Origin of the sequence: Cupriavidus numazuensis, from assembly GCF_905397435.1 — a bacterium.
In the GTDB taxonomy this organism is placed as follows: domain Bacteria; phylum Pseudomonadota; class Gammaproteobacteria; order Burkholderiales; family Burkholderiaceae; genus Cupriavidus; species Cupriavidus numazuensis.
Genome location: NZ_CAJPVI010000009.1, coordinates 56,004 through 171,346, shown reverse-complemented (window position 1 = coordinate 171,346; position 115,343 = coordinate 56,004). Strand labels below are relative to the sequence as shown.

96 protein-coding genes and 4 tRNA genes (2 of these 100 cut by a window edge) are annotated in these 115,343 nt (G+C 65.0%); 53 read left to right on the top strand and 47 right to left on the bottom strand.

Annotated features, from left to right (window positions below):
* From KHO41_RS09735 to pbpG, 5 genes are all read left to right on the top strand, one after another.
* Positions 1-42: the 3' portion of a histone deacetylase family protein gene (locus KHO41_RS09735; RefSeq protein WP_211953070.1), read on the top strand. It extends 894 nt beyond the left edge of the window; 42 of the gene's 936 nt are visible here — the last part of the coding sequence; its start codon lies off the left edge, out of view; the stop codon is at positions 40-42.
* Positions 39-950 carry a DMT family transporter gene (locus KHO41_RS09730; RefSeq protein ID WP_211953069.1) on the top strand — a complete coding sequence of 304 codons (912 nt, stop codon included), beginning with the start codon at positions 39-41 and terminating at the stop codon, positions 948-950. Before KHO41_RS09735 ends, KHO41_RS09730 begins: the two co-directional genes overlap by 4 nt.
* Positions 951-1,003: 53 nt before the next feature.
* Positions 1,004-1,462 (top strand): acyl-CoA thioesterase, encoded by a 459-nt coding sequence (locus KHO41_RS09725; RefSeq protein WP_211953068.1) that lies wholly within the window; start codon positions 1,004-1,006, stop codon positions 1,460-1,462.
* Positions 1,463-1,476: 14 nt separating this feature from the next.
* Positions 1,477-2,214: a nitroreductase gene (locus KHO41_RS09720; protein ID WP_211953067.1), complete on the top strand. Its 738-nt coding sequence runs from the start codon at positions 1,477-1,479 to the stop codon at positions 2,212-2,214.
* Between the two features lie 241 nt (positions 2,215-2,455).
* Positions 2,456-3,661: a D-alanyl-D-alanine endopeptidase gene (gene pbpG / locus KHO41_RS09715; RefSeq protein ID WP_211953066.1), complete on the top strand. Its 1,206-nt coding sequence runs from the start codon at positions 2,456-2,458 to the stop codon at positions 3,659-3,661.
* Positions 3,662-3,726: 65 nt separating this feature from the next.
* Here the strand turns inward: pbpG and KHO41_RS09710 are convergent, their stop codons facing one another.
* The 3 genes from KHO41_RS09710 to KHO41_RS09700 all read right to left on the bottom strand — a co-directional run bounded on the left by KHO41_RS09710 (position 3,727) and on the right by KHO41_RS09700 (position 6,792).
* Positions 3,727-5,139 (bottom strand): FAD-binding oxidoreductase, encoded by a 1,413-nt coding sequence (locus KHO41_RS09710; RefSeq protein WP_211953065.1) that lies wholly within the window; start codon positions 5,137-5,139, stop codon positions 3,727-3,729.
* 14 nt (positions 5,140-5,153) lie between these two features.
* Positions 5,154-5,876 carry a FadR/GntR family transcriptional regulator gene (locus KHO41_RS09705; protein WP_211953064.1) on the bottom strand — a complete coding sequence of 241 codons (723 nt, stop codon included), beginning with the start codon at positions 5,874-5,876 and terminating at the stop codon, positions 5,154-5,156.
* Positions 5,877-6,003: 127 nt separating this feature from the next.
* Positions 6,004-6,792 carry an IclR family transcriptional regulator gene (locus KHO41_RS09700; protein ID WP_011297479.1) on the bottom strand — a complete coding sequence of 263 codons (789 nt, stop codon included), beginning with the start codon at positions 6,790-6,792 and terminating at the stop codon, positions 6,004-6,006.
* 228 nt (positions 6,793-7,020) lie between these two features.
* Between KHO41_RS09700 and KHO41_RS09695 the strand changes: the two genes are divergently transcribed.
* From KHO41_RS09695 to KHO41_RS09685, 3 genes are read left to right on the top strand one after another with little or no spacing between them, the layout of a single operon-like run.
* Positions 7,021-7,746, top strand: coding sequence for a (Fe-S)-binding protein (locus KHO41_RS09695; protein ID WP_211953063.1), 726 nt, complete (start codon positions 7,021-7,023; stop codon positions 7,744-7,746).
* A 17-nt stretch (positions 7,747-7,763) separates the two neighbouring features.
* The gene (locus KHO41_RS09690; protein WP_211953062.1) at positions 7,764-9,176 is read left to right on the top strand and encodes a LutB/LldF family L-lactate oxidation iron-sulfur protein; all 1,413 of its coding nucleotides are present in this window, start codon (positions 7,764-7,766) and stop codon (positions 9,174-9,176) included.
* Positions 9,173-9,442 (top strand): hypothetical protein, encoded by a 270-nt coding sequence (locus KHO41_RS09685; RefSeq protein WP_211953061.1) that lies wholly within the window; start codon positions 9,173-9,175, stop codon positions 9,440-9,442. The genes KHO41_RS09690 and KHO41_RS09685 overlap by 4 nt, the downstream gene beginning before the upstream one ends.
* Before the next feature lie 43 nt (positions 9,443-9,485).
* Here the strand turns inward: KHO41_RS09685 and dapA are convergent, their stop codons facing one another.
* From dapA to KHO41_RS09605, 16 genes are all read right to left on the bottom strand, one after another.
* On the bottom strand, positions 9,486-10,382 hold the full coding sequence (dapA, locus tag KHO41_RS09680; RefSeq protein ID WP_211953060.1) for a 4-hydroxy-tetrahydrodipicolinate synthase: 897 nt from the start codon (positions 10,380-10,382) through the stop codon (positions 9,486-9,488).
* 353 nt (positions 10,383-10,735) lie between these two features.
* Positions 10,736-11,530 carry an ABC transporter ATP-binding protein gene (locus KHO41_RS09675; protein ID WP_011297483.1) on the bottom strand — a complete coding sequence of 265 codons (795 nt, stop codon included), beginning with the start codon at positions 11,528-11,530 and terminating at the stop codon, positions 10,736-10,738.
* 1 nt (position 11,531) lies between these two features.
* A complete protein-coding gene (locus KHO41_RS09670) occupies positions 11,532-12,428 on the bottom strand; it encodes an ABC transporter permease (protein WP_211953059.1) in 897 nt (298 codons plus the stop codon).
* A 158-nt stretch (positions 12,429-12,586) separates the two neighbouring features.
* A complete protein-coding gene (locus KHO41_RS09665) occupies positions 12,587-13,555 on the bottom strand; it encodes an ABC transporter substrate-binding protein (protein ID WP_211953058.1) in 969 nt (322 codons plus the stop codon).
* 279 nt (positions 13,556-13,834) lie between these two features.
* Complete coding sequence (locus KHO41_RS09660) at positions 13,835-14,893, bottom strand: aldo/keto reductase (protein ID WP_211953057.1); 1,059 nt, start codon at positions 14,891-14,893, stop codon at positions 13,835-13,837.
* Positions 14,894-14,924: 31 nt separating this feature from the next.
* Positions 14,925-15,959 (bottom strand): quinone-dependent dihydroorotate dehydrogenase, encoded by a 1,035-nt coding sequence (locus tag KHO41_RS09655; protein WP_211953056.1) that lies wholly within the window; start codon positions 15,957-15,959, stop codon positions 14,925-14,927.
* A 110-nt stretch (positions 15,960-16,069) separates the two neighbouring features.
* The gene (locus tag KHO41_RS09650) at positions 16,070-16,870 is read right to left on the bottom strand and encodes an arginyltransferase (protein WP_211953055.1); all 801 of its coding nucleotides are present in this window, start codon (positions 16,868-16,870) and stop codon (positions 16,070-16,072) included.
* A gap of 36 nt (positions 16,871-16,906) precedes the next feature.
* The gene (gene aat, locus KHO41_RS09645) at positions 16,907-17,659 is read right to left on the bottom strand and encodes a leucyl/phenylalanyl-tRNA--protein transferase (protein WP_211953054.1); all 753 of its coding nucleotides are present in this window, start codon (positions 17,657-17,659) and stop codon (positions 16,907-16,909) included.
* A 25-nt stretch (positions 17,660-17,684) separates the two neighbouring features.
* Positions 17,685-18,269 carry an NUDIX hydrolase gene (locus KHO41_RS09640; protein WP_211953053.1) on the bottom strand — a complete coding sequence of 195 codons (585 nt, stop codon included), beginning with the start codon at positions 18,267-18,269 and terminating at the stop codon, positions 17,685-17,687.
* 173 nt (positions 18,270-18,442) lie between these two features.
* A tRNA-Met gene (locus KHO41_RS09635) sits at positions 18,443-18,518 on the bottom strand.
* Between the two features lie 121 nt (positions 18,519-18,639).
* Positions 18,640-19,392, bottom strand: coding sequence for an RES family NAD+ phosphorylase (locus KHO41_RS09630; RefSeq protein ID WP_211953052.1), 753 nt, complete (start codon positions 19,390-19,392; stop codon positions 18,640-18,642).
* Positions 19,352-19,741, bottom strand: a complete 390-nt coding sequence (locus tag KHO41_RS09625; RefSeq protein ID WP_211953051.1) for an MbcA/ParS/Xre antitoxin family protein — start codon at positions 19,739-19,741, stop codon at positions 19,352-19,354. The genes KHO41_RS09630 and KHO41_RS09625 overlap by 41 nt, the downstream gene beginning before the upstream one ends.
* Before the next feature lie 122 nt (positions 19,742-19,863).
* Positions 19,864-21,117, bottom strand: coding sequence for a benzoyl-CoA 2,3-epoxidase subunit BoxA (gene boxA / locus KHO41_RS09620; RefSeq protein WP_211953050.1), 1,254 nt, complete (start codon positions 21,115-21,117; stop codon positions 19,864-19,866).
* Between the two features lie 75 nt (positions 21,118-21,192).
* Positions 21,193-22,617: a benzoyl-CoA 2,3-epoxidase subunit BoxB gene (gene boxB, locus KHO41_RS09615; protein ID WP_211953049.1), complete on the bottom strand. Its 1,425-nt coding sequence runs from the start codon at positions 22,615-22,617 to the stop codon at positions 21,193-21,195.
* A 29-nt stretch (positions 22,618-22,646) separates the two neighbouring features.
* Positions 22,647-24,329: a 2,3-epoxybenzoyl-CoA dihydrolase gene (gene boxC / locus KHO41_RS09610; protein WP_211953048.1), complete on the bottom strand. Its 1,683-nt coding sequence runs from the start codon at positions 24,327-24,329 to the stop codon at positions 22,647-22,649.
* A 108-nt stretch (positions 24,330-24,437) separates the two neighbouring features.
* Positions 24,438-25,367, bottom strand: a complete 930-nt coding sequence (locus KHO41_RS09605; protein ID WP_211953047.1) for a helix-turn-helix transcriptional regulator — start codon at positions 25,365-25,367, stop codon at positions 24,438-24,440.
* 278 nt (positions 25,368-25,645) lie between these two features.
* Between KHO41_RS09605 and KHO41_RS09600 the strand changes: the two genes are divergently transcribed.
* The 8 genes from KHO41_RS09600 to KHO41_RS09565 all read left to right on the top strand — a co-directional run bounded on the left by KHO41_RS09600 (position 25,646) and on the right by KHO41_RS09565 (position 35,287).
* Complete coding sequence (locus KHO41_RS09600; RefSeq protein ID WP_211953046.1) at positions 25,646-27,307, top strand: benzoate-CoA ligase family protein; 1,662 nt, start codon at positions 25,646-25,648, stop codon at positions 27,305-27,307.
* Positions 27,308-27,320: 13 nt separating this feature from the next.
* Complete coding sequence (locus tag KHO41_RS09595) at positions 27,321-28,136, top strand: alpha/beta fold hydrolase (RefSeq protein WP_211953045.1); 816 nt, start codon at positions 27,321-27,323, stop codon at positions 28,134-28,136.
* Positions 28,137-28,247: 111 nt separating this feature from the next.
* Positions 28,248-29,435, top strand: a complete 1,188-nt coding sequence (locus tag KHO41_RS09590) for an ABC transporter substrate-binding protein (RefSeq protein ID WP_211953044.1) — start codon at positions 28,248-28,250, stop codon at positions 29,433-29,435.
* Between the two features lie 190 nt (positions 29,436-29,625).
* On the top strand, positions 29,626-30,492 hold the full coding sequence (locus tag KHO41_RS09585; protein WP_211953043.1) for a branched-chain amino acid ABC transporter permease: 867 nt from the start codon (positions 29,626-29,628) through the stop codon (positions 30,490-30,492).
* Between the two features lies 1 nt (position 30,493).
* Positions 30,494-31,585 (top strand): branched-chain amino acid ABC transporter permease, encoded by a 1,092-nt coding sequence (locus KHO41_RS09580; protein WP_211953042.1) that lies wholly within the window; start codon positions 30,494-30,496, stop codon positions 31,583-31,585.
* Positions 31,582-32,349 (top strand): ABC transporter ATP-binding protein, encoded by a 768-nt coding sequence (locus tag KHO41_RS09575; RefSeq protein WP_211953041.1) that lies wholly within the window; start codon positions 31,582-31,584, stop codon positions 32,347-32,349. The genes KHO41_RS09580 and KHO41_RS09575 overlap by 4 nt, the downstream gene beginning before the upstream one ends.
* The gene (locus tag KHO41_RS09570) at positions 32,346-33,059 is read left to right on the top strand and encodes an ABC transporter ATP-binding protein (protein WP_211953040.1); all 714 of its coding nucleotides are present in this window, start codon (positions 32,346-32,348) and stop codon (positions 33,057-33,059) included. Before KHO41_RS09575 ends, KHO41_RS09570 begins: the two co-directional genes overlap by 4 nt.
* Before the next feature lie 317 nt (positions 33,060-33,376).
* Positions 33,377-35,287 (top strand): potassium transporter Kup, encoded by a 1,911-nt coding sequence (locus KHO41_RS09565; protein ID WP_211953039.1) that lies wholly within the window; start codon positions 33,377-33,379, stop codon positions 35,285-35,287.
* Positions 35,288-35,357: 70 nt separating this feature from the next.
* Here KHO41_RS09565 and KHO41_RS09560 read toward each other — a convergent pair whose 3' ends face one another.
* The gene (locus tag KHO41_RS09560) at positions 35,358-35,777 is read right to left on the bottom strand and encodes a hypothetical protein (protein ID WP_211953038.1); all 420 of its coding nucleotides are present in this window, start codon (positions 35,775-35,777) and stop codon (positions 35,358-35,360) included.
* A 276-nt stretch (positions 35,778-36,053) separates the two neighbouring features.
* On the opposite strand from KHO41_RS09560, the gene KHO41_RS09555 reads away from it, so the two are divergent.
* Both KHO41_RS09555 and KHO41_RS09550 read left to right on the top strand, forming a co-directional pair.
* A complete protein-coding gene (locus KHO41_RS09555) occupies positions 36,054-36,458 on the top strand; it encodes a hypothetical protein (protein ID WP_244873763.1) in 405 nt (134 codons plus the stop codon).
* 265 nt (positions 36,459-36,723) lie between these two features.
* Entirely contained in the window at positions 36,724-37,806 is a 1,083-nt protein-coding gene (locus KHO41_RS09550; RefSeq protein ID WP_211953037.1) for an alpha/beta fold hydrolase, read from the top strand.
* A 22-nt stretch (positions 37,807-37,828) separates the two neighbouring features.
* Here KHO41_RS09550 and KHO41_RS09545 read toward each other — a convergent pair whose 3' ends face one another.
* Positions 37,829-38,878 carry a bifunctional UDP-4-keto-pentose/UDP-xylose synthase gene (locus KHO41_RS09545; RefSeq protein ID WP_211953084.1) on the bottom strand — a complete coding sequence of 350 codons (1,050 nt, stop codon included), beginning with the start codon at positions 38,876-38,878 and terminating at the stop codon, positions 37,829-37,831.
* A gap of 52 nt (positions 38,879-38,930) precedes the next feature.
* Positions 38,931-40,694, bottom strand: a complete 1,764-nt coding sequence (locus KHO41_RS09540) for a glycosyltransferase family 39 protein (protein WP_211953036.1) — start codon at positions 40,692-40,694, stop codon at positions 38,931-38,933.
* A 235-nt stretch (positions 40,695-40,929) separates the two neighbouring features.
* Between KHO41_RS09540 and KHO41_RS09535 the strand changes: the two genes are divergently transcribed.
* Both KHO41_RS09535 and KHO41_RS09530 read left to right on the top strand, forming a co-directional pair.
* Complete coding sequence (locus KHO41_RS09535; protein ID WP_211953035.1) at positions 40,930-41,601, top strand: response regulator; 672 nt, start codon at positions 40,930-40,932, stop codon at positions 41,599-41,601.
* On the top strand, positions 41,598-42,956 hold the full coding sequence (locus KHO41_RS09530; protein ID WP_211953034.1) for an ATP-binding protein: 1,359 nt from the start codon (positions 41,598-41,600) through the stop codon (positions 42,954-42,956). Before KHO41_RS09535 ends, KHO41_RS09530 begins: the two co-directional genes overlap by 4 nt.
* A 60-nt stretch (positions 42,957-43,016) precedes the next feature.
* Here KHO41_RS09530 and KHO41_RS09525 read toward each other — a convergent pair whose 3' ends face one another.
* Positions 43,017-45,371 (bottom strand): Tex family protein, encoded by a 2,355-nt coding sequence (locus KHO41_RS09525; RefSeq protein WP_211953033.1) that lies wholly within the window; start codon positions 45,369-45,371, stop codon positions 43,017-43,019.
* A 165-nt stretch (positions 45,372-45,536) separates the two neighbouring features.
* Here KHO41_RS09525 and KHO41_RS09520 point away from each other — a divergent pair, with 165 nt between their 5' ends.
* The 3 genes from KHO41_RS09520 (at position 45,537) to KHO41_RS09510 (ending at position 48,932) form a co-directional block, all read left to right on the top strand.
* Positions 45,537-46,382 carry a hypothetical protein gene (locus KHO41_RS09520; RefSeq protein WP_211953032.1) on the top strand — a complete coding sequence of 282 codons (846 nt, stop codon included), beginning with the start codon at positions 45,537-45,539 and terminating at the stop codon, positions 46,380-46,382.
* A 53-nt stretch (positions 46,383-46,435) separates the two neighbouring features.
* The gene (locus tag KHO41_RS09515) at positions 46,436-46,639 is read left to right on the top strand and encodes a YdcH family protein (RefSeq protein ID WP_011297511.1); all 204 of its coding nucleotides are present in this window, start codon (positions 46,436-46,438) and stop codon (positions 46,637-46,639) included.
* Positions 46,640-46,721: 82 nt separating this feature from the next.
* Positions 46,722-48,932: an ATP-dependent DNA helicase gene (locus tag KHO41_RS09510; RefSeq protein ID WP_376989531.1), complete on the top strand. Its 2,211-nt coding sequence runs from the start codon at positions 46,722-46,724 to the stop codon at positions 48,930-48,932.
* 103 nt (positions 48,933-49,035) lie between these two features.
* On the opposite strand, the gene KHO41_RS09505 is transcribed toward KHO41_RS09510, so the two are convergent.
* On the bottom strand, positions 49,036-49,866 hold the full coding sequence (locus KHO41_RS09505) for an outer membrane protein assembly factor BamD (RefSeq protein WP_041679567.1): 831 nt from the start codon (positions 49,864-49,866) through the stop codon (positions 49,036-49,038).
* Between the two features lie 16 nt (positions 49,867-49,882).
* On the opposite strand from KHO41_RS09505, the gene KHO41_RS09500 reads away from it, so the two are divergent.
* Both KHO41_RS09500 and pgeF read left to right on the top strand, forming a co-directional pair.
* A complete protein-coding gene (locus tag KHO41_RS09500; RefSeq protein WP_211953031.1) occupies positions 49,883-51,094 on the top strand; it encodes an RluA family pseudouridine synthase in 1,212 nt (403 codons plus the stop codon).
* Entirely contained in the window at positions 51,084-51,878 is a 795-nt protein-coding gene (gene pgeF, locus KHO41_RS09495; protein WP_211953030.1) for a peptidoglycan editing factor PgeF, read from the top strand. Before KHO41_RS09500 ends, pgeF begins: the two co-directional genes overlap by 11 nt.
* A 16-nt stretch (positions 51,879-51,894) precedes the next feature.
* On the opposite strand, the gene KHO41_RS09490 is transcribed toward pgeF, so the two are convergent.
* Positions 51,895-52,128: a hypothetical protein gene (locus KHO41_RS09490; protein WP_211953029.1), complete on the bottom strand. Its 234-nt coding sequence runs from the start codon at positions 52,126-52,128 to the stop codon at positions 51,895-51,897.
* 401 nt (positions 52,129-52,529) lie between these two features.
* Between KHO41_RS09490 and phaC the strand changes: the two genes are divergently transcribed.
* From phaC to KHO41_RS09445, 9 genes are all read left to right on the top strand, one after another.
* Positions 52,530-54,305: a class I poly(R)-hydroxyalkanoic acid synthase gene (gene phaC / locus KHO41_RS09485; protein ID WP_211953028.1), complete on the top strand. Its 1,776-nt coding sequence runs from the start codon at positions 52,530-52,532 to the stop codon at positions 54,303-54,305.
* Between the two features lie 71 nt (positions 54,306-54,376).
* Entirely contained in the window at positions 54,377-55,558 is a 1,182-nt protein-coding gene (locus tag KHO41_RS09480; RefSeq protein ID WP_211953027.1) for an acetyl-CoA C-acetyltransferase, read from the top strand.
* 76 nt (positions 55,559-55,634) lie between these two features.
* Entirely contained in the window at positions 55,635-56,375 is a 741-nt protein-coding gene (locus KHO41_RS09475; protein WP_211948059.1) for a 3-ketoacyl-ACP reductase, read from the top strand.
* A gap of 375 nt (positions 56,376-56,750) precedes the next feature.
* Positions 56,751-57,302 (top strand): polyhydroxyalkanoate synthesis repressor PhaR, encoded by a 552-nt coding sequence (gene phaR / locus KHO41_RS09470; protein WP_211953026.1) that lies wholly within the window; start codon positions 56,751-56,753, stop codon positions 57,300-57,302.
* 228 nt (positions 57,303-57,530) lie between these two features.
* The gene (locus tag KHO41_RS09465; RefSeq protein WP_211953025.1) at positions 57,531-58,505 is read left to right on the top strand and encodes a tRNA dihydrouridine synthase; all 975 of its coding nucleotides are present in this window, start codon (positions 57,531-57,533) and stop codon (positions 58,503-58,505) included.
* A gap of 181 nt (positions 58,506-58,686) precedes the next feature.
* The gene (rimO, locus tag KHO41_RS09460; RefSeq protein WP_211953024.1) at positions 58,687-60,045 is read left to right on the top strand and encodes a 30S ribosomal protein S12 methylthiotransferase RimO; all 1,359 of its coding nucleotides are present in this window, start codon (positions 58,687-58,689) and stop codon (positions 60,043-60,045) included.
* A 98-nt stretch (positions 60,046-60,143) separates the two neighbouring features.
* Positions 60,144-61,328, top strand: coding sequence for a beta-ketothiolase BktB (bktB, locus tag KHO41_RS09455; RefSeq protein ID WP_211953023.1), 1,185 nt, complete (start codon positions 60,144-60,146; stop codon positions 61,326-61,328).
* A gap of 9 nt (positions 61,329-61,337) precedes the next feature.
* Entirely contained in the window at positions 61,338-61,964 is a 627-nt protein-coding gene (locus KHO41_RS09450; protein WP_211953022.1) for a hypothetical protein, read from the top strand.
* Between the two features lie 114 nt (positions 61,965-62,078).
* Positions 62,079-63,308: a cystathionine beta-lyase gene (locus KHO41_RS09445; RefSeq protein ID WP_211953021.1), complete on the top strand. Its 1,230-nt coding sequence runs from the start codon at positions 62,079-62,081 to the stop codon at positions 63,306-63,308.
* Between the two features lie 6 nt (positions 63,309-63,314).
* Here the strand turns inward: KHO41_RS09445 and KHO41_RS09440 are convergent, their stop codons facing one another.
* The 8 genes from KHO41_RS09440 to mfd all read right to left on the bottom strand — a co-directional run bounded on the left by KHO41_RS09440 (position 63,315) and on the right by mfd (position 74,600).
* Positions 63,315-63,551 carry a DUF2789 domain-containing protein gene (locus KHO41_RS09440; protein ID WP_211953020.1) on the bottom strand — a complete coding sequence of 79 codons (237 nt, stop codon included), beginning with the start codon at positions 63,549-63,551 and terminating at the stop codon, positions 63,315-63,317.
* A 74-nt stretch (positions 63,552-63,625) separates the two neighbouring features.
* Positions 63,626-64,507 (bottom strand): hypothetical protein, encoded by an 882-nt coding sequence (locus tag KHO41_RS09435; RefSeq protein ID WP_211953019.1) that lies wholly within the window; start codon positions 64,505-64,507, stop codon positions 63,626-63,628.
* Between the two features lie 187 nt (positions 64,508-64,694).
* On the bottom strand, positions 64,695-66,335 hold the full coding sequence (locus KHO41_RS09430; protein WP_211953018.1) for a PepSY-associated TM helix domain-containing protein: 1,641 nt from the start codon (positions 66,333-66,335) through the stop codon (positions 64,695-64,697).
* Between the two features lie 10 nt (positions 66,336-66,345).
* A complete protein-coding gene (locus KHO41_RS09425) occupies positions 66,346-66,639 on the bottom strand; it encodes a hypothetical protein (protein ID WP_211953082.1) in 294 nt (97 codons plus the stop codon).
* 480 nt (positions 66,640-67,119) lie between these two features.
* Positions 67,120-67,974, bottom strand: a complete 855-nt coding sequence (gene serB, locus KHO41_RS09420) for a phosphoserine phosphatase SerB (protein ID WP_211953017.1) — start codon at positions 67,972-67,974, stop codon at positions 67,120-67,122.
* Positions 67,975-68,073: 99 nt separating this feature from the next.
* Positions 68,074-69,453 (bottom strand): amidohydrolase, encoded by a 1,380-nt coding sequence (locus tag KHO41_RS09415; protein ID WP_211953016.1) that lies wholly within the window; start codon positions 69,451-69,453, stop codon positions 68,074-68,076.
* 229 nt (positions 69,454-69,682) lie between these two features.
* Entirely contained in the window at positions 69,683-70,900 is a 1,218-nt protein-coding gene (argE, locus tag KHO41_RS09410; protein WP_211953015.1) for an acetylornithine deacetylase, read from the bottom strand.
* A gap of 247 nt (positions 70,901-71,147) precedes the next feature.
* Entirely contained in the window at positions 71,148-74,600 is a 3,453-nt protein-coding gene (mfd, locus tag KHO41_RS09405) for a transcription-repair coupling factor (protein ID WP_211953014.1), read from the bottom strand.
* A 97-nt stretch (positions 74,601-74,697) separates the two neighbouring features.
* Between mfd and ispD the strand changes: the two genes are divergently transcribed.
* Positions 74,698-75,552, top strand: a complete 855-nt coding sequence (ispD, locus tag KHO41_RS09400) for a 2-C-methyl-D-erythritol 4-phosphate cytidylyltransferase (RefSeq protein ID WP_244873766.1) — start codon at positions 74,698-74,700, stop codon at positions 75,550-75,552.
* 3 nt (positions 75,553-75,555) lie between these two features.
* Positions 75,556-76,065 (top strand): 2-C-methyl-D-erythritol 2,4-cyclodiphosphate synthase, encoded by a 510-nt coding sequence (gene ispF / locus KHO41_RS09395; RefSeq protein WP_211953013.1) that lies wholly within the window; start codon positions 75,556-75,558, stop codon positions 76,063-76,065.
* A gap of 36 nt (positions 76,066-76,101) precedes the next feature.
* Here ispF and KHO41_RS09390 read toward each other — a convergent pair whose 3' ends face one another.
* The 6 genes from KHO41_RS09390 to ompR form a co-directional block, all read right to left on the bottom strand.
* Positions 76,102-76,674 (bottom strand): GNAT family N-acetyltransferase, encoded by a 573-nt coding sequence (locus KHO41_RS09390; protein ID WP_211953012.1) that lies wholly within the window; start codon positions 76,672-76,674, stop codon positions 76,102-76,104.
* A gap of 166 nt (positions 76,675-76,840) precedes the next feature.
* On the bottom strand, positions 76,841-77,362 hold the full coding sequence (locus KHO41_RS09385; RefSeq protein ID WP_211953011.1) for a carboxymuconolactone decarboxylase family protein: 522 nt from the start codon (positions 77,360-77,362) through the stop codon (positions 76,841-76,843).
* A 106-nt stretch (positions 77,363-77,468) separates the two neighbouring features.
* Complete coding sequence (locus tag KHO41_RS09380; RefSeq protein WP_211953010.1) at positions 77,469-78,017, bottom strand: peroxiredoxin; 549 nt, start codon at positions 78,015-78,017, stop codon at positions 77,469-77,471.
* A 261-nt stretch (positions 78,018-78,278) separates the two neighbouring features.
* A complete protein-coding gene (gene tcuC, locus KHO41_RS09375) occupies positions 78,279-79,586 on the bottom strand; it encodes an MFS transporter (RefSeq protein ID WP_211953009.1) in 1,308 nt (435 codons plus the stop codon).
* A 255-nt stretch (positions 79,587-79,841) separates the two neighbouring features.
* Positions 79,842-81,191: an ATP-binding protein gene (locus KHO41_RS09370; protein WP_211953008.1), complete on the bottom strand. Its 1,350-nt coding sequence runs from the start codon at positions 81,189-81,191 to the stop codon at positions 79,842-79,844.
* Between the two features lie 21 nt (positions 81,192-81,212).
* On the bottom strand, positions 81,213-81,935 hold the full coding sequence (gene ompR / locus KHO41_RS09365) for an osmolarity response regulator transcription factor OmpR (RefSeq protein ID WP_010810107.1): 723 nt from the start codon (positions 81,933-81,935) through the stop codon (positions 81,213-81,215).
* Between the two features lie 289 nt (positions 81,936-82,224).
* Here ompR and KHO41_RS09360 point away from each other — a divergent pair, with 289 nt between their 5' ends.
* Positions 82,225-82,578: a hypothetical protein gene (locus KHO41_RS09360; protein WP_211953007.1), complete on the top strand. Its 354-nt coding sequence runs from the start codon at positions 82,225-82,227 to the stop codon at positions 82,576-82,578.
* A gap of 20 nt (positions 82,579-82,598) precedes the next feature.
* On the opposite strand, the gene KHO41_RS09355 is transcribed toward KHO41_RS09360, so the two are convergent.
* Both KHO41_RS09355 and hpnD read right to left on the bottom strand, forming a co-directional pair.
* Entirely contained in the window at positions 82,599-83,858 is a 1,260-nt protein-coding gene (locus tag KHO41_RS09355; protein ID WP_211953006.1) for a Zn-dependent hydrolase, read from the bottom strand.
* A 45-nt stretch (positions 83,859-83,903) separates the two neighbouring features.
* On the bottom strand, positions 83,904-84,740 hold the full coding sequence (gene hpnD, locus KHO41_RS09350) for a presqualene diphosphate synthase HpnD (protein WP_211953080.1): 837 nt from the start codon (positions 84,738-84,740) through the stop codon (positions 83,904-83,906).
* 342 nt (positions 84,741-85,082) lie between these two features.
* Between hpnD and KHO41_RS09345 the strand changes: the two genes are divergently transcribed.
* The 5 genes from KHO41_RS09345 to KHO41_RS09325 all read left to right on the top strand — a co-directional run bounded on the left by KHO41_RS09345 (position 85,083) and on the right by KHO41_RS09325 (position 91,893).
* Positions 85,083-86,300 carry an efflux RND transporter periplasmic adaptor subunit gene (locus KHO41_RS09345; RefSeq protein WP_211953005.1) on the top strand — a complete coding sequence of 406 codons (1,218 nt, stop codon included), beginning with the start codon at positions 85,083-85,085 and terminating at the stop codon, positions 86,298-86,300.
* A 9-nt stretch (positions 86,301-86,309) separates the two neighbouring features.
* Positions 86,310-89,420: an efflux RND transporter permease subunit gene (locus tag KHO41_RS09340; RefSeq protein WP_211953004.1), complete on the top strand. Its 3,111-nt coding sequence runs from the start codon at positions 86,310-86,312 to the stop codon at positions 89,418-89,420.
* Between the two features lie 815 nt (positions 89,421-90,235).
* Positions 90,236-90,322 (top strand) — tRNA-Leu (locus KHO41_RS09335).
* Between the two features lie 146 nt (positions 90,323-90,468).
* Positions 90,469-91,422 carry an SOS response-associated peptidase family protein gene (locus KHO41_RS09330; protein ID WP_211953003.1) on the top strand — a complete coding sequence of 318 codons (954 nt, stop codon included), beginning with the start codon at positions 90,469-90,471 and terminating at the stop codon, positions 91,420-91,422.
* Positions 91,423-91,509: 87 nt separating this feature from the next.
* On the top strand, positions 91,510-91,893 hold the full coding sequence (locus tag KHO41_RS09325) for a VanZ family protein (RefSeq protein WP_211953002.1): 384 nt from the start codon (positions 91,510-91,512) through the stop codon (positions 91,891-91,893).
* Here KHO41_RS09325 and KHO41_RS09320 read toward each other — a convergent pair.
* Positions 91,890-92,747, bottom strand: coding sequence for a 23S rRNA (adenine(2030)-N(6))-methyltransferase RlmJ (locus KHO41_RS09320; RefSeq protein ID WP_211953001.1), 858 nt, complete (start codon positions 92,745-92,747; stop codon positions 91,890-91,892). The two genes, KHO41_RS09325 and KHO41_RS09320, sit on opposite strands and share 4 nt — an antisense overlap.
* Before the next feature lie 116 nt (positions 92,748-92,863).
* Here KHO41_RS09320 and mnmC point away from each other — a divergent pair, with 116 nt between their 5' ends.
* The 8 genes from mnmC to KHO41_RS09280 all read left to right on the top strand — a co-directional run bounded on the left by mnmC (position 92,864) and on the right by KHO41_RS09280 (position 103,880).
* Positions 92,864-94,870, top strand: coding sequence for a bifunctional tRNA (5-methylaminomethyl-2-thiouridine)(34)-methyltransferase MnmD/FAD-dependent 5-carboxymethylaminomethyl-2-thiouridine(34) oxidoreductase MnmC (gene mnmC, locus KHO41_RS09315; protein WP_211953079.1), 2,007 nt, complete (start codon positions 92,864-92,866; stop codon positions 94,868-94,870).
* A 152-nt stretch (positions 94,871-95,022) separates the two neighbouring features.
* Complete coding sequence (gene tig / locus KHO41_RS09310) at positions 95,023-96,378, top strand: trigger factor (protein ID WP_211953000.1); 1,356 nt, start codon at positions 95,023-95,025, stop codon at positions 96,376-96,378.
* A 90-nt stretch (positions 96,379-96,468) separates the two neighbouring features.
* On the top strand, positions 96,469-97,119 hold the full coding sequence (clpP, locus tag KHO41_RS09305; RefSeq protein ID WP_211948088.1) for an ATP-dependent Clp endopeptidase proteolytic subunit ClpP: 651 nt from the start codon (positions 96,469-96,471) through the stop codon (positions 97,117-97,119).
* Positions 97,120-97,344: 225 nt separating this feature from the next.
* Positions 97,345-98,622 carry an ATP-dependent Clp protease ATP-binding subunit ClpX gene (gene clpX / locus KHO41_RS09300; protein ID WP_211952999.1) on the top strand — a complete coding sequence of 426 codons (1,278 nt, stop codon included), beginning with the start codon at positions 97,345-97,347 and terminating at the stop codon, positions 98,620-98,622.
* Positions 98,623-98,876: 254 nt separating this feature from the next.
* Positions 98,877-101,288 (top strand): endopeptidase La, encoded by a 2,412-nt coding sequence (lon, locus tag KHO41_RS09295; RefSeq protein ID WP_211953078.1) that lies wholly within the window; start codon positions 98,877-98,879, stop codon positions 101,286-101,288.
* A 249-nt stretch (positions 101,289-101,537) separates the two neighbouring features.
* Positions 101,538-101,613: transfer RNA gene (locus KHO41_RS09290), tRNA-Val, on the top strand.
* Positions 101,614-101,658: 45 nt separating this feature from the next.
* A tRNA-Asp gene (locus tag KHO41_RS09285) sits at positions 101,659-101,735 on the top strand.
* A 195-nt stretch (positions 101,736-101,930) separates the two neighbouring features.
* On the top strand, positions 101,931-103,880 hold the full coding sequence (locus KHO41_RS09280) for a SurA N-terminal domain-containing protein (RefSeq protein ID WP_211952998.1): 1,950 nt from the start codon (positions 101,931-101,933) through the stop codon (positions 103,878-103,880).
* Between the two features lie 73 nt (positions 103,881-103,953).
* Here KHO41_RS09280 and KHO41_RS09275 read toward each other — a convergent pair whose 3' ends face one another.
* Positions 103,954-104,610, bottom strand: a complete 657-nt coding sequence (locus tag KHO41_RS09275) for an arylesterase (RefSeq protein WP_211952997.1) — start codon at positions 104,608-104,610, stop codon at positions 103,954-103,956.
* Between KHO41_RS09275 and KHO41_RS09270 the strand changes: the two genes are divergently transcribed.
* A complete protein-coding gene (locus tag KHO41_RS09270; protein WP_211952996.1) occupies positions 104,609-105,307 on the top strand; it encodes an ABC transporter ATP-binding protein in 699 nt (232 codons plus the stop codon). The two genes, KHO41_RS09275 and KHO41_RS09270, sit on opposite strands and share 2 nt — an antisense overlap.
* On the opposite strand, the gene pgi is transcribed toward KHO41_RS09270, so the two are convergent.
* From pgi to KHO41_RS09250, 4 genes are all read right to left on the bottom strand, one after another.
* On the bottom strand, positions 105,304-106,941 hold the full coding sequence (pgi, locus tag KHO41_RS09265) for a glucose-6-phosphate isomerase (RefSeq protein ID WP_211952995.1): 1,638 nt from the start codon (positions 106,939-106,941) through the stop codon (positions 105,304-105,306). The two genes, KHO41_RS09270 and pgi, sit on opposite strands and share 4 nt — an antisense overlap.
* 221 nt (positions 106,942-107,162) lie before the next feature.
* Entirely contained in the window at positions 107,163-108,743 is a 1,581-nt protein-coding gene (locus KHO41_RS09260) for an NAD(P)H-hydrate dehydratase (protein WP_211952994.1), read from the bottom strand.
* 201 nt (positions 108,744-108,944) lie between these two features.
* Positions 108,945-109,910 (bottom strand): TRAP transporter substrate-binding protein, encoded by a 966-nt coding sequence (locus tag KHO41_RS09255; protein WP_211952993.1) that lies wholly within the window; start codon positions 109,908-109,910, stop codon positions 108,945-108,947.
* Between the two features lie 140 nt (positions 109,911-110,050).
* Positions 110,051-111,406: an amidase gene (locus tag KHO41_RS09250; RefSeq protein ID WP_211953077.1), complete on the bottom strand. Its 1,356-nt coding sequence runs from the start codon at positions 111,404-111,406 to the stop codon at positions 110,051-110,053.
* Between the two features lie 182 nt (positions 111,407-111,588).
* Between KHO41_RS09250 and KHO41_RS09245 the strand changes: the two genes are divergently transcribed.
* Complete coding sequence (locus KHO41_RS09245) at positions 111,589-112,194, top strand: winged helix DNA-binding protein (protein WP_211952992.1); 606 nt, start codon at positions 111,589-111,591, stop codon at positions 112,192-112,194.
* Between the two features lie 201 nt (positions 112,195-112,395).
* Positions 112,396-115,343: the 5' portion of a phosphoribosylformylglycinamidine synthase gene (gene purL, locus KHO41_RS09240; protein ID WP_211952991.1), read on the top strand. The gene runs 1,099 nt beyond the window's last position; 2,948 of the gene's 4,047 nt are visible here — the first part of the coding sequence; it begins with the start codon at positions 112,396-112,398; its stop codon lies off the right edge, out of view.

Sequence of the window (115,343 nt, the reverse complement as noted above, 5' to 3'; positions counted from 1 at the left end):
GCGATGGAACGCGTCATGCCCGTGCCGGCGGTGGCGTCATGACCAGCGTGGCGGGCGATACTCAGGCGCGGTCCCGGCAGGGGCTCTGGGCGGCCAGCATGCCGTGGCTGTTCGTACTGATCTGGAGTACCGGCTTTGTCGTGGCCAGATATGGCATGCCGCACGCCGAGCCGATGACGTTCCTGTTCCTGCGGTTCGTCGGCGTGCTGGTGCTGATGGTGCCGTTCGTATGGCTGGCGCGCGTGCCCTTGCCGCAACGCGACGGCCGGGCCGACTGGCGCATGGTGGGCCATATTGCCGTGGCAGGCCTGTTCCTGCAGGCCGGCTATCTCGGTGGCGTGTGGGCGGCCGTCAAGCTTGGCATGCCGGCCGGCATGTCGGCGCTGATCGTCGGCATGCAACCCATTCTGACGGCGCTGATTGCGTCACGCCTCGGAGAGCGCATCAGCGTGCGCCAGTGGCTCGGCCTGCTGCTGGGCATCGTGGGGGTGGGGCTGGTGGTGGCCAACAAGCTCGGCGGAAACGGGCTGTCCGCGACGAGCGTGCTGCTCGCGACTGGCGCACTGCTCAGCATCACTTTCGGTACGCTTTACCAGAAGCGATTCTGCGCGGTGTTCGATCTGCGCATGGGGTCGGTGATCCAGTTCGCCGCATCGGCGCTCGCCTGCGTGCCGTTCATGTTCCTGTTCGAAACGCGCAACGTGGACTGGACCGCCGAGATGGTCGGGGCGCTGGTCTGGTCCGTCGTGGCGCTGTCGATCGGGGCGATATCGCTGCTGTTCCTGCTGATCCGGCAGGGGGCAGCGACGCGCGTCTCCAGCCTGATGTATCTCACGCCGCCAACCACTGCCGTGATGGCATGGCTTTTGTTCGGCGAGCATTTTCCGCCGCTGGCAGCGTTCGGCATGGCGCTTGCTGCTGCTGGCGTAGCGCTGGTCATTCGCCGATAGCCGCTGGTAGCGGCCGTCGCACATTTTCTCCATCCCCTGTCCCGTCACGTCACATGAAACCGCAAGCTGAGCATCGCAGTGCCTATCCGCACTTCCAGGCCATCACCACGCGTTGGATGGATAACGATGTCTATGGCCACGTTAACAACGTTGTCTACTACAGTTATTTTGATACCGTCGTGAATACGTACCTGATCCGGCAAGGCGTGCTCGACTTCGAGGCGGGCAGCACCATCGGGCTGGTGATCGAGACGCATTGCAACTACTTCTCGTCGCTCAGCTTTCCAGACACGGTCATGGCGGGATTGCGCGTGGCGCGGCTGGGCACATCCAGTGTGCGCTATGAGGTGGGGCTGTTCAGCGGCGAGAGCGAGATTGCGGCGGCACAGGGGCACTTTGTCCATGTCTATGTCGACCGCGACACACGCCGCCCGGTGCCCTTGCCTGAACCGCTGCGCGCTGCATTGCTGCCGCTGACGGCCGCCCGTACGCAGGCGGGGGCTGAAGCGTGATGGAGGAGGGCAAGATGTCGCAGGACGTGAAAGCAGGCACGCCGGCCGTTGACAAAGCGGCCGCGCGGCAGGCGGTCGACTGCGTAGACCGTGCCATCCTCACGCGGCGCTCGGTGCGGGCATTCCTCGACACGCCGGTGCCGCGCGAAACGGTCGAAGAAATATTGGCCGTGGCCAGCCGTGCGCCTTCCGGCACCAACACGCAGCCATGGCGCGCCTATGTACTCTCGGGCGATGCCAAGGCGAGGCTGTGCGCGGACCTGCTCACCGCCTACGAAGACCCCGAGCGCGACAGCAAGTATCTGGAAGAGTATCCGTACTACCCGCGCTCCTGGGTTGCCCCTTATCTCGAGCGCCGCCGCAAGGTGGGTTGGGACCTGTATGGCCTGCTCGAGATCAGCCGGGAGGACAAGGCGCGCATGCACGAACAGCACGCGCGCAACTTCCGCTTCTTCGATGCGCCGGTCGGCCTGATCTTCACGATCGACCGGATCATGGAACTCGGCAGCTGGCTCGACTACGGCATGTTCCTGCAAAGCATCATGATCGCGGCCAGGGCGCGCGGCCTTGATACCTGCCCGCAAGCGGCGTTCACGCAGTTCCACAAGATCATTGGCGATCACCTGCGCTTGCCTGCTGAAGAAATGGTGGTCTGCGGGATGTCGCTCGGCTATGCGGATCCGGAGGCGCTTGAAAATAGATTGAGCACGGAACGTGAACCGGTAAGCGGGTTTGCGCGTTTCCTCTCATAGTGAGATGTGTATCAATGTGTAACGATAACTGCCGACATACAAGGAAGACTTCTGCCGCGATGACGTTGCGGCGCTGTGGCTTACGGGATGCCCACGATGATGCACGTGACGAATAGTCGACAATTCCCGTATTGTGGAAATGTATGCAAATCGAACTTTAACTTGCTTCCGTAAGTCTTTAATCTTGCTAACAATTTCTTAATTTCCTACACTAGCGCCATCCTGATGCGCTGAACGAATCATGTTTCGGTCTGATTCCATTTTTTCCAGATTCTTCGGCTTTACGCCCCTGAGCGCTGCCGCAGTGGCCGTGCTGGCCTCTGCGTCCTTGCTCGCCGCCCCGATGGCTGAGGCGGCTACCAAGTCGACATCTACCCAGAAGTCTGCCAAAAAGCAGGCAAAATCCTCCAAAACCGAGAAAAAGGTGAGTGCGAGCAGTACGCGCACGGCGGCTAAGGCCGAAGCCTCGACGTCTCGCAAAGTGGTCATCCTGAAGAACGGCAAACGCCAGATCGTGGCGTCGCATCATGCCGCTCCGGTGCGTGCCGTGTTCACGCCGGCCAAGCCGTCGCTTGGCGAGGCCATGGGCCTGCGCGATACAGAAGACGCGCTGGCCCTGCGCTCGAGTGTCGCGCTGGTGATGGACCAGAACACCAACGAGGTGCTGTTCCAGAAGAATCCGAGCGCCGTGCTGCCGATTGCTTCGATCACGAAGCTGATGACGGCCCTGGTGGTGACGGATGCGCGCCTGCCCATGGACGAGGTCCTGACCATCTCGGAAGAGGACAAGGACACCGAGAAGCACAGCAGCTCGCGCCTGCGCTTCGGCACGCAACTGACGCGCCAGGAACTGCTGCTGCTGGCCCTGATGTCGTCCGAGAACCGTGCCGCGTCGGCGCTGGGCCGGAACTACCCGGGCGGCCTGCCTGCATTCGTCCAGGCGATGAACCGCAAGGCCCGCGAACTGGGCATGAACGACAGCCACTTCGTGGATTCCAGCGGCCTGTCGAGCAGCAATGTGTCGAGCGCCATGGATCTGGTCCGCATGGTCAACGCCGCGTACCGCAACCCGACTATCCGCGAGTACTCGACCCAGACCGAGCATGAAGTGAACGTGCTGGGCCGTACGCAGCACTACGTCAGCACCAACCGCCTGGTGCGCGGCGGCAACTGGGACATTGGCCTGCAGAAGACCGGTTTCATTTCCGAGGCCGGCCAGTGCCTGGTCATGCAGGCCAAGGTCAACGGCCGCAATGTGGTGATGGTGTTCCTCGATTCCGTGGGCAAGCTGTCGCGCTTTGCCGATGCCACGCGCGTTCGCGACTGGCTCGAGCATGCGCCGTCGACGACGCCGCAGCCGCATGCGTTCCCGTCTTCGCCGAACCTGACCCAGACGCCTGGTGGTGCGCGCGCGATCCTGGCTTCGCACCCGTCGCACGGAACCTGATCTGCGGTTCCCGCACAAAAAAAACGCGCCGATTCTGGCGCGTTTTTTATTGGCGCTTGCGCGATTCAGAGCAGCTTGCCCGGATTCATGATGCCGGCCGGATCGAATGCGTGCTTGATTTCGCGCATCAGCCGCATCTCCAGCGGATCCTTGTACTGCAGGAACGCATGGCGCTTGAGCTGGCCGATTCCATGCTCGGCGCTGATGCTGCCGCCGTAGCGCATGACTTCATCGAGCACGGTGCCGGTCACGGCATCCTCATGCGTTGCCGCCCAGTCCTTCGGCGCACCTTGCGGACGTGACAGGTTGTAGTGCAGGTTGCCGTCGCCGAAGTGCCCGAAAATGAACGGCCGGATCGCCGGGTCGAGCGTACGCAGCCGTGCTTCCATCGACACCATGAACGCCGGGATCTGTTCGATTGGCAGCGACACATCGTGCTTCAGGTGCGGCCCGTCTGCGCGTTGCGCTTCAGATATTTCCTCGCGCAGCTTCCACAGCGCCTGCAGTTGTGCCAGCGAGGCCGATACCGCCGCGTCCAGGCACAAGCCGCGCTCCAGCGCATCGCCGATCACGCGCTCCAGCAGCGCATTGAGGGCTGCTTCTTCCGCAGTGTCGGCCAGTTCCACGAGTACGTAGGAGGGGTAGCGCTGCGCAAAGGGCTCATGTACGCCCTCGGCATGCGTCAGGACGAGATCCAGGCAAGACCCGGTAAAGAACTCGAACGCCTGCAGCCGCGCACCACATTGCTCGAACAGCAACGCATAGAGTTCCAGCGCCTGCTGTGGCGATTCCACCGCCGCCAGCACGACGCTACGTGTGTCGGTGCGTGGGAACAGGCGCAGCGCCGCGGCCGTGATGACGCCGAGCGTGCCTTCCGAGCCGATCAGCAACTGCTTGAGGTCATAGCCGGTGTTGTCCTTGCGCAGCGCGCGCAGGCCGTGAAAGATCTCGCCGTTCGGCAGCACGGCCTCGACGCCGAGCACCAGTTCGCGCGTCATGCCGTAGCGCACGACATTGACGCCGCCTGCATTGGTGGCCAGGTTGCCGCCGATCTGGCAGGAATCCTCCGCTGCCAGGCTCAGCGGCAGCAGGCGGTTGGCCTCGGCCGCGGCACGGCGCAGGTTGCCGAGAATGCAGCCGGCTTCGACCACCATGGTGTTGGCAATGGTGTCGAGCGAGCGGATCGCATGCATGCGGTCCAGGCTCAGCACCACGTTCTCCGGTTGGCTGTCGGGCGTAGCGGCACCGCACAGGCCTGTGTTGCCGCCGCGCGGCACGACCGGTACTGCGGCCTGCTGGCAGAGTGCCAGGCAGCGCGAGACTTCGTCGACCGTGCGTGGCCGCACCACCGCCTGTGCCTGGCCGCGATAGATGCCGCGCCAGTCCGACAGCCACGGCGCAATGTCGTCGGGCTGCGTAAGTACGGTATCGGGGCCAAGGGCTTCGACGAGGCGCTGGGGCAGGGTGGTGGCTTGCATGGGATCGATGGCTTTCAGGGCAAGGAATCGGCAGCTGCGCGTGCGCGCAGGGTCAGGCCCAGGCGCTGCGCCGCACATTGCAGGTGATGAGTGGTGGCCTGGCGCGCCGCGGCGGCGTTGCCGTCGCGGACCGCTTCGAAGATGGCTTCATGCTCCGTATGCACGGCTTCGGGCAGGCGTGCCTGCTGCAGCGTGTTCGCGCGCGCCGCGGCAACGGCCTGGTGCAACTGCAGGTTCATGTACTGCAGCAATTGCCGGTAGTACGGGTTATGGGTGGCCGTGGCGATGCCGATATGGAAAGCGGCATCGAGGTCGACCGCCTGCTGCGCATCATAGAGTTGCACCTTCAGCCGTTGCAGCAGCAGCGCAAGGCTGTCCAGGTCTTCTGCGGTGCGGCGCACCGCGGCCAACGCTGCGGCCGCGCTTTCCAGGTCGATGCGCAGGTCGTACAGATCGGCCAGTTCGGTACGGCCAAGATCGGGCTCTCGCGGCAACTGGAAGCCGGCGGAGCCGGTGCGCGAGCGCACGGTGCAGCCCACGCCCTGGCGGGTTTCCACGAGCCCTTGCGAGCGCAGGTGCTCCGTGACCTCGCGGATCACGGCAGCACTGACGCCATATTGATCAGCCAGTTGCTTGCCTGTAGGCAAACGGCTTCCGATGGGATAGATCCCGTTCTCGATGTCGGTACGTAGCTGACGGGTGACCTGTTCGGTCAGGGTGACGGCGCGGGTTCGCATGGTCTGCGGATTATAGGGTTTGCAGGTTATCTGAAAACTACGAGTAAACCCTTAAATCCATCATCCCTGCGTCAGGGTATCCGGCGGCAGTGAGGCTGTTAGCCCGCCGCCGCCGGAATGGATCACATCAAGCCGCTTCGGGCTCCGTCACGTATCCCATGCCGCGCGAAATCTGCAGCGCGGTGTCCTTCAGGTTCTGCAGCCAGCTGTCCTGCAGGCGGTCGGCAGGGGCCGAAAGCGACAGCCCGGCTACCAGACGGCGCGAATCGTCGTAGATGCCGGCCGCGATGCAGCGCACGCCGAGTTCCAGCTCCTCGTTGTCACGCGCATAACCGTTGGTGCGGACCCAGTTCAGTTCGCGTTCGAGCTTGGTCAGCTCGGTGATCGAGGTGCGGGTATGACCGGCCAGGCCAGTGCGCGTGGCATAGCTGCGTACGCGCGTGGACTCGTCGGCGGCCAGGAACAGCTTGCCGACCGAGGTCAGATGCAGCGGCGCACGGCCGCCGATGGCGCGTACCACCTGCATGCCGGAGCGTTCGCTGTAGGCGCGCTCGATGTACACGATCTCGTCGCCCTGGCGCACCGACAAGTTGACCGTCTGTCCGGTCACGCGGTGCAGCGCGCGCATCGGCGCCAGCGCCGCGTCGCGTACCGAAAGGCGTGCCTTGACCAGGTTGCCGAGTTCGAGCAGGCGCATGCCCAACCGATAGCTGCCCGGATCGGAGCGGTCGACGAAGCGGCACGCCACCATATCGTTGAGGATGCGGTGGGCCGTGGAGGGATGCAGTCCGGTAGCGATCGACAGCTCTTTCAGGCTGACCGGGTCGGCGTGCTGGGCCAGGGCGTCCAGCAGCGTCATCATGCGTTCAATAACCTGGATCGAGGTCTTTCCAGGCGACTTGTCTGCGTCTGACATAGGGAAATGTTGCCATGCGGCAAATTAAGCGTTTGCCTGATTCTATCTCACATCGTGAAAATTTCAATAGGTGAAATGACATTTCAGTAAGAATCCTCTGGTCGGGCACGGAATAAGGGAGGGTTGCGGCCTGAATCGCATTCACAGCGCGCCTGAATGGTTTGTGCGCCACCTCACGGCGCAAACGCGCATAATTGCGGGGTTTCGGGGTCTGGAGAAAGAAAGCAAATGCGAGTTGGCCTGTTCGCCACCTGCCTGGTGGACCTCATGCGCCCGGAGATCGGCTTCTCCGTGCTGAAACTGCTGGAAGGTGCCGGCTATGAGGTCATGGTGCCCGAGGCCCAGACCTGCTGTGGCCAGCCGGCCTACAACTCGGGCGAGCGTGCCGTGTCGCGTGACCTGGCCGAGAAATTCCTGCGCGAGTTTGAGATGTTCGACTACGTGGTGGTGCCGTCCGGCAGCTGCGGTGGCATGATTCGCCACCACTATGCCGACCTGCTGCGCGACGACCCCGAACTCAACGGCCGCTATGAACGCCTGCGCGAGCGCGTGTTCGAACTGACGGACTTCCTCGTCAACGTCGCGAAGCTCGAACAGCTCGATTCCAGCTTTGCCGGCCACATCACGTACCACGATTCCTGCGCCGGCCTGCGCGAACTCGGCGTCAAGACGCAGCCGCGCGAGTTGCTCGGCAAATTGCCAGGCGTGCAGCTCACCGAAATGAAGGACTGCGAGGCCTGCTGCGGCTTCGGCGGCATGTTCTCGGTCAAGTACGGCAATATCTCGACGGCCATCGTCGACGAGAAGTGCGCGAACATCAAGGCCAGCGGCGCCGATGCGGTGGTGCTTGGCGACCTCGGCTGCATGCTCAATATCGAGGGCCGCCTGCGCCGCAGTGGCGATACGCAGACACGCGTGCTGCATATTGCCCAGGTCCTGGCTGGCGACGCCTGAGACACGGAGACGCGACGATGCAAGTCCACAGCATGGAATTCAAGGCGCGCGCAGGCCAGAAGCTGGCCGATCAGCGGCTGCAGCAGAACCTCAAGAAGCTCTCCACCAAATTCGTCACCGCACGCGCGGATGCCATCCGCGACATCGATTTCGATGCCACGCGCGCCGCGCTCAAGGAGCGGCGCAACCGCGCGCTGGAAAACCTGGACGTCTGGCTCGCCACGTTCGAAGAAAACGCCACGCGCCGCGGCGCCACCGTGCTGTTTGCCGAGACCACGGCTGACGCGGCGCGGCTGGTCGCGGAGATCGCCCAGAAGCACGGCGTGAAGAAGGTCATCAAGAGCAAGTCGATGGTGACCGAGGAGATGCAGCTCAACCGGGTGCTCGGCGAGATGGGCGTGCAGAGCATCGAAACCGATCTCGGCGAGTACATCCTGCAGATCAACGACTCCGAGCCGCCATCGCACATCATTGCGCCGGTGGTGCACAAGGACAAGGACGAGATCGCCGACCTGTTCGCGAAGGTCCACAACAAGCCGCGCCTGACCGATATTCCCGAGATGACGCGCGAGGCGCGCGAGGTGCTTCGCCCCGAGTTCCTGTCCGCCGACATGGGTGTGACCGGTGGCAACTTCATTATTGCCGAGACCGGTTCGGTGGCGGTCGTCACGAATGAAGGCAACGAAGGCATGTGCACCGTGATGCCACGCGTACACGTAGCTGTGACCGGCATCGAGAAAGTGCTGCCGACGCTGGAAGACCTCGCGACCGTGATGCGGCTGCTGCCGCGCTCGGCGACAGGGCAGGCGATCTCGAACTATTTCTCGCTGCTGACCGGCCCGCGTGCCGAAGGCGAGCGGGATGGTCCCGAGCACATGTACTTCGTGCTCGTCGACGGCGGCCGCAGCGGCCTGATCGGCGGCGAGTTCCAGGAGATGCTGCGCTGCATCCGCTGCGGCGCCTGCATGAATCACTGCCCGGTCTACCAGAAGATTGGCGGCCACGCCTACGGCTGGGTCTACCCGGGTCCGATGGGCAGCGTGCTGACGCCGAGCTACGTGGGCCTGGCCAATGCCGTCGACCTGCCGCAGGCAGCGACGATGTGCGGCGAATGCAATCGCGTGTGTCCGGCGTCGATTCCGCTGTCGGACCTGCTGCGCAAGCTGCGCGAGAAGCAGATGGAACGCGGACTGCGGCCATGGCAGGAGCGGTTTGCGCTGCAGGCATGGGGTTTCGTGGCGCGGCGCCCGGCGCTCTATGCGCTGGCCAGCCGGCTCGGCGCGCGTGTTCTTGCGCGCATGGGAGGCAGCAATCGGCTTATCGCCAGCCTGCCTATGGCGGGCAAGGGCTGGACCCAGACGCGGGACATGCCCGCACCATCGGGACGCACGTTCCGTGAGCTATACAAGGAAAGGAGGGTACGCACATGAGCGCGGCCAATACGGAAACGCTGGCGCGCATGCGTTCGGCACTGGACCAGCACACCGGCGGCTCGCTGCCGGCAGCTGAACTTGTGACAGCGTGGCGCGAGGCAGCGCCCGCGCTGGCGCTGCCGCCGGTCTTCGGCCAGGCGATGGAAGAACTGCTGCGGCGGCTCGAGATGTCGGCGGTGTTCGCGCAGGACAGTTGCTCGTTTTCAAGTACGGCGGTGACGGATCAGCTGAAGCGTTGGCTGGACAAGGCAATGATCGCATAGTGTGGTGGCGCGTCCTGTCGGAGACGGGGCGCGCCGGGCAGGCCTACCTGGCGCCTGCCTGCAATGAATCCAGAGCGGCAAATGCGACCGTCAGGTCTTCAGAGAGCGCCGCGGAGACTGGCATCATTGGAAAGCGCAGTTCGTTTTCCAGCCAGTCCTGCCTGCTCAGCAAGGCCTTGATCGGACCGGGATTCGGTTCGGCGAACATCAGCCTGATCAGCGGCGTCAGGCGTTGAAAGAGCCCCTGCGCTTCGCGCAGCCGTTGATCGCGCACGGCCCGCCAGAGCGCCACGAACAGATCGGGCCTGATGTGGGCGGATGCAATGATCGCCCCGTGACCGCCCAGACATAGCGTCGAAAGCAGTTGGTGGTCTTCTCCTGCCAGGACGGCCAGGCGACCGTCGGAGATAAGCGCCTGCGTCTTGTCGGCATTGCCGCCACAGTCCTTGATGCCGCGGATGTTTCCATGGCCCGCAAGAGACAGCAGTGTCTCGGTATCCAGCGTCACACCGGTTCGATACGGTATGTCATACACAACCAGCGGCACGCGCGAATGGTCCGCCAGCGCGGTGAAGTAGTCCTTCAGGCCGGCTTGTGAAGGCCTGATGTAGTAGGGCGCTGGCGCAAGTATGCCAGCCAGCGGACGTTGCGCGATTCGCTCAAGCCGTTCCAGCACGTGCCTGTAGTTGTTGCCGGCCAACCCCATCATGACCGGGAGGGATCCGGCTTCTTCCAGCACCGTATCGAGCACCGCCAACTGCTCGGATTCATCGAGCGCTGCCGCTTCGCCTGTGCTTCCACAGACCACCAGCCCGGCGATGCCCGACTTGCAGTAATGCGCCACAAGCTGCTTCAGTGCTGCGTGATCGACGACGTCGTTACGAAATGGGGTGACCAGCGGCAACCAGATGCCGCGATAAAACGGTTCAATGCCTTGCATGACTTACTCCGTTTCGACCGATCTGGAAACCGTGCGGAGAAGCGAGGAGCAGGGCGCGCTAACGGAGGGAGGCTGGAGGCAACCTGTTTGAGGGCACTGTTCCGTCGCTCAACCGACGGAACAGCACGCTCCGGTCAGTTGAGCGACTGTTTTTTGGCTTTGACGAGCGCATCCCGTTGCAGCGAAGCAGCGGCGATGCATTGAGGTTGGCAGATGCGGTGACTCGTCATGGGCGTCAATCTTTCCGCATCCTCGCGTGCGCGTCAAGATACAGTGCTGCGCGGATATCGCCATACCAAAGCAAAAAGGGCTGTCCGAGGACAGCCCTTTGCGCTTGAGGTGGTTACCGGAGCTTAGCCGAGCAGCAACGCATCATCATCCAACTGCTCATGCCGCGTCTGCTCGAACATGCGCAGCAGATCCGGGACGTCGAGTCCCTTGCGCTTTTCGCCAGACACATCGAGCACGACCTGGCCCTGGTGCAGCATCACCGTACGCTGGCCGTAGTCCAGCGCCTGGCGCATGCTGTGCGTGACCATCATCGTCGTCAGCTTGCTTTCCTCGACGATGCGCGCGGTCAGTTCCAGCACGAATGCGGCGGTCTTCGGGTCCAGCGCTGCGGTGTGCTCGTCGAGCAGCAGGATGCGCGACGGCTGCAGCGAGGCCATCAGCAGGCTCACGGCCTGGCGCTGGCCGCCGGACAGCAGGCCGATGCGGTCGGTCAGGCGGTTTTCGAGGCCCAGGTTCAACAGGCGCAGCTTCTCGCGGAACAGTTCGCGCGAGCTGCGATTCAGCGCCGGGCGGAAGCCGCGCTTGGCGCCGCGAGCCATGGCCAGTGCCATGTTTTCCTCGATCGTCAGCGCCTCGCAGGTGCCGGCCATCGGGTCCTGGAACACGCGCGCCACCAGGTGGGCGCGATCCCATGCCTGCTTGCGCGTCACGTCGGTGTCATCGATCGTGATGCGGCCGGAATCGACCATCTGGTCGCCGCTGATCGCATTCAGGAAGGTCGACTTGCCGGCGCCGTTGGAGCCGATCACGGCGACGAACTGGCCGCTCGGGATTTCCAGGCTCAGGCCGCGCAGCGCACGGGTCTCGATCGGGGTGCCCGGGTTGAAGGTGAGCTTCAGGTCTTGTGCGCGCAGCATCTCAGGCACCTCCGTTCTTGCGGGCAAACAGCTTCTTGCGGGTGGCGGGCAGTACCAGTGCGATCGTCACCAGCGCGGCGGTGACCAGGTTCAGGTCTTGCGCCTTGAGGCCGATGAAATCGCTGTTCAGCGCCAGCGCGATGAAGAAGCGGTACAGGATCGCGCCCAGCACCACCGCGAGCGTGGCCCACACGAGGCGACGTGCCGGCAGGATGCTTTCGCCGATGATCACCGCTGCCAGGCCGATCACGATGGTACCGATGCCCATCGAGATATCCGAGCCGCCCTGCGTCTGCGCGAACAGCGCGCCAGCCAGTGCGACGAGGCCGTTGGACAGCGCCATGCCGGCCAACGTGGCGCGGCCGGTGGCGATGCCCTGCGCGCGTGCCATGCGCGGATTGGCGCCCGTCGCACGCATAGCCAGGCCAAGCTGCGACGAGAAGAACCAGTCGAGGCCAATCTTGGCGATCACCACCACGATGAACAGCACCAGCGGACGCAGCACGTAGTCCGGCATCCAGTCGGGCTGCAGGATGGTGAACATCGTCGGCTCGGTGATCAGCGGCACATTGGGACGGCCCATGATGCGCAGGTTGACCGAGTACAGCGCGATCATCATCAGGATACTGGCGAGCAGATCCATGATCTTCAGGCGCACGTTCAGCCAGCCGGTGATGAAGCCGGCCAGGGCGCCGGCCACGATGGCAACGGCGGTGGCGACAAACGGGTCCTGCCCGGCGGCGATCAGCGTCGCGGCCACGGCGCCGCCGAGCGGGAAGCTGCCGTCAACGGTCAGGTCGGGAAAATTGAGGATGCGGAAGGAAATCAGCACCCCGAGGGCGACCAGGCTGAAGATCAGGCCGATCTCCAAGGCACCCAGAAGGGAAAAGAGGGACATGGTGAATCCTGTTGACAGCTGCGCGGCCCGCCCGGGTAAGGCCGGTCGGCTCGCCGTCTCGTTCAGGGGCGGGCCCGGGTAGGGCGATCCGGATCTTGTACTGTAGGGGACGCGCGGCCGTCCGCATCGAGCGGACGGCGCTGGTCAGACTTTAATGCTTACTTGATGACGGTCTTGGCTTCCTTGACCAGGTCCGGCGACAGCGTCACGCCTTGCTTCTGCGCGGCGCCGGTGTTCACGAACAGTTCAAGGTTGCTGCTGGTTTCAGAGGCAATCGCGCCCGGCTTCTCACCCTTCAGGATGCGCACCACGACCTTGCCAGTCTGGTGGCCCAGGTCCAGGTAGTTGATGCCCAGTGCGGCGATGGCGCCACGCTTGACGCTGTCGGTGTCAGCGGCGATCAGCGGGATCTTCGACTCGTTGGCGACCTTCACCAGCGCTTCGTAGGCCGACACCACGTTGTTGTCGGTGTTGGTGTAGATCACGTCGACCTTGCCGGCCAGGCTCTTGGCGGCGGCGCCGATGTCAACCGTACGCGGCGCGGCGGCTTCCTTCAGGGTCATGCCCTGCTTGGCCAGCAGTTCCTTCAGTTCCTTGACCACCACGACCGAGTTGGCTTCGCCCGGGTTGTAGACCATGCCGACGGTCTTCGCATTCGGCACGACACGCTTGATCAGCGCGACCTGCTTGTCCAGCGGCAGCTTGTCCGACACGCCGGTCACGTTGGTGCCCGACGGCGTCCAGCTCTTGACCAGTTGCGCGGCGACCGGATCGGTCACGCCGGAATACACCACCGGTACCGTCTTGGTAGCGGCGACCACGGCCTGGGCCGACGGCGTGGCGATGGCGACGATCGCGTTCGGGTTGTCACCGACGAACTTGCGGGCGATCTGCGCGGCCGTGCCGGTGTTGCCCTGGGCGCTCTGGTATTCCCACTTCAGGTTCTTGTCGGCGTCATAGCCGGCGGCCTTCAGCTCCTCGCGCACGCCGTCGCGGATGGCGTCCAGCGCGGGGTGATCCACGATCGACAGGACCTTGACGGTCTGGGCGTGCACGGCGCCGCCGCACAGCAATGCCAGCGCGACTGCGCCGCCGAGGATGGACTTGGTTGCCTTGAGACCCTTCATATTGATCTGTTCTCCTCCGAGTGACTCGGTTCTGGATGGTACGGCCGCGCACAAGCTTGGTCTCGCTGCCGGGCCGCCACGACACGAGGGCGTGGCTGGCACCTGCCTATGGCGCTCGCGTCACTTCCGGCGGCTGGTGGAAGCGTGCGTCTGCGCAATGGGCAAGACAGCGATAAGCCTGCGAGGATACCACTTCTCGCGCACGAAATGCGAAGTCTTGGAGGGAATGCGGGGCATCCGATGCTGCCGGAGCCCCGTTATTTGCCATCGGGGCGCAGATTATTGCGCCGGATTGCAGATTTGCTTGTGGATTACCCCGATTGCGGCAATCACGTCTTCATGCAATTGCGTTTGCCACGCATCGATGTTTTCGCGTAATTGGTCCAGCGACGTGGCGCCAATGATGGTGCTGGCGGCGAACCAGCGCGAATAGCACCAGGCCAGCGCGAGCGTCGCCGGCGACAATCCGGCCTTGCGTGCCAGTTCGACATAGCGCGCCGATGCGGCCATCGTTTCCTTGCGCATATAGCGCGGGCTCCAGTCGGCGCCGAAGCGCGTCAGGCGTCCGATTGCGGCATCGTTGAAGACCGGGTTTGCCGGGTCGCCGCTCAGGTATTTGCCCGTCAACTGGCCAAAGGCGAGCGGGCTGTAGACCAGCAGGCTCACGTCAGTGCGGTAGCAGGCCTCGTCCAGCCCTTGCTCGAAGCTGCGGTTGACGAGGTTGTACGGGTTCTGGATGGTCGCAATGCGCGGCAACCCGTGCTGCTCGGCCAGGCGTACAAATTCGCTCACGCCCCATGGCGTTTCATTCGAAACGCCGACATAGCGAACCTTGCCGGCCTGCACCAGCTCCGCCAGCGTTTCCAGTTGCGCATGGATGGACGTGCAAGGACGCTCCAGGGCCGGATCGAAGCTGGTCTGGCCGAAGATCGGCGCGTTGCGGGCGGGCCAGTGGATCTGGTACAGGTCGATGTAGTCGGTCTGTAGCCGCTGCAGTGATGCGTCGACCGCCGCACGGATGCCCGCGGGGGTGAAGTCGTCGCCATTGCGGATCCATGGCATCCGGCCCGGGCCGGCTACCTTTGTGGCCAGCACCACGCGGTCGCGCGGCTGGCGCTTGAGCCAGCTGCCGATGATCTGCTCGGTCCGGCTGTAGGTTTCGGCGCGCGGCCTGACCGGGTACATTTCGGCCGTATCGATGAAGTTGATCCCGCGCGAGAACGCGTAGTCGAGCTGGCTGTGGCCTTCGGCTTCGGTGTTCTGCTCGCCGAACGTCATGGTGCCCAGGCAGATGCGGGAGACCTGCAGGTCGCTGCGGCCGAGGCGGACGGTTTCCATGTTGTTCTCCTTGCTGGCTGGCAGAACGGATTCAGGCACGCAGCGCGGCGGCGCAATCGCGTACGAGTGTCGGGCCTCGGTAGATCAGGCCGCTGTAGACCTGGACGAGCTTTGCCCCGGCATCGATTTTCGCGCGGGCGTCCGCGCCGCTGAAAATGCCGCCCACGCCGATGATCGGCACCGCGTCGCCGACGACCTGGCGCAGCGCGCGCACCACGTGCGTCGATTGCTCGAACACCGGCCGGCCGGAGAGCCCGCCGGCTTCTTCCGCGTGCGGCAGGCCCTTCACGGCATCGCGGGAGATCGTGGTATTGGTCGCGATCACGCCGTCGATCTTGTGGCGTACCAGCGCGTCGCCGATATTGCCGATCTGGTCGGCATCGAGATCGGGCGCGATCTTCAGGGCCACCGGCACGTAGCGCTTGTGCTGGTCGGCCAGGCGCTGCTGGGCGGCCTTGAGCGTCGACAGCAGGCTGTCGAGTTCGCTGGCGCCCTGGAGCTGGCGAAGGTTCTTGGTGTTCGGCGACGAGATGTTGACCGTCACGTAACTCGCATGCGGATAGACACGCTCGAGGCAGTACAGATAGTCGTCGGCCGCACGCTCGATCGGCGTGTCGGCGTTCTTGCCGATATTCAGGCCCAGCACGCCGCCTTCAGCCTTCCAGCGTGATGCCTTGACGTTGGCGATAAACGCATCGACACCGCCGTTATTGAAACCCATGCGGTTGATCAGCGCATCGGCCTGCGGCAGGCGGAACATGCGCGGGCGCGGGTTGCCGGGCTGTGCGCGTGGCGTGACCGTGCCCACCTCGATAAAGCCGAAGCCAAACGACGCCAGCCCGTCGATATACGCGCCATCCTTGTCCAGCCCGGCGGCAAGGCCCACGGGGTTCGGAAAACGCACGCCCATCACGGTGCGCGGATCATCGGCGATACGGTTGCCGATACAGCCGCCGAGGCCCAGGCGGTGCGCACGCAGCAGGTTGTTCAGGGTGAAGTGGTGGGCGTCCTCCGCGTCCATCGAAAACAGGGCGGGGCGGAACAGAGGGTAGAGCGCGTTGAGCACGGGGAGGGGCGACCGGGAAACCGGCGCAGAGTGAAAACCAAGCCGGCATTGTAGCGGCTGGGGCGCTTGCCCGCGCGCCGGGAGGGCCTTGCAGGCCTGTCGTCCCGGGCCTATTCCTGGGCGGGTCCGGGGTCGTCCAAGGGCGCGGCCGGCGCGGTGCCGGCCCCTTCGTCCTCGAATGCCTGCCACTGGTTGCCCGTCAGCACCTGCAAAGGACGGAAACGTGCCTTGTAGGCCATTTTCCGGCTTTCGGCGATCCAATAGCCGAGGTAAAGGTGCGGCAGGCCCAGTTCGTGCGTCTGGCGGATTTGCCAGAGGATGTTGTAGGTGCCGTAGCTCGCGTTGCGCTCAAGCGGATCGTAGAACGTGTAGACCGACGACAGGCCGTCATCGAGCACGTCGATCATGCTGACCATGCGCAGCTTGCCGGCCTCGGGCGAACCCGGCGGCTCGCGGAACTCCACGAGTCGCGAGTTCACTCGGCTTTGCAGCAGGAACTGCTCGTACTGGTCGCGGCTGTCCTGGTCCATGCCGCCGCCGGCGTGGCGCATCGACTGGTACAGCAGGTACAGCGCGTAGTGCTCTTCGACATACGTGAGCGGCGCCACCAGCGCTTGCAGATGGCCATGCCGGCGCCAGGCACGGCGCTGGGATCGATCCGGCTCGAACTGGTCCACGAGCACCCGGCACGGCGTGCACGCGTGGCATTCATCGCAGTAGGGACGGTAAGTAAAGATGCCGCTGCGGCGGAACCCGGCTCGCACCAGCCGCGAGTACACATCCGCATTGATCAGGTGGGCCGGCGTCGCCACTTGCGACCGTGCCATGCGGCCATCGAGATAGCTGCAGGCGTAGGGCGCCGTGGCATAGAACTGCAGCGCGGAAAGCGGAAGCTCCTTCAGCTTGCTCATGGCTCAGGACTTGGGGCGGGTGATGCAGCCAGCTTGTCAGACGGCCGGGGCAGCGGGCGTGGCGGTCCACCGCTCCAGCACCGATTTGTCGAACCACCAGGGCGTGATTGCCGGTTGTGCCGAGGCGTTCCGTACATGGGCCAGGAACTCCGCGCGAGCGATCGGGCGCGCGCCAAGCGAGGCCAGGTGATCGGTTTCCTGCTGGCAGTCTATCATCGGCACGCCGTGATTGCCGAGGAACGCGCACAGCGCCGCGAGCGCGATCTTGGAGGCGTCGGTGCGGTGCGCAAACATCGATTCGCCATAGAACATGCGGCCCAGCGCTACGCCATAGAGGCCGCCGACGCGCGTGCCGCGGTACCAGGTCTCCACCGAGTGCGCCATGCCGTTGCTGTGCAGCTCGCCATAGGCCGCGATGATCTCCCGCGTGATCCACGTGCCGTCCTGCCCCTCGCGCGGCGTCAGCGCACAGGCGCGCATCACGGCCAGGAAATCATCGTCGACGCGAATTTCCCAGTCCGGGTCGCGCAGCACGCGGCGCAGTGTCTTGCGGAAAGTGGCGGAAATCTTTAGCGCCTGCGGCGCCAGCACCATGCGTGGATCGGTGCTCCACCACAGCACCGGCTGGCCCACCGAATACCAGGGGAAGATGCCCTGGCGGTATGCCAGCAGCAGGCGCTGGGGCGACAGGTCGCGGCTGGCGGCTAGCAGGCCCGGCGCTTCCGTGGCCGGCCCGAGCGCGCGCTCCACCGGCGGAAACGGATCGTGCGGGTCCAGCCAGGCGATCATGCTGGGGCTGCCGGCGCAGAAGGGGTCAGGGCGTCACCGTCGCCCGGCTGGTCAGCGGGCGCATGGGCTTGTCGATATCCAGGCTGTGCAGCCGGAAACTGCCGTCTTGCAGGCGGCCTGCGGCACGGTCGGCAAAGAAGCAGCGCAACGTGTGGATTACCGTGGGGAAGGCGAGTTCGTCCCACGGTACATCGGCTTCTTCCACGAGCTTCACTTCCAGGCTTTCCTCGCCCGGGGCAACGTCCAGATCGTCCAGCGTGGCCAGGTAGAAAAGATGCACCTGGTGCACGTGCGGCACGTTCAGCATCGAGAACAGCTCGCCCACCTGCACGCGGGCGCCGGCTTCTTCCAGCGTTTCGCGCGAGGCGGCCTGTGCCGTGGTCTCGCCGATCTCCATGAAGCCGGCCGGCAGCGTCCAGAAGCCATAGCGCGGCTCGATCGCTCGCTTGCAGAGCAGGATCTTGTCTTCCCAGACGGGGATCGTACCGACCACGTTGCGGGGATTGACGTAGTGGATGGTGCCGCAATTGTCACAAACACTGCGCGGGCGGTTGTCGCCGTCTGGTACGCGCAGCACGACCGCATGGCCACAGTTCGAGCAGAATTTCATGAGGGGCGTCCGGGAGGAATGGGGCAAAGTGTATCACCGCGCGGCCCGGCTGCCTGAGTGCGGGGCCGCACAGCGTGCGGTGAGGCCCGGAAAGCAAAAAGCCCGCGATTGCGGGCTTTGCGATGAACTGCCAATAAAGCGTTGGCGAATCCGGTTCGACGTATTGATGCGTTTGGTTGCGGGGGCAGGACTTGAACCTGCGACCTTCGGGTTATGAGCCCGACGAGCTGCCAACTGCTCCACCCCGCGTCCGTCGAAGAAAAGATTATAAGGCAACGGCTACCGCGTTGCAACACTCATGTGAAAAAAACTGCATTTGCGTGCCGAGCTGCCTTTCATCACGATTAGACGGCGATGGCGCTACCGAGGTTCAGCCTTCTGCGGACCTTTCGCTTGTGCGCTGCCACAGCGATGCGGCGAACTCGAAGCTGTCACGTTGCTGCAGGTCATCGCGTTGCCAGATCACGCGGTCGCGGCGCACCGTCAGCATCCATGTCGTGGTGGCCAGCGGCAGCGGATGGGCAAACGCACGCGGCGTCATCACGGCGCCGCATGGGCCGTGCCCGGGATCGCGGACCGACGTATAGCGGATCAGGCCGATACCGGCTTCCCGTGCGATGCGGCCAAAGGCCTGGCAGGCCTCATGGCTGTCCGGGTCGGTCCATTGCGCGCTGTCGCGGTCGAACGGCGGCGCGTCCAGGGCCACGCCTTCGGTGCGCACGCTGACCTGGAACAGCGTCTGGGCGCGTGCGTCGATGCGTGGCAGGGCGGGGCTGTCATTGAGGAAGCGCCAGCGCCAGTAGCCAAGCTCGGCACAGGCGGTGCGGATTTCCTCGGCGCCATAGAACACGCCGGGATCCTGCCCGGCGCGGAAGCGCGAGCCCCATGGCGATGGCGGGTAGCGGAACGGCGTGAACAGCAGATAGTGCAGGTGGCGAGCCTCCGCCGGCACGGCAGGCTTGCCGGCGTCGAGGACGGCTTCCAGCACAGCCTGCTCGTCGAGGCTGTCGACCAGCGGCATGGTCGAGACCACATGCTGGGCCTCTACCGCACGCCAGAGGGTGAGCGCGAACGGCTGGCGCTCAGATGCGACCGCGGGTGGCGTCCAGGTAGTGAACGACACGAACGAGGCCTTCCGTAGTGCGGATCATTTCGAGGGGTTTGCCGCCAAGCGCGAGATTTTCGTTGGTCAGCCACAGCCGTGCCTGATCGCCATGCCCGAGGATGGCGTCGAGCGAGCGGAACAAGCGTACGAACAGCACGCCGAATTCCCACTCCTTGCGGTGCTTGTCGAGGATGTACAGGCCGGAAGCCATGCGCGATACGGAGGCCGTGCTGATGCCCAGCACGCTGGCCACGATGGCCTGGCTGATGCCCAGGAACCCGGCCGCGCGCATGACGGCCTTGGTCAGCGTGGTGCCAGGGTCCGGACCGCTGGCGGGTTCTGCCTCCGGAATTCGCCTCGATTGCATCGCCGTTGCTCCTGTTTCTTGAGAAACATTATAGGCGAGTCATTTCAGAAGGGAAGTGCGAGATGCGGGAAGTCGGCCCGCGAACCGCACGGGCCGGCGGGCATGGCCGGGCCAAAGAGGGGTCAGTAAGTCTCGATGTGCAACCGGCCTTCGGCCTTCATGGTGGCCTCCAGTTCCGGCCACGACAGGCCTGACGCGGCGCAGACATCGCCGAAGGCTGCCAGCACGCCTTCTTCCATGCCTTTCAGGCCGCAGATGTAGACATGGCCATGCGGATCGGACAGTAGGGCGGTCACGCCGGTGGACGCCTCGCGGATCGCGTCCTGCACATAGCGGCGCGGCACCTCGGCATCGCGCGAGAACGCGAAATGGATGTCGAGGAAATCCTTGGGCAGTTTCAGCAGCGGGCCGAAGTACGGCAGTTCCCGTGCATTGCGCGCTCCGAAGAACAGCATGCGGCGCCCGCCGAAGTGCTCCATATTGCGCCGCATGCGCTCGGTCATCGCGCGCATGGGAGCCGAGCCCGTGCCGGTGCAGATCATCATGATGCTGGCTTCACGGTGATTGGGCATCAGGAACGTGGTGCCGAATGGCCCGACCACCTGCACGGTATCGCCCTTGGCCAGGTCGCACAGGAAATTCGATGCCACGCCGCGCACCGGATTGCCGTCGTGGTCTTCCTCGACGCGTTTCACCGTCAGTGCGAGATTGTTGTAGCCAGGCCGTTCTCCGTCGCGCGGGCTGGCAATCGAGTACATGCGGATGTAGTGCGGCTTGCCGGCTGCGTCTGTGCCGGGCGGCACGATGCCGATGGCCTGGCCTTCCAGCACCGGGAAGAAGTGCGTGCCGAAGTCCAGCACGATGTGGTGGATGTCGCTGGATGCATCGTCAGCGGTCAGCCTGTAGTTGCCGGCCACGGTAGCCGTCATTGGCGCCCGCACGCCGTGCAGGTTGACATACGGATGGGCTGCTGACCATGGCGCGCGCGCTGACGTGTGGCGGCTCGTTTCCACGGCTTGTACCGTTACACCGCCTTCAGCGGCGGCTGTGGCGGTGTCTGCGCGCAGGGCTTCGTCCGTGCCGGCTGCATCGAGTTCCGCTGCAGGCAGCGGTATCTCGGCCGGCAGTTCGTCCCACAGCAGCTGTTCCTCGATCGGATAGGCCTGGCCCCTCAGCATGGTGCGCCAGTTGTCGATGGCGCCGGTTGGGCATGGCGACAGGCAGGCGTTGCACGCGTTGCAGACGTCGGCCTTCACCACATAGTTGCGGTCGTCATGGGTGATCGCGTCGATCGGGCACGTGTCTTCGCAGGTATTGCAGCGAATGCAGATTTCCGGATCGATCAGGTGCTGCTTGATGATTTCGGGGGCGCCCATGGTATGTCTCCATGTGGGGCGGGGCCAGTTTCGGCCCCGGGGCTACAGTCCTGTCTTTCTTGTGGTGGCGGCTATTCAGTTGAAGCGCACGTACTCGAAATCCATTGGCTGGCGGTTGACGCCAACAGCCGGCGGCGCGATCCAGTTGGCGTACTTGCCAGGCTCCGTCACGCGGCCCATCAGCGACGCGACATAGGCGCGGTCTTCTTCCGTGGCCAGCCAGTTGCGCTCGTTGGCTTGCCACTGTGCTTCGGTCAGGAGCTCGCCGGTCGGCGACACATGCACATTCGACAGCGTGCCGATCTTGCGATTGAAGGCCTTGTGCGGCACCGTCAGCTTGAATGGGATGCCATGCTTCTCGATCACCTTGTTCCAGCGCGCCACTCCGCCGATCGAATCGCGGATGTAGTCGTCGCGCAGCACTTCGTTGAGCGCATTGAGCATCGGCACTTCGCGCTCGCCAAGGTGGCCGTCGCGCACTTCGAGCACGCGATAGACGTCGTTCTTGAGCATATGGTCGTCCGTGCGCTTGCCTTCCTCGAAGCGGCCCTTGAGTCCGGCGCTGTAGAACGTGGCGGCATTGGACGACTGGTCCGCGCCGAACAGGTCGATGGTGACGCTGTAGTGAAAGTTCAGGTAGCGCTGGATGGTCTCCAGGTCGATCACGCCGGCAGCGCGCACATCGGCCGGGTCACGGATATCGCGCTCACGCATGACTTCGCACGTACGCTGGATCACGCGCGACACGCCCGATTCGCCGACGAACATGTGGTGCGCTTCCTCGGTCAGCATGAAGCGCGTGGTGCGTGCGAGCGGATCGAAGCCTGATTCGGCCAGCGCGCAGAGCTGGAACTTGCCGTCGCGGTCGGTGAAGTACGTGAACATGAAGAACGACAGCCAGTCCGGCGTGCGTTCGTTGAAGGCGCCGAGGATGCGCGGATTGTCCTGATCGCCGGAGCGACGATCCAGCAGCGCCTCGGCTTCCTCGCGCCCGTCGCGGCCGAAATAGCGGTGCAGCAGATACACCATGGCCCACAGGTGACGGCCTTCCTCCACGTTCACCTGGAACAGGTTGCGCAGATCATAGAGGCTCGGGGCGGTCAGACCGAGGTGGCGCTGCTGCTCGACCGATGCCGGCTCCGTGTCGCCCTGCGTGACGATGATGCGGCGCAGGTTGGCACGGTGCTCGCCGGGCACGTCCTGCCACGCGGCTTCGCCCTTGTGCTCGCCAAAATGGATCTGGCGCGCCGGATCGGCCGGTTGCAGGAAGATGCCCCAGCGGTAGTCCGGCATCTTCACGTGCTCGAAATGCGCCCAGCCCGACGGGTCGACCGACACCGCCGTGCGCAGGTACACGTCAAAGTTGTGCGAGCCCTCCGGCCCCATGTCGCGCCACCAGTCCAGGAACGCCGGCTGCCAGTGCTCCAGTGCGCGCTGCAGCGCGCGGTCGTCCGCCAGGTTGACGTTGTTCGGGATCTTCTGGCTGTAGTCGATGCTCACGGGTGTCTCCTTGTGGGGTCGTTATGGCGTCAGACGCGGTTCCAGTCGAAGCGGGGCTTGTTGCCGCTCCCGAAAACCTTGAGCGCGCCGTTCTCGCCCACCGCGTTGGGGCGGTTGAAGATCCAGTTCTGCCATGCCGTCAGGCGTCCGAAGATCCGGGTTTCCATGGTCTCGCCGGGGCCGAAGCGCAGGTTTGCTTCAAGGCCGGTGAGGGCATCGGGAGACAGGCTGGCGCGTTCTTCCACCGCAATGCGGATCTCGTCTTCCCAGTCCATGTCGTCGGGCGCGGCGGTAATCAGGCTCAGTGAATCGGCGCTCAGTGCATCGAGCGGTTGGCCGATGTGTTCGCGTGCCGCGGTAATGGCAGCTTCGTCCTCATAGAAGCGCGCGGCCAGCCGCGACAGGCCGTTGGGCATCGGGTAGCGGCCGAAGTTGGCTTCGCTGAGGAAGACGCGTGGTGCGTCGTCAGGTGCGTCGGGCAGGTGCAGCATGTAGCTGCGGTCCGCCGCCAGCGCCAGTTCCAGCAACGTGCCGGCAAAGCAGGAATCCTGTTCGATCAGCGCGAACAGGCTGCGCGAGGACACATCGAGCCGCGCAAGCGTGCGGCGCAGCATGCCAATGGTTTCGCGCACGAACCAGTGGCTGGCATGCGTTTCCATCAACGCATCGGCGGCCAGCACGGCGGCCGGGTCGCCGTCGGTCTTCATGATCCACATGCCGATATCGAGATGGTTTGTGCGCAGCGTCAGGATCGCATCATCGAGTTCGCGCGCCATCTTGAGCGGCCACCATTGCGCGCCCGCCGAGACAACGCCCGCGAGGTCCGTGGGCTGATGGCGGTCCGGGCCGAATACGGTGATGGTGGCCTTGCGAGCGGCGCGGTCGAAATGGACGCGCACCGTGTCATAGCGGTAGCCGTCTTCCTCGACGGTGCGCGACAGCGGCGTGAGTTCGATGCCGTGGTGGTTCTGCGGGCGATCGCTGGTGGCGGCCAGCGCGGCCGCGCGCTCGGCAATGTATTCGGTAAAGCGCGCGGGTTTGACCACGTCGTCGACGAGCTTCCAGTCCTTGGCGCGCTGCCCGCGCACGCCTTCGGTCGTGGTGCAGAAAATATCGGCATGGTCGCGGCGCACGCGGCGCTTGTCGGTCACACGCGTCAGGCCGCCGGTGCCGGGCAGCACGCCGAGCAGCGGCACTTCCGGCAGGCTCACGGCTGACGAGCGATCGTCGACCAGCACAATTTCGTCGCAGGCCAGGGCAAGCTCATAGCCGCCGCCGGCTGTGGTGCCGTTGCACGCCGCGATGAACTTGAGGCCCGAATGGCGGCTGGCGTCTTCGATGCCGTTGCGCGTCTCGTTGGTGAACTTGCAGAAGTTCACCTTCCACGCGTGCGTCGACTGGCCGAGCATGAAGATATTGGCGCCCGAGCAGAAGATGCGGTCGCGTGCGCTGGTCATCACCACCGTGCGCACTTCCGGGTGCTCGAAACGGATGCGCTGCAGGGCGTCATGCAGTTCAATGTCGACGCCGAGGTCATAGGAGTTCAGCTTCAGCGTGTAGCCCGGCCGCAGGCCGCCTTCTTCGTCGACATCCATCGCCAGCGTGGCGACCGGGCCGTCAAATGTGAGCTTCCAGTGGCGGTATTGCTCGGGGTGGCGTTCGAATGTGACGGGTTCAGCGGCTTGAGTGGGGGCGGTGGCCGGCGCGGACATGGCTGTCTCCTTGATGCACTATAGTGCCTTGCGGCTTTCGATGAAATATAGTGCATGGATGCGGGCGGTGCAATACCTTTCTGCGCGCCGTGCGGAGGGCGCCCGAACTCAGGCCGTGACGTGGGAAATCTGGGCGCGCAGGGCCTGCAGCGAAGTGTGGGCGTCCTGGCCGCTGGTATCGAGTGCCAGGTCGGCGCGGGCATACAGCGGGGTGCGTGCCTGCAGGATGCGGCGCAGGTCCGTCATGGCTTCGCGGTTGCCCTGCATCGGGCGCATGTCGCCTTGGGCAACCACGCGGGCCATGTGTTCTTCGGGCGACGTCTTGACCCAGATCGTGTAGCAGCGCGACAGCAGCAGGTTGAAGGTGCCCGGTTCGGAGACCAGACTGCCTGGCGTTGCGAGGACCATGTTGTCGTGCTCGCGCAGCACGCGTTCAAGCGCGCGCATCTCGTAGCGCCGGTACGCGGCCTGGCCGTAGAGCGAGTGGATCTCGGACAGGCTCGCGCCGGCTTCCTGTTCGATCACATTGTTGAGCTCGACGAACGGCATGTCCTCGGCCGCCGCCAGTGCACGGCCCAGCGTCGATTTGCCCGCGCCGCGCAAGCCGATCAGCGCAATGCGGCGATGGCGCGCATCGCGCGATTCCGCGGGTGCCAGCGCATGGCGGCAGGCATCACGCACGCGTGCGAGGTCGCCCGCAGGCAGTTGCGCAAGCCACTGCACAAGCTGTGCAAACTCGGTGGCCTGCTGGCCATTGAGGCCTTCCACTTCCGCCAGCACGACCGGCAGCGGTACATCGAGCGCGCGCGCCACCTGACGCAGCAGCAGCACCGACGCATTGCCCGTGCCGGTTTCCAGGTTGGCCAGGTAGCGTTCCGAGACGTCGGCGCCGCGCGCCAGGTCCTTGCGCGACATGCCGCGTGCCGCACGCAGCGAGCGGATGCGTTCCCCCAGTTGCGTGAGATAGGGATCGCGTTCGCCGTTGGCGCCGCCGGCGGCGGCATCGGGCGGGGAGTGCGGTTCGGGGTCTCGGCGCATGGCGGACAGGTGTATCGGGCGATTCGGGCGTTGAGGCCGGCCTTTGTGCGGTATCTGGCCGGAAAAGGGGCGAATTATAAGGGAGTTCCACGGGACAGCCGCCCGTGCGGTGTCATATAGTGCATCTACTAACTTGCATGATAGGCGATATGAAATAAAATGCATCAACAAGCCGATGCGGTCGCCTGTCCGCACCGGCATTCCAAGAGCGACCGGCCTGACGCCGCCGCGCTGCCGGTTTTCCTGCCGGCGGCGGGGCGACACCAAGGAGTGGAGACATGACGCCCCCCAATACCGCTGCCGGTTCGCCGGCGGGTGCAGCGCTTTCGTCCGGAACTGCCGAAGCCGATATCACCGCGCTGCCCGCCCGGTACAACGCCGCCGCTGACCTGCTCGGTCGCAACCTTGCTGCGGGCCGCGGCGACAAAATTGCCTATGTCGACGACACGGGCTCGCTGACCTTCTCCGAACTCGATGCGCGCGCTCGCCGCTTTGCCGCGGCGCTGCATGATGCCGGCTTTCGGCGCGAAGAACGTCTGCTGCTGTGCGCGTTCGATACCATCGACTTTCCAACCGTATTCCTCGGCTGCCTGCTTGCGGGCGTGGTGCCGGTCGCGGTGAACACGCTGCTCACGGCCGACGACTACGCGTACATGCTCCAGCACAGTGGTGCGCGTGCCGTGGTGGTGTCTGAGGCGCTGCTTCCCCTCATGAAGACCGCGGTCGCCAGCAGCGGCCTGTCGCCGGTGGTCATTCAGGCAGCCCCGTACAAGGATGCGGCGCCAAGCTGCAGCGTGGAGGCAGTGATCTCGCGCACGCGCTCGGCTGCGCCGGTGATCGACACCGGGCCTGACGACATGGCGTTCTGGCTCTATTCATCGGGCTCGACGGGCCGCCCCAAGGGCACGGTGCATACGCACGGCAACCTGTTCCATACCGCTGACCTGTACGCGCGGCGCGTGCTCGGCATGCGTGAAGACGATGTGGTGTTCTCGGCGGCGAAGCTATTCTTTGCCTATGGACTCGGCAATGCGCTGACGTTTCCGATGTTCGTGGGCGCCACCACGGTACTGATGGCGGAACGTCCCACGCCGGCCGCGGTGTTCCGGCGGCTGTGCGAACACCGTCCCACCGTGTTTTGCGGGGTGCCGACGCTGTTTGCAGGCATGCTCGCCGCGCCGGAACTGCCGCCGCGCAGCGACGTGGCGATGCGCGTCTGCACCTCGGCCGGCGAGGCCTTGCCGAGGGATATCGGCGAACGGTTCTTCGCCCATTTCGGCTGCGACATTCTCGATGGCATCGGCTCCACCGAAATGCTGCACATCTTTTTGTCGAACCGGCCCGGCGACGTACGCTATGGCACGACGGGCAAGCCGGTGCCCGGCTATGAACTGAAGCTGCTCGACGAACTCGGCGAGCCCACCAAGCCAGGCGAGATCGGCGACCTGTACATCAAAGGGCCATCGGCAGCGCTGATGTACTGGTGCAACCGCGACAAGAGCCGCGATACCTTCGTCGGCGCCTGGACGCGCAGTGGCGACAAGTACCTGCAGGATGCGGACGGCTACTATATCTACGCCGGGCGCAGCGATGACATGCTGAAAGTGGGCGGCATCTATGTCTCGCCGTTCGAGGTAGAGGCTGCGCTCGCCCTGCACCCGTCCGTGCTTGAGGCTGCGGTGATCGGCGTGGCCGATGCCGACGAACTCGTCAAGCCGAAAGCCTTCGTCGTGATGCGGCCGGGGCAGCAGTGGCATGCGGGTATGGCTGCCGAGTTGCAGGCCTTCGTCAAGTCGCGGCTTGCGCCGTACAAGTATCCGCGGCAGATCGAATGCGTGGAGGAGTTGCCGAAGACCGCTACGGGCAAGATCCAGCGCTTCCGCCTGCGCCAGCGCGAAGAAGCGGCGCGCCAGGCCGCCACGGCCCACGCCAATGCCTGACGACAGGATCGGCATGCGTAGCGATTGGGTAGACATTCCGTTCGACGGCCGGTGTATCCGGATCGAATACCAGTGGCTGCGCCCGGAGCGAGCGCAGCGTCCGCTGGTCGTGTTCCTGCACGAAGGGCTCGGCTCGGTCAGCATGTGGCGCGATTTTCCGCGCAGCTTCTGCGAGGCCGGTGACTTTCGCGGACTGGTGTTTTCGCGCTATGGCTACGGGCGTTCTACCTCGCGGCCGCACGATGAAAAGTGGGGCGTCGATTTCATGCACCGGCAGGCGCGCGAGGCATTGCCGGCATTGTTCGAAGCCCTGGAGATCGGCGCGGATAGCAGTCATGGAAAGCCATGGCTGTTCGGTCACAGCGACGGGGGCTCGATTGCGTTGATCCACGCCGCGAGCTTTCCCGATTCCGTCGATGGCATCACCGTGCTGGCGCCCCATATCCTCGTCGAAGACGTGTCCGTGCAGAGCATTGCGGCCACGCGCCGGGCCTACCTGGAAACCGATTTGCGCAGCCGCCTGGCGCGCTACCACGACGACGTGGATTCAGCGTTCTGGGGCTGGAACGATATCTGGCTCGATCCCGCTTTCCGCCAGTGGGACCTGCATGCGCTGCTGCCGCAACTGCGCTGTCCGGTGCTGGCCGTGCAGGGCGAGAACGACGAGTACGGGACCATGGCCCAGATCGAGGGTATCCATCGATATGCCCCGCAAACCGCCTTGCTTAAACTCGCGCCGTGCGGCCATTCGCCACATCGCGACCAGCCGGAGCCGTTGACGCAGGCAGCGGTACGGTTTATAAACGCACATACTTCATACCTAAAATAATTCGTTGCCCGCCCCCTGTGTTCGCATCCGGACACGCTCCGAACCCTGGGGGCAGGGACCGATCACGGTTTCGCAACAGGCAAACCGCCGGCTTGACCACCAGGAGACATCATGCACCGCTTCACATCGCGCAGGCTCGCGCCTGCCTGCCTTGCCGTTGCTGCAATGCTTGCCGCCACCGGGGCCGTCCAGGCGCAGAGCGCGCAGGGCGGGAAGATCAAGGTAGGGTTCATGCTGCCCTATACGGGCACGTATGCGGCGCTGGGCACGGCGATCGAGAACGGTTTCCGCATGTATGTGCAGCAGCAGGGCGGCAAGCTTGGCGGGCGCGACATCGAGTACTTCAAGGTCGACGATGAATCGGATCCCGCCAAGGCGCCCGAGAATGCCACCAAGCTGATCAAGCGCGACCAGGTCGATGTGGTGGTGGGCACCGTGCATTCGGGCGTGCAGATGGGCATCGTCAAGGTGGCCAAAGAAAACAACACGCTGCTGATCATCCCGAATGCCGGCGTGGATGAGGCCACTGGCCCGCTGTGCGGTCCGAATATCTTCCGCTCGTCGTTCTCGAACTGGCAGCCCGGCTACGCCATGGGCCACGTGCTGGCCGACCGCGGCATGAAGAAGGTCGTCACGCTGACCTGGAAATACGCAGCGGGCGAGCAATCGGTGAAGGGCTTCAAGGAAGCCTTCGAAAGCAAGGGCGGCAAGGTGGTGAAGGAGCTGAGCCTGCCGTTCCCGAACGTGGAGTTCCAGGCGCTGATCACGGAAGTGGCTGCGCTCAAGCCGGACGCCGTGTTCGTGTTCTTCGCGGGCGGCGGTGCGGTCAAGTTCGTCAAGGACTGGGCCGGCGCTGGGCTCAAGGACAAGATCCCGCTCTATGGCTCGGGCTTCCTCACGGACGGCACGCTCGAGGCGCAGGGCAATGCCGCACAGGGCCTGGAAACCACGCTGCACTATGCGGACGGCCTGAGCAACGCACGCGACAAGACCTTCCGACTGGACTACGCCAAGACGTACAAGCTGCAGCCGGACGTCTATGCGGTGCAGGGCTACGACGCCGCGCAGTTGCTGGCCGCCGGCGCGAATGCGGTGAAGGGCGACATGTCGCGCAAGGCCGACGTCTACAAGGCCATGGAATCCGCCAAGGTGGACAGCCCGCGCGGTGCCTTCACGCTGTCCAAGGCGCACAACCCGGTGCAGGATTTCTACCTGCGCAAGGTGGACGGCCGCGAGAACAAGGTGAGCACCGTGGCGGTGAAGGCGCTGGCCGATCCGGCGCGCGGCTGCCGGCTGTAACGCTGCGGTTTGCTTCCCTCTCCCGCTTGCGGGAGAGGGGCGGGGGAGAGGGCAGGAGCCTCCACGAAGTAAAGGTGCTCGCATCGTGCAAACGCCTGCCCTCTCCCTCAACCCCTCTCCCGCGCGCAGGAGAGGGGAGCTTGCCACCGGCTTGCGTGGCGCTCTCGGTTCTGTTTGATGCATTGCCCGCATGGACATCGTCTCCTTCCTGATCCAGTGCCTGAACAGCGTGCAGTACGGGCTGCTGCTGTTCCTCGTGGCCAGCGGCCTGACGCTGATCTTCGGCATCATGGGCGTCATCAACCTGGCACATGGCAGCTTCTACATGCTTGGTGCCTACCTGGCGTTCACGCTGGCGAGCCTGACGGGCAACCTGCTCATCGCGTTGCCGCTCGGCATCGTGCTGGCCGTGGCGTTCGGCTATGTGCTCGAGTGGGCGTTCTTCAGCTTCCTTTATGAGCGCGACCACCTGCAGCAGGTGCTGATGACCTACGGCCTGATCCTGGTGTTCGAGGAATTGCGCAGCATCCTGGTTGGTGACGACGTGCACGGTGTGCCGATTCCCGCGTTTCTCGACGGTGCGCTGCCGATCGGCAACGACATGACCTATCCGGTCTATCGCCTGTGCATCTCGGCGGTGTGCCTGCTGGTGGCAGCGGGCATGTACTACGTGATCCGCCGCACGCGGCTCGGCATGATGATCCGTGCCGGCGCGACCAACCGCGAAATGGTGCAGTCGCTCGGCATCAACGTGACGGTGCTCTACCGGGTGGTGTTCGCACTTGGCGTGGCGCTGGCCGTGCTGGCGGGCATGATTGCCGCGCCGGTGTCGTCGGTGTACCCGGGCATGGGCGCGCAGGTGCTGATCGTTTGCTTCGTGGTGGTGGTGATCGGCGGCATCGGTTCGGTGAAGGGCGCACTGGTGGCGTCGCTGTTGCTCGGCTTTGTCGATACCTTTGGCAAGGTGTTCTGGCAGGAAGCGTCGGGCGTGCTGATCTACCTCCTGATGGCGGTGATCCTGTTGTGGAAGCCGCAAGGCCTGTTCAAGGCGGGTTGACATGGATACCAAGCATTCCCTGGCGCCTTCGCATGGCAATGCGCGCGTCGCTTTCGCGTGGCTCGTGGCATTTGCCGTGCTGGCCAGCCTGCCACTGCTGCTGACCGCCGACAGCCACAAGTTCTATATCGAGCTGCTGAGCAAGGTCATGATCATGGCCATCTTCGCGCTCTCGCTGCAGCTGCTGATCGGCTATACCGGGCTGGTGAGCCTGGGCCACGCCGCTTACTTTGCGGCTGCGGCCTATGCCACGGCGATCCTGGCACCGGAATCCGGGCCCGGCAACGGCTGGCTGCTGCTCGCCGGCGCGCTGGGCGCGGCGGCGGCACTCGCCGTGCTGGTCGGCATGCTGGTGCTGCGCACACGCGGCGTGTACTTCATCATGGTGACGCTGGCATTCGCGCAGATGGTGTACTTCGTGTTCCACGACACCAAGATCGCCGGTGGCAGCGACGGCACCTACATCTACTTCCGCCCTGAATTTCCCGTGCCCGGCCCGCAGCAACTCACGGTCAACGATCCGAGCCATTTTTACTGGATGGTCTGGGCCGCCATGGGCGTGACAGTGGTCGTGCTGGCACTGCTGTTGCGTTCGCGCTTCGGTCACGCGCTGGTGGGTATCCGCCATAACGAGCAGCGCATGCGCGCGGCAGGCTACGCCACGTACCGCTACCAGCTCGGCGCCTTTGTCGCGGGCGGCATGCTGGCCGGCCTGGCGGGGTTCCTGTACGCGATCCAGTTCGGCTTCGTGAATCCGGAGATCGCGTCGTGGCACCAGTCGGGCAACGCCATGCTGATGGTCATCCTGGGCGGCGTGGGCAGTCTGGCGGGCGCGGTGCTCGGTGCGTTTTCCTTCGTGCTGCTGGCCGAATGGTTCAGCACCATGACCAAGCACTGGCAGTTGCTGATGGGCGGCTTCATCATCATTGCGGTGGCGCTGTTGCCGCGCGGGTTGGTGAGCCTGCCGGCAGTGCTGCGGCAGAAGCATGGCGCTTCGGGGGCGCGCAATGGCGGCACGGCTGGCGATGACGACGACACGGCGCAGGACGCGGGCAGCAAAGGCCGCAGCGCGCGCAACACGGAGGCCGCATGAATACACCGATATTGCAGGCCACGGGACTGACGCGGCGTTTCGGCGGCCTGACCGCAGTGGCGGGCGTGGACCTGTCGCTGGGATTGCACGAGATCCATGCGGTGATCGGCACGAACGGCGCGGGCAAGTCCACGCTGATCAACATGCTGTCCGGCGAACTGCCGCCGTCGGAGGGGCACCTTCACCTGCAGGGACGCGACGTGACCGGCTGGTCCCAGCCGCGGCTGGCACGGCACGGCATTGGCCGTAGCTACCAGCGCAACAACATCTTCCTGCCGCTGACCGTGCGCGAGAACTGCCGGCTCGCGGCGCAATCGCGTGCGCAGCGCGCATGGCGGCTGTGGGAAGGCGCGCGCAATTGCCGCATGAGCGGCGCGCTGGCCGATGAGGCGATGGAACGCGCGGGTCTGGCCGCGCATGCGGGGCGACTGGCCAGCGAGCTTGCGCACGGCCAGAAGCGCCAGCTCGAAGTGGCGATGTGCCTGGCCACGCAACCGGTGGCGCTGTTGTTGGACGAGCCGCTCGCGGGCATGGGGGCAGAGGAATCGTCGCGCATGCTCGGGCTGCTGCGCGGCCTGCGCGAAGGCCACGCGATCCTGCTGGTCGAGCACGATATGGATGCCGTGTTCTCGGTAGCCGATCGCATCACGGTGATGGTCAATGGGGCCGTCATCGCCAGCGGCACGCCGGATGAGATCCGCACCAACCGCGAAGTGCAGCTCGCCTACCTGGGCGAGGCCGAAGACGGCGGGGTGCCGGTATGACCACTACCATGATCGAAGCCAGCGGTATCAATGCCTGGTACGGCTCCAGCCATGTCCTTCGCGACGTGGAGTTTCGCGTCGGCACGGGCGAGACCGTGGGGCTGCTCGGGCGCAATGGCATGGGCAAGAGCACGCTGCTGAGAACGCTGCTCGGCCATGTGCGCCAGCGCAGCGGCAATATCCGCGTAGCGGGGCGCGATGTCTCGCGTGCACAGCCCTTCGAAGTCGCGCGCCTCGGCGTCGCTTATGTGCCGGAAGGGCGCGGCGTGTTTCCCAACCTTTCGGTGCGCGAGAACCTCCTCATGGCGGCGCGCAAGGGCTGCAACGGCCGCCACGACTGGGACGAAGCGCGCGTGCTCGACCTGTTCCCTCGGCTCAAGGAGCGCCTGGGCCACGGCGGCCAGCAGCTTTCCGGCGGCGAGCAGCAGATGCTGTCGATCGGCCGCGCGCTGATGACCAATCCGGACTGCCTGGTGCTCGATGAAGCGACCGAGGGCCTGGCGCCACGGATCGTGCGCGAGATCTGGGAGGTCATTGCCACGGTCCGCGCCACCGGCATCGCCTCCGTGGTGGTGGATCGCAACTTCCGCTCGGTGCTCGCCCATGCGGATCGCGTGGTCGTGCTCGAAAAGGGCCGCGTCGTCCTGACTGGCCCGGCTGCCGACCTTGCCGCCAAGCCCGAAGCGCTGGACCGCTACCTGGGCGTGTAAGGCGCCACCCAAAAAGAGCCTGATGCGCACTTTTTGTGGCGGCATCGCAACGTCGTGCCGACGGCGGCGCCGACGCTGCGATTTGGCGGCGGGACTTGACCATCCGCCACTTCCCTCCCATGCTTGATGCGTTCCGCCTGCGGTATTGGTGGCATCGTCAGTGGCCGGCGGGGCACAGTTCCTCTAGAATTGCGCCCAATTGTGCATTGCAATAGAACATCAGAAGAGGGAGGCGGCCAATCCGATGGCTGCTGTGTCTGGCCGGGTTTCGGGAGATCGATCTCTCCTCCGCGAACCGGTCCTCAAGACCAGAATTCATGACCACCCAATCCGCGACCACCACCACCAGCCACTACTTTGTCGAGAACCCGAGCACGCGCGCGCTGGTGATCGGCGCCATCGGTGTCGTCTTCGGCGACATCGGCACCAGCCCGCTGTATGCGCTCAAGGAGTGCTTCAGCAAGGAGCACGGCATCCCGTTCAGCCCCGACGCCGTCCTGGGGATCATCTCGCTGCTGTTCTGGGCCATGATCATCGTGGTCTCGATCAAGTACGTCGTGTTCGTGATGCGTGCGGACAACAACGGCGAAGGCGGGGTGCTGGCGCTGATGGCGCTGGTACTGCGCACGGCGGCGCCACGCTCGCGCTGGGCCAAGGTGCTGATGATGCTGGGCATCTTCGGCGCATGCATGTTCTATGGCGATGCGGTGATTACGCCAGCCATCTCGGTGCTGTCGGCGGTCGAGGGCCTGGAAATTGCCGCGCCACAACTCTCGCGGTTCGTGATACCGATCACGCTGGTCATTCTGATCGCACTGTTCCTGATCCAGCGTAGCGGCACCTCGGCGGTGGGCAAGCTGTTCGGCCCCGTCATGGTGGTCTGGTTCGTGACGCTTGGGCTGCTTGGCGTCTACAACCTGATGCAGGCGCCTGAAATCCTGAAGGCCTTCAACCCGTACTACGGCATTTCGTTCCTGATCGAGCATGCGCTGCAGGCCTTCATCGTGCTGGGCTCGGTGTTCCTGGTGCTGACAGGGGCCGAGGCGCTCTACGTCGACATGGGCCACTTCGGCGCGCGCCCGATCCGCTACGGATGGTTCGTGCTGGTGATGCCGTGCCTGATGCTGAACTACTTCGGCCAGGGCGCGATGCTGCTGACGAACCCAGCCGGTGCCGAGAATCCGTTCTACCTGATGGTGCCGGAACCGCTGCTGATCCCGATGGTGCTGCTGGCGACCTGCGCCACGGTCATCGCCTCGCAGGCGGTCATCTCGGGCGCGTTTTCGCTGACCAGCCAGGCCATCCAGCTCGGCTTCGTGCCGCGCATGCGCGTGCGCTACACCTCGGCGGCCGAGATCGGGCAGATCTACCTGCCGGTCATCAACTGGATCCTGCTGGTGCTGGTGGTGGCCGTGGTGATCTCGTTCAAGAAGTCGGAGAACCTGGCGGCGGCCTATGGCATTGCCGTGACCACGACCATGGTGATCACCACGTTCCTCGCGGCCGTGGTGATGCGCAACGTCTGGAAGTGGAACCCGGCGCTCGTGACGCTGCTCGGCTTGTCGTTCCTGCTGGTGGACCTGGCATTCTTCGCGGCGAACCTGCTGAAGGTCGCCGAAGGCGGCTGGTTCCCCCTGCTGCTCGGCAGCTCGGCATTCTTCCTGCTGATGACGTGGTACAGCGGCCGCAAGCTGCTGCGTGCGCGCAGCCTCGAAGACGGCATTCCGCTGGAGCCGTTCATTGCCGGCCTGCTCGCACACCCGCCGCATCGCGTGGAGGGCACGGCCGTGTTCCTGACCGGCAATACCGAGTCGGTGCCGGTGTCGCTGCTGCACAACCTCAAGCACAACCGTGTGCTGCATGAGCGGGTGGTCTTCCTGAGCTTTGTTACGCGCGATATTCCGTATGTCGACGATGAGCAACGCCTGAGCTGCAAGGATCTCGGCGGCGGTGTGTTCATCCTGAAGTCGGATTACGGCTTCAAGGAAACGCCGGACGTGCACAAGGTACTGGACCTCGCGCAGCGCAAGCTGGGCATGCATTTCGAGCTGATGGAGACCTCGTTCTTCATCGCGCGCGAATCGGTGATCCCGTCCAAGCTGCCGGGCATGTCGATGTGGCGCGAAAGCTTGTTTGCGTGGATGCATCAGAACGGCGCCAAGCCATCGGACTTCTTCCAGATTCCGGCCAACCGCGTGGTCGAGCTCGGCACGAAGGTCGAAATCTGACAAGCCCGTGCAGGCAGCACGAAGCCCCCGCCAGGTGCAAACCTGCGGGGGCTTTGTCTTTGGGGCCGGTTCACGCGGCCATGGCGGGTGACGGCTGGCCGGTCGCGGGCATCGCGTACATGAGCGGCGCCATGGCGGCCTCGATGCGCGCGGCCTGCGCGGCATTGATCATGTCGCCGAGCAGCTTGCCGAAGCGCGGCTCGAGCACGCCGGTGACGATATACGTCCAGCGGTAGGCCTTGAGCACAAGTTCGCGCACTTGCATGGCCTGTGCCGAGTCCTGCGGCTTGCGGGTCACGCGCAGGAAGTACTCCGCATCGGCACTGGCCTGCGCTTGCAGGATTTCATCCATGCCCGACACCAGCGCGATCAGGTCGTCGATCGCGGCATCGCGCTCGACGGCCGAGATGCGCAGGTCTTCGCGCTTCTTCGGGGCGTCTGTCCCGGAATTCCCGGGCAAGACAGCCCAGCCGGCAGCGAACCGGGACACGCGCCTCATGCGGGCACGTGCCCGGCAGCCCGACAATGCAATCCACCGCTTGTCCAGGTCCGCCGCTTGCCGCCGGGCCTGGCACGGCAGTCTTGCGCCCTGGCGCCGCTACGATGGGATGGCGGAAGGCGGGCGCGGACCTCGGCCAAGGCACGGCAAAGGCGATCTCGTGCGGCCCCGCATTGAAGGCGCTCATCGAGCGAGATCGCCTGCACACGGCCATGCCACGCCGCGGCGCTGAGCCAGGCGGTCCGGCAGGCCATGTTGGAGTCATCCATGCGTATGAACCTTGCCAAGACCATGCTTGCCGCTGCCGCACTCGTCGCCGGGCTTTGCAGCATGGCCCGCGCCGACGTGCGTGGCGAAGCCCCACGGGCAACTGCCGCTGCAGGCCATAACGGCCCGCGCGATCCTTTCACCGATGGCGCCCGCGGCGCAGCACAGGCCGATATGCAGAGTCAGGCCGTCATCGCTCGTCAGGGCATGTCCGTGTGCGCGGTCGACGGCTCGGGCGCTGACCAGGGCGCAATGCGCATGGGCAAGCCTGATCCCTACACCGACGGCAGCCGGCAGGGCGGCCGCTATGACCCGTTTACCGACGGCGCGCGTACGCAGCCCGGTGAAGGGCGTGGCGGCGCATGCCTGACCGCCGGGCCTGCGCAGGAGGCCCTGCACGCGTAGTCCCAGGCACGGCCCCCCTGGGGCATCCTTCTCATCTCGCCAGCTAAGGCTGCACCGCGCAGCATGTGCGCCATGACCGCCACGTGCACCGCGCTGGCGCAGGCCTGACGCCCCCGGCGAGACAGGCCCGGTATTCGCCGGGCCTGGCAGCGCTTTGCCGTCTCGGCGCGCGCATTCCTTTGCTAATCTAGGTAAGTTACGTGGCGCGCCAATCGCGCGGGCCGTTTGCTGCCCGTGTCGGCCACCGTGCACCGCGTGAGCCGAAATGCCGATGTTCAAGCAGCAGATCCGCCTGTGCACCAGCCGCGATGGCGTGCGGCTGGCGTATGCCCTCACCGGCACAGGCCCGCCGCTGGTCAAGGCGGCGAACTGGATGAGCCACCTGGAGTTCGATGTCGGCAGCCCCGTGTGGAGTCACATGCTCGCCGCACTGTCCAGCGACCATACGCTGATCCGGTACGACGAGCGTGGCTGCGGACTCTCCGACCGCGAGGTGGAGGAGCTGTCTTTCGACGCGTGGCTGCGCGATCTCGAAACCATTGTCGATGCCACGGGCGTGGACCATTTTCCGTTGCTCGGTATCTCGCAGGGCGCATCGATCGCCGTCGCGTATGCCGTGGCGCACCCGCAGCGGGTCAGCCATCTGATCCTGCACGGTGGTTATGCGCGCGGGCGCCTCAAGCGCGACCTGCATCTGAACCCGCACCTGCGAGAGGAAGCCGAGCTGATGAACAAGCTGGCGGAACTCGGCTGGGGGCAGGAGAACCCGGCATTCCGCCAGTTCTTCACGACGCAGTTCATTCCCGGCGGCACGGCCGAGCAGCATCGCTGGTTCAACGAACTGGAGCGTGTATCGACATCACCGGTGAATGCCGCACGCTTCATGCGCGTATTCAATGAGATCGACGTGGTCGCGCTGCTGCCGCAAGTCAGCTGTCCCACGCTCGTCATGCATGCGGTGCGCGATGCGCGCGTGCCGTTCGATGAAGGCCGCCTGATCGCCAGCGAAATCCCGGGCGCACGGTTCGTGCCGCTGGAAAGCGGCAATCACCTGCTGCTCGAAACAGAGCCGGCGTGGCAACGCTGGCGCGACGAGATCCGCAACTTCCTGCCGGCGCCTGTCGTGGCGGCCGATCCGGCGTTCCTGGCCCTGACGCGCCGCGAGCGGGACATCGTCGAGTTGATCGCGCAGGGTCGCGACAATGCGCAGATTGCCGCGCACCTGGACCTGAGCGAGAAGACGGTGCGCAACCATATCACCAGTATCTTCTCGAAGCTGGAAGTCGAGAACCGGCCGCAGGCCATCGTGCTGGCGCGCAAGGCCGGTTTCGATAGTGCGGGAGTGTAAGTCCCGCTTGCGGCGTGGTCGCTTAGTTGACCAGCGTGCGTGCGTCGACCACATGGTCGCGGTACGCCTCGAAGATCCGGCGCAGCGCCTGTTCCATCGTCACCTCGGGCTTCCAGCCGAGTTCCTGCATGGTGTTGTCGATCTTCGGCACGCGATGCTGCACGTCCTGGTAGCCCTTGCCGTAGAAGTCGCCCGACGACGTTTCGACGATCTGGGTCTTGCGCGCTTCCTCGGCGTACTCAGGGTAGTCGGCAGCCATCTTCAGCATCATCTCGGCGAGTTCGCGCACCGAGTGGATGTTGGACGGGTTGCCGATGTTGAAGATCTTGCCCGTGGCGATACCGTTGGGATTCTCGATGATGCGCATCAGCGCCGAGATACCGTCCGAGATATCGGCAAACGCGCGCTTCTGCTCGCCGCCGTCGACCAGCTTGATCGGCTCGCCGCGCACGATATGGCCGAGGAACTGCGTGACCACACGCGACGAACCTTCCTTCGATTCGAAGATCGAGTCCAGCCCCGCACCGATCCAGTTGAACGGACGGAACAGCGTGTAGTTCAGGCCCTGCTCCATGCCGTAGGCGTGGATGACACGGTCCATGAGTTGCTTGGAGCAGGCGTAGATCCAGCGCGGCTTGTTGATCGGGCCGTAGATCAGCGGCGACGACTCGGGATCGAATTCCTCGTCGGCGCACATGCCGTAGACCTCGGAGGTCGACGGAAACACCAGGTGCTTGCCGTACTTCACGGCGGCGCGCACGATCGGCAGGTTCGCTTCGAAGTCGAGTTCGAACACGCGCAGCGGCTGGCGCACGTAGGTGGCTGGCGTGGCGATGGCCACCAGCGGCAGCACCACGTCGCACTTGCGGATGTTGTACTCGATCCACTCCTTGTTGATGGTGATGTCACCTTCAAAGAAGTGCATGCGCGGATGGTCGACGAGGTCACCGAGGCGGTCGGACGACATGTCCATGCCGTAGACCTCCCACGACGTCGTTTCCAGGATGCGGCGCGTCAGGTGGTGGCCGATGAAGCCGTTGACGCCGAGGATGAGGACTTTCTTGCCTTGCATGGAATTGGGTTGTTGCATGGGTTAAGCGTAAAGGATGCCGGGCGCCAGGGCTTCAGCGCTGCGGTGCCGGAGAATTCACGGCGAAGTTGGTAACGGCCACACGGCGCCAGTCGCGCGCCACCACGTACATGGGTGCGTGCTGGCTGAGCTCATCGAACGTCTGCGGCGACATGATCGCCATGGCAGGTTTGCCGTCCTGCCACGCGGCCAGGAATGCCGTGGTAGACGGCAGCCATTTCTGCGGTTCCTGGGTAACACCGAACTCGAGCTCATCGGGACGTTCGACCATGACCAGCGGGTGGCGCAGGTAGAACGGCAGCGTATGGTCGAGCACGCGCACGCCATAGAGCTTCATGTCGGGGCGCAGCACGCGTGCAAGCGGTTCGATCATGTCGATGCCCGATGCGGAGCGGCCGATGACTTCATGGCCCAGCAGTGCGGCCGTGAACGCCGCGCACATGCCGAGTGCGTAGACCGTGATGCTGGCGAGCAAGCCACGCCGCTGCAGCAGCCAGCGCGCAACCAGCGTGCTGGCGATGATCATCGCAAACGCCACGGCGGCCCAGATGGCATAGGCCCGATACAGCGCGTTGGGCGTGTTGTTGGAGTTGAGCGTCGCCACGATGGGGCTGGCCAGCAGGCCGATGGCGCCGATCACCAATCCGGCCAGCAACTGCCGCCGCCACGAGCGCTCGGAGATGGTGTCCAGCGCTGCGCCGGCGATGATGCCCAGTGCCGGGAAGATCGGCAGGATATAGCCGGGCAGCTTGGAGCGCGACAGGCTGAAGAAGACGAAGATGACGATGGCCCAGACGGCCGCCAGCAGAGCTGGCTGGAAGGGCCGTGCCGCGTTGCCGCGTTCCACGCCGGCGCGCTCTCGCACCGCCTGCCACATGCGCGGAAACAGGCCCAGCCAGGGCAGGAAGCCGGCGATCAGGAGCGGTACGAAATAGAGCAGGGGACCCTTACGCGAATGCACCGTCGACGTGTAGCGCTCCCAATGCTCATGAATGAAGAAGAAGCGCAGGAATTCCGGATTGCGTTCGGAGACCAGCCAGAACCACGGTACGGCAACCAGCAGCATCAGCGCGATGCCGCTCACGAGATGCAGGCGGCGCCACAGCGCAAAGTCACGGCTGACGAGCGTGTAGATCACCAGCACCAGGCCGGGCAGGGCGATGCCTACCAGCCCCTTGGTCAGGATTGCCACGCCCATGGCCAGCCAGCAAGCCAGCATCCAGTTGCGGCGCACCGCCGGACTGGCCTGCGGATGCTGTGCCAGCAGCATGAACGCAAGCACGCAGGCCATGGCGCCGGAAAGGGTCATGTCCAGCGTGTTGAAGTGCGCCGCCACGCTCCACATCGGCGCGGCGACGAGCACCAGTCCAGTGAGCAACGCGGCACGGGCGCCAAACCAGCGATGGGCCGCCAGCATCGACGCCAGCAGGCCGACGGCACCGGTCAGCGCGACGCACAGGCGCGCCTGCCACTCGCCAATGCCGAACAGCGCATAGGATAGCGCCGTTACCCACATATGAAACGGCGGCTTTTCGAAGTACTTCAGGTCGTTGTAGCGAATGGTCACCCAATCGCCACTCAGGAACATCTCGCGCGCGATTTCGGCATACCGTCCTTCGTCCGGCCCGATCAGGTGGCGCATACCCAGCGTGCCGAACCACAGTAGCGCAATCAGCACGCAGACGCCGGCCAGCACGATCAGCGGAACGCCGCCGAAGCGGCGCCTGTGCCATGGCTGTGCGGCTTGCGTGGCAAGCACTTCGGGCTTGCCCGTCAGGCGGTCGGAACCTTGAAACATGAAAGAGGAAGGCTGGCGTGGGCGGATCTCGGGCCGGGAACCGGGCGGTGCCATGTGGCAAACGGTTGTCGCATGAAAGGCAGACAAGCCGCTCGTTCAGGGCAACAGCGAAGGATAAGTGACGAACCTTAATGGCAGATTAAGGAATATTAGGCAGAATGGCGACTACGCGACTTGCCAGGCCCTATTGCCGCGGAATGGCCTATATCTTTAAAAGTTAAAAGCAGGCCTGGAAATGAGAATACTTATTATTGAAGACGACCCCATGCTGGGTGATGGCCTGTTGCATGGCCTGCAACTCATGGGATACGTCGTCGACTGGTTCACCTCGGGTGCAGAGGGGGATCATGCACTTGGCGTGGTGCACTACGATGCTGCCGTGCTCGATCTCGGGTTGCCGGGTGAAGACGGCATGACATGGCTCAGGCGCTGGCGCGAGCGCGGCTGCCAGATTCCTGTGTTGGTCCTCACGGCGCGCGATGCCATCGAGAGCCGCATCAGCGGCCTGGATTCCGGTGCCGACGATTATCTGGTCAAGCCGATTTCGCTCGATGAACTGGCCGCGCGGCTGCGCGCCATGACGCGCCGCGCCGCCGGAAACTCCGCGCCGGTCTGGCGGCACGGCGCACTCGAATTCCACCCGGCCGCCAAGCAGGCGCTCTGGCACGGCAAGCCCGTGGAACTGACCAGCCGCGAGGCAATGCTGCTCGAATTGCTGCTGGCCCACCCGAACCGTCTGCTGACGCGCGATTTCCTGCGCGACAAGCTCTATGACTGGCAGGGCGGCCTCGAAAGCAACACGCTGGAGGTGCATATTCACCACCTGCGCCGCAAGATCCATCCGAAGATCGTCCGCACGTTCCGTGGCGCGGGCTACACGCTCGGTGCTGCCGAGGACTGTGCATGACGCTGCAGCGGCGCCTGATCCTGGCCGTGCTGATTGCGGCCCCGGTGGTGTGGTTGCTGACCATCGGCATGACCTACGTGCGTGCGCGCCACGAAATCAACGAGCTTTACGACACCGACATGGTCCGCATGGCCATGCAGATGCATTCGCTGGTGCCGCTGGTCGACATCACGGCCGCGCCGTCGCGGGCACGGTTGCCGGCGGCGCCGGAAGGAGACCAGGGCGATGCAGGCCTCGGCGACCTCGCCATTGGGGCCTGGCTGCCCGATGGCACGCCCATGCACATCGATCCGGATGGGGATCGCCTGCCGCGCGCGCAAGGCGTGAAGGGCTTTACCGACCAGCGCATCGACGGCCATCGCTGGCGGCTGTATTACCTGGATGATGATGTCACCGGCTGGCGCGTTTGCATCGGCCAGAAGCTGGGCGAGCGCAACGAGCTGATCCTGTCCTACATCGCGGCCCAGGTGGTGCCTTGGGCGGCCGGGCTGCCCGTGCTGATCGGCGTGCTGATCCTGTTCATGCGACGCGCCATGGCGCCGGTGCGGGAGCTCTCCACGGAAATCGAGAGCCGCTCTCCGCACGACCCGCGGCCATTGGGCCTGGCAGGCGTACCCGGCGAACTGGTGCCGCTGGTCAACGCCATGAACCGGCTGCTGGTGCGCGTCTCCGATTCGCTCGAGCATGAGCGGCGCCTCACGGCCGATGCCGCACACGAAATGCGCACGCCGCTGGCCGCGCTCAAGGCTCAGTGGGAAATCGCGCAGCGCTCAACGGACGAAAGCGAAAGCGCCCGCGCGCGCGCCAATGTGGAATCCGGCATCGACCGCATGAGCCGGCTGGTGTCGCAATTGCTGACCATGAGCCGGCTCGAAGATGCGTCGGAGCTGGCCTTGCTGGAAGACGTGAACTGGCAGCCGATTGCGCAGCAGGCGCTGTCGGATTGCCTCGCTTTGGCGCAGCGCAGGAAGGTCGACGTGGAATTGATCTGGCCGTCAGAGGACGTCGTGCCGCTGCCGTTGGCCGGCGATTCGAACCTGCTTGGGCTGATGCTTCGCAACTTGCTGGACAATGCGATTCGCTACAGCCCTGCGGGGGCGATGGTCACCATGGATTTTCGCGCTGACGGCATTGTGGTGTGTGATGAAGGGCCTGGTGTGGCGCCTGAGGTGCTGGCACGGCTCGGGGATCGCTTTTTTCGCGGTGGCGGGCAGCGCGAGCAGGGGCATGGGTTGGGGATTTCCATTGCGCAGCGTGTTGCGCGGTTGCATGGGCTGGGGATTGCGTTTGCGAACCGCGCCGATGGCCGCAAGGGCCTGACGGTTCGCATCTTCCGTTGCAGCGGGCAGTCGTAAAGAACGCCCCGGGCGGCAGCAGCCGCGCGGGGCGTTTTTCAGCAGGATTAGCGTTGCAGCTTAGCGCTTGAGCTTGGCGAACGCCGCTGCCATGGCGCCGGCGGGTTCCGCCTCGCGGCGGTTGCCGCCATTGCCGAAGCTCTTGCCACCGCCGGGCCGCTGGCCACCTCGGTCACCCGACGACGGCCGCGACGAGGTCTGTCCGGGCTCGTCATCCAGCCGCATGCTCAACCCGATGCGATTGCGCTTGACGTCCACCTCCATCACCTTGACCTTCACGATCTGGCCAGCCTTGACCACCTCGTGCGCATCCTTGACGAACTTGTTCGACAGCGCGGAAATATGCACGAGACCGTCCTGGTGCACGCCGATGTCCACGAACGCGCCAAAGGCCGCCACGTTGGTAACCACGCCTTCCAGGATCATGCCCGGTTGCAAGTCCTTCACGTCTTCCACGCCTTCCTGGAAGGTCGCGGTCTTGAACTCGGGGCGTGGGTCGCGGCCCGGCTTTTCGAGTTCGGTGAGGATGTCGCGCACGGTCGGCAGACCGAACGATTCGTCGGTGAACTGCGCCGGCGACACGCCGCGCAAGGCCTCACGGTTGCCCATGACGTCCGACAGGCCCTTCTTGATATGGTCCAGGATGCGCTTGACCACCGGATAGGCTTCCGGGTGCACGGAAGAGCGATCCAGCGGATTGTCGCCGTTGTTGACGCGCAGGAAGCCGGCGGCCTGTTCGAAGGTCTTGTCGCCGAGGCGCGGGACTTTCTTCAGCGCATCGCGGTTGGTGAAGGCGCCATTGGCATCGCGGTATTCGACGATATTGCGCGCCAGCACGGTGTTCAGGCCTGATACACGCGCCAGCAGCGGGGCCGACGCGGTGTTCACATCGACGCCCACGGCGTTCACGCAGTCCTCGACCACGGCATCGAGCGTGCGGGCCAGTTCGCGCTGGTTCACGTCATGCTGGTACTGGCCGACGCCGATTGATTTCGGATCGATCTTCACGAGTTCGGCCAGCGGATCCTGCAGGCGGCGCGCAATCGATACGGCGCCGCGCAGCGACACGTCCAGTTCCGGGAATTCCTTCGCGGCCAGTTCCGATGCCGAGTAGACCGAAGCGCCGGCCTCGCTGACGACAATCTTGGTCAGCTTCAGATCGGGTGCCTGGCGCATCAGGTCCTGCACCAGCTTGTCGGTTTCGCGGCTGGCCGTGCCGTTGCCGATCGAGACCAGCGCCACGCCATGCTGCTTGGCCATGCGCGCGAGCGTGGCCAGCGAGCCGTTCCAGTCGCGGCGCGGCTCATGCGGGTAGATGGTCGCGGTTTCGAGCAGCTTGCCGGTGGTGTCCACCACGGCGATCTTGCAGCCTGTGCGGATGCCGGGGTCGACGCCCATCACGGCCTTGGGGCCGGCCGGTGCGGCGAGCAGCAGTTCGTGCAGGTTGCGGCCGAACACCTTGATGGCTTCGCCTTCGGCGGTTTCGCGCAGCTGGGTCAGCAGTTCGGTCTCCAGGTGCGGCTGCACCTTGACGCGCCAGCACCAGCGGCACACGTCGCCGAGCCACTTGTCGGCGGGGCGGCCCTGGTTCTGGATACCGATATGGCGCGCGATCATGCCTTCGCACGGGTGCGGCACCAGCGCATCCTGTTCTTCGCCAAGGCCCAGCTTGACCATCAGCACGCCCGCATTGCGGCCACGGAACAGCGCCAGCGCGCGGTGCGACGGCACGGTGCGGATGGTTTCGCTGTACTGGTAGTAGTCGCGGAACTTCTCTTCCTCGGCGGTTTCCTTGCCCTCCATCACGGTGGAGCTGACCACGCCGTTGTTCCACAGGTGTTCGCGCAGCTTGCCCAGCAGTTCCGCGGTTTCGCCGAACTGCTCGGACAGGATGTCGCGCGCGCCGTCCAGCGCGGCCTTGACGTCGGGCACGCCGCCGTCGGCGGTCGGATTGCCGTTGACGTACTTGGCGGCCTCGGCCTGCGGATCGAGCGTCGGGTCGGCCAGCAGTGCCTGGGCCAGCGGTTCGAGCCCGCATTCGCGTGCGATCTGGGCGCGCGTGCGGCGCTTGGGCTTGTAGGGCAGGTAGAGGTCTTCGAGCGCCTGCTTGGTCTCGGCGCCTTCAATGGCCGTGCGCAGTTCCGGCGTCAGCTTGCCTTGCTCTTCGATCGAGGCAAGGATCGCCAGGCGACGGTCTTCCATGTCGCGCAGGTACAGCAGGCGCTCTTCCAGCGTACGGAGCTGGGTGTCGTCGAGGTTGTCGGTCACTTCCTTGCGGTAGCGAGCGATGAACGGAACGGTCGCGCCTTCGTCGAGCAGCGCTACGGCAGCCGCTACCTGGCGGGGTTGAACGGTTAGTTCAGCCGCGATGAGCGACACAATCTTTTGCGAAACGGATGCGGGCAGATTGGACATCGGGAAATCGGTCTGTCGAAAGCGGTCAGTCGAAAGCGAGGCATTTTGCCACAAGCCGGCGATCGCACCCCACGGAAGTAGGCCTGTTTTGGCGCGTGTATCCCGCGGCACGCCGGCCTTGCTGGCTGGCAGGGCGCGAGGCAGGGCGGATGCTAGAATTCGGGCATGACCTTCAAGCCCCATCCGGCCGCCGCGCCCGCCATGCCGATGGCCGTCCGCGACACGGCACTCCTGGCCATGTTTCCTGCCGCATGCCTGTTCCGCTCCGCCCCGCACCATGCCGGGCGAATGACCCTGCATGCACGCCTGTTCGCCGCCGCCGCGCTGTGGCTGACGCTGGTCGGTGCAGGTACGCTGGCGCCGCTTTCCGATAGCGCCGCGCAGGCTTCCGCGCCGGCAGTGGCAGGCGCCACCGCACCGCGTGATTTTGCCGCCGAACGCAAGGCCATCGGCGATTCGCGCGCGTGGACGAACTACCGCTTTGCCACGGCCGAACGTGCCTGCTACGACAAGTTCTTCGTCACTAGCTGCATCGACAAGGCGAAGGAAGTCCAGCGGCAGGAACTGCAGGTGCTGCGCCAGCGCGAACTGGAAGTCGGGGATGCCGAACGTGCCCAGCGCGCCGCCGACCGCGACCGCGAACAGGCCCTGCGCCGGGCCGAATACGAGGCCAGCCAGCCGCAGCGCAGCGCGAACGAGAAGGCCAGCCGCGAGTCTTTCGATAAGAAACAGCAGGATCAGCAACTGCGCGACGCGCAGCGGCAGGCCGATGCGCCGAAGCGCTCGGCCAACGCGCAGGCTTACCAGCAGAAGCAGGCGGACTACGACGCCCGTATGCGCGAGGCCCAGCAAAAGGGCGCCGAGCAGGCGCGCCAGCGCGAAGAAAACGTGAAGGCCTACGAGGCCAAGCAGCGCGACGCCGAACAGCGCCAGAAAGACCTGGACGAGCGGCGCGCCAAGGCGAAGGAACAGCAGGGCCAGGCGTCGGCGCCGCGTCCCTTCGGCTTCTGAGCCGGAGCGAGCCGCGCCAGCCTGTCCCGGCAGAGGCGGTGGGGGAAATACATATGGACACTAACCTGAACACCCTCGAGCGGCAGATCATTGAACTGCAGATCGAGCACCGCGACCTGGATTCGCTGATCGACCGGCTGGCCGAGGATCCGGCCCATGACGAACTGCAGCTCAGGCGGCTGAAGAAGCGCCGCCTCAAGCTGAAGGACGCCATCACCCTGCTGCAACTGCAGCTCGAACCCGACGTGCCGGCCTGAGCGCCGCACGCCGACACAGCCAGCACCGCATGGCGCGCTATCCCGTCATCCCGCAATCCCGCAATCCCGAGCCTTACCAGCCTTGACCACCGTTACCGATCCGACCGACCTGCCAGAGCCGGACGCAGATACCGCCATCGACGCCGCCGTCGATAACCCGGCCCCGGCCCCGGCGCAGGCGGAACTGGTTCCCGCGTCCGCGGTGCCTGCCGACCACGCCAGCGAACTGGCCAGGATCTTTGCAGACACCGGCACCCTGGCGCAGGGCATCCCGGGCTATCGTCCGCGTGCCTCGCAGCAGAAGATGGCGGAAGCCGTTGCCGGCGCGATCGAAGCGAGCGACACGGTCATCGTCGAAGCCGGGACGGGCACGGGCAAGACCTTCGCCTACCTCGTGCCTGCCATGCTATGGGGCGGCAAGGTCATCCTGTCCACAGGAACGAAGAACCTTCAGGACCAGCTTTTCCTGCGCGACATTCCGACCGTGCGGCGCGCGCTGAATGTGCCGATCTCGGTATCGCTGCTCAAGGGGCGCGCCAACTACCTGTGCCACTATCACCTCGAGCGGGCGGAGGCCAATGGCCGGCTTGCCTCCAAGCAGGATGCCGCGTGGCTGCGCGAAATCGCACGTTTTGCCAAGGTCACGTCGTCTGGCGACAAGGCCGAACTGGCCGCGGTGCCCGAGAACGCGCCCGTGTGGCAGATGGTGACTTCCACGCGTGACAACTGCCTGGGCTCGGAGTGCCCGAACTACAAGGACTGCTTCGTCATGCGGGCCCGCAAGGAGGCCCAGCAGGCCGACCTGGTCGTGGTGAACCACCACCTGTTCTTTGCCGATGTCGTACTGCGCGACACCGGCATGGCCGAACTCCTGCCCGCGGCGAACACGATCATCTTCGACGAAGCGCACCAGCTGCCGGATACGGCGACACTGTTCTTCGGTGAAACGCTGTCGACCAGCCAGTTGCTCGAAATCTGCCGCGACACCGTGGCCGAAGGGCTTTCGCACGCGCGCGACGCGGTCGATTGGGTCGGTATCGCGGCGCCGCTCGAGCGTGCCACGCGCGATCTGCGGCTGGCCTTCAGCAAGGATAATGCGCGGCTGGCGCTGGGTCAGATCGAGGCGGACCGGCGCATCGGCGAACCGTTCTTCGATACGCTCGACGCGCTCGAAGAGGCGCTGTCGACGTTCGTCGAGCATCTCGAAAGCCAGGCCGAACGTGCCGAGACGCTGCAGCAATGCCACCGCCGCGCGGTAGAGCTGCAACAGCGCCTCGAAGCATGGCGGGACGAAGGCAAGGCGTTTGAGGCACCCGCGCCGCAAACGCCGGACAGCGGCGGAGACGCCGCGCCGCAAGCCGATGTGCCGCCGCCACCAACCGCGCCCGCGCAGTTCGGGCCTGACACGGTGCGCTGGGTGGAGGTTTTTTCGCATACGGTGCAACTGCATCGCACGCCGCTGTCGATCGCGCCGATCTTCACGCGCCAGCGCGAAGGCCATCCGCGCGCATGGGTGTTCACGTCGGCCACGTTGTCGGTAAAGGGCAACTTCACTCACTACGCCGCGCAACTCGGACTCAACAAGGACAACTCGCTGACGCTGCCGAGCCCGTTCGATTACGGCAAGCAGGGGCTGCTCTACGTGCCGCGCGACATGCCGCCGCCGAATTCGCCCCAGTTCACGGACGCCGTGGTGCAGGCAGCGCTGCCGCTGATCGAGGCTGCCGGCGGGCGCACGTTCCTGCTGTGCACCACCTTGCGCGCGGTGCAGCGCGCGTCCGACCTGCTTTACGATGCCTTTGCCGAGCGTGGTCTCGAATTGCCGCTTCTCGTCCAGGGACAAGCCAGCCGCACGGAATTGCTCGACCGCTTCCGCGAGCTTGGCAATGCCGTGCTGGTGGGCAGCCAGAGTTTCTGGGAAGGTGTGGATGTGCGCGGCGAGGCGCTGTCGCTCGTGATCATCGACAAGCTGCCGTTCGCGCCGCCTGATGATCCGGTGCTGGCCGCGCGCATGGAGGTGCTGCAAAAGAAGGGACTCAGCCCGTTTGCGGTCCACCAGTTGCCGCATGCCGTCATCACGCTGAAGCAGGGCGCGGGGCGGTTGATCCGCTCGGAATCCGACCGCGGCGTGCTGGCCATCTGCGATACGCGGCTGGTCGAAAAACCCTATGGCCGCCAGATTTGGCAAAGCCTGCCGCCGTTCACGCGTACGCGCGAGGCGCCGACAGTTGTGCGCTTCCTGGAGTCGTTGCGGGAGCGGAAGAAAGACGAGGCGCAGCCGCAGCCGGACTGAGCGGCATCGCCGATCCGGTCGCACGACGAGAAACGGGGCAGTCCTTGCGGATCTGCCCCGTTTTCATATGCGTCGCGGAGTCAACGCTCCGCATCTTTGTTGATCAGAACACTTCCCACCAGGACTTGTCCTTGCGGCGTTCGCCGTACTTGATGTAGTCGCTGTTCGGGAAATTGCGCTCCATCACGCGGGCGGTATCGTCACGCAGATCCTTCATGCCAAGCGAGTCGTACGAACGGATCATGATGTACAGCGCTTCCTCGTTGGCGGGCGCGCCGTCATAGTCCTTGAGTGCCTGCTGGGCGCGGTTGACCGCCGCCAGGTAGGCGCCGCGCTTGTAGTAATAGCGCGCGGCATGGACTTCGTGCTGGGCCAGCGAGTTGACGATGTACTGCATGCGCGCGGCGGCATCAGGCGTGTACTTGCTGTCCGGGAAGCGCGTGACCAGCGTATTGAAGGCGTCGTACGCCGCGCGGGCGGCCTTCGGGTCGCGCTCGCTGAGATCCTGGCCGGAGAAGCGGCCCAGCCAGCCCAGGTTGTCGTTGAAGTTGATCAGCCCCTTCAGGTAGTAGGCGTAATCGATATTGGGATGGCTCGGGTGCAGCTGGATGAAGCGATCCACCGCCGCCAGTGCCGCTGCCGTCTCGCCGTCCTTGTAGCTGGCGTAGGCGGTGTCGATCTGGGCTTGCTGGGCGTAACGGCCAAACGGATAGCGGCCTTCCAGCTTTTCGTACAGCTTTACGGCACGCGAATAGTCGCCGCCGTCGAGGGCGTCCTTGGCTTCCGAATATAATTTGTTGGCCGACCAGCCGGCGGTTTCGTCGGGCTGGTCAGCAAGCAGGCCGCATGCCGACAGCATGACGCAGCCGCCTGCGAGCAGAATCGCTCCAAATCGCGCGCGCCAATTGGCGCGCTTCATGCTCAGCAATTGCATGGGCAACGTATCCCGGATGAAGAAAAATAGCGTCAAGCATTATAGCCCAAGCCCTCAGCCAGAATCCGGCGTGGGGGGAGTGCCGCCTGAACAGGTGCGCATCCAGGCATCCCAGACCGATAACGATGAAACCGACGACTTCGCTGACGAGGTGCCCGCAGCACCCCTAAACGACCTGTCGGTGCCTCTGACATTGGAAGTCGACAGCGCCGCACATGGCGAGCGGCTGGACAAGCTGCTTGCGCGGCACTTCAGCGAGTTTTCACGCAGCCGGCTGCAACAGTGGATCGAAAGCGGTGCGGTACGCGTCGACGGTGAAGTACGCCGGCCGCGCGACGCGGTGCAGATGGGAAACCGCATCGAGGTACAGCCGCAGGCTGCGCCGGAATCGCAGGCATTCGCCCCCGAAGACGTGCCGCTGGAGGTCGTGTACGAAGACGACGCGCTGCTGGTCATCGACAAGCCCGCCGGGCTGGTCGTGCACCCGGCAGCGGGCAACTGGAGCGGTACGGTCCTCAACGGGCTGCTGCATCGCGACCCGGCGGCGGCAGCGCTGCCACGCGCGGGCATCGTGCACCGGCTGGACAAAGAGACCTCGGGCCTGATGGTGGTCGCGCGCACGCTGACGGCACAAACCGACCTCGTGCGCCAGCTGCAGGCGCGCACCGTCAAGCGCACGTATCTCGCTCTGGTGTGGGGTCGTACGTACGAGGAGGGCACCATCGACGCCCCGATCGGCCGCGATCCGCGTGAGCGCACGCGCATGGCCATCGTTCACACCAACAGCGGCAAGCCCTCGCGCACGCACTTCCGCACGCTGGCCACGGTGCCGCTCGGGCGCAGTTTCGTGTCGATGGTGCGCTGCCAGCTCGAAACCGGGCGCACACACCAGATCCGCGTGCACTTCGAATCGATCGGCCATCCGCTGGTGGGCGATCCGGTCTACTACCGCGCGACGCAACGCGGGCAGCGGCCCGCCGTGCGCGTGACGTTACCGGTGCCGTTCGAGCGGCAGGCACTGCATGCGTTCAAGCTGGGGTTGGTGCACCCGGTCACTGGCAAGTCCGTGTCGTGGACCGCGCCGCCGCCGGAAGACCTCCAGGCGCTGATCGATGCGCTCGATTTCTCCGCCGGTGAAACCGAAGCCGATGAGGACGACTGGGACGAGGACTGGGAAGACGGCCCCGAAGTCATCTGGGCCGACGGGGAGGGTGACGATGACGACTGACACCGCGTGGCTGCGGCCCGACTGGCCGGCTCCTGCCTCGGTGCGCGCGTTGTCCACGACGCGTGCGGGTGGCGTGAGCCGTGGTCCGTACGGGCTCGATGGCGGCGCACCAGGCGGCCTGAACCTCGGCACGCATGTCGGGGATGACCCGTTGCTCGTCGCGGAAAATCGGGCGAAGCTCGCCGCGCATCTACCTGCCATGCCGTTGTGGCTCGAGCAGGTACATGGCTGCGCCGTGGCCACGGTGGACCATCTTGCGGAACCGGGTGTGGTGCCGCGTGCGGATGCAAGTGTGGCCATGGTGCCCGGACAGGTGTGCGCAATCATGACGGCGGACTGCCTACCTGTGCTGCTATGCGATACGGAAGGGACCGTTGTCGGCGCCGCGCATGCGGGATGGCGCGGCCTGTGCAACGGTGTCATCGAAGCCGCGCTGGCACGCATGCAGGCGGCACGCGGCAAGCCGTCGACGCGCTGGCTCGCGTGGCTGGGTCCCGCTATCGGGCCCGGTGCGTTCGAAGTCGGTGCCGAAGTCCGCGAGGCCTTCCTCGCGCAGGCGCGTGCCGGCGAGCATGCGGCGGTCGAAGCAGCCTTTCGACCTGGCGCTGAGGGCAAGTACTTGGCCGACATCTATGCGCTGGCCCGCACGCGCCTCGCCCGCGCAGGCTGCACCGATATCTACGGCGGCGATGCGTGCACCGTATCCGAGCCGCAGCGGTTCTACTCGTATCGGCGCGACGGTGTCACAGGCCGCATGGCCAGTCTCGTCTGGCTCGAAAGCTGAGCCAGTTGCGGGCCCGTCACTGCGGTCCGCTTTCGCCAGCTTTGGCGTTTTCCTCCGTGCGCGCGCGATCTGCGCGCGCTTCCTCCGCTTTGCGGCGCTGTCGCCTGCCGGGCGTTCCCATGATGTAGAGCACCAGCGCGACCGGCGCAGCGCCATAGAGCAGGAACGTGGCCACACCGGCAACGACGTTGTGCTCGGTGATTGCCATCATCAGTGCCACATAGAGCCATCCAATGGCTACGATGTACATGAAACTTTCATCCTTCGCAGGTAGGCTTTCGCGCTGGTGTTCAGCCCCGCGGGTCCGCTACCGTGGGGTAGGTTTTCCGGGCCGGTGCGCCGACGCGGTTTTCTGCATTGACAGCGCGTACATTGCAAGGCAACAATGACCTCGAATGTTGCGGAATCCCAATAGATTCCTTTGTTTTGCCGGCAAGCATACCGCATGGCGCTGCCAGCCAGATTGCGGTGCGAACCGGACGGGGGACGTTATCCAGATGGAAGGGATAGCTGCAAGCTGCAGTCCTGGGCGCCTTGGTCGGAGGCGTCGCGCCAGGTCCATCCGGATTGCGTCTCCAGATGCATAAGTGCCGGCCAGGGCAATGTCCCGGAGCCGGTCTGACATAGTGACGGCAGAGAGACAATTACATCATGGCGACCGGCAAAGGTGCGGCAGCTTCCTCAACGGAAGGCAAGTCCCAACCGTTCATGTTCCCGCCGGGGCCATTGGATCCAGCAACGTGGCTGGAGTGGTCCCGTCAGTGGCAAGGCCCTGAGGGCAACGGCGGCACGATCCCCGGTGGTTTTCCGGGTTTCGAGGCCTTCGCGGCTAGCCCGCTTGCGGGCGTCAAGATCGACCCGGCCCAGCTCGCGGAAATCCAGCAGCGCTACATGCGCGACTTCACGGAACTGTGGCGCGGCCTGGCGGGTGGCGATACCGAATCCGCGGGCAAGCTCCACGATCGGCGCTTTGCCAGCGAGGCCTGGCACAAGAACGCGCCGTACCGCTACACCGCGGCGTTCTACCTGCTCAATGCGCGCGCCCTGACGGAACTGGCCGAGGCCGTCGAGGCGGATCCCAAGACCCGCCAGCGTATCCGCTTCGCCGTGTCGCAATGGGTCGATGCGATGTCGCCGGCCAATTTCCTGGCGACGAATCCCGATGCCCAGAACCGCTTGATCGAGTCGCGCGGGGAATCGCTGCGTGCCGGCATGCGGAACATGCTCGAGGACCTGACGCGCGGCAAGATTTCGCAGACCGACGAGACCGCATTCGAAGTCGGCCGCAACATGGCCGTCACCGAAGGCGCGGTGGTCTTCGAAAACGAATTCTTCCAGCTGCTGCAATACAAGCCGCTGACGGACAAGGTCTATACGCGTCCGCTGCTGCTGGTGCCGCCTTGCATCAACAAGTTCTACATCCTCGACCTGCAGCCGGAAGGCTCGCTGGTGCGGTACGCTGTGGAGCAGGGCCATACCGTGTTCCTGGTGTCGTGGCGCAACCCGGATGCCAGCATGGCGGGATGCACGTGGGATGACTACATCGAGAACGCGGCCATCCGCGCCATCGAAGTGGTGCGCGATATCAGCGGCCAGGACAAGATCAACACGCTTGGCTTCTGCGTGGGTGGGACCATCATTTCGACCGCGCTGGCCGTGCTGGCCGCGCGTGGCGAACACCCGGTGGCCAGCCTGACGCTGCTGACCACGCTGCTGGACTTCACCGATACCGGCATCCTTGACGTATTCGTCGACGAGCCCCACGTGCAGTTGCGCGAAGCCACGCTCGGCGGCGCGTCTGGCGGGTTGCTGCGCGGCGTGGAACTGGCCAATACGTTCTCGTTCCTGCGCCCGAACGACCTGGTCTGGAACTACGTGGTCGACAACTACCTGAAGGGCAACACGCCGGTGCCGTTCGACCTGCTGTTCTGGAACGGCGACGCCACCAACCTGCCGGGGCCGTGGTATTGCTGGTACCTGCGCCACACCTATCTGCAGAACGAGCTGAAGGAGCCGGGCAAGCTGACCGTGTGCAACGAGCCGGTCGACCTTAGCGCCATCAACGTGCCGACCTATATCTACGGCTCGCGCGAGGACCACATCGTGCCGTGGACGGCCGCGTATGCGTCGACCACCTTGCTCAAGAACGACCTGCGCTTCGTGCTCGGCGCGTCGGGGCACATTGCCGGTGTCATCAACCCGCCCGCCAAGAAAAAGCGCAGCCACTGGACCAACGATGCGCTGCCGGAATCGGCGCAAGACTGGCTGGCCGGTGCCGAGGAACACCATGGCAGCTGGTGGCCGGACTGGATGACGTGGCTGGGCAAGCAGGCCGGCGCCAAGCGTGCCGCACCGACCGAATACGGCAGCAAGCGTTACGCTGCCATCGAACCCGCGCCGGGCCGTTACGTCAAGGCCAAGGCATGACTCTTGCGAGCGGTCCCGCTATTCCGGGACCTGCCCGCTGACCCCCAAGATATTCATTGAGAGGACTCCAAATGACCGATATCGTCATCGTTTCCGCCGCCCGTACCGCCGTTGGCAAGTTTGGCGGTTCGCTCGCGAAGATTCCCGCCCCGGAACTGGGCGCGATTGCCATCAAGGCCGCACTGGAGCGTGCAGGCGTGAAGCCGGAACAGGTCAGCGAAGTGATCATGGGCCAGGTGCTCACGGCCGGTTCGGGCCAGAACCCGGCGCGCCAGGCATCCATCAAGGCGGGCCTGCCGTCGTCGGTGCCGGCCATGACCATCAACAAGGTGTGCGGCTCGGGCCTGAAGGCCGTGATGCTGGCCGCCAACGCCATCCTCGCCGGCGAAGCCGAGATCGTCGTGGCCGGTGGTCAGGAGAACATGAGCGCAGCACCGCACGTGCTGCCGGGCTCGCGCGATGGCTTCCGCATGGGCGACGCCAAGCTGGTCGACACGATGATCGTCGACGGCCTGTGGGACGTGTACAACCAGTACCACATGGGCATCACCGCGGAAAACGTGGCCAAGGAGTATGGCATCACGCGCGAAGCGCAGGACGAGTTCGCCGTGGCCTCGCAAAACAAGGCCGAAGCTGCGCAGAAGGCCGGCAAGTTCGATGATGAAATCGTCCCGGTGTTGATTCCGCAGCGCAAGGGTGACCCGGTGGCGTTCAAGACGGATGAGTTCGTCCGACAGGGCGCCACGATGGACAGCATGTCCGGCCTGAAGCCCGCCTTCGATAAGGCCGGCACGGTGACCGCGGCCAATGCCTCGGGCATCAACGACGGTGCTGCCGCAGTGGTGGTGATGTCGGCCGCCAAGGCCAAGGAACTGGGCCTGACCCCGCTGGCCACGATCAAGGCCTACGCCAATGCCGGCGTGGACCCGAAGGTCATGGGCATGGGCCCGGTGCCGGCATCCAAGCGCTGCCTGTCGCGTGCAGGCTGGGGCGTGGGCGACCTGGACCTGATGGAAATCAACGAAGCCTTCGCCGCGCAGGCTCTGGCCGTGCACCAGCAGATGGGCTGGGACACGTCCAAGGTCAACGTGAACGGCGGCGCCATTGCCATCGGTCACCCGATCGGTGCGTCGGGCTGCCGTATCCTGGTGACGCTGCTGCATGAGATGAAGCGCCGCGACGCGAAGAAGGGGCTCGCCTCGCTGTGTATCGGTGGCGGCATGGGTGTGGCGCTGGCAGTCGAGCGCAATTAATTGATGGGATGTGCCTGGCCGCGCAGCCATTTGCGTGGTCAGGCGAAGATAACGAAGAGCCAATCAAGGAGCAGACATGACTCAGCGCATTGCATATGTGACCGGCGGTATGGGCGGCATCGGAACCGCGATCTGCCAACGTCTCGCCAAGGATGGCTTTCGCGTGGTAGCGGGCTGCGGCCCGAACTCGCCGCGCCGCGAGCGGTGGATCGAGCAGCAGAAGGCGCTCGGTTTCGACTTCGTTGCCTCCGAGGGCAACGTGGCCGACTGGGACTCGACCAAGACTGCGTTCGACAAGGTCAAGGCCGAAGTCGGCGAGGTCGATGTGCTGATCAACAATGCGGGCATCACGCGTGACGTGGTGTTCCGCAAGATGACGCGCGCCGACTGGGACGCGGTGATCGACACCAACCTGACCTCGCTGTTCAACGTGACCAAGCAGGTCATCGACGGCATGGTCGATCGTGGCTGGGGCCGCATCGTCAATATCTCGTCGGTGAACGGGCAGAAGGGCCAGTTCGGCCAGACCAACTACTCCACCGCCAAGGCCGGCCTGCACGGCTTCACCATGGCTCTGGCACAGGAAGTGGCGACGAAGGGTGTGACGGTGAACACGGTTTCGCCGGGCTACATTGCCACCGACATGGTCAAGTCCATCCGCCAGGACGTGCTGGACAAGATCGTCGGCACCATCCCGGTCAAGCGCCTGGGTGAGCCGTCGGAAATCGCGTCCATCTGCGCGTGGCTGTCGTCCGAGGAATCGGGCTTCTCCACCGGTGCGGACTTCTCGCTGAACGGCGGCCTGCACATGGGCTGATCGACGCTGCGTGCTGCGCGGGCGCACGGTTTTTGCGGTGCAGCCAGCGCGGCGCACAAGCGGTTTGCGTGGACGTTTTGCGGGCCCTTCGGGGCCCGCAATCCATTTGTGCGTGCGGGTTTTCCTTAAGCCGCCTGTCTTTCCTTAGTGCTTTGTTGGGCATAGAATCAGGGCAGCGGTACGACCGGCACCATTGTCGTGCGTCGTGCAGCCTTCGCGGGGGCGAGGGCGATGTGCAGTTGGCGGCAATGTCACCGAGTGCGCACATAGTAACTTTTCAAGACCTTTCTGAATGGCCCGGCACTACCGGTTTGCGCACTGCACCGCATGCGGTGCAGCAGCGCCCATCAGCGACCACAAGAGGACAGAGCACCGATGGCCACGAGTAAAAAAGGCGCAGAGCGGTTGATCAAGAAATATCCGAATCGCAGGCTCTACGACACCCAGACCAGCACCTACATCACGCTGGCCGACGTGAAGCAACTGGTCATGGATTCCGAGGAATTCAAGGTCGTCGATGCCAAGTCCGGTGATGAACTCACGCGCAGCATCCTGCTGCAGATCATCCTGGAAGAAGAAACCGGCGGCGTGCCGATGTTCTCGAGCGCGATGCTGTCGCAGATCATCCGCTTCTACGGCCATGCCATGCAGGGCATGATGGGGACTTACCTGGAAAAGAACATCCAGGCCTTCATCGACATCCAGAACAAGCTGGCCGAGAACTCCAAGGGCCTGTATTCCGGCGAGGCCTTCAGCCCTGACATGTGGTCCCAGTTCATGAACATGCAGGGGCCGATGATGCAGGGCATGATGAGCAACTACATCGAGCAGAGCAAGAACCTGTTCGTGCAGATGCAAGAGCAGATGCAGAACCAGGCCAAGAATATGTTCGGGACGTTCCCGTTCAACCAGCCGGACAAGAAGTAAGACATAGCGGTGGCGGACCGCCCGGTCCGTCATCTTGCCACCCGCGACCCTCGCGCAATTCGGGTGTTCTGCGGGGCGGCGCCCAAGCAGGTAAAATGCGCCCCTTCTGAACTGGCGGCTCATCTTGCGGACTCGCCTGCAGCGCGATTTCCCCATGCCTTCCAGCTTCCCCTGTTCCAATCTGCCTGCCTCTGATTCCGGCGCATCCGCGCTGGTTCGGTTGTGACCATGAGCCGGCTGTTCCTCGCCCCGATGGAGGGGCTCGCCGACTATGTGCTGCGCGACGTGCTGACCGGCCTGGGAGGCTATGACGGTTGCGTGTCCGAGTTCGTGCGGGTGACGGGCTCGCTGCTTCCGCCGCGCGTCTACGAGCGCGATACCCCCGAGATCCTGCTGGGCGGCCATACGCCGAGCGGCACGCCGATGGTGATCCAGTTGCTCGGCAGTGATCCCGAGTGGCTGGCACGCAATGCGAGTTATGCGGCGACCCTGTCGCCGCATGGCATCGACCTGAACTTCGGTTGTCCGGCCAAGGTCGTTAACCGGCACGGCGGCGGTGCGATGCTGCTGGCGCATCCCGAGCAGTTGCATGACATCGTTTCCGCAGTGCGCGAGGCGGTCCCGGCACATATCCCGGTCACAGCCAAGATGCGGCTTGGGGTTTCGGATACCGCCCTGGCGCTCGACTGTGCCACGGCGCTGGCGGAGGGCGGGGCGGCGTCGCTGGTGGTGCACGCCCGCACGCGTGATCACGGCTACCGGCCACCGGCGCACTGGGAATGGATCGCTCGCATCGCCGACACTGTCGATATCCCCGTCATTGCCAACGGCGATGTTTGGTCCGTTGCTGATTGGGAGCGTTGCCGCGCGGTTAGTGGCTGCGCCGATGTGATGATCGGGCGCGGCGCGGTATCGGATCCCTTCCTGGCGCTGCGCATCCGAGGCCTGATGGACAGCACGCCATCGGATGCCGATTGGCCGCTGGTGCTGCAGCAGATTGCGGCTTACCTCAGGAAGCTGCATGACCGGATCTCTTCCTGCCATGAGCATGGACGGGTGAAATTGTGGCTCAGCTACCTCAAGCGGACCTGGCCGCAAGCCACGGTGCTGCACGATGCCATCCGCAGGATCCAGGATTCGGCGCAGATCGCCCAGGTGTTGCAGAGTGCCTCTGATGCCACGCCGGGGCTGGCTCCAGCATAGCGTCCGGGTCTCAAGTCCTGCCGTGTGTCGCCTCAGGCGCCGTTTGATCGCGGCAAACGGTTAAAATATCGGGTTACTTGCAGCGCCTGGCGGCCTTGCCCGACATCCGTCGGGATAACCCGATATACTCCGCCCCGCTTGCCCCACATTCGCATTCCCCGTGAAAAATCCTTCCGAATCAATGACCCAGAAAGACCAAAGCCCGCGTGTGGGTTTCGTTTCGCTTGGCTGCCCCAAGGCTTTGGTCGACTCCGAGCAGATCATCACCCAGCTGCGCGCCGAGGGTTACGCGATCAGCGGTACCTATGACGGTGCCGACCTGGTCGTGGTCAACACCTGCGGCTTCATCGACGAAGCCGTGCAGGAGAGCCTCGACGCGATTGGCGAGGCGCTGACCGAGAATGGCAAGGTCATCGTGACCGGCTGCCTGGGGGCGAAGAAGGATGCGGCGGGGCACGACATCGTGTCGTCGGTGCACCCGAAGGTGCTGGCCGTGACCGGCCCGCACGCGCTCGGCGAAGTGATGCAGGCGGTGCACACGCATCTGCCCAAGCCGCATGACCCGTTCACCGACCTGGTGCCGGCGGCGGGCATCAAGCTGACGCCCAAGCACTACGCCTACCTGAAGATTTCCGAAGGCTGCAATCACCGCTGCTCGTTCTGCATCATCCCGTCGATGCGTGGCGACCTGGTGTCGCGTCCAGTCGCCGAAGTCATGCTGGAAGCCGAGAACCTGTTCAAGGCCGGCGTCAAGGAACTGCTGGTGATCTCGCAGGACACCAGCGCGTACGGCGTGGACGTGAAGTACCGTACCGGCTTCTGGAACGGCCGTCCGCTCAAGACCCGCATGACCGAACTGGTTGCGGCGCTGGGCGAACTGGCGGCCCAGTACGGTGCGTGGGTGCGTCTGCACTACGTGTACCCGTACCCGCACGTCGACGAGATCATCCCGCTGATGAACGGCGGCCATGTACTGCCGTACCTGGATGTGCCGCTGCAGCACGCGCACCCGGATGTGCTCAAGCGCATGAAGCGTCCGGCCAATGCCGAGAAGACACTGGACCGCATCCGCGCCTGGCGCGAGGTGTGCCCGGACCTGACGATCCGCAGCACCTTCATTGCCGGCTTCCCCGGCGAGACCGAGGCAGAGTTCCAGACGCTGCTCGACTTCATCGCCGAAGCCGAACTCGACCGCGTGGGCTGCTTTGCCTATTCCCCGGTGGAAGGCGCCACGGCTAACGACCTGCCGGGCGCCTTGCCCGATGAAGTCCGCGAGGAACGCCGCGCGCGCTTCATGGAGGTGGCCGAGGAAGTCTCCGCACGCCGCCTGCAGCGCAAGGTTGGCCAGACCCTGCGCGTGCTGATCGACGAGGTGAACCAGGACGGCGGCATCGGCCGCTCTTCGGCGGATGCACCGGAAATCGACGGCCTGGTCTATATCGCGCCGCCGGCCAAGCCGTCGCAGCGCTATCGCGCAGGGGATTTCGTTCAGGTGAAGATCACTGGCGCTGATGGTCACGACCTGTGGGGCGAGCTCTGATGCAGGCTTCTGCTGCCCTTAAGTAAAAGTACGACCGTTCGATTCCGTCGCGATGCCGCTATACTGTGCACCGCAACATAACCTCATGGAGACGAAGCATGACGCGTGAAGTCGTGGTAGTGAGTGGTGTACGTACGGCAATCGGCACTTTCGGCGGCAGCCTGAAGGACATGGCACCCACCCAGCTGGGTGCACTGGTGGTGCGCGAGGCGCTGGCCCGCGCTCAGGTGTCGGGCGACGATGTTGGTCACGTGGTGTTCGGTAACGTGATTCAGACCGAGCCGCGCGACATGTATCTGGGCCGCGTGGCGGCCGTCGATGGCGGTGTGACGATCAACGCACCTGCGCTGACCGTGAACCGCCTGTGCGGCTCGGGCCTGCAGGCCATCGTCAGCGCCGCGCAGACCATTCTGCTCGGCGACGCTGACATCGCCATTGGCGGCGGTGCGGAAAGCATGAGCCGCGCGCCGTACCTGGCGCCCGCAGCCCGCTGGGGCGCGCGCATGGGCGATGCCACCATGGTCGACATGATGCTCGGCGCGCTGCATGACCCGTTCCACCGCATCCACATGGGTGTCACGGCCGAGAACGTGGCCAAGGAATACGACATCACGCGCAGCCAGCAGGACGAGGCCGCGCTGGAGTCGCACCGCCGCGCGTCGGCCGCGATCAAGGCCGGTTACTTCAAGGACCAGATCGTTCCGGTGACGCTCAAGAGCCGCAAGGGCGAGGTGAGCTTCGACACCGACGAGCACGTGCGCCACGACGCCACGATTGACGACATGACCAAGCTCAAGCCGGTCTTCGTCAAGGAAAACGGCACCGTGACCGCGGGCAATGCCTCCGGCCTGAATGACGCCGCTGCCGCGGTCGTGCTGATGGAGCGCGCCGAAGCCGAGCGCCGCGGCCTGAAGCCGCTGGCTCGCCTGGTGTCGTATGGCCACGCTGGCGTGGATCCGAAGACCATGGGTATCGGCCCGGTGCCGGCGACCAAGAAGGCGCTGGAGCGCGCTGGCCTGTCGGTCTCCGACCTGGACGTGATCGAAGCCAACGAAGCGTTTGCTGCACAGGCTTGCGCAGTGACCAAGGCGCTGGGCCTGGATCCGGCCAAGGTCAATCCGAACGGTTCCGGCATCTCGCTTGGCCACCCGATCGGTGCCACCGGCGCGCTGATCACGGTCAAGGCGTTGCATGAGCTGCAGCGCGTGCAGGGCCGCTATGCGCTGGTGACGATGTGCATCGGCGGCGGCCAGGGCATCGCTGCTATCTTCGAGCGCATCTGAGTCTTGTTGATGCGTCGTCGCACCCCGTTGCAGCGCCTTTCGCTCGTCAGCCTGGCTGCCGCGCTGGCGCTTGCGGGGGCGATGCCGGCGCGGGCCGCCGATGACAACGTGTTGTCGACCGGCCCGGCTGCCACGGCAGGCGACCTCGGCCTGAACGAGGCGATCCGCGAAGGCGAGGCGCGCCGCAACACGGCGCCGTCCGCCGGCGCGACTGCGGGGCTACTGACGCCCCGGCAGGAATTCGCGAAGCTTCCCGTCTACGTAGGCAAGGTCGGCGACAAGCCGGTGCGTCTGCGCATTGGCCCCAAGCCCGACGAGCGCGACAGCCTGCGCGGCGAATATACGGCCGACGGCGTGCCTGGCGTGCGGCTGCTGGCGGGCGAGTGGGAGGACGGCAGCTTCCTGATGGAAGAGTCCGACGACGGCACCCGTGTCTCCGGCAACTGGGAAGGCACCATCGACGCCAGCGGCGCCGTGCACGGCACCTGGACCGATGCGTTCAATCCGGCCAACGTACTGCCATTCGTCATCCGTCCGCTCGGCAGCGTGCGGGTCATTCCTCCCTTCGACACGGCACCCGGCAGCAGCGTCACGTACGCGCCTGCGCCGCAAACGTCATCGATCCGCGGCTGGTAAGCCCGGCCGCCGGTGGCGCGGCCGCCATTTGCTGGTAAGCTCGGACGTATATCGCGTCTCTTTCATGCCTGCCGCGCAACCCGGCGGGACATGCCAGCCTCCAAGGAATCCGCCGTGTCCGATCCCACTTCCGGCAAGCCCGCGTCGGGCTCCGCCAGCCATTACATCCAGACCGTTGCCGTCCAGCCCGAGCTGGACATCGCACCCGGCTTCGACTCGTTTTCGCCCGCCACGCATCGCGGCTCCACCGTCGTCTTCCGCAACCTGGCGGAACTGCGCGCCTATGGCGATCGGGGCACCACATACTGGCGCTATGGCCTGCATGCCACGCCCACCAGCGAAGCGCTGTGCCAGCACCTGGCGCTGCTCGAAGGCGCGCAGCACACGCTGCTGCTGCCGTCCGGGCTGGCCGCCATCTCGCTGGTCTACTTCGCGCTGCTCAAGAGCGGCGACGATGTGCTGGTGCCGGACAACGTCTATGGCCCGAACCGCGATCACGGCGAATGGCTCGCGCGCGATTTCGGCGTGACGGTGCGCTATTACGATCCGATGATCGGCGGCGGCATTGCCGGCATGATCCGCGCCAATACCCGCCTGATCTGGATGGAGTCGCCCGGCTCCGTGACGATGGAAGTGCCGGACAGCGACGCGATCGTTGCCGCGGCAAAGGCGCGCGGCGTGCTGACCGCCATCGACAACACCTGGTCAGCCGGTCTCTATTTCCGGCCGTTCGACAAGGGCATCGATATCTCCGTGCAGGCCCTGACCAAGTACCAGTCGGGCGGCAGCGATGTCCTGATGGGCGCCGTGCTGACGCGGGATGACGCCGTGCAGGCTCGCCTGAAGCGCGCGCGCATGCTGATGGGGTGGGGCGTGTCGGCCGACGATTGCCATCTCGTGCTGCGTTCGTTGCCGAGCCTGCCGGTGCGCCTGGCCGCGCACGACCGCGCCGCACGCGAGGTCGCGGAGTGGCTGCACCAGCGTCCGGAAGTCGTGCGGGTATTGCATCCCGCGCTGCCGGACTGCCCTGGCCACGCCTACTGGCGCCGCGACTTCACCGGCGCAAGCGGACTGTTTGCGATCATCCTGCACGAGAAATACTCGCGCGAGCAGGTCGACGCGTTCGTCGAAGCACTGCGGCTGTTCGCGATCGGCTGGTCGTGGGGCGGTGCGCATAGCCTCGCCGTGCCATACCACGTACCGACGATGCGTCCGGCAGGCAGTTGGCCGCCAGCGGGCTGGCAGCATGCCGGCGAACTGGTGCGCCTCTATATTGGCCTCGAGGACACGCGCGACCTCATCGCCGATCTGCGCCAGGCGTTGGAGCAGGTACTGAAGCGCTGAGGTGCGCTAACTGGCTCGCAATGCGACGTTGAGCTGATCGACCACCTCGGCCCAATCGGCGTCGTCGGCAATCTCGTCACGCAGCATGGTTGCCTGTGCAGGCGTCCAGAACGACGCATCGGCGAGTTCTATGTCGCCAGGCAGCGGCGCGTGCGTCGCAATGAACTGGCGAATGCCGGATTCGTCGTCGGGCAGCCCCAACTGGGCAAACAGCTCGGAAAAGCGGTGGAAGGCCTGTTCCATGGTGAAGTGCTCCGCTTCGGGGTTGTTACCCAAGCCAGTCTAGAACTGATTCGGCAAAGAGGAAGCGGGCAGGCCTACTTGAACATGTCCAGCGTCTCACGGCCCATCTTCTTGCTGACCGAGACGCAGTCCTTGACACGCTCCGGCTTGCAAAGCACGGGCATCGACCATCCGCTCCACGTTTCCTCGGTTCCGATGAAACCGGGGTACAGCTCAAGCCCCGCCAGCGTGCCCTCCTGCAGCATTTTCCGCTGCAGCGCGAGGGACTTCAGGAACAGGTCGCTTTCTTCCTCGGGCGTACATTTCCGCTTCGTTCCCTGGGCGCAGGCCATGTAATCCTGCCGGTCATAGTGGTAGACGCCGCCGTAAATCCGGGCGTTGGGAAAGAGACGTTTTGCCTCCGCGACATAGTCGCGATATTTCTCCCAGTTTTCCCGGTAGTGGAGATACAGCGCAACCCGGTCGACGGCGTTTCTGGCTTCGGCTGGTACGGCGGCGATTTCCTTTCGATAGATCTGGTCCTCGTACAGCGTAATGCCGAAATTGAGCTTCGGATTCCGCGACTTCGTCCTGTAAAGGAGATCCACCATATATGCCCCTTTGTCAGGGACATCGATCTTCAGAAGGAATTCGAGGAAGTCATCGATGCCAAGCTCGCGGAACTGGGGAATTTGCAGGGACCGCAGCGAATATTCGCCGGCCCGCTGCAGGACCAGATGTGCATTGTTCGGCTTGGAGACAGCGATAGCGAAGTATTTGAGGTGCGGCCGGGGCTTGTACACCGACAGGCATGATCGGGGGTCATCCGAGCATCCTATGCGCAGGGATGTGACGTAAGAAGCCGAATCGGGAGTTGGCTCCAGGCCCCACGCCATAATGTCGTAGTCGGCGGCGTGAGCGAAAAGCGGCACGAGCGAAAGTGCCGCCGCAAGGAAAGTCCTGGCCCACGTTCTCATATTCGATTTCCTTGAAAGTCGCCGCCACAGGGCAGGGGAGCAGCAATGTCCCGGCGCAACAGGCATGCCATTTCATGCCCGGCCATTCTTGCCATTCCCGATCCATCGAGGAATCGACCAAAGGGATGAATACTTTCAGCGGAGCGGGGCTGGCGGGGCGCCTCAGGGGACGCCACGCCAGCCTGGCTCAGGACGCGTCCGCGCGCGAAGCGTCTGTCCCAGTCATGCGGGTTGCGGAGGCGCTTTGCGTACTGCGCAGTGCCCATACCGATTCGGCCGGGCCATTGCGCGCGCGGCGCTGGGTGGCGCGCGCGAGCACCAGGAAGCCGAAGGCCAGCGCCATGGCGCCGATGTCGAAGCCGGCGACGATCCAATGCCCGCTCGGGATCGAGCGCAGCAGGTGGTCGCCGGTCAGGATGGCGTTGCCAAGCGGGACGGTCAGCGCTGCAAATGCAGCCGCATAAAGCAGCTCGATGGCAGCGCGTACGGGCGGTCGCAGCAGCGCCCACGCGCATGCTGCGAAGAAAACCGGGAAGTAGGTGTAGCTGACTGCGCGCCCCGGCCACAGCAAGGCTGCGGGGAAGCACAGCGCCACGCCGATGCAGCAGCCGATGCAGACGCCGACCGTGGCCTGCGCCAGCAATCGATGGACACGCGGCTGTTCCGCCTGGCGCGCCTTGCGGCGCGATTCGATCCACAGCAGGTTGCCCGAGTAGAACAGGAACGCGCCCGCCAGGCCGGCCAGCACGTAGCCGAACCGCAGGGGCAGTTCGCCGTAGGTGCCGAAATGCAGCGCGAACAGGGCACTGTAGAGGCCGTGGTTGCCGTCGCGGCCACCCGCGGCCTGGTTGGCGATCACCGTGCCGGTGCTGGCTTCGCCGGAGGCCGCGTGGATGCCGACAGCGCCGAGGTTGCCGAGCGCGCGGGAGCTCGTGCCACGTACTTCCACGACAGCATTGGCGTCGCCGTAGCGCTGGTAACGGAACGATTCGGCGGCAAATCGCTCGCCGGCCGCGTTCTCTGCAATGCGGATCAGTTCTGCCGCGGGCAGTGTGGGCGCTGCGCGGCCGGCGGCCGTGACTTCAGGTACCGCGGTGGTCAGGCGTGGGACCACGGGGAACAGCTTGCCGTCGAAGGTCAGCGTGTTGAAGACCATCAGCAGGACCAGCGACAGGCAGAACAGTGCGCCGGTGATCGCGATCACCAGGTGGAACGGCAGGCTGAACAGGCCGATCACGTTGTGCGCGTCCATCCAGAAGCGCTTGAGGTTGCGCCCTGGCCGCACGGCGAACAGGTCTTTCTTCAGGCGGGGCAGATGCAGCAGTACGCCGGACACCAGCGCCAGTCCGTACAGCACCGAGATTGCACCCATGAAATAGATGCCGACTTCCGGAATGCCGAGCGAGTAGTGCAGGCTGTTCAGGAACGCCGACAACTCGCCGGCAACCTGGTCGCGCGAGGTGTCCTGCTGCATGGCGCGGTCGCCGGCCAGGCGCTCGTCGGTGGTCATCTGCCACTCGCCTGCCTTGTCCTGCCAGTAGGCGGTGATATGCGGTTCCCCCGCCGAGGGCATGTAGACGTAGGCACTGGCGGCGGCTTCGGGATAGAGCGCGACCAGCTTGTGCATGAAGCGGTCCACGGCGGCAGGGTCGGCGGCTGCCTCGACCTTCGCATTGCCCTTTAGCCGATCAGGCGATTGCCAGACGTGCAGTTCGTGATGGAACACCGTCACGGCGCCGGCAAAGAAGGCAATGAACAGGGCCCAGCCGGCCATCAGGCCAACCCAGGTGTGAAGCGTCTGGTACAGCCGAAGTGTGGTGGATTTCATGATGGCAACGTCAGGAAGCCGACAGCGAGACGAGGGCAGCCGAAGGCGCCAGGTGCAGCAGGCGCAACGCCCAGAGCAAGCCGAAGCACAGCAGGTTCGCACCCCCTAGCCATAGCCATGCCGCGCGGCTGGAGCGGAACAGCAGGCTGAAGCAGATGATCGCGACCCAGACCGGCAGGCAGGCCGTTACCGCGGCGATGACGCCGGCTTCCCAGCCGCCGGGCAAGCCAAGGATCGCCAGCGTGCACAGCGCGACGGCAAGCGGCAGCCCGAGCAGCGTGCCCGCTAGCCATTTCGTGCCCATGCCGTTCATGCCGCCTCCTTTGTGCCCGGACGTCTCTGGTCCACGTAGGTACCGATAAAAGGCCACACGGACAGTCCCGTCGGGATGATCGCGAAGGTCGCGGCAATTGCGACAGGCCAACTCTGCGCCACGCTCCACAGCCACGTGCTCAGAAGCGTCAGCGCGAGCCCAAGCCAGCCAAACAGGCTTGGCGCCGGACGCCCGATGGCGCCAGACGATCGTGCTGGTAGCAAGACCTGGTTTGGCGCCGCCAGATACAGGCAGGCGGCCGCAACGAGTCCAAGCAAGACCGCGAAGGCTTCCATAGGATTAAGCGGGTATTAAAAATGCAAGTATAAATGAGAATGATTAGTGTTTGTAACAACAAATCATTCGGGTCGCGCACTCTGGACAAGAGTGCTCACGATGGCGTCGTGGCGCAAAGGAGGGAAGCGGGAGGGCGGCAGACAGGCACGGATGGCCTGTCTGCGAGAGGGGAAATCAGTGGGGGAACAGCGCCAGCAGGCCGTCCAGCCCGACATGGTTGAAGGCAACGCTGGCCTGTGCGCGCACGACAGGCTTGGCGCGGAAGGCTACCGACAGGCCGGAAACTGCCATCATCTTGAGGTCGTTCGAGCCGTCACCCATCACGATGGCCTGGTCCGGCGTTGCGCCGATCTGCACGCAGACTTCCTGTACGGTACGTGCCTTCACATCGGCATTGACGATTTCGCCGACCACGTTGCCGGTCAGTTTGCCGTCGACGATTTCCAGCGTGTTGGCGCGCGTGACGTCCAGCTTCAGACGTGCCTTGAGCTTCTCGGTGAAATGCACAAAGCCGCCCGACACCAGCAGCGTGCGCAGGCCCAGCGCCTGCACGGTCTGCAGCATGCGCTCGGCACCCGGCGACAGGCGCAGGCGCTCTTCATAGACGCGGTCCAGCACGCTGGCGTCCAGCCCCTTCAGCAGGGCCACGCGGCGGCGCAGACTTTCGTTGAAGTCGGTGATCTCGCCGCGCATGGCCGCTTCGGTAATGGCGGAAACCTCGGCCTTCAGTCCGCAGAAATCGGCGATCTCGTCGATGCACTCGATCGTAATCAGCGTGGAATCCATGTCCATGGCCACCAGGCGGAAGTCCGACAGGCGGCGGCCGGCATGCACGACGGCCCAGTCGATCGCGCGCGGCCCGCAGTAGTCGTCCAGCGTGTCGCGCAGCGCCGGCGTGAGCGGGGCGCAGTCTTCGGCGGCTGCGACGGTTTCGCTGCGCAGCTCCGGCTCGGAAGCGCGGGCAAGCGTGCGGATGGCGGAAAGGTCGTCGGAAGCGAGCGGGCGGGTACTCTGGAGAATCAGGGGCATGGCAGCAGCAGGCGATCGGGCGGCGCACCGAGGAGGCGGGACGGCAAAGGCGACATTGTAATCGCTCGCGGCCCGCGTGCCCCCGGCGCGTGACGCACGTCAGCGCTGGGCCATGGTCATGTAGTCCACCGTGAGGTTCGACAGCGCGCGCACGCCGTTGACAAGCGCCGGCTCATCCACATAGAACTCGGGCGAGTGGTTCGAGGCCGCCTTGGCCAGGTCTGTGCCCTTGGGTGTGACGCCCAGATTGAAGAACAGTCCCGGCACCTTTTCCTGGTAGAACGAGAAGTCTTCGGACGCTGTCGCCTTCGGCATGGTCAGCCAGTTGCCTTCGCCGGCCACGCGCCGCAGCGTAGGCGCCATCTTTTCGGTCAGTGCCGGCTGGTTGATGGTGGCGTTGTAGAGCTCGACCACGCGGAACGTGGCTTCCGCGCCGGCGCTCGCCGCGATGGTCTCGGTCGTGCGCTTCATGCGGGCGTGGATGTCCTTCTTCATGCCCTCGTCATACGTGCGCACCGTGCCCATCATCTCGACCTGCTCCGGCACGATATTCATGCGGTTGCCGCCGTGGATGGTGCCCACCGTGATGACCGACGGCTCCAGCATCGCATTGACCTGACGGCTCTGGATGGTCTGCAGACCCATGACGATCTGCGACGCCACCACGATCGGGTCGACACCGGCCCACGGGCGCGCCCCATGGGTCTGGCGGCCCTTTACGTCGATCCAGAACTGGTCGGCGGCCGCCATCGAGGCCCCGCTGCGCCAGCCGAGCTTGCCCGATTCCATGCCGGCGGCCACGTGCAGGCCGAAGATCGCATCGACCTTCGGGTTGTCGAGCACGCCTTCGGCCACCATCTGCTTGGCGCCCCACATATTCTTGCCATTCGGTTCGAAGTCCGCGGGGCTTTCTTCGGCCGGCTGGAAGATGAACTTGACCGTGCCGGGAAGCTGGTCCTTCATGCCGGCAAGCACTTCCGCCGTGGCCATCAGAATGGCGACGTGCGTGTCGTGGCCACACGCGTGCATCACGTCGACTTCCTTGCCGAGGTACTGGCCCTTCGCCTTCGAGGCAAACGGCACATCCACGCGCTCCTTCACCGGCAGCGCATCCATGTCGGCGCGCAACGCCACCACCGGGCCGGGCTTGCCGCCCTTGAGCACGCCGACCACGCCAGTCTTGGCCACCCCCGTCTTCACTTCCATGCCGAGCTTGCGAAGGTGATCGGCGACCAGCTTCGCGGTGCGCGTCTCGTAGTTGCCGAGTTCGGGATGCTGGTGGATGTCGCGGCGCCACGCGATGAGCTGCGCTTCTACCGCTTTCGCACGCGTTTCGATCTGCGCGTGCAGGTCGTCGGCGCTGGCGGCAGGTGCCGTGGACTGTGCGTGCGCGGCGTTGCAAAGCACGCCGGCGGCGAGTGCCAGGGCTGCCAGCGCGAGGCGTGGGGTGGAACGGGATGCGGTGCGGCGAACAGCCATGCAGGATCTCCTTCGTTGTTGTTGGTTTGAGGCTCGTGATGTGTGCGCGAAGCTGCGGCAGCGCGCCAGGAAATGTTGTCTCCCCTCTCCCATTTATGGGAGAGGGGCGGGGGAGAGGGCAGGAGCCTCCACGAAGTGAAGTGCCATGGTACTTGCCTGCGCCTGCCCTCTCCCCCAACCCCTCTCCCGCAAGCGGGAGAGGGGAGCAAAGGTGGCGCGATGGCGTTGGTCAGCCTGCCACGCGCAGGCTGTCGACGACCTTGCGCAAGAACGCCTCGCAAGCGGCAAGCTGATCCAGTGCGACAAACTCATCCGGCTTGTGTGCCTGCTCGATATCGCCGGGGCCGCATACGACGGCGGGAATCCCCGCGCGCTGGAACAGCCCGGCCTCAGTGCCGTACGCAACCTTGCTGGTCTCGCGGTCGCCCGTCAGCGCCCGTACCAGTTGCGTGATGGCTTCCTGTTCGGCAGCGTCGAGCGACGGTGCCGCGGCGATCTTGCTGATCACCAGGCCGGCATCGGCGTGTTCGGCGCGCATCTTCGGCAGCAGCACGTCGTTGGCATACGACTGGATCCGCGCAAACAGCGCTTCGGGATCCACGCCGGGCAGGTTGCGGAACTCGAACACGAATTCGCACAGCGCGGGAATGGTATTGAGCGCGATGCCGCCCTGGATCGTGCCGGTCTGCGCAGTGGTGTAGGGCACGTCGAACGCCTGGTCGTACGGGCCGTTGGCCTTGAACTCGTCGGCAATGTCGCGAATGAAGCAGATCAGCCGTGCCGCGTATTCGATCGCATTGACACCCCGTGGCGTCAGCGACGAATGCGCGGCGTGGCCCTTGACGCAGCAGCGGTACGCGTTGATGCCCTTGTGCGCGACGATCACGCGCATGCTGGTGGGCTCGCCCACGATGCAGCCGGCCGGCCGCACGCCGCGCTCGCGCAGTTCGGCAAGCAGGTAGGGCGCGCCCATGCAGCCGATCTCCTCGTCGAACGACAGCGCGTAGTGCACGGGCTCGCGCAGCTTCGCGTCGAGCAGCGTCGGCAGCAACGCCAGGCTGGTGCCGATAAAGCCCTTCATGTCGCAGGTGCCGCGCCCATAGAGCTTGCCGTCGCGCACCACCGGCTTGAACGGGTCCGTGGTCCAGTTCTGGCCGTCCACGGGTACCACGTCGGTGTGGCCCGACAGCACGATGCCGCCATGGGTCTCGCCGTTGGCGGCCGGCACCGTGACGAACAGGTTGGCCTTGTCTTGCTGCGGGTTGTAGCTCAGATGAGGCCGCAACCCCTTTGCGAGGAAGTGATCGCGTACGGACTCGATCAGTCCCAGATTGGAATGGCGGCTCGTGGTGTCGTACGCCACCAGGCGCTCCGTCCATTCGAGCGCGCTGCCGCGCGGCGCATTCGCTTCAGGGGCGGAAGACTGGCGTTGGATATCGGCTTGCATGGGGGCAGGGGCGGCTGTGACCGACGGGTGAAGTTCCTGATGCTACACCCGTCCCGGCCCTCGGGTAAGACGCCCTGCAGCAATTCCTGGTCCACTGCGTCGGAGAAAGCGCACCCGGGCGGCTGTGCATCGAGGTCGCAGGCTAGGCGCAAAGCGCAGCAATAGCGGGCTATTGCGAGCATTTGCAACGACGTATGCGGCCTCGAGGCGCAGTCGAACGGGGGTGCTTTTCGACAGACGCAGTGGACTAGGCGAGCTGGCGCAACGTCTGCTTGATGGTCTGCGCGCGCACGGCCACGTCGGGCATCTTGGCCTCGATACGCAGCTTGTCCTGCCCCGCGAGCTTGATATGCCGGTTCTTCTGCACGAGCTCGATGATCCTCAGCGCATCGATCGGCGGATTCGGCACGAACTGCACGCTGATCGACGCCTCGCCCGCATCGATCTTGCGCACGCCAAGCGGTGCCGCGGCGATGCGCAGCCGGTGGGTTTCCACCAGCGCCTGCGCCTGGTCCGGCATGCGGCCGAAGCGGTCGATCAGCTCTTCCTGGATGTCGTCGACGCGTTCCGGGGTTTCGCAGTTGGCAAGCCGCTTGTACAGCGACAGGCGTTCATGCACATCCGCGCAATAGTCGTTGGGCAGCAACGCCGGCGTGCCGAGGTTGATCTCGGTGGTCGCCGCCAGCGGCGCCATCAGGTCCGGCTCCTTGCCAGCCTTGAGCGCCTTGACCGCCGCGTTCAGCATGTCGGTGTAGAGCTGGAAGCCGATCTCGTGGATCTCGCCGGACTGCTTGTCGCCAAGCACCTCGCCGGCGCCGCGGATTTCCAGGTCATGCATGGCCAGGTAGAAGCCTGACCCCAGTTCTTCCATCTGCTGGATCGCCTCGAGCCGGCGGCCCGCCTGCTTGGTGAGGCCGTCCACGTCATGCACCAGCAGGTAGGCATAGGCCTGGTGGTGCGAACGCCCGACGCGCCCGCGCAGCTGGTGAAGCTGCGCCAGGCCGAACTTGTCGGCGCGATGAATCAGGATCGTGTTGGCCGTCGGCACGTCGATGCCGGTCTCGATGATCGTCGTGCACAGCAAGATGTTGTCGCGCCGCGCGACGAAGTCGCGCATCACGCGTTCCAGCTCGCGCTCGTGCATCTGGCCGTGTGCCACGGCAATACGCGCTTCGGGCACCAGTTCGGCCAGCTTCGCGCGCTTGTTCTCGATGGTCTCGACTTCATTGTGCAGGAAGTAGACCTGTCCGCCGCGCTTGAGCTCGCGCAGGATGGCTTCGCGGATCACGCCGTCTTCCTCGCGCCTGACGAAGGTCTTGATGGCCAGGCGCTTCTGCGGCGCGGTGGCGATCACCGAGAAATCGCGCAGGCCTTCGAGCGCCATGCCCAGCGTGCGCGGGATCGGCGTGGCCGTGAGCGTCAGCACGTCGACTTCGGCGCGCAGCGTCTTCAGCGCTTCCTTCTGGCGCACGCCGAAGCGGTGCTCCTCGTCGATGATGACGAGCCCGAGGCGCTGGAACTTCACTTCATCCGAGAGCAGCTTGTGCGTGCCGATCACGATATCGACGGTGCCCTCGTTGATCTGCTTCACCGCCGCGTCGATTTCCTTCTTCGTCTTGAAGCGCGACAGCTCGACGATGCGTACCGGCCATTCGGCAAAGCGGTCCGACAGCGTCTGGAAATGCTGTTCGGCGAGCAGCGTAGTGGGCGCCAGCATGGCGACCTGCTTGCCGCCGAGCACGGCAACGAACGCCGCGCGCAAGGCGACTTCGGTCTTGCCGAAGCCGACGTCGCCGCACACCAGGCGGTCCATCGGCTTGCCCGAAGTCATGTCGGCGATGACGGCGGCGATCGCCGCAGCCTGGTCGGGCGTTTCCTCGAAGCCGAAGCTTTCGGCGAAGGTCTCGTAGTCCTTCGGCGAGAGCGGGAAAGCAAAGCCTTCGCGCGCGGCGCGCCGCGCGTACAGGTTCAGCAGCTCGGCCGCCGTATCGCGGATCTGCTGCGCAGCCCTGCGCTTGGCCTTGTCCCACTGGCCCGAGCCGAGATGATGCAGCGGTGCGGTTTCCGGATCGGCGCCCGAGTAGCGCGAGATCACGTGGAGCTGATGCACCGGCACGTACAGCTTGCTGCCCTTGTCGTATTCGAGGTGCAGAAATTCCTCGTCGCCCTGGCCCATGTCGAGCGACACCAGGCCGTGGTAGCGGCCGATGCCGTGATCGCTGTGCACGACGGGATCGCCGATCTTCAGCTCGGCCAGGTCGCGCACCATCGAATCGACGGCGGTGGCCTGTTCCTGCTTGCGGCGGCCGGCGCGACGCGCGGTGCCGGCGTAGAGCTCGGCTTCCGTGACGAAGGCGAGCTTCGCGCCCGGCAGCATGAAGCCGCTGTGCAGCGGCGCCACGGCGATGCTGAAATGGGACTCGCCGGCCAGGAACGCGGCAAAGTCATCGACGGGCTGCGGACGCAAGCCGCTTTCGGCGAACAGCTGCAGCAGGGTTTCGCGGCGGCCGGCGGTGTCGGCGCACATCAGCACGCGCGTGGCCTTGTCCAGCAGCAGGGATTCCAGATTCACGAGCGGATCGTCGGCGCGACGGTTCACCGAGACATCGGGAACGCTCGCCGCGAATGCGGGCTGGCCGTCCGTCGTCGGCTCGCTTTGCAGCACCAGCCGGGCCAGCGGCTTGGCTGCGATGAAGAACTGCTCCTCGGACAGGAACAGTTGCGGCGGCGGCAGCAACGGGCGCTCGCGGTCATGCCGCATGAAGTCGTAGCGCTGCGTGGTATCCGTCCAGAAGCGGCGGATGGCTTCATCCACCTTGCCGACGAAGGCGAGCTGGGTATCGGCCGGCAGATAGTCGAACAGCGTCGCGCTGGACTCGAAGAACAACGGCAGGTAGTACTCGATGCCGGCGGAAGGCACGCCGTTGCCGATGTCCTTGTAGATCGGCGACTTGCTCGGGTCGCCTTCGAACACTTCGCGCCAGCGGCCGCGGAATGCCGTAAGGGCGGCTTCGTCGAGCGGAAACTCGCGCCCCGGCAGCAACCGGACTTCCTTGACCGGATACAGGCTGCGCTGGGTGTCGGGATCGAAGGCGCGGATGGTTTCGATCTCGTCGCCGAAGAGGTCGATGCGGTATGGCAGCGCCGAGCCCATCGGATACAGGTCGATCAGGCCGCCGCGCACGCTGTATTCGCCCGGGCGCATCACGGCGCTGACGTGCTCGTAGCCAGCCAGCGTGAACTGCGCCTTGAGCGCGGCCTCGTCCAGCCGTTCGCCCTGCTTGAAGAAGAACGTATAGGCGGCCAGGAAAGACGGTGGCGCCAGCCGGTAGAGCGCTGTGGAGGCGGGCACCAGCATTACGTCGCACTGGCCACCCTGGATGTCATGCAGCGTCGCCAGGCGTTCCGATACCAGGTCCTGATGGGGAGAGAAGCTGTCGTAAGGCAGCGTTTCCCAGTCCGGCAGCAGGCGCACGCGCAGTTCAGGCGCGAACCACGGAATTTCATCGGCGAGCCGCTGGGCGTCGACAGCGTTGGCGCAGACCACGGCCAGCATCGGCACGCGCTCCCTGTGCTGGCGCGCGTAGGCGGCAATGGCGAGGGCGTCGGCGGAACCGAGCAGGCCGGCCATGTTATGGCGCAGCCCGGGCTTGACCAGGGGCAGGTTGGCGAAGGGGAAGGCGGGTGCGGCGTCAGGCATCGGGCAGCGGTCGGAATCAACGACAACGAGCGACAACGCCCCGCCGGCAGCGCGGGCGGGGGTGTGCGTGAGCCGCCTGCCGGAGTGGCAAGGCGGCATGGCGGCAAACAAGGGCCGTATTATAGAATGCGCTCCGGCCACGGCGCAGGCCGCCGCCGTGACGTTCCCAACGCATTTTCCATTCCATCCCGATCCTGTGCCCGACCGCCGCTTCGCCCTGATTCCCTGTGCCGGTACCGGCAGCCGCGCGGGCGGCTCCGTGCCCAAGCAATACCAGCCCGTCGCGGGCCGGCCCATGATCTGGTACGCGCTGGCCGCGTTTTCGGCCTGCGACGCGATCAGTGCCACCGCGCTGGTGCTGGCGCCCGACGACATGCCGCTGGAGTCCCGGTTCGGCGCCGACGTTTTTGCCGGCTTGCGCTTCGACACCGCCTTTGTCGGCGGCGACACGCGCCATGCGTCGGTGCTGGCCGGCCTGCATCACCTGGCGCAGCTCGGCGCCACCGACACTGACTGGGTGCTGGTGCACGATGCGGCGCGGCCGGGCCTGACGCCTGCGATGATCCATAGCCTGGTGCGCGCCGTCGAAAGCGACAACGACGATGATCCCGACGCGGCAATCGGCGGCATCCTGGCCGTGCCCGTCCCCGATACGCTCAAGCGTGCCGATGCCGGCGCGCGTATCGGCACGACGGTGCCGCGCGACGGGCTGTGGCAGGCCCAGACCCCGCAGATGTTCCGCGTCGGCGTATTGCGCCAGGCCTTGCAGGATGCGCTGGCCGCCGGCGCCGTGGTGACCGACGAAGCCAGCGCGATCGAACGGCTGGGCCTGCATCCGCGGCTCGTCAACGGTTCGCTGCGCAATTTCAAAGTGACATACCCGGAAGACTTTGCGCTGGCCGAGGTGCTGCTCGGCACCGCACCGGCCCGGTCTGCCGATTCAGGAGCCTGATCGATGATGCCTTTTGATATCCGCGTGGGGCAGGGCTATGACGTCCACGCGCTCGTGCCCGGCCGCAATCTGATCCTGGGCGGTGTGCATATTCCGCACGACCGCGGCCTGCTCGGCCATTCGGATGCCGATGCGCTGCTGCATGCCATTACCGACGCGTTGTTCGGTGCGGCGGGGCTTGGCGACATCGGGCGGCACTTCCCGGACACGGATGCGCAGTTCGCCGGTGCCGACAGCCGCGTGCTGCTGCGGGAAGCCGCGCGCCGCGTGCGCGAGGCCGGCTACGAGATCGGCAATGTCGACGCCTCGGTGATCGCGCAGCAGCCCAAGCTGGCGCCGCATATTCCCGGCATGGTCGCGAACATTGCCGAAGACCTGGGTTTGCCCGCCGCGCGTTGCAACGTCAAGGCCAAGACCAACGAAAAGCTTGGCTTCGAAGGGCGGCAAGAAGGCATCGTGGCCCAGGCCGCGGTCCTGATCTGGCGCGGAGCAATCCCGGACGCGCAGGACTGAGCGCGGCCCGGATCGAGTTCGCGGATGCGGTAGCGCTTACGCCTTGGCCGGTGCAGTCGCGCTCTCTGGCGTGATGGCGTAGCTGTAGTCGACCAGCCTCGCCATGGCGCCCGTTCGGGCGCCAGCCTCAGTGCGCTTGGCAAAGCCCATCTGCTGGCACAGGCGATTGGCGGACGCCATTTCGGGCATGGTCCGCACCAGCAGCGTCGGCGAGCCGATATCGCGCGCACGCTGGATGCAGATCTGCATCAGCGTATGGCCGAGCCCGAGGCCGCGTGCTTGCGGGCTGACGGAAAGCAGCCGGGCTTCCGGCTGGGTCAGCGTGATCGTGCTGCCATCCAGCGCCGGCAGTGTCGCGCCGGGGTGGCAGAACAGGACGGCGCCGGCAATGCCATGTTCCGTCTCGGCCACCCACCATTCCATATCGGGGTGGCTGGTGGCCAGCACGGCCTGCATGCCGCGCTGGAACGAGGCGCGGCAATCCTCCATGATTTCCAGTTCGTACTGCGAATACGCCTGCTGCGTGACAGCGGCGATGTCGCCCCAGTCCTGGACGGTGGCGAGGCGGTAGTGGAAGCGCGGCGAGGTTGGCGAAGGCAGGATGCTCATGGTGCGGGGGGCGGGTGACTGAGTGCGTGTCTTGTCTGGATTGTAGGCCGTTCACTGCACGAGTGGTGCCTTCGGCCGTTGTCGGGACCGCACATGCAAACAGCCGGCACTTCCCACTGGGAAGGTGCCGGCTGTTGTGGTACCGCGTTGGCGCCGAGGGGTCGCGTTACTGGGCGGCAATCACGTTGGCGGCTGCCGCGATGACCGCGGCAATGCGGCCGACGTCGCGCAGCTGCTGCGAGGTCATGCCTTGCTCGTTCTTGAGCAACTGGTAGTGCGATTTCACGCAGAAATGGCACTTGCCGACGATGGAGGCTGCCAGCGCGTACATTTCGAAGCGGCGCTTGTCCACGCCGCCATGGGTGGCGTAGGCGTTCATGCGCAGGCCGGCCGGCTGGCTGGCCAGGTCCGGATCGTCCGCCATCTCGATGTACGGATACCAGACGTTGTTCATGCCCATGAGCGCGGCGGCGGTCAGCGCGCCATTGACTTCCTCGGCCGACAGCACGTTGGCGTTGCGGATCGCATCCACGAGCACCTTGGACTGCGCGGCGAAAGCCGCTGCCAGCGCCACGCCCACGGCGTCATTGCCTTCGAGCGAGGAACGCGCAATGGTGCCGTCCACGTTCAGGCGGATGTCCTTGGCGTAGTCGGGGATGAGATTCTTAATCGTGCTGAGGAATTCCATTTAATTCTCCTATCGATCAGGGCTCAAAAAACCCGCGTCTGCGGGTTTGGGGCGGAGGGGAAGAACCCTCCGCGAGTCGCCGTAATTACCGGCAACCTTGCAGCAATTACAGCGTTGCGCCGCCAACGGCGCGGTTGCACGGGCACAGTTCGTCCGTTTGCAGACCGTCCAGAATACGCAGCACTTCTTCCGGGTTGCGGCCGACGTTCAGGTTGTTCACCGAAACGTGCTGGATCACGTTGTGCGGATCGACCACGAAGGTCGCACGCAGGGCCACGCCAGCAGCCTGGTCACGCACGCCGAGCTGGTCCACCAGCGAACCGGTCACGTCGGCGAATTGCCACTGGTTCAGCTTGTTCAGATCCTTGTGCTCGCGGCGCCATGCCAGCTTCACGAATTCGTTGTCGGTCGAGCCGCCCAGAACGATGGCGTCACGGTCAGCGAAATCGCCGTTCAGCTTGGCGAATGCCACGATTTCGGTCGGGCACACGAACGTGAAGTCCTTCGGGTAGAAGTAGATGATCTTCCACTTGCCTTCGAACGACTTTTCGGTGATGTCTTCGAAAGCCGACTGGCCGTTTTCTTCGTGGTTGTTGAAACCCGGCTTGACACCAACGACGTGGAAGGCTTCGAGCTTGTCACCAACGGTCTTCATAGACTTCTCCTGATACGGTTGAAGAGAGAGTTTGTGCAAATGCGGGCACTTTTGCCGCCGGCCGGAGCCGGTGCTTTGGTGCACCGCGACAAGGCGAGATTATGCGTCATGACGCACGGCAGGGCTAATTGAAATTCTCAAACAGCCCGATAGGCGGCGCGGATGGCGACCTTAATCGTCGCACATGACAGTTTGCGCAAGTCGGCAAGTATGCCACGACCGGCCCCATGGGGCCGGCGTGGCGGGAACGGCACGTGGACGTCAGGCCGTACGCAGCGCGGGCTGGCTGCGGCGCGAGCGGAAGATGATCAGGGTAGCGACCAGGCCGCAGGCTGCGGCGAACATCAGCCACAGGCCAGGAGCCGCCTTGTTGCCGGTGGCGTGGATCAGGTAGGTCGACACGGCCGGTGTGAAGCCGCCAAACAGCGCCGTGGCCAGGCTATAGGCCAGCGAGAAGCCCGCAGTACGCACGGCCGGCGGCATGACCTCGGTCAGCGTGACCACCATCGCACCGTTATAGCTGCCGTACAGGAAGGACAGCCACAGCTCGACCATCAGCAGGCGCGAGAACGACGGCTCGGCCACCAGCCACGTGACGGCGGGATAGGCGGTCAGCAACGTAGCTGCCGTGAAAAACAACAGCAGCGGCTTGCGTCCGATGCGGTCGGACACCGCGCCCATCAACGGCAGCCAGATGAAGTTCGAAAGGCCCACGCACATCGTGACGATCAGGTTGTCGACATCGTCGAGCTTGAGCACCGTCTTGCCGAAGGTCGGGGTGTACGCGGTGATCATGTAGAACGACACCGTCGTCATCACGACCATCATGCAGCCGGCAATGATGATGCGCCAGTTCTCGGCCATCGAGCGGTAGATCTCGCGCACGGTGGGGCGATGCTTGCGGGCCTTGAACTCCTCGGTCTCTTCGAGCGAGCGGCGGATCAGGAACAGGAACGGCACGATCAGGCAGCCGATCAGGAACGGCACGCGCCAGCCCCAGTCATCCATTTGCTGCGGTGCAAGCGTGGCATGCAGGATTACGCCGAGCAGGCCGGCGAAGATCACCGCGACTTGCTGGCTGGCCGATTGCCAGGCTACGTAAAAGCCTTTCTTGCCAGGTTTGGCGATTTCCGACAGGTAGACCGAGACGCCACCCAGTTCCACGCCCGCAGAGAAGCCCTGCAACAGGCGGCCGGCCAGTACCAGCAGCGGTGCCGCCACGCCGATCGAGGCATAGCCGGGCACGCATGCGATCAGCAGCGTGCCGGCGGCCATCAGCGCGAGCGTGACGATCAGCCCCTTGCGGCGGCCGTGATGGTCGATGTACGCGCCCAGCACGATGGCGCCCAGCGGACGCATCAGGAAGCCGGCGCCGAACGTCGCCAGCGACAGCATCAGCGACGCGAATTCATCGCCGCTGGGGAAGAAGGTCCTGGCAATGGCGGCGGCGTAGAAGCCGTACACCATGAAGTCGTACATTTCCAGGAAGTTGCCGCTGACCACGCGGAACACGGTCTTGAATCCGTGCTGCGCTTGCGGTTGGCCGGCGGTTTGGGAGGTCTCTGACATGGCTGTCTCTCTCGGACGTCGCCGGTGGGTCCCGGCGCATGATTGTTCGGTGAGCCAGCCAGGCGTGGGGAGGAGACAGCAGGCGTCGCCGTGGCTGGGAGGATGCGTATGCATCGGCCCTGCTGACCGGCGCCAGTGTGCGCCGCGACGCTGTCATTGTCCTGTCAAAGACCTTTCAGATCCCTATCAGTAGCTGTCGAAAACCTGTCAGTTGCCGGGCTGCCCGCCTGCAATGTGCAGGGGGCGCCGGGTTCGTCAGGCGCGGCGGAAGCAGGCGCTGACCACGAGGCCGGAGTGGGGCGCCAAGCGGTTCGACAGCACCAGCCGCCCACCATTGCGCTGCAGTATGCGGTTGACGATCGACATGCCCAGCCCTGCGCCCTTGGCTTCGCTGCGCGCGCTGTCGAGCCGATAGAACGGGCGAGTCAGCAAGGAGAGCTGGGCGTCGGGCACGCCCTTGCCGTTGTCGGCCACGGTGAGCACGGCGTCCTTGTCGTCGAGCTTCGTGGTGATCTCGACCTCGGCAATGCCGGTGTCGTCGTTCTTGGCATAGCGGCGCGCGTTTTCGACCAGGTTGTCGAGGATGCGCTGGACTTCCATGCGGTTGGCCACGGCCATGACCGGCTCGTTGGCGCGCACCTGCACGCGCACGTCGTCATGCGCGGCGTAGACGCCCACGGCATCCTGGACGAGCGCCGACAGGTCCACCGGCTCGACCATCTCGAGCGGCGGCCGCGCGTAGTTCAGGAACTGGCCGATGATGGCGTCCATCTGCTCGATGTCGGTGATCATCGCTTCGCGCGTGGCATTGTCGGCCGGCGACATCTCGGTCTCCAGCCGCAGGCGCGTGAGCGGCGTGCGCAGGTCGTGCGAGATGCCGGCCAGCATCACCGCGCGGTCGTCGTCGAGCTGGCGCAGGTCGCGCACCATCTGGTTGAAGCTGTGGTTGGCCAGCGCGACTTCACTGGCGCCATGCTCGGGCAGCGCCGGCGGATCGCCGCCCGCGCCGATCTCGCGCGCGGCAGTGGCCAGCCGCTTGAGCGGGTAGTTGACGCGCGCGGTAATGAACGCGGCGCCGATGATCGACAGCAGCAACGCCGCGATACTCCACCACAGCCACTGGATGCCTGACACGCGCTCGAAACGCTCCGGGCTGATGGCGACCCAGTAATCGTCGCCTTCGATCTCGAAGCTGACCCAGACGCCGGGAATATCGTTGACAGTGGTGGCCAGCACCGTGTCTTCGCCGAGCCGGCTGCGGATTTCCTGCTGCACCAGCTGGGTCAGGAACGGGTTGGCGGTCGGCGCGGCGAAATCGTCGTCCTTCTCGCGCGGATAGACCTTGATGCCTTCGTTCTGGACCAGGTCGAGCAGCAGGAACCGGCGCCGTGCCGGGTCCGAATAGAGCAGGGCCGCACGCGTCAGCTTGACCACGCTGACCACCTGCATGGCGATCTGCTGCGCGCGCGGGGCGCGTTCGAACAGCCGGTAGCTCTGGAACCAGATGCCCAGCGAAATGGCCAGCAGAAGCGCGATCAGCATGAAGGTTCGCCAGAACAGCGAACCAAAGAAACGCGTGGCCGTACGGCCAAGGGCGGTCGCCACGATGTTGAGCGGCCGACCGGATTACTTCACGCCATCGGGAATGAACACATAGCCCAGCCCCCACACCGTCTGGATAAAGCGTGGGTTGCTCGGATCGGGCTCGATCAGCTTGCGCAGGCGGGAAATCTGCACGTCCAGGCTGCGGTCGAATACCTCGTATTCGCGGCCGCGCGCCATTTCCATGAGTTTTTCGCGCGACAGCGGCTGGCGCGGGTGGCGGGCAAAAACCTTGAGCACGGAAAATTCGCCCGTGGTCAGGGTGATTTCCTCGTCGTTCTTGGTCAGCGTACGCGTGGCCAGGTTCAGCACGAAATCGCCGAACGCGAACGTTTCGGGCGTTTCCGACGGCGCGCCGGGCACCTCGGCCGGTCCCTTGCGGCGCAGCACGGCGTGGATACGGGCAATCAGCTCGCGCGGGTTGAACGGCTTGGGCAGGTAGTCATCGGCACCCATTTCCAGGCCGACGATACGGTCGACGTCCTCGCCCTTGGCGGTCAGCATGATGATGGGCGTCTGGTCGTTGGCGCCGCGCAGGCGGCGGCAGATGGACAGGCCGTCCTCGCCGGGCATCATCAGGTCAAGCACGAGCAGGTCGAAGCGCTCGCGCAGCCAGAGCTTGTTCATGGCAGTGGCATTTTCGGCCACTAGTACCGTAAAACCCTGTTCGCCCAGATAGCGGCGCAGCAGATCGCGCAGGCGCGGGTCGTCGTCCACGACGAGAATCTTGTGGCTGGTATTTTCCATGGCGGTATCTTAGCGACTATCGCTTTCGCTCAAAATGGCTTAACAAAACGTTACATACTTTACCCTGTGGCATTGCGGTATGCACGAACCCTGCCATTACACTGCCGCATACCGTCTTTCGCGCACTACGTCGCACTACTTCATTATCCGGTTGGCGTGGGTATTGCCATCGGATTATCTGCGGTCCGCCGCATATTGCATTGCGGCGATCGCGCGGACGGGGTACCAATTTTTCCGGCCTCATGCAGTCCAGGCGGCTGCAAGTTCGAGGCCAAGAACGCCATTATCAATGAAAGTGAACCGTAACCGGCATGGGCTCACCTTGCACGGCGCCTTTGGCGTCTGTCTGGTGCTCGCCGGTGCGGCGCTGTGGCTGTGCGCGGCGCCAAGGCCGGCCGTGGCCCAATCGGCCGGCATGGCCAACCTGCTGCACGGGCACGAGCGTCCCTCCACCCACGCCAGCGAAGCTGCTTCCGGCCAGCGCGAGGCGCGCGCGCGGGCCGAACGCCACCGAGCCGAACAGCGCGAGGCCGAGCGCGCCGGCCGTCCGGGGCGCTCGGGGTCCAGCCTGTCGCCCGACGAGCGCCGCAAACTTCGGCAGAACCTATACGACCTCGGGCGCGAGATGTACCAGGGCGGCTAAGGCGGCTGGCGGGGCCGACATTAGCCCTCGGGCTGGAAGTGACGCAGGAAATCCACGAACACTTCGGCGGCGAGCTGCGCATCTTCGGCAGTGATGGTTTCCAGCGGGTTGTGGCTGATGCCGCCATTTCCGCAACGGACGAACAGCATGGCGACGTCGGTGATGCGCTGCATCATCATGGCGTCGTGCCCGGCGCCGGACGGCAGTTCGAAGGCGGCCAGGCCGCGCTTGCGCAGTACGGCACTGAACTGGTCCATCAACCAGCGCGCGCAAGGCGCGTTGAAGACCGGCTTGATCCGGTCGACCTGGGCCGACAAGCCGCGGCGCGCCGCGATCTGCTGGATCCCGGCGACGATGTCGGCAATCGCGGCTTCGCGGATATCGTCCTCGCCGGCGCGGATGTCCATCGAAAAGGTGCAGGCGGCGGGAATGACATTGCTCGAGCCGTCGGGTACCAGGAGTTGCCCTACCGTTCCGACGAGGGCAGGCACCGCGCTGCATCGCGATTCCACCAGCAGGATCATTTCCGCGGTGCCGGCGGCGGCATCCCGGCGCATGCCCATCGGCGTGGTGCCGGCATGGCTGGCCTGTCCCTCGATGCGCACCTGGAAACGGCTGCTCCCGGCGATCTGTGTGACCACGCCGAGCGGCAGGTCCTTGTTCAGCAGCACCGGTCCCTGCTCGATATGGACTTCGACGAAGCCGAGCAGCGTGGCGGGATCGACGGCAGCGGCCTGCAGTGCCGCCAGCTCGCCATGGCCCGGGAGGCCGGACGCCGCGAGCGCTTCGGCCAGCGTCACGCCATCGGCATCGGTGCGCGCCAGCAAGGCCGCATCGAAGCGGCCCGCGAGCACGCTGCTGGCCAGGAAGCTGGTCTTGAAGCGCAGGCCTTCCTCTTCGGCGAAGCCGACGATTTCGAGGTGGTAGGGCAGGCGGATGCCTGAGGCATTGAGCGCGCCGACCACGGCGATCGGGAGCAGGATGCCGAGACGGCCGTCATAGCGCCCGCCATTGCGCACGGTGTCGAAGTGGGAACCGGTCATCAGCACGCGCGCATCGGCGCCGGCATCGGCTGCATACCGGCCAATCACGTTGCCGATGGCATCGATGCGCACCTGCATGCCGGCTTCCTCCATCCATTGCGCCAGCAGGGCTTGCGCGGACCGGTGCGCCGGCGTGAGGAACGCACAGGTCAGGCCGCCTTCCATGTCGGAGAACCGGGCAAGCGCTTCGGCGCGGTCAATGATGCTCTGTCCGAGCGGATGGGGATTCTGGGTCATGGCTTGGCGAACGGCGTGGTGCAAGGCGGGAATGACTTTGTGGGCTTAGCTGTTGCGCAGCCAGGTCTTCCAGGCGATCCACAGCTTGCGCAGCGGCGTGAGCGCAATGCGCTGGTTCAGCACCTGGAAGTCGCTGCGCTCGATCTCGTCGAGCAGCGCGTGGTAGATCGCGCCCATCAGCAGGCCGGCGCGCTGGGCGCGGCGATCCTGGCGCGGCAGCAGGTCCAGCGCCTCGCGGTACAGCGCACGGGCGCGTCCGGCGCGGTATTGCATCAGCGCGACAAAGCGCTCGGAATGCTTGCCCTGGAGGATTTCCGAAGCGGGCACCTGGAAACGCTGCAGCGTGTCGACCGGCAGGTATATGCGGCCGCGGCGCGCGTCCTCGCCGACATCGCGCAGGATGTTGACCAGTTGCAGCGACAATCCGAGCTTCTCGGCGAACACCAGCGTATGCGGATCCGAGTAGCCGAAGAGCCGCGCGCTCAGCGTGCCGACCACGCCGGCCACGCAGTGGCAATAGCGGTTCAGGCCGATCTCGTCGAGATACCGGCTCTGGGTCAGGTCCATCTCCATGCCGTCCAGCACTTCCGACATTTCGGCATGCGGCAGGCCAGCGGCCTTGACGTGCGGGCGCAGCGCCTGCGTGACGGGGTGAGTCGGCTCGCCTTCGAACAGGTGGCGCAACTCACCGCGCCACCAGTCCAGCTGCTGGTGGGCCAGACCAGGGTCGTGGGCGTTGTCGACCACATCGTCGACTTCGCGGCACCAGGCGTAAAGCGCTGTGATCGCGCGCCGGCGTTCGGCGGGCAGGAACAGGAAGCTGTAATAGAAGCTGGAGCCGCTCTGGGCGACTTTCTCTTGGCAATACTGATCGGGCGTCACGCCGGTCTCGGTCTGGTGAGGTAGGGTAGGTGCGGGCGGCGTCAGGGCCTGGCGGCGGCGGGATTGTAGCATTGAGCCATAGTCGGTTCCCGTGCTGGTAGCGGCCACATGCAGGCAGCGCCTACCGTGATTTCGTACCGTTCAGCGGTCTAGAAGGAAGCTTCGGTGGTCATTCTGGCAGTTTCGTCACCCGGCGTTTGACGCACCTGAGGGTCGTCGCTATATTGCTGACCGGCCAGTTATTAATTTCCGGTACGCACGCATGTTGTGCTGATTGTGCGCTGCAAGGCTCCGGAACGGGCCGCATCAGCTTTCCCACGTTGTTCGATTCGCTGCTTACCCATGCCAGTGCATTGCCAAGTGCCGGAAGTTGCGGCCGTTCGTCCCGAGATATCCCCCAATTCCCTGTCGCGTCGGCGGCTTGTCCGCGTTGGCGCCGCCGTGCTCGCGGGGGCGGTTGTGGCGCTGGCGGGTTGCGGCAAGAAGAGCGAGCCCGCGCCTGAGGCCCGGCCCGTCCGCTTGCTGCAGCTGAGCCAGCACACCGGCAAGACGACGTTCGAGTTCTCTGGCGACGTGCGGCCGCGCGTGGAGTCGCGGCTGGGCTTCCGTGTGGGCGGCAAGATTGCGGCGCGCCTGGTTGACGTGGGCGCGGTCGTACGCAAAGGCCAGCCGCTGGCGCGCCTCGATCCGACTGACCTGTCACTGGCCGAGGCGGGCTCGCGCGCCCAGTTCGATGCGGCGCGCACGGACCGCGACCTGGCAGCCTCCGACCTCAAACGCTACAACGATCTGTTCGTGAAGGGCTTTATCAGCGCTGCCGAGCAGCATCGGCGCCAGGCCACCTTCGATGCCGCCGAATCGCGCCTCAAGCAGGCCGAGGCAGGCCTGCGCAGCCAGGCCAACCAGACCGCCTATGCCGTGTTGCTGGCCGATGCCGATGGTGTGGTAACGGCGGTGGATGCGGAGGTCGGGCAAGTCGTTACCGCGGGGCAGGCGGTGATCCGGGTTGCGCAGTCGGCGGAGAAGGAGGTCGCCATCGGGCTGCCCGAAGATCAGGTCGACCAGCTACGCGGCATTACCGATGTGACGGTGCGCACCTGGGCCGATCCGGGCCGCGCATTGCCTGCACGCGTACGCGAGATTGCGGCCGCCGCCGATCCCGTGACGCGCACCTATGCCACGCGTGTGTCGGTGCCGAATCCGCCGGCAGATCTCAAGCTCGGCATGACCGCGGTGGTGACCTTCGTGCGCACGGGCGCAGTGCCGGCGGTACGCGTGCCGCTGACCGCGCTGCTGCAGGAGCAGGGCCGCAACCAGGTCTGGGTCTATGACGCGGCCGCCGGCACGGTCAAGCCGGTCCAGGTGACGCTGGGCGATCCGGTCGGCAACGAGATCGAAGTGCGCCAGGGCCTGGCACCTGGCCAGACCATTGTCACGGCCGGCGTGCACCTGCTCAAGCCGGGGCAGAGGGTCAGGCCGATGCAGGCGGTCGTGCCAGCATCGGCGCCGTCCGCCCCATCCCCGACGCCGACGGCCGCCCCCGTCCCGCAGCAAGGCTGAGGGCGAGGCATGGATCATTCCCGTTTCAACCTGTCGCGCTGGGCGCTGGAACACCAGCCGCTGACCCGCTACCTGCTGGTGGTGCTGCTGCTGGCGGGCCTGATGGCGTTCTTCCGGCTCGGGCAGGACGAGGACCCGCCATTTACTTTCCGCGTGATGGTGGTGCAGGCGTTCTGGCCCGGGGCCACCGCCGAGCAGATCGCGGTACAGGTGACGGACAAGATCGAGCGGCAACTGCAGGAAGTGCCATATGCCGACAAGATCCGCAGCTTTTCGAAGCCGGGCGAGACCACGGTCATCTTCCAGCTCAAGGACACGTCTCCGGCCAGGGACACCGCGCAGATCTGGTACACGGTACGCAAGAAGATCGGCGATATCGCGCAGACGCTGCCGGCCGGGGTGCGCGGCCCGTACTTCAACGACGAGTTCGGCGACGTGTACGGCACCATCTACGCGTTGTCCGCCGACGGCTTCAACTACAAGGAACTGCGCGAGTATGCCGACCTGGTGCGACAGGAACTGCTGCGCGTGCCGGCCGTGGCCAAAGTGTCGCTGCTGGGCCTGCAGGACGAGAAGATCTACATCGAGTTCAACCAGACGCGCTTCGCACAGCTAGGGCTCGATATCAACGCCATTGCCGACCAGATCACGCAGCAGAACAACCTGAATGGCAGCGGCGTGCTGGTCACGCCGACCGATAACCTGCAGGTGCGCGTGACGGGCCAGTTCGCCAGCGTTTCAGACCTTGAGAACCTGGTGCTGCGCGGTCCCAACGGCATTGCGAATATCCGCCTGGGCGACATTGCGCACGTGTATCGCGGCTACGTCGATCCGCCGCAGAGCACCATGCGGTACAACGGCAAGAACGTGGTCGGGCTTGGCATCTCGATGGCGAAAGGCGGTGACATCATCGAGCTCGGCAAGAACCTGCGCGGCGCGTTCGACCGCCTGCGCGGGCAGTTGCCGGTCGGCATCGAGCTGGAGCAGGTGCAGGACCAACCGCAAGCGGTCAAGCGTTCGGTCGGCGAGTTCGTGCATGTGCTGATCGAGGCCGTGGTGATCGTGCTGGGCGTCAGCTTCGTCTCGCTAGGCCTGCATACGCGGCCACTGCGCCTCGATGTGCGCCCGGGTCTTGTGGTGGCGCTGACGATTCCGCTGGTGCTCGCGGTGACGTTCCTGTTCATGAACATCTTCGGCATCGGCCTGCACAAGATATCGCTCGGCGCGTTGATCGTGGCGCTGGGGCTGCTCGTCGACGACGCCATCATTGCAGTGGAGATGATGGTGCGCAAGCTGGAGGAGGGGCTTTCCAAGATGGAAGCCGCCACCTTCGCCTACAGCTCCACCGCCATGCCGATGCTGACCGGCACGCTGATTACGGCCGCAGGCTTCCTGCCGGTGGGCCTCGCGAAATCCACGGTCGGCGAATATACCTTCGCCATCTTCGCCGTGACCGCGCTGGCGCTGGTGCTGTCGTGGCTGGCCGCGGTCTACTTCACGCCGTACCTGGGCTACCTGTTGCTGAAGTCGCGCCCAGGCGGGGGCGAGCATCACGAGGTGTTCGATACGCCGTTCTATGCAAGCTTCCGGCGCTTGGTCGACTGGTGCGTGACATGGCGCAAGACCGTCATCGTCATCACATTGGTGACGTTTGCACTGGGCATCTATGCGTTCAAGTTTGTCGAGAAGCAGTTCTTCCCGGACTCGAGCCGGCCTGAACTGATGGTCGAGTTGTGGATGCCGGAAGGCACCAGCTTTGCGCAGATGGAGGCCGAGGCCAGGCGCTTCGAGGCCGCCATGCGGCAGGATCGCGACGTGCAGAGCCTCACCACGTTTGTCGGCACCGGCGCGCCGCGTTTCTACCTGCCGCTGGACCAGATCTTCCCGCAAAGCAACGTGGCGCAGGTGATCGTGCTGCCCGTCAGCACCGAGGCGCGCGACGCCTTGCGCCAGCGCGTGATTGCGGTGCTCAACACCCAATTTCCGCAGTTGCGCGGGCGCGTCAAGCTGCTGCCCAATGGGCCTCCCGTGGCCTATCCGGTGCAGTTCCGGGTGATCGGCCCGGATGCCGCCGGCGTCCGCCAACTCGCCGACCAGGTCAAGGCGTTGATGCGTGCGAACCCGAATACGGTCGGCGTCAACGACAACTGGAACGAGAGCGTCAAGGTGCTGCGCCTGGAGATTGACCAGGACAAGGCGCGCGCGCTCGGCGTGACCACGAGTTCCATTGCGCGCGTCACGCAAACCGTACTGACCGGCATACCGGTGGGCCAGTACCGCGACGGCGACAAGCTGATAGACATCATGATGCGCACGCCACGCAATGAGCGCGACACCATGTCGGATCTGGGCAATATCCAGGTGCCCACCAACACTGGCCGCGTCGTGCCGCTGACGCAGGTGGCGCGGCTGTCGCTGCGGTCCGAGCCGGGCGTGATCTGGCGCGAGAATCGCGACTTCGGCGTGACCGTGCAGGCCGATGTGGTGGACGGCATCCAGGGGCCGACCGTCACCGCGCAGATCGATCCGCTGCTCAACAAGCTGCGCGAGCAACTGCCGCCGGGCTATCGCATCACCGTGGCAGGGGCAGAGGAAGAAAGCGGCAAGGCAGGGGCGTCGATCGCAGCGCAGTTGCCGCTGTGCATCTTCCTGATCTTCACGCTGCTCATGCTTCAGCTGCACAGTTTCTCGCGCGCGCTGATGGTGTTCCTGACGGGGCCGCTGGGCCTGATCGGCGCGGCTGCCACGCTGTTGTTGCTGCGCGCACCGATGGGCTTCGTCGCGCAGCTCGGCATCACCGCGCTGCTCGGCATGATCATCCGCAACTCGGTAATCCTGGTGGATCAGATCGAACAGGACATCAAGGCCGGCGTACCGGCGTGGAATGCCATCGTCGAAGCGGCGGTGCGCCGCTGCCGCCCGATCATCCTGACCGCCGCGGCGGCCGTGCTGGCCATGATTCCGCTGTCACGCTCGCTGTTCTGGGGGCCGATGGCCGTGGCCATCATGGGCGGGCTGATCATCGCCACGGTGCTGACATTGCTGTTCCTGCCGGCACTGTATGCGGCATGGTTCCGCGTCAGCAAGCCTGAGGCGGGAGCAGGGCCGGTGACGGCCTGACCGCGCGGGACACATCGACCCGCCCGCATCGCACCGATGGGCGCGTGCGCCGGCGTTGATCCGCGCCAGGCCACCTAGTTGCAGAGCGTCCCGGGAACGGGCTTGCCGGAATTCGTCATTCCCTGGCAAGCGTCGCCAATCACCAGCGACGTGTCGCCGGCGGTGGCCGGGCTCAGCCTCAGCTTGCCCGCTACCGTGCAGCAACCCCTAGGCGCTGGCGGGGGTGGGGGAGGCGGCGCTGCTGCGGTGGCAGTCGCGGCCGGTGCAGGCGCAACTGCCGCCGGCGCAGCAGGAGGCGATGCCCTGGTGGCTTGCGCGGGCTTGGGCGCGGGCGAGTCCGCCTGCTCGTCCGCATCGGGCGAAACGCATTGCCCCTGCTGGCAAATCCGTTCCCCTTTGCATTGCATGTCGTACTGACAACCAGCAGCCTTGACCGTCGATGACCATGCAAGCGCCATCGAAGCTGCCAACAGCAAGACAGGTAGTTTCATATCCCCTCCGTTCGGGGGCTGAGGCATCGCAGGAGCTTTCCAGCATTGCGACGTTGTGCGTGCATGCCGAAGGCGTCCCACAACTTCAGCATAGATCGCGGACTACCATCGCGAAAGGCAAGTCACATGAGGGCTTGCACTATGTCGCCGGGGCGGGGCTGGATTCCCCCCGAGGCTTGCGCTACAATCCGCTGCTTCGTTGCAGAGCACGCACAAGCGCGGCGGCAGGCGACACAGGAAGGCGGGCAGTTCCAGCCGCCTTTTTTGCTTTCGCGCCATCGCTGCAACGAGCATCGCGGCCCCGTCCGGGGGCTCGCAAGGACCGCGAGGGTGGCGAAATTGGTAGACGCACCAGGTTTAGGTCCTGACGCCAGCAATGGTGTAGGGGTTCGAGTCCCCTCCCTCGCACCAATCCCCCATTCATTCTCCATTCGTGTGGCGAAAGGCTGACTTTTTCGTCCGGCCGTCCAGATTGCCGCCTTTCCCGACGCCTCCGCTTACCGGCTTAGAATGATCCTGAGCGAGCGCCACCAGCGCCCGGCAAAAGGACATTGCCCATGTGCTATTCCTCCCAGATCCAGGCGGAGTTCCGCAGGTTCGAGCGCGAATACGGGGCGTCGATCAGCATCGAACGTTTCGTGGAATTGTTCTGGCACCAGCGACGGACTGGCGGCTGGCAGCGCATTCCGAGGGCGCTGCGCAAGGCGTTCGCCGAGTCGGCGGAATCGAACGCCGCGATCGTGAGTGATGGCGACAAGGAGCAGGCCAACCGGTTCGAAGCCGAGATCTTCCAGCAACGCGGCCGTCTTGCCGAGGCCGAGCGGACACTGGCCACGCGGTCGACCAAGAAGGCCGAGGCCGACCGTCGCATCGCCACCGACAAGATTGCCAGGGCCCAGCAGAATCTGGCCGACCTGCAGCATTCCGGGCTGGGTGATCAGGACCGCCGTGTCTTTCCGGGCTACTACGCGCCCGTGATCATCTCGCAGGGCGGGCGCAGGGTGGTGGTCCCGATGCGCTATCAATGCCGCCTGCCAGGCTGGACCGAGGTGGACGAGCGCAAGCGGCCCGGTACCTACAATGCGCGGCGCGACAACCTGGAGCGCGCGTGGCGCGCACTGTTCGGGCATCGTCACGGGGTGATGGTGATCACCGCCTTCTATGAGCATGTGCCGCGCCACAAGGCCGAGCGCCGCGCGCTGCTGCCTGGCGAGGCCGAGGAGAGCGTTATCCTGGCATTTCAGCCGCGCCCGCCGCAGGACATGCTGGTGGCGTGCCTGTGGTCGGTGAGTCCGGGTGGAGAGGGGGAGCAAGACCTGTACTCGTTCGCGGCTATCACCGACGAACCGCCGCCGGAAGTGGCGGCTGCCGGCCACGACCGCTGCATCATTCCGCTTCGTCCCGAGCATGTCGATGCCTGGCTCAATCCCGAAGCCGCGGACCTGGCCGCCATGCAGGCCATCCTGGACGATCGCGAGCCGCTGTATTTCGACTGCAAGCTGGCCGCCTGAGCGTGTCCCTGACCGCGTAGTGCCGGCGCAATAGCGCGGCGACCCGTTAGTATGCGGGGATTGTTCGAAACACGTACGCCATCCCCCATGATTTCCCACGCAGCGTTCCTGCAAGCGCCACGGCGCTGGCGCTTGCTGTTCTGGCCTTGCCTGATCGCAGTGCTGGTGCTGGCCCTGTTGCCGCCCACTCAGCCTCTCCCGACCACCGGGTGGGACAAGGCCAACCACGTGCTGGCGTTCCTGGTGCTGGGCTGGCTCGGCAGGCGGGCTTATGCGCGCCAGCGTACGTGGGTGGTGCTGGCTCTGGTCGGATATGGCGTCCTGATCGAACTGCTGCAGGGAATGACGTCGTATCGCGACGCGGATCCGATGGATGTGCTGGCCGATTCCATCGGATTGCTGGCTGCCATGGCGCTGGACTGGCTGTTTTCCCGAGCCGGCGGGCAGCGTGCCGGGGCTTCGCGCAGTTAGTCTTCCTGGGCTTCGAGCACGAAGTCGGCGCCGTTGTCCTGCGCCAGCAGTTCCTTGAGCACCGGCATGGCTTGCTGCAGCGATTCCTTGAGGCGCCACGGCGGATTGACGATGAACATTCCGCTACCGTGCAGCCCGAGTCCGCCGGCAACCGGGTGCTTGACCGTCAGGCTGACATGCAGCCAGCTCTTGAGCGGCAGGTTCTTGAGCTGCACCGGCAACTGCACGGATTCGCGACGCTGCACCTGCGGGTACCAGATCGCATAGACGCCGGTGGCAAAGCGCTGCAGCCCATCCTGGAGCGTCTGCAATGTGCGCGCGTAGTCCTGCTTGTCTTCATAGGACGGGTCGATCAGCACCAGCGCGCGGCGCGGCGCGGGCGGCAGGATCGCCTTGATGCCGCCGAAGCCGTCGCCGTCATACAGCATGACTTTTCGGCCGGCACCGCGGAAGTTGTCGCGCAGCACCTGGATTTCGGTGCTGTGCAGTTCGAACAGGCGCAGGCGGTCCTGGTCGCGGAGCATTTGCCAGGCCAGCCATGGCGAGCCCGGGTAGTGGCGCAGTTGTCCGTCCGGATTCAGTGCGCGCACCTGGTCCAGGTACTCGTCTAGCATCGGTCCCAGCGCGGTGCCGGAGGCGGCGGCGCGCCAGAGCGGGCCGATGCCGGTCTCGAACTCCGATTTCTTCTGCGCGTAGGCGTGATCCAGCGCGTAGAGGCCGGCGCCCGCGTGCGTGTCGATGTACCAGAACGGCTTGTCCTTTTGGGTCAGGTGCTCGAGCAACTGCACGACGACGGCGTGCTTGAGGACATCGGCATGGTTGCCGGCATGGAAAGCGTGGCGATAGGACAGCATGGCGGATCAGCGCGGGGCGGCGGCCGGTGCGGCCGGGCCGGATTGCAGGATGGGGCGCTATGCTACCATCCGCCGCCAGTCGCCCCCTGACTGCATTCCAGTTTCCTGTCCTGCCCATGTCGCGCGCACTCGAGCCCGCCGAGCCTATCCTGTCTGCCGAAGGCACTCCGTATTCCCCTCGCTACGACGACGTCTACCACAGCACGGAAGGCGGCCTGGCGCAGGCGCATCACGTATTTCTGAGTGGCAATGGATTGCCGCAAGCCTGGGCGGGGCGCGATCAGTTCGTGATCGTCGAGACCGGATTCGGGCAAGGGCTCAACTTCCTCGCGACGTGGCAGGCGTGGCGCAATGATCCGCAGCGCTGTCGCCGGCTGCACTTCGTCTCGATCGAAAAACATCCGTTCACGCGCGAGGGTCTGGCACAACTGCATGCCGGGCTCGCGGATCTGTTACCGCTCGCGCAGCAACTGCAGGCGGCCTGGCCGGACGCGCTGCCCGGCCTGCACCGGCTTGCGTTCGAGGATGGCGGAGTGACGCTGACACTGGCGCTCGGCGATATCGAGGCAGTGCTGCCCAAGCTGGTGGCCGGCGCGGATGCGTTCTACCTGGATGGATTTTCTCCGTCGCGCAATGCGGACATGTGGTCGCCGTTGGTGTTTCGGGGCCTCGCGCGGCTCGCTCGGCCGGGAGCCACGCTGGCGACCTATACGGCAGCGGGCTTCGTGCGCCGGGGTCTGCAGCAGGCGGGTTTCGACGCGCGCAAGGCGCCGGGCTTCGGCGGCAAGCGGGACATGACCGTTGCGACGTTTTGCCCGGTATGGAAGTCGCGGCGGCATGCGCCGACTCCTGCGCCAGACTGGAAGGTGCGACACGCTATCGTGATTGGAGCGGGGCTTGCGGGCTGTGCCGTGACGGAACGCCTGGCCTCGCGTGGCTGGCAGGTGACGTTGTTCGACGTACATGACGGCCCGGCGCGGCAAACGTCGTCCCATCGTGCGGCCGCGATGCATGCGCATATCTCGTCCGACGACAGCCTGCTGTCCCGGCTGTCGCGCGCTGGCAACCAATACGCGCTGCGTGCCTGGGCCGCGCTTGCTGGTGCGGGTCAACCGGTGGGGTGGCATGGCTGCGGCGTGCTGCAGATCGGCGAAAACGACGCAGAAGCCGAAGCGCAGCGCGCTGCGCTCGAAGCACTCGGTCTGCCGGAGTCCTTCGTGCGCTGGATGTCGCCGGAGGAGGCGGCATCGCAACACGGCGCCGGGGTGCCGCGCGGAGGGCTGTGGTTTCCGCAGGGCGGCTGGGTTGCACCGCCCGATATCTGCAGTGCTCAGCTGCGCCGCGCGGGCGATGCCGTGCAGGCGAGGTTTGGCACGCGAGTAGAGCGTATTCGTCGCCGCGACGACGAATGGGAGGCTATCGACGAAGATGGTGCCGTCCTCGCGTCGGCGCCCATTCTGGTGCTGGCCAATGCCCACGAAGCGCCGCGGCTGGCGCCGATGCGGCACCAGGTGGTGCGACGCGTGCGCGGCCAGCTCACCACGCTCGCGCCAGAGCAGGTGACCGCGCTCGGATCATGGCCGGATTGCGTGGTGACCGGTGCGGGATACCTGCTGCCGGTGTCGGAAGAGGGTAGCGCGCGGGTGGGGTCGAGCTACGAAGCCGACGATGGACCGCTGGTCGCGCGAACCGAAGTGCATGCGGCGAACCTTGATCGCCTGGTCGGGCTGTTGCCGCAGGCTGCTGCGGCGGTCGGCAGCCTCGATGCCGCAGCGATGAGCGGATATGTCGGCGTGCGCACGGTGTCACACAACCGCTTGCCGCTGATTGGCCAGATGCCGGACGAGGCGGCGGCGATAGCGGCGGCCGCGGCACTGCGTGGAGCGCACTTGCGCGACATTCCGCGCATGCCAGGGCTTTACGCGGCTCTTGCATATGCGTCGCGAGGCCTCACATGGGCCACATTGGGCGCGGAGTTGCTGGCAAGCCAGATTGAAGGCGACCCACTGCCGCTCGAAGCCGATCTTGCGGACGCCGTCGACCCCGCGCGCCTGCTGCTGCGTGCACTGCGTCATGGGCAGGTCGGCCGCGAAGAAGTGCATTCTGGCGGCCTGTCAGGGTAAAAACTGCCGGAACCGGACGCAAACCGTGCGATAATGCTCGTTTTCCGTTTGCGCGGGGCTTGCAATTCGCGGGCACGCGCCAGCGCCGGACTGGCCGGCGCGCAAGCGATTGCGCTACGAACACAACTACATTTCTGGATTGGATCACGACCATGTCGAACGTCATTGAAAACCTCGGCAAACTGGACCGCAAGGTGACCCTGGCCATTCCCAAGGCCGAAGTCGAAAAGGAAAAGCAGGACCGCCTGGTTCGACTGTCGAAGACGGTGAAGATGTCGGGCTTCCGTCCGGGCAAGGTGCCGATGAAGATGGTCGAGAAGCAATACGGCCAGCAAGTCGAATTCGAAGTGCGCTTCGACAAGGCTGCCCGCAAGTTCTTCGACATCACCAAGGAACAGGACGTCAAGGTTGCAGGCCAGCCGAAGTTCGAGATCAAGACCGACGGCGTGGGCGAGGACGAAGTCGCGTTCGACGCCACCTTCGAGGTGTACCCGGAAGTCAAGCTGGGCGACCTGACGGGCGCGGAAGTGACCCGCACCAAGACCGAGATTACCGACGCCGAGATCGACAAGACCATCGACATCCTGCGCAAGCAGCGCGTGCATTACCACGTGCGCGGCGAAGCCGGCGAGCACGGTGACGGTGGCGGCGATGTGACGGCCCAGAACGGCGACCGCGTGACGCTGGACTTCGTTGGCAAGATCGAAGGCGTGGAATTCGCCGGCGGCAAGGCCGAGGACTTCCCGTTCGTGCTCGGCGAAGGCCGCATGCTGCCCGAGTTCGAAGCTGCCACGCTGGGCCTGAAGGTCGGCGAGAGCAAGAGCTTCCCGCTGTCGTTCCCGGCCGACTATCACGGCAAGGACGTGGCCGGCAAGACCGCCGAGTTCACCGTCACGCTGAAGAAGATCGAGTGGGCGCACCTGCCGGAAGTGAACGACGCGTTCGCGAAGTCGCTGGGCATCGCCGACGGCAACGTCGACAAGATGCGCGCTGACATCCGTGAAAACCTCGAGCGCGAAGTGAAGCGCCGCACGCATTCCATGCTGAAGGACCAGGTCATGGAAGCGCTGCTGAAGGTGAGCGAACTGGACGTGCCGAAGGCCCTGATCGAACAGGACCAGGAGCGCCTGGTGGAAATGGCCCGTCGCGACCTGGAACAGCGTGGCATGCCGAACGCCAAGGACATGCCGATTCCGGCCGAGATGTTCGCGCAGCAGGCCGAGCGCCGCGTCAAGCTGGGCCTGATCCTGGCCGAGATCGTCAAGGCCCACGGCCTGGAAGCCAAGGCTGACCAGATCAAGGCCGAGATCGAGGACTTCGCCAAGAGCTACGAAGACCCGAAGGAAGTCATGCGCTGGTACTACGGCGACCAGCAGCGCCTGGCCGAGATGGAAGCCTACGTGCTCGAAAACAACGTGGTAAATTTCGTGTGCGACAAGGCCAAGGTCACCGACAAGTCGGTGTCCTTCGAGGAACTGACCGCCGAAGGCAACGCACAGCAAGCCTGAGGTCCGGCATGATCCGCAATCCCCGCGCTACGGCGCGGGGATGTGAAGCCCGGCGTTCCTTGCCATCCAACGATATCCTGGAGAACTTGCATGACCCGCAATGATTTGCTTGACCGTCTCGCCACCACGCAGGCTTCGGCGCTGGAAACCCAGGGTCTGGGGCTGGTGCCGATGGTCGTCGAGCAGTCCGGCCGGGGCGAGCGTGCCTACGACATCTATTCGCGCCTGCTGAAGGAGCGTGTGGTGTTCCTGGTTGGCGAGGTCAATGACCAGACCGCCAACCTGGTGGTGGCGCAGTTGCTGTTCCTGGAAAGCGAGAACCCGGACAAGGATATTTCGCTGTACATCAACTCGCCGGGCGGTTCGGTTTCGGCGGGTCTGGCGATCTACGACACGATGCAGTTCGTCAAGCCCGATGTGCAGACGCTGTGCATGGGCATGGCGGCAAGCATGGGCGCGTTCCTGCTCGCGGCCGGTGCCAAGGGCAAGCGCTCGGCGCTGCCGAACTCGCGCATCATGATCCACCAGCCGCTCGGCGGCGCGCGTGGCCAGGCGTCCGATATCGAGATCCAGGCACGCGAGATCCTGTACCTGCGCGAGCGCCTGAACAGCATCCTGTCCGAGGTGACCGGCCAACCGGTCGAGAAGATTGCACGCGATACCGATCGCGACAACTTCATGAGCGGCGACCAGGCAGTGGACTACGGCCTGATCGACAAGGTTATTGCCCGCCGCGGCTGATGCTGCGGGCCGCTGCGGCAAGGTTGTGCGCGGCGGCACGTCGGCTGGCCAAACGGCACAGGCTACACCGGAACGAGGCCTTGTGCCTCGTTTTTTGCATTTGACCCACAGGCCGGGATAACCCCCGCCGGTTGGGCAAATTGTTTTGGCGTATGATGCGTTAGAAGCGTACTCCTGCGGCGCTCCCTGTACCGCAGTGCGCACACTGCTAAGTGACTGATTCCTATGGCGGAAAAAAAAGGTTCATCCAGCGAAAAGCTTCTCTACTGCTCCTTCTGCGGCAAAAGCCAGCATGAAGTGAAGAAGCTGATTGCCGGCCCGTCGGTGTTCATCTGCGACGAATGCATCGACCTGTGCAACGAAATCATCCGCGACGAAGCTACGGCGTCCGAGAAGGATGCGGCTGCGGCCACCCGTTCCGACCTGCCCACGCCGCATGAGATCCGCGAAAGCCTGGACCAGTATGTGATCGGGCAGGAGCAGGCCAAGAAGATTCTGGCCGTGGCGGTGTACAACCATTACAAGCGCCTCAAGCACCTCGGCAAGAAGGACGACGTCGAGCTCTCGAAGAGCAACATCCTGCTGATCGGCCCGACCGGTTCGGGCAAGACGCTGCTGGCCCAGACGCTGGCGCGCCTGCTCAACGTGCCGTTCGTGATTGCGGACGCGACCACGCTGACCGAGGCCGGCTATGTCGGCGAGGATGTCGAGAACATCATCCAGAAGCTGCTGCAGAACTGCAATTACGAGGTCGAGAAGGCGCAGCGCGGTATTGTCTACATCGACGAAATCGACAAGATCTCGCGCAAGTCGGACAACCCGTCGATCACGCGCGATGTCTCGGGCGAGGGCGTCCAGCAGGCACTGCTCAAGCTGATCGAAGGCACCATGGCTTCGGTGCCGCCGCAAGGTGGTCGCAAGCACCCGAACCAGGACTTCCTGCAGGTCGACACCACGAACATCCTGTTCATCTGCGGTGGTGCGTTCGATGGCCTGGAGAAGGTCATCATGCAGCGCTCGGACAAGACTGGTATCGGTTTTGCTGCGCAGGTGCAGAGCAAGGAAGAGCGCGAAGTCAGCGAAGTGCTGCCGCAGACCGAACCGGAAGACCTGATCAAGTTCGGCCTGATTCCCGAACTGATCGGCCGCCTGCCGGTTGTGGCTACGCTGGCCAAGCTCGACGAGGCCGCGCTGATGCAGATCCTGGTCGAGCCAAAGAACGCGCTGGTCAAGCAGTACCAGAAGCTGCTGGCGATGGAAGGCGTGGAACTGGAAATCCGCCCTGCGGCACTGTCGGCGATCGCGCGCAAGGCGATCCGCCGCAAGACCGGTGCGCGTGGATTGCGTTCGATCCTCGAGCAGTCGCTGATGGACGTCATGTACGACCTGCCGAACTACAAGGGCGTGCAGAAAGTGGTCATCGACGAGAGCACCATCACCGGGGATGCACCGCCGCTGCTGATGTACGAGGAGCAGCAGCCGAAGGTGTCAGGCTCCAACTGACGCGAGGGCTGTCCAGGGTGAAGTGGTCAGGAACCCACGACAGCGAGCCACAAGGCCGTTCGCGTAGAAGCGAGCGGCTTTTTTTGTTTATTTCCACCGACGAAGAGGAGGAAACGCGGGTATGCTGTTCCAGAGGGGCCTGCAAGTGCAGGATGCGGCATCAGCCTGTCAATCCAAATCGGTTTCGTCTCGGTATCTTGTAATCGATTTGGGCGGCCCAATTTACGCCTTAAATGACTGACTTGGGGAAAATGATGTCCGGAACACAACTCCTCCCGGCCGAGCCGATTCGCCTCCCACTGTTGCCGCTGCGCGACGTGGTGGTGTTTCCGCACATGGTGATCCCGTTGTTCGTGGGACGTCCGAAGTCCATCAAGGCGCTTGAGACTGCGATGGAGTCGGGCAAGAGCATCATGCTCGTGGCGCAGAAGACTGCCGCCAAAGACGAACCGACCGCCGACGACCTGTATGAGGTCGGGTGCATCGCCAACATTCTGCAGATGCTGAAGCTGCCCGACGGTACCGTGAAGGTGCTGGTGGAAGGCACGCAGCGTGCAAACATCCGCGAGGTCAGCGAGGACGAATCGCACTTCATGTGCGAAGCCGTTCCCGTGCCGCCCGCAGCGGTTGAAAGCGCCGAGACCGAGGCCCTGCGCCGCGCGATCGTGTCGCAGTTCGACCAGTACGTGAAGCTCAACAAGAAGATCCCGCCGGAGATCCTGACCTCGCTGTCGGGTATCGACGAGGCAGGCCGCCTGGCTGACACGATCGCCGCGCACCTGCCGATCAAGCTCGAGCAGAAGCAGAAGATCCTGGAGATGGTCAATGTGACCGAGCGCCTGGAAAGCCTGCTGTCGCAGCTCGAGGGCGAGATCGACATCCTGCAGGTTGAAAAGCGCATCCGTGGCCGCGTCAAGCGCCAGATGGAAAAGAGCCAGCGCGAGTACTACCTGAACGAACAGGTCAAGGCGATCCAGAAGGAGCTCGGCGAAGGCGAAGAAGGCGCCGACCTGGAAGAACTCGACAAGCGCATCAAGGCTGCGCGCATGCCGAAGGAAGCCAAGAAGAAGGCCGACGCCGAATTCAAGAAGCTCAAGCTGATGTCGCCGATGTCGGCGGAAGCCACCGTCGTGCGCAACTACATCGACACGCTGGTGAACCTGCCGTGGCGCAAGAAGAGCAAGGTCAACAACGACCTGGCCAACGCCGAGCGCGTGCTCGATGAAGACCACTACGGTCTCGAGAAGGTCAAGGAACGCATCCTTGAGTATCTTGCCGTGCAACAGCGCGTGGACAAGGTCAAGGCGCCGATCCTGTGCCTGGTCGGGCCTCCCGGCGTGGGCAAGACCTCGCTCGGCCAGTCGGTGGCGCGCGCCACGAACCGCAAGTTCGTGCGCATGGCACTCGGCGGCGTGCGTGACGAGGCCGAGATCCGCGGTCACCGCCGTACCTACATCGGTTCGATGCCGGGCAAGATCCTGCAGAGCCTGTCGAAGGTCGGTGTGCGCAATCCGCTCTTCCTGCTCGACGAGATCGACAAGATGGGCCAGGATTTCCGCGGCGATCCGTCATCGGCACTGCTCGAGGTGCTGGACCCGGAACAGAACCACACGTTCCAGGACCACTACATCGAAGTGGACTTCGACCTGTCCGACGTGATGTTCGTGGCGACGTCGAACTCGCTGAACATCCCGCCGCCGCTGCTGGACCGCATGGAGGTGATCCGCCTCTCGGGTTACACCGAAGAGGAGAAGCTCAACATCGCGACGCGATACCTGCTGCCCAAGCAGATCAAGAACAACGGTCTGAAGGCTGGCGAGATCGAGGTCACCGATGCTGCGATTCGCGACATCATTCGCTACTACACGCGTGAAGCCGGTGTGCGTTCGCTCGAGCGCGAGGTGTCCAAGATTGCTCGCAAGGCGGTCAAGCTCCTGCTGCTGAAGAAGGAGTCGGGCACGATCAAGGTCGATTCGGAGAACCTCGACAAGTTCCTGGGCGTGCGCAAGTACGACTTCGGCCTGGCTGGCAAGGAAAACCAGGTCGGCCAGGTGACCGGTCTGGCGTGGACGGAAGTGGGTGGCGATCTGCTGACCATCGAAGCCGCGATCATGCCGGGGAAGGGCAACATCACGCGCACCGGTTCGCTGGGCGACGTGATGAAGGAGTCGGTCGAGGCCGCTCGCTCGGTGGTGCGTTCGCGGGCGCGTCGGCTGGGCATCACGGATGAGATGTTCGAGAAGCGCGACATCCACATCCACGTGCCCGAAGGTGCGACACCCAAGGACGGTCCGTCGGCTGGTGGTGCCATGACGACCGCGCTGGTATCGGTGCTGACCGGTATTCCGGTGCGCGCGGATGTCGCCATGACCGGCGAGATTACGCTGCGTGGTGAGGTGCTGCCGATCGGTGGCCTCAAGGAGAAGCTGCTGGCTGCCCACCGTGGCGGTATCAAGCTGGTGCTGATCCCTGAGGAGAACGTGAAGGATCTCGCAGAGATTCCTGACAACGTGAAGAACGCCATCGAGATCGTGCCGGTCCGCTGGATCGACAAGGTGCTGGAGCTGGCACTCGAGCGCAAGCCCGAGCCGCTGCCCGAGGAAGACGCCAAGCCTGCCGAAGTGGCGGACAAGGCGGCGTCCAAGGTCGAGATGATCCACCACTGATCCATCTGCTGTACAGCAGTTAAAAACGCCGCGGAGTTGCATCCGCGGCGTTTTTTTTGCCGTGATGGGAGAAGCTCACAGCGGCTTCGGCGCGATTGTTGAGATTATTGCGATCAGTACTTGGCAAATCGAAAACTCTCGTATTACAATCGCGGCCTCGCAACGCAAACAGCGGCAACCAAGCAGTAACCGCCGGGTCGTGCGAAGCGAGAATTACCCTGCGGGCTGCCATGCCTGCGATGGTCTAGTGGGTGCTTAGCTCAGTTGGTAGAGCGGCGCCCTTACAAGGCGTAGGTCGGGGGTTCGAACCCCTCAGCACCCACCACTAAGCCACCGTACATGGGCACAAGTCTCTCAGGGAACCGACAAAGGAGTGGTAGTTCAGTCGGTTAGAATACCGGCCTGTCACGCCGGGGGTCGCGGGTTCGAGTCCCGTCCACTCCGCCAGATCATGTAGTGCCAAAATGCCCGCTGATGCGGGCATTTTTGTTTTGGGCGCAAGCGATGTCTGCGAGGCCACGAATGGCATTTGGCCTACAGCTTCTCCGGCACGGCCCTTGGCCGCCAATTGGCGGTGCAGCGCCCGGCTCCTGCTAGAATCGCGGAGTTTGACTTCGTGCCAACCCTCTTACCTGAGTCCGCATGCTTGATTTCGTACGCAACAACCGGCGCTTGATGCTTTTGCTGCTGCTGGTGCTTGTCTTTCCGTCGTTCGTATTCTTCGGCGTGGAGAGCTATTCGCGCTTCATGGACAGCTCGCACGATGTCGCGAAGGTCGACGGCCGCGCAATCACGGTGCAGGAAGTGGACAACGTGGTGCGTGAACAAAGCGAGCGCATGCGCCAGATGCTCGGCGCCAGCTACGATCCGCGCCAGTTCGAGGGCCCGGCGCTGCGCAAGAACGTGACGGATCAGCTGATCCTGCAACGCGTGGTGGCCAATGAGGTGGCGCGCGAACATCTGACGGTGTCGAACGCACGCCTGTACGAGGCAATCAACAGCATGCCGGCGATTGCGCAACTGCCGCGCAAGCAGGACGGTTCGGTCGACGACAAGGCCTATGTGCAACTGCTGGCAGCGCAGGGCATGACGCCCGAGCAGTTCGATGCGCGCATGCGCTTTGACCTCGCCACACAGCAACTGGGCACCTCGATCGCCGGCACGGCCTTCGTGCCCAAGTCTCTGCTGGATCGCCTGATTGCCGTGCGCGACCAGCAGCGCGACGTTCAGGCACTGCTGTTGAAGCCGGCTGACTACGCGTCCAAGGTGCAGCCTGATGCCGCAGCGCTCAAGGCGTACTACGAAAGCCACCAGTCCGCGTTCTCCGTGCCCGAGCAGGCCAAGGTGGAATACGTCGTGCTGTCCGGCGATGCACTGGCAGCAAGCCAGGCGGTCACTCCCGAAGAACTGAAGTCCTACTACGACAGCAATATCGCGCGCTTCCGCACGGAAGAGCAGCGCCGCGCGAGCCATATCCTGATCGCGGCGTCCAAGGACGGGCCCGCGGCGGCGCGTCAGGCGGCCAAGGACAAGGCCGCAAAGCTGCTGGAAGAGCTGCGCAAGCACCCGGATACGTTTGCCGACGTGGCGCGCAAGCAGTCGCAAGACCCGGGCTCGGCGGAGAAGGGCGGCGACCTCGGCTTCATGGGGCATGGCGCACTGGTGAAGCCATTCGAAGATGCGATGTACGCGCTCAAGGACGGCCAGATCAGCGACGTGGTCGAAACCGACTACGGCTATCACATCATCAAGCTGACGGGCATCAAGCCGTCCGAAACCAAACCGCTGGACGCCGTGCGGCCCGAGCTTGAGGCCGAACTGCGCAAGCAGTTCGCCGCCAAGAAGTACGCCGAAGATGCCGATGCATTCGGCAACATGGTGTACGAGCAAGCCGATAGCCTGAAGCCTGCTGGCGACAAGTTCAAGCTGACGATCCAGACCGCGGACAACGTGACGCGCCAGCCGAATCCGGCGCTGGGCCAGAACAACCCGCTCAACAATGAGAAGGTCCTTAAGGCGCTGTTCAGCGATGATGCCATCAAGAACAAACGCAACACGGAGGCTGTCCAGGTCGGTCCGACCACGCTGGTCGCGGCCCGCATCGTGGACTACCGCCCGGCGACCGTGCGCAAGTTCGAGGAAGTCGAGGCCAAGGTCCGCGAAGGCTATATCGCCCAGCAGGCCGCGGAACTCGCTCGCAAGGATGGCGAGGCACGCGTGGAAGCCCTGAAGAAGAGCGACAGCGCGCAGGGCTTCGGCGCCGTCACGATGGTGTCGCGTGCCAAGGCTGAAGGCATGGAGCCCAAGGCCGTGGAAGCCATCATGCGGGCCGATACCTCGAAGCTTCCCGCGGTCGTCGGCGTGGACCTGGGTGCCAAAGGCTATGCGGTCTACCGCATCACCAAAATTTCGCAGCCGCAGCAGGCCAATGAGGGTCAGCGCCAGGCAGAGGCGCAACAGCTCTCGCAACTGGCCGGCCAGACCGAGCTTGGTGCGTACTACGAGAGCCTGAAGGCGCGCTCGAAGGTCAAGATCCTGAAGCCGGTTGCCACGGCTGACTCCGGGGCGGGCAGCGAAGCGGCCGCGCAATAACGCTTGATGCAATGACAAAGCCCTCTGCGAATTCCGCAGGGGGCTTTTTCTTTTGGTGCGGTGGGCGGTGCTGTCAGCCTTTGCCGCCGGTCCGCAGCAAGGGCTTGAGCTGAGGCCACACGGTGTCCAGCAGGGCGGGCTGCGCGTCGGCTGTTGGATGGATCCGATCGGGCTGGAACCAGTCCTGGCGTGTGATGACCTTGTCGAGGAAGAACGGTACCAACGGCGCCTTGAATTCCTGTGCCAGCCGTGGATAGAGCGCGAAGAACTTTTCGGTGTAGTCCTGGCCATAGTTAGGCGGGATACGCATGCCGATCAGCAGCACGCGCGCGCCGGCTTTCTGGGCACCGCCAACGATCGTACGCAAATTCGATTCGGTCACCTGGAGCGAGAGGCCGCGCAAGGCGTCATTGGCGCCCAGTTCCACGATCACCACGGCCGGCCGATGCCGTGCCAGCAAGTCGGGCAATCGCGTCTTGCCGCCGATCGTGGTCTCGCCGCTGATGCTTGCGTTGACGACGCTATAATCGAGACGCTCTTTCTGCAAGCGCTGCTGCAGCAGGCTGACCCAGCCAGAGCCGCGTGCAATGCCGTACTCGGCCGACAGGCTGTCGCCAAGTACCAGTACGGCAGGTGCCGCTTGCGCGGCGGCACCTGCCGCCGTCACCATGAAGGCCATGCATGCGGCCAGTGCCGCCTTGTGCCAACTGCTTCGGATCCAACTGTTCATGTCCTCTTCCATCCTCGACGTCGAGTCATTGGGAAAGACCGTTGCCGATACGACCGGTTCGTTGACGATTCTGCACGACGTCACGTTTTCCGTCACGGCCGGCGAAACGCTCGCGATCGTGGGCGCATCGGGTTCGGGAAAATCCACGCTGCTCGGCTTGCTGGCGGGGCTGGACCTGCCGACGAATGGCGCGGTGCGCCTCATGGGCCAGGACCTTTTTGCGCTGGATGAGGACCAGCGCGCCGCGCTGCGGGGCAGGCATGTAGGCTTCGTGTTCCAGTCGTTCCAGCTCGTGGGGCACCTGACGGCGCTGGAGAACGTCATGCTGCCGCTCGAACTGCGCGGTGAAACGGAGCGCGTCAGGGAACGGGCAGTCGATATGCTGGAGCGCGTCGGACTGGCCGCCCGGCTCAACCACTATCCGCGCACGCTTTCGGGCGGTGAGCAGCAGCGTGTGGCACTGGCCCGCGCATTCGTTACGCGTCCGGACATCCTGTTTGCTGACGAGCCCACGGGCAGCCTCGACACATCCACTGGCGAGGCGGTGATCGCCTTGATGTTCGAGCTCAACCGCGACGCCGGCTCGACGCTGGTACTGGTCACGCATGACCGCTCGGTGGCGGCGCGTTGCAACCGAATCCTGACCATCGAAGCCGGCCGCGTGGCCAGCGACGAATGGATGGCGACCGAGGTCTAGCCGTTCCTTGCCAGCACGCCGCGCGCGCGTGCGATCAGTGTCGCCGTAGAGGCGTCGTGGGGGCCAGCTTCGGCTCCGGTCAGCTCGGCTTCGATCGGACGCGCAAGGATCTTGCCCAGTTCCACGCCCCACTGGTCGAAGGAGTTGATATTCCAGACCACGCCCTGCACGAAGGTCCTGTGCTCGTACAGCGCGATCAGCGCGCCGAGCACGTGCGGCGTCAGGTCTTCCATCAGCAGCGTATTGCTGGGGCGATTGCCCTCGAAGACCATATGCGCGATGCGCAGTTCGTCGGTCATGCCGGCGGCACGCAATTCCTCGGCGGAGCGGCCGCGCATCAGCGCTTCGGCCTGCGCAAAGCAATTGGCAAGGAGCTTGGCATGATGGCCGGGCAGCTCGCGCGGCGGCACCAGCGGGGCAACGAAATCGACCGGTACGATCTGCGATCCCTGGTGGATCTTCTGGAAGTACGCATGCTGACCGTTGGTGCCCGCGGTACCCCACACGACGGGTGAAGTATGGGTGCGTACGCGGCGTCCGTTGAGTTGCACCGTCTTGCCGTTGCTCTCCATTTCCAGTTGCTGCAGGAACGCGGGGAACAGCTCCAGCGACGTGGAGTAGGGCGCCATGCAACTGGTGGGCAGGTTGAAGAAGTTGCGGTACCAGATGCCGAGCATGCCGAGCACCACCGGCATGTTGCGTTCGAGCGGAGCGGTGCGGAAGTGCTCGTCCATGGCGCGCCCGCCCGCGAGCAGGTCCGCGAAGGCATTGAAGCCAACCGCCAGCGCGATCGACAGGCCGACCGACGACCACAGCGAAAAGCGGCCGCCGATCCAGTCCCAGAACTCGAACATATTGGCCGGGTCGATGCCGAATGCACGCACGGCATCCACATTGGTCGACACCGCGACGAAATGCCGAGCGAGCTGGTTCTCGGCCACGCCATTGTCCAGATACCATTGCCGCGCGCTGTGCGCGTTGGCCATGGTCTCCAGCGTCGTGAAGGTCTTCGAGCAGACGATCATCAGCGTGCGCCGCGGATCCAGTCGCTCCAGGGATTCGGCGAGCTCCGTGCCGTCGACGTTCGACACGAAATGCATGCGCGGGCCCGAATGGCCGTCGTCGTGCGCCAGGTGCGACAGGGCGCGGCATACCATCTTCGGACCAAGGTCGGAGCCACCGATGCCGATGTTCACGACATCAGTGATGCGCTCGCCCGTCGTGCCCGTCCACGCGCCGCTGCGGACGGCTTCCGAAAAAGCACGCATGCGCACGAGAACGTTCTGGATGCACGGCATCACAGGCACACCGTCGACCTTGAAGCCGGCGCCCGCGGTAGCGCGAAGCGCAACGTGCAAAGCCGCGCGATCCTCTGTTGCATTGATATGCTCGCCGGCAAACATCGCATCGCGACGCGCCGGCACGCCGGCCTCATCGGCAAGCTGCAGCAACAGCTGCATGGTCTGTGGCGTGATCCGGTTCTTGGAGTAGTCCAGGTACAGGCCGGCGGCTTCCAGCGAAAACTGCCTGACACGCTCCGCGCCGTTCTCGGCAAACCAATCCGCCATCTGGTGATCGCGGATGGCGTCGTGATGCTGCAGCAGGGCGTTCCAGGCGTGAAGATTCGTGGGCATGCGGGGCACTGATTCGTTGCAGGAGCTCGAGGCCCGGAAATCTCCCGGGCTTTGCAAGTATAAGGCGTGTCTGGTGTCGATCACGGTTTCTCGGGGTGCCGTTATCGTTACGAGATGAAACGGTAGCGTACCCGTTGTCCGCGGGCCTGTCGGCTTTTGTCCGATTGTGGCGATAGTACGGCGGGATTGCGACCGTTGCTGCACCAGTGGAGCCGCGTGCGCTATCCCGCTTTGCCAGCCAGCAAGGCGTTGAAGACATTGCGCGCGGGGATGGAGAGTTCACTCGCTGTCAGCCCTGCCGGGCCCACACCCTGCGCAAAGAGCACGTCGGCCGCCCGTCCATGCATCCACACGGCTGCCTGCGCGGCCTCCAGAGGCGGCATCCCCTGGGCCAGCAGCGCGCCGGCCATGCCGGCGAGCACATCGCCGGTCCCTGCACTCGCAAGCGCCGCATTGCCAGTCGGGTTGATCGTGCTGGCGGCGATGCCGGGCGAGGCAATCACGGAACCAGAACCCTTGAGCACGACGATCGCCTGCCAACGTGCCGCCAATGCTTCGGCCGCTGCCAGCCGGTCGCGCTGTACGACCGCCACGGTGCTGCCCAGCAGACGTGCTGCTTCGAGCGGGTGCGGCGTCATGATGCGCGGTAGCCCTGACGCGGCCAATGTACCGGCGAGTCCCGCTTCGGCCGAGAGCAGGTTGAGCGCATCGGCATCCAGCACCAGCGATGGCGGCGAGGGCGCACGGGCGGCGTCTTCGATGATCTGTGCGAGCGCCTTGCATGCGCCGGGGTCCGTTCCCATGCCGGGACCAATCACCAACGCGGACATGGCGTCGAGCGATAGTCCGGCAAGCGGATGGAGCATCAATTCCGGATGGATCGGGTCGACCGCGGGCGCAGACGGCGCAAGAAAGCCGATATGGACCTTGCCGGCGCCAAGAAACTGCGCTGCGCGTGCGCCCAGTAGTGGTGCACCGGTCATCCCTGTGCTGCCGCCTATGATGGCGAGCGAGCCGAACGTGCCCTTGTTGGTGGCGTGTCGGCGCGTGGGCAGCGCATGCCGGAACAGCGCCGGGCCATTGACCCGGGCTCGCGGTGCTTCCGCCGGCGGATAGTCCAGCCCAAGCGGCGCGATGTCGACGACGCCCGCGCAATCTCGTCCATCCAGGGTGAGCAGGCCGGGCTTTGCGCCGAGGAACGTGAGCGTGCGGCACGCCCGCACCGCGGGTTCGCCGGCCCCTGTATCCGCAAACAGACCGCTCGGGATATCGAGCGCGAACACCGGCGCGGGTGCCTGCGCCAGGCGGTCGATCCACATTGCAAGGTTGCCGCCCGCGGCGCGATTCAGGCCGATACCGAGCAGGCCGTCGACGATGGCGGTGAGCCCTTCAGGCCATGCCGCATTTACCGGCATGGCCTGCATGGGCACGCCGGCGGCGGTGGCTTCCTGCCAGGCGCGCGTTGCGTCGGCAGGCATGCGCGCAGGGTCGCCCGCGAGCCAGACTTCCACCTTGCGTCCGGCCTGGTGCAGGCGCATGGCCGCGACCAGCGCGTCGCCGCCATTGTTGCCCGGACCCGCGAGAAACAGCAGCATCCCTTGCGGCACGTGCCCGGCTAGCCATTTGGCCGCGGCGCTGCCGGCGCGCGACATCAGTTCGAACGATGGCAGCCGCGCAAAGGCGGCGTTCTCGATGCGGCGAATGGTATCGACGTCATAAAGCGGGATGGCCTCGGTCGAGTCGGCGGTCAGTGCAGTCCAGTCATCGGCCGGAAGGGAAGGGCGGGATTGCGTCATATTCATGCGGTTTCAGATCGTCCCGGGCAGATGATCGATGCATCTGACCGACGGGCTCGCGTGGCTTTGCTTACTTGAGTTCCTTCTGCATGACTGCGTCGGGCAGCCAGGTCACGAGGTCCGGCCAGATCGTTTCCATGTCGAAGAGTGGGTTGCCAGCGGTGGACGGAAGCCAAGGCGCGCGCCTTCGCCCGGGCGCGCTGCGGCCTACTTCTGGTAGGCGTCCAGGATGGCCTTGCCGTCGTCGCCGGCACGCTTTGCCCAATCGGCCACCATGGCCTGGCCAACCTTCTGCATGTCGGTGCGCAACTGCGCCGAAGGCGGCTGCACCGTCATGCCGTTGCGCGAGAGCGTCGACAGGTAATCTCGCGTTTTCTGCTCGGACACCTGCCAGCCGCGCTTCTCGGCGTCTGCCACGGCCTTGAGCAGGGCATCCTGGGTCGGCTTGTCGAGCGCCGCTAAAGCCTTCTTGCTGACCACCAGCATGTTCTTGGGCAACCAGGCATCCACGGTGTAGAAGTACTTCACGCTTTCCCACACCTTGGTGTCGACGCCGGTGGCGCCCGACGACATGAAGGAATTGACGGTGCCGGTCGCCAAGGCCTGGGCGAGGTCGGCCGCCTGGATCGTGACAGGCTGTGCACCGACCAGTTCAGCGATGCGCGAGGTGGCCGGATTGTAGGCGCGCCACTTCAGGCCCTTCATGTCCGCGGCCGAGTTCAGCGGCTTGTTGGCGTAGATGCCCTGCGGCGGCCAGGCCACCGCGTACAGCAGCTTCATGCCTTGCTTGTCGAGCAGCTTCTCGGTGACCGGGCGCGAGGCTTCCCACAACTTGTACGCATCGGTGTAGCTGGTGGCCAGGAACGGCACGGCGTCGACCCCGAACACCGGGTTCTCGTTGGCCAGCGTGGACATCAGCACTTCGCCCATCTGCACCTGGCCGGTCTGCACGCCACGCTTGATCTCGTTGGCCTTGAGCAGCGATCCGTTCGGGTGCAGCACGATCCTGAGCTTGCCGCCGGTGGCCTTTTCCACATCGTTGGCCATCTGCTGCAGGTTTTCGGTATGCAGGTTGCCGGCCGGGTAGCCGGTGGGCAGGTCCCACCTGGTGTCCGCCTGTGCCGCCATGGCGGCCAGCGCCAGGCCGGCCGCAACGAATGCCTTCGCTCGCATCTCGATCTCTCCCGGTGTGCGCGCCTTCGGCGGCGCGTGTTGTACAGCTGGGTACAGCTGGTGTACTACCTGGTGCCGGCCTGGCCTCCCATGCAAGGGTGGCCAGAGGCCGGCGCAAGATCACTGGCGCGGCGGCTGGCTTATTCGTCGCGCACGGAAGGCTGCACGATGCTTTCCAAGGCAAGGGCCGTGCCGATCAATTGCGCATCACGCATGGGGCCATGGGACAGCATCAACCCCACCGGCAGTTCGTCGGGTGCATGGCAAGGCAGCGAGATCGAGCAGCCGTCGAGGAAGTTGAAGGCCGAGGTATTGCGAAGCAGCAGCGCGTTGGTGCGGAGGAACAAATCGTCGTCTGCGCGCAGCGGTTCAATGGCGGGAGCGACCATCGGCACCGTCGGGCAGAGGACGGCATCGAAGCGCGCGAGGCGGGCTTCCACGCGTGCAATCCAGTCGATGCGCGCGCGGGCCAGATCGACGTAGTCCGCAGCGCCCATGGCCGCGCCGCGGTCAATGCGCATGGCAACGCGCGGGTCGTACATGTCGCGCCGCGTGGCGAGTGTGTGGCGATGGATGGAAAAGGCCTCGGCCGCGCTGAAGCCGCCTGCGGCGTTCAGGCCCGGGAGTTCGGCCAGTTCAGGCAGGTCGGTGTGCTCCAGTTGCACGCCGGCGGCCGACAATCGGCCCAGCGCACGGTCGAACGCGCGAGCGACCACGGGGTCGAGGTCGTCCAGCAGCACCTGGCGCGGGATGGCCAGGCGAAGCGCCGCGGGGGCGGGAGCGCTTGGCACCAGCGCGTTGTCGGCAATCACACTGTCCACCAGCAGGCAGTCATTGACCGTGCGAGCCATCGCACAGGCGGTGTCCAGCGTGTAGGACAATGGAAAGGCGCCGGTCAGCGGTACGCGGCGCGTGGTCGGTTTGAACCCGGTCAGGCCGCACAGCGCTGCGGGAATTCGGATCGATCCGCCTGTGTCGCTGCCGAGCGCCGCGACCGCCAGCCCGAGTGCCACCGAAACGGCCGCACCCGACGACGATCCTCCGGGGATGCGGGCGATACCATCGGCGCTTGCCGGGTTCACCGGCGTGCCGAAATGGGGATTGATGCCCACGCCCGAGAAGGCGAACTCGGTCATGTTGGTGCGCCCGACCAGGGCCGCACCGGCCTGGCGCAGGCGTGCGACCACGGTGGCGTCGGCCGTCGCCGGGGCAGCGTCGTGCCGCACCGCGGAGGCTGCGCGCGTGACCTCGCCGGCCACATCGAAGAGATCCTTGACCGAAACCGGCAAGCCGGCCAGAGGGTGCAGCGCTTTGCCCACACGGCCCGCCGCGTCGGCGGCGCGGGCGGTCTGGAGGGCGGTATCGAACGTGCTATGCAGGAAGACTGCCTGGGCGCACGGCTGGGAGGCTGCATCGGCAGCGGCTTCGATCAGCTCGGCGCGGCTTACGGCGCCTTCGCGCAGACGGGCATGCAGTGTGTTGAGGTCAGGAAGCATCGGTGGCGTGGAGGCGGGCAGGGTGCGCACTGGCTCCAGGCGTGCCGCCGTCCGAGCCCTGCCTGTTCTTGTCAGGCACTCATGCTCATAATTTGCCGATAAACTGTCAAGCCAAAATTAGCGGGATCCGCACATGGGCAAGACCCGGCGGCCCCCGAACAAGGTAGCAAGGAGTATTCCTCATGGCACGCAAGCCCGCCGCGCCCGGTCCGGTCCCCGAGTCGGATCTTGCCTCCGCGCCGGACACCGCCCCCACCAGTCCCGTCACCTCGCTGTCGCGCGCCGCGGGCACCAACATCGTGTCGTCGTCGCACCTGGTGTCGGTGCGCAGTCCCGAGCTTTCGGAGTTCGAGTTCGGCCTGAACACTGCGTATAACGCCTACAGCCGCTGGGTGGTGCGTTGCATGGGCGCGGCCGGCGTGCGCGACCTGACTTTCCTCGATGTGCTGGTGGTGCACCATGTCAACCATCGCGGCCGCGCCAAGCGGCTGGCCGATATCTGCTTTGTGCTGAACGTGGAGGACACCCACCTCGTCACGTATTCGCTCAAGAAACTGCAAGGGCTGGGGCTCGTGACCGGCGAGCGCATCGGCAAGGAGGCCACGTATTCGACCACACCAACCGGCGCCGAAGCCTGCGCGCGCTACCGTGAAATCCGCGAGCAATGCCTGACCAGCAACTTCACCGAAGGCAGCCAGGAAAATGCCGAGATCGGCGAACTGGCGCGCCTGCTGCGCGTGCTGACGGGACTCTACGAACAGGCGGCGCGCTCGGCTACGTCACTCTGACCGCCGGAAGCGGGGTGCAAACGCTAAAAGTGCCGCATAAGCATTATCACGGCAGGCCGTAACACGGGATTGCCCTGATGGCGCAGTGCAAAATCCGGGTGCCGGCAAGGTACAATAGCGGTTTCCCGCCGGTCGGCGCCCCATGCAGCGGCGCCGGCAAGCAGCAGCCCCTACCTCCTACGCCTCCCGACCGCTACGATCATGGCGCATTTTTCGTGCTTCCCCGGCGCTTTGGCGCTTTCCGCCTTCCGCCAGCAACGCCTGCTCACCGCCCTGCGGCAGATCGACACCGATATCGAATCGGTGCACGGCCAGTTCCTCCATTTCGTGGATTCGGACGCCGCGCTGTCCACTGAAGACCAGAGCCGCATTGCCGCGCTGCTGACCTATGGCGCCCCGTTCGCCGAGCAGACCGAGGGCGACCGCTTTGTCGTGATTCCCCGTTTCGGCACGATTTCGCCGTGGGCCAGCAAGGCGACGGATATCGCGCACAACTGCGGTCTCACGCATGTGCACCGCATCGAGCGCGGCATCGAGATCACCGTAATCTGCAAGAAGGGCCTGCTGCGCGGGCGCAAGTCGCTGGACGCCGGCACGCGCGCCGCCGTCGCCGCGCACCTGTTCGACCGCATGACCGAAGCCGTGGTCGCCACGCGCGAGGACGCCGCCGGCCTGTTCCAGGAACTGCCGGCCAAGCCGCTGCGCTTCATCGACATCTCCAGCGGTCGTGACGCGCTGGCCGCTGCCAACGTCGAGATGGGCCTGGCGCTGTCCGAGGACGAAATCGACTACCTGATCGACGCCTACGCCAAGCTCGAGCGCAACCCGACCGATGTCGAACTGATGATGTTCGCGCAGGCCAACAGCGAACACTGCCGCCACAAGATCTTCAACGCCACGTGGACGATTGATGGTGTGCAGCAGGACAAGTCGCTGTTCGCGATGATCCGCAACACGCACCAGCTCAATCCGCAGGGCTCGATCGTGGCCTACTCGGACAATTCGGCGGTGATGGAAGGCGGCGTGGCCGAGCGCTGGTTCCCGCGTGGCGACGCGCACAAGTACGGCCGCCACGAAGCGCTGACGCACACGCTGATGAAGGTGGAGACGCACAACCACCCGACCGCGATCTCGCCGTTCCCGGGCGCCTCGACTGGCGCCGGCGGTGAAATCCGCGACGAAGGCGCGACGGGCCGCGGCGCCAAGCCGAAGGCTGGCCTGACCGGTTTCACGGTGTCCAACCTGATGCTGCCCGAGGCTGTCGAGTCGTGGGAAAACGACCGCGACGCCGCGCAGCCGGTGGCGCACCGCAACCCCGACGACAAGCCCGGCGTGACCGGCAAGCCGGACCGCATCGCCTCGCCGCTGCAGATCATGATCGACGGTCCGCTCGGCGGCGCCGCGTTCAACAACGAATTCGGCCGCGCCAACCTGGGCGGCTACTTCCGCGTCTACGAGCAGAACGTCGGCGGCACCGTGCGCGGCTACCACAAGCCGATCATGATCGCGGGCGGCATCGGCAACATCGATGCCTCGCACACGCACAAGAACGAACTGCCGGCGGGCACGCTGCTGATCCAGCTGGGCGGTCCGGGTATGCGTATCGGCATGGGCGGTGGTGCCGCCAGCTCGATGGCGACCGGCACGAACACTGCCGACCTGGATTTCGACTCGGTCCAGCGCGGTAACCCGGAAATGGAGCGCCGTGCGCAGGAAGTGATCAACGCCTGCTGGCAGCTTGGCGACGAGAACCCGATCCTGTCGATTCACGATGTCGGCGCGGGTGGCATTTCCAATGCATTCCCTGAAGTGGTCGACGGCGCAGGCCGTGGCGCACGCTTCGATCTGCGCAAGGTGCACCTCGAGGAATCGGGCCTGTCGCCGGCCGAAATCTGGTGCAATGAATCGCAGGAGCGTTACGTGCTGGCCATCGCGCCGGACAGCTTCCCGAAGTTCCAGGCCATGTGCGAGCGCGAGCGTTCGCCGTTCGCCGTGGTCGGCATCGCCACCGAAGAGAAGCAGCTGCAGCTGGTCGATTCGCATGTCGACGCCGCGCTCAAGGAGCACTACACGGTCGACATGCCGATGGACGTGCTGCTGGGCAAGCCGCCCCGTATGCACCGCGATGTAACGCGCGTCGAGCAGTCGCTGCCGGCCGTGGACGTCACGGGCATTGCGCTGGACCAGGCCGTGCGCGACGTGCTGCGCCACCCGACCGTGGCCAACAAGTCGTTCCTGATCAGCATCGGCGACCGTACCGTGGGCGGCATGAACGCACGCGACCAGATGGTCGGCCCGTGGCAGGTGCCGGTGGCCGATGTGGCCGTGACTACGCTCGACTACAAGGGCAACGCCGGCGAGGCGATGACCATGGGCGAGCGTACCCCGCTGGCGGTGATCAACGCGCCGGCCTCGGGCCGCATGGCGATCGGCGAGGCGCTGACCAACCTGGCTGCGGCGCCGGTCACGGACCTCGGCAAGGTCAAGCTGTCCGCCAACTGGATGGCCGCGTGCGGCGTGGAAGGCGAGGACGCGAAGCTGTATGACACGGTCCATGCCGTCGGCATGGAGCTGTGCCCGGCACTCGGCATCAGCATTCCGGTAGGCAAGGATTCGCTGTCGATGCGCACCAAGTGGCAGGACGAAGGGGTGGCCAAGGAAGTGGTGGCGCCGGTGTCGCTGATCATCTCTGCGTTTGCCGCGGTCGACGATGTGAACCGCACGCTGACGCCGCAACTGCGTACCGACGCGGGCGACACGGTGCTGATCGGCATCGACCTGAGCCGCGGCAAGAACCGCATGGGCGGCAGCATCCTGGCGCAGGTCACGCAGCAGGTCGGCGACAGCGCGCCGGACGTAGACAGCGCCGAGGACCTGAAGAACTTCTTCAACGTGATCCAGCGCCTGAACCGCGAAGGCAAGCTGCTGGCCTATCACGATCGCTCCGACGGTGGCTTCATCGCCACGCTCGCGGAAATGGCGTTTGCCGGTCATTGCGGCATCTCGCTGAACGTCGACATGCTGGCGCTGGATCCGCAGCAGGAACAGGACTTCGGCGACGCCAAGAACTGGGCCCAGCAGATTGCCGAACGCCGTAACGACCAGACGCTGCGCGCGCTGTTCTCGGAAGAGCTCGGTGCGGTGGTGCA

Bases quoted from the DNA above. Each gene is read 5' to 3' on its own strand.
- phaR (WP_211953026.1), top strand. From the start codon at position 56,751: ATGGCCACGAGTAAAAAAGGCGCAGAGCGGTTGATCAAGAAATATCCG.
- boxC (WP_211953048.1), bottom strand. From the start codon at position 24,329: ATGTCCGCGCCGGCCACCGCCCCCACTCAAGCCGCTGAACCCGTCACA.
- KHO41_RS09360 (WP_211953007.1), top strand. From the start codon at position 82,225: ATGAAAGTGAACCGTAACCGGCATGGGCTCACCTTGCACGGCGCCTTT.
- KHO41_RS09675 (WP_011297483.1), bottom strand. From the start codon at position 11,530: ATGCTGCGCGCACAAGACCTGAAGCTCACCTTCAACCCGGGCACCCCG.
- clpX (WP_211952999.1), top strand. From the start codon at position 97,345: ATGGCGGAAAAAAAAGGTTCATCCAGCGAAAAGCTTCTCTACTGCTCC.
- KHO41_RS09505 (WP_041679567.1), bottom strand. From the start codon at position 49,866: ATGCAATTGCTGAGCATGAAGCGCGCCAATTGGCGCGCGCGATTTGGA.
- KHO41_RS09640 (WP_211953053.1), bottom strand. From the start codon at position 18,269: ATGAAATTCTGCTCGAACTGTGGCCATGCGGTCGTGCTGCGCGTACCA.
- KHO41_RS09390 (WP_211953012.1), bottom strand. From the start codon at position 76,674: ATGAGCATCCTGCCTTCGCCAACCTCGCCGCGCTTCCACTACCGCCTC.
- KHO41_RS09600 (WP_211953046.1), top strand. From the start codon at position 25,646: ATGACGCCCCCCAATACCGCTGCCGGTTCGCCGGCGGGTGCAGCGCTT.
- KHO41_RS09730 (WP_211953069.1), top strand. From the start codon at position 39: ATGACCAGCGTGGCGGGCGATACTCAGGCGCGGTCCCGGCAGGGGCTC.
- KHO41_RS09650 (WP_211953055.1), bottom strand. From the start codon at position 16,870: ATGAGCAAGCTGAAGGAGCTTCCGCTTTCCGCGCTGCAGTTCTATGCC.
- KHO41_RS09535 (WP_211953035.1), top strand. From the start codon at position 40,930: ATGAGAATACTTATTATTGAAGACGACCCCATGCTGGGTGATGGCCTG.
- KHO41_RS09545 (WP_211953084.1), bottom strand. From the start codon at position 38,878: ATGCAAGGCAAGAAAGTCCTCATCCTCGGCGTCAACGGCTTCATCGGC.
- KHO41_RS09330 (WP_211953003.1), top strand. From the start codon at position 90,469: ATGTGCTATTCCTCCCAGATCCAGGCGGAGTTCCGCAGGTTCGAGCGC.
- KHO41_RS09345 (WP_211953005.1), top strand. From the start codon at position 85,083: ATGCCAGTGCATTGCCAAGTGCCGGAAGTTGCGGCCGTTCGTCCCGAG.
- KHO41_RS09435 (WP_211953019.1), bottom strand. From the start codon at position 64,507: ATGAGAACGTGGGCCAGGACTTTCCTTGCGGCGGCACTTTCGCTCGTG.
- KHO41_RS09260 (WP_211952994.1), bottom strand. From the start codon at position 108,743: ATGAATATGACGCAATCCCGCCCTTCCCTTCCGGCCGATGACTGGACT.
- KHO41_RS09575 (WP_211953041.1), top strand. From the start codon at position 31,582: ATGAATACACCGATATTGCAGGCCACGGGACTGACGCGGCGTTTCGGC.
- KHO41_RS09595 (WP_211953045.1), top strand. From the start codon at position 27,321: ATGCGTAGCGATTGGGTAGACATTCCGTTCGACGGCCGGTGTATCCGG.
- KHO41_RS09525 (WP_211953033.1), bottom strand. From the start codon at position 45,371: ATGTCCAATCTGCCCGCATCCGTTTCGCAAAAGATTGTGTCGCTCATC.
- KHO41_RS09710 (WP_211953065.1), bottom strand. From the start codon at position 5,139: ATGCAAGCCACCACCCTGCCCCAGCGCCTCGTCGAAGCCCTTGGCCCC.
- KHO41_RS09540 (WP_211953036.1), bottom strand. From the start codon at position 40,694: ATGTTTCAAGGTTCCGACCGCCTGACGGGCAAGCCCGAAGTGCTTGCC.
- KHO41_RS09275 (WP_211952997.1), bottom strand. From the start codon at position 104,610: ATGAACAGTTGGATCCGAAGCAGTTGGCACAAGGCGGCACTGGCCGCA.
- KHO41_RS09425 (WP_211953082.1), bottom strand. From the start codon at position 66,639: ATGGGCACGAAATGGCTAGCGGGCACGCTGCTCGGGCTGCCGCTTGCC.
- phaC (WP_211953028.1), top strand. From the start codon at position 52,530: ATGGCGACCGGCAAAGGTGCGGCAGCTTCCTCAACGGAAGGCAAGTCC.
- bktB (WP_211953023.1), top strand. From the start codon at position 60,144: ATGACGCGTGAAGTCGTGGTAGTGAGTGGTGTACGTACGGCAATCGGC.
- KHO41_RS09685 (WP_211953061.1), top strand. From the start codon at position 9,173: ATGAGCGCGGCCAATACGGAAACGCTGGCGCGCATGCGTTCGGCACTG.
- aat (WP_211953054.1), bottom strand. From the start codon at position 17,659: ATGATCGCCTGGCTGGACCCGCACGATCCGTTTCCGCCGGTGGAGCGC.
- KHO41_RS09565 (WP_211953039.1), top strand. From the start codon at position 33,377: ATGACCACCCAATCCGCGACCACCACCACCAGCCACTACTTTGTCGAG.
- KHO41_RS09605 (WP_211953047.1), bottom strand. From the start codon at position 25,367: ATGCGCCGAGACCCCGAACCGCACTCCCCGCCCGATGCCGCCGCCGGC.
- KHO41_RS09670 (WP_211953059.1), bottom strand. From the start codon at position 12,428: ATGTCCCTCTTTTCCCTTCTGGGTGCCTTGGAGATCGGCCTGATCTTC.
- KHO41_RS09430 (WP_211953018.1), bottom strand. From the start codon at position 66,335: ATGAAATCCACCACACTTCGGCTGTACCAGACGCTTCACACCTGGGTT.
- KHO41_RS09705 (WP_211953064.1), bottom strand. From the start codon at position 5,876: ATGCGAACCCGCGCCGTCACCCTGACCGAACAGGTCACCCGTCAGCTA.
- KHO41_RS09380 (WP_211953010.1), bottom strand. From the start codon at position 78,017: ATGAAGACCGTTGGTGACAAGCTCGAAGCCTTCCACGTCGTTGGTGTC.
- KHO41_RS09450 (WP_211953022.1), top strand. From the start codon at position 61,338: ATGCGTCGTCGCACCCCGTTGCAGCGCCTTTCGCTCGTCAGCCTGGCT.
- argE (WP_211953015.1), bottom strand. From the start codon at position 70,900: ATGCAAGCCGATATCCAACGCCAGTCTTCCGCCCCTGAAGCGAATGCG.
- KHO41_RS09255 (WP_211952993.1), bottom strand. From the start codon at position 109,910: ATGCGAGCGAAGGCATTCGTTGCGGCCGGCCTGGCGCTGGCCGCCATG.
- KHO41_RS09490 (WP_211953029.1), bottom strand. From the start codon at position 52,128: ATGTACATCGTAGCCATTGGATGGCTCTATGTGGCACTGATGATGGCA.
- pbpG (WP_211953066.1), top strand. From the start codon at position 2,456: ATGTTTCGGTCTGATTCCATTTTTTCCAGATTCTTCGGCTTTACGCCC.
- KHO41_RS09555 (WP_244873763.1), top strand. From the start codon at position 36,054: ATGCGTATGAACCTTGCCAAGACCATGCTTGCCGCTGCCGCACTCGTC.
- KHO41_RS09665 (WP_211953058.1), bottom strand. From the start codon at position 13,555: ATGAAGGGTCTCAAGGCAACCAAGTCCATCCTCGGCGGCGCAGTCGCG.
- KHO41_RS09320 (WP_211953001.1), bottom strand. From the start codon at position 92,747: ATGCTGTCCTATCGCCACGCTTTCCATGCCGGCAACCATGCCGATGTC.
- KHO41_RS09475 (WP_211948059.1), top strand. From the start codon at position 55,635: ATGACTCAGCGCATTGCATATGTGACCGGCGGTATGGGCGGCATCGGA.
- clpP (WP_211948088.1), top strand. From the start codon at position 96,469: ATGACCCGCAATGATTTGCTTGACCGTCTCGCCACCACGCAGGCTTCG.
- KHO41_RS09280 (WP_211952998.1), top strand. From the start codon at position 101,931: ATGCTTGATTTCGTACGCAACAACCGGCGCTTGATGCTTTTGCTGCTG.
- boxA (WP_211953050.1), bottom strand. From the start codon at position 21,117: ATGGGCGCCCCCGAAATCATCAAGCAGCACCTGATCGATCCGGAAATC.
- KHO41_RS09725 (WP_211953068.1), top strand. From the start codon at position 1,004: ATGAAACCGCAAGCTGAGCATCGCAGTGCCTATCCGCACTTCCAGGCC.
- KHO41_RS09720 (WP_211953067.1), top strand. From the start codon at position 1,477: ATGTCGCAGGACGTGAAAGCAGGCACGCCGGCCGTTGACAAAGCGGCC.
- KHO41_RS09465 (WP_211953025.1), top strand. From the start codon at position 57,531: ATGAGCCGGCTGTTCCTCGCCCCGATGGAGGGGCTCGCCGACTATGTG.
- KHO41_RS09700 (WP_011297479.1), bottom strand. From the start codon at position 6,792: ATGTCAGACGCAGACAAGTCGCCTGGAAAGACCTCGATCCAGGTTATT.
- KHO41_RS09415 (WP_211953016.1), bottom strand. From the start codon at position 69,453: ATGGCTGTTCGCCGCACCGCATCCCGTTCCACCCCACGCCTCGCGCTG.
- KHO41_RS09520 (WP_211953032.1), top strand. From the start codon at position 45,537: ATGACCTTCAAGCCCCATCCGGCCGCCGCGCCCGCCATGCCGATGGCC.
- ispD (WP_244873766.1), top strand. From the start codon at position 74,698: ATGGCGGCAAACAAGGGCCGTATTATAGAATGCGCTCCGGCCACGGCG.
- KHO41_RS09695 (WP_211953063.1), top strand. From the start codon at position 7,021: ATGCGAGTTGGCCTGTTCGCCACCTGCCTGGTGGACCTCATGCGCCCG.
- KHO41_RS09530 (WP_211953034.1), top strand. From the start codon at position 41,598: ATGACGCTGCAGCGGCGCCTGATCCTGGCCGTGCTGATTGCGGCCCCG.
- lon (WP_211953078.1), top strand. From the start codon at position 98,877: ATGTCCGGAACACAACTCCTCCCGGCCGAGCCGATTCGCCTCCCACTG.
- KHO41_RS09550 (WP_211953037.1), top strand. From the start codon at position 36,724: ATGCCGATGTTCAAGCAGCAGATCCGCCTGTGCACCAGCCGCGATGGC.
- KHO41_RS09625 (WP_211953051.1), bottom strand. From the start codon at position 19,741: ATGCAATCGAGGCGAATTCCGGAGGCAGAACCCGCCAGCGGTCCGGAC.
- KHO41_RS09250 (WP_211953077.1), bottom strand. From the start codon at position 111,406: ATGCTTCCTGACCTCAACACACTGCATGCCCGTCTGCGCGAAGGCGCC.
- KHO41_RS09245 (WP_211952992.1), top strand. From the start codon at position 111,589: ATGGCACGCAAGCCCGCCGCGCCCGGTCCGGTCCCCGAGTCGGATCTT.
- ompR (WP_010810107.1), bottom strand. From the start codon at position 81,935: ATGGAAAATACCAGCCACAAGATTCTCGTCGTGGACGACGACCCGCGC.
- rimO (WP_211953024.1), top strand. From the start codon at position 58,687: ATGACCCAGAAAGACCAAAGCCCGCGTGTGGGTTTCGTTTCGCTTGGC.
- mfd (WP_211953014.1), bottom strand. From the start codon at position 74,600: ATGCCTGACGCCGCACCCGCCTTCCCCTTCGCCAACCTGCCCCTGGTC.
- KHO41_RS09585 (WP_211953043.1), top strand. From the start codon at position 29,626: ATGGACATCGTCTCCTTCCTGATCCAGTGCCTGAACAGCGTGCAGTAC.
- KHO41_RS09440 (WP_211953020.1), bottom strand. From the start codon at position 63,551: ATGGAACAGGCCTTCCACCGCTTTTCCGAGCTGTTTGCCCAGTTGGGG.
- KHO41_RS09660 (WP_211953057.1), bottom strand. From the start codon at position 14,893: ATGGAAACCGTCCGCCTCGGCCGCAGCGACCTGCAGGTCTCCCGCATC.
- KHO41_RS09500 (WP_211953031.1), top strand. From the start codon at position 49,883: ATGAAGAAAAATAGCGTCAAGCATTATAGCCCAAGCCCTCAGCCAGAA.
- KHO41_RS09340 (WP_211953004.1), top strand. From the start codon at position 86,310: ATGGATCATTCCCGTTTCAACCTGTCGCGCTGGGCGCTGGAACACCAG.
- KHO41_RS09325 (WP_211953002.1), top strand. From the start codon at position 91,510: ATGATTTCCCACGCAGCGTTCCTGCAAGCGCCACGGCGCTGGCGCTTG.
- KHO41_RS09690 (WP_211953062.1), top strand. From the start codon at position 7,764: ATGCAAGTCCACAGCATGGAATTCAAGGCGCGCGCAGGCCAGAAGCTG.
- KHO41_RS09570 (WP_211953040.1), top strand. From the start codon at position 32,346: ATGACCACTACCATGATCGAAGCCAGCGGTATCAATGCCTGGTACGGC.
- ispF (WP_211953013.1), top strand. From the start codon at position 75,556: ATGATGCCTTTTGATATCCGCGTGGGGCAGGGCTATGACGTCCACGCG.
- tcuC (WP_211953009.1), bottom strand. From the start codon at position 79,586: ATGTCAGAGACCTCCCAAACCGCCGGCCAACCGCAAGCGCAGCACGGA.
- KHO41_RS09515 (WP_011297511.1), top strand. From the start codon at position 46,436: ATGGACACTAACCTGAACACCCTCGAGCGGCAGATCATTGAACTGCAG.
- KHO41_RS09355 (WP_211953006.1), bottom strand. From the start codon at position 83,858: ATGACCCAGAATCCCCATCCGCTCGGACAGAGCATCATTGACCGCGCC.
- KHO41_RS09580 (WP_211953042.1), top strand. From the start codon at position 30,494: ATGGATACCAAGCATTCCCTGGCGCCTTCGCATGGCAATGCGCGCGTC.
- KHO41_RS09385 (WP_211953011.1), bottom strand. From the start codon at position 77,362: ATGGAATTCCTCAGCACGATTAAGAATCTCATCCCCGACTACGCCAAG.
- pgeF (WP_211953030.1), top strand. From the start codon at position 51,084: ATGACGACTGACACCGCGTGGCTGCGGCCCGACTGGCCGGCTCCTGCC.
- mnmC (WP_211953079.1), top strand. From the start codon at position 92,864: ATGTCGCGCGCACTCGAGCCCGCCGAGCCTATCCTGTCTGCCGAAGGC.
- serB (WP_211953017.1), bottom strand. From the start codon at position 67,974: ATGCCCCTGATTCTCCAGAGTACCCGCCCGCTCGCTTCCGACGACCTT.
- dapA (WP_211953060.1), bottom strand. From the start codon at position 10,382: ATGCAAGGCATTGAACCGTTTTATCGCGGCATCTGGTTGCCGCTGGTC.
- tig (WP_211953000.1), top strand. From the start codon at position 95,023: ATGTCGAACGTCATTGAAAACCTCGGCAAACTGGACCGCAAGGTGACC.
- KHO41_RS09590 (WP_211953044.1), top strand. From the start codon at position 28,248: ATGCACCGCTTCACATCGCGCAGGCTCGCGCCTGCCTGCCTTGCCGTT.
- pgi (WP_211952995.1), bottom strand. From the start codon at position 106,941: ATGCCCACGAATCTTCACGCCTGGAACGCCCTGCTGCAGCATCACGAC.
- KHO41_RS09270 (WP_211952996.1), top strand. From the start codon at position 104,609: ATGTCCTCTTCCATCCTCGACGTCGAGTCATTGGGAAAGACCGTTGCC.
- KHO41_RS09480 (WP_211953027.1), top strand. From the start codon at position 54,377: ATGACCGATATCGTCATCGTTTCCGCCGCCCGTACCGCCGTTGGCAAG.